The organism is Pseudomonas asturiensis, from assembly GCF_900143095.1.
GTDB classification, from domain to species: Bacteria; Pseudomonadota; Gammaproteobacteria; order Pseudomonadales; family Pseudomonadaceae; genus Aquipseudomonas; species Aquipseudomonas asturiensis.
In genome coordinates, this window is the sequence record NZ_FRDA01000001.1 from 375,308 (window position 1) to 490,650 (window position 115,343).

The window sequence follows — 115,343 nt, forward strand, 5'->3', positions numbered from 1 at the left end:
CAGCCCTAAACATTGACTAATCTAATGACCGACTGACCTGCGAACAACCGTGAGTCAGCCTTATAGGCTAGCGTGTTGCTGGCCAATCAGCGGCCTTGATTACCAGCCGTCGATGGACAGGCGAAAAAAAACCGAAGCCTGCAGGCTTCGGTTTCTTCATTTGCGTCACGCGGTGCTCGGGACTCAGACCGGGAACAGCTCGCTCAATTTCATGGCCAGCATCATGTCACCTTCGGCGCGAAGCTTGCCGCCCATGAATGCCTGCATGCCATCGGTCTCGCCGCTGACGATGCCTTTGAGGGTCTCGCTGTCCATCACCAGAGTGACGTTGGCATCAGGGTTCTCGCCTTCCTGCAGGTCGCAGGTGCTGTCCTTGACGATCAGCGCGTAATGCTTGTCTTCGTCAGTGATATGGAAACCGAAGACCAGGTCCAGGCCTGCAGCAGCGCTTGGGTTGAACTTGGCTTGCATTGTTTTGACGGCGTCGGCTGTTGAGGTCATGTCTTGATCCTTTTATGGTGGGTTCTGGCGCCCGACAAGGGCGCGATTGGCCGGGCTCAGCGATAGGTGATGAGCTCCGGCGCCTTCAGCAATTGCAAATGCGTGTAACTGTTGAAGGAAGCCAGGGTGACTTCGCTGCCTCTGAATCCAAGCCTGTGCAGCGAAGTGTTGACGATGTGCCAGCTGAGTTGGAACGCCTGCGGCGCAGGCATTCCTGTTATCAGATGCAGCAGCGCCGTGATCGTGCCGCCGGATGTGAATACGGCGATGCGCTCATCAGGGGCTGCGCTGGCGATGATTCTGTCCAGCCCGGCCTTGACGCGGGCGACGAACCCCGGCCAGCTTTGCAGGCCGAGGATGTCGTGCTGACCGCCGATCCAGCGGCCAACGATCAATGAAAAAAGGCGCTGAAACTCTGCGCGTCTGTTGACCGCATCTCGCAGGATTTCCAGCGCGTCGGGCTCTTCTGTCAGCATCGCCGGGATCAGCGCGCGAACGATACCTTCAGCGTCGAACTCGTCGAACGCGCTGTCGATTTCCAGTTCGGGCACCGGCAGGCCAGCTTCGGCGAACTGCGCCAGCGCATTGCGTGCGGTGTCTTTCTGGCGAAGCAGGTCGCCCGAGATGCAACGATCAAAGCCAATGCCCAGATCGGCAAGGTGGGCACCGACAATTTGCGCCTGACGAACACCCACGGGCGACAGGACGTCGTAATCGTCTGCACCAAATGAGGCCTGGCCATGTCGTATCAGGTAGATGCTGCCCACGTCCGTGTCGTCTCGGTACGTTGAAGGTCCGGCGAGGTTATGAGGGATGCCGGTGAGCTGTCAATGAAAAAACATACGCTCGTTTGAAATCACCGTTTTAACGGCTTGTAACCCATGCCGCTGGTGATCATCAGGGGGCCTCGGTATGCTGGCGACATCGCAGCCCTTGATTGGTAAGGGCGCAACGTAAGTGAGGAATATCCGTGGAGTTCGTTGTCGATTACGCCAGCTTTCTGGCCAAGACAGTCACGCTGGTGGTGGCCATCGTCGTGGTGCTGATCGCCATTGCGTCCATGCGTGGCAAGGGACGTCGCAAGACCGCTGGCCAGTTGCAGGTTACCCGGCTCAACGACTTCTACAAAGGTCTGCGCGAGCGTCTGGAGCAGTCGTTGCTGTGCAAGGAGCGGCTCAAGGCGCTGCGCAAGGAGCAGGCCAAAGTCCTGAAAAAAGAGAAAAAGGACAAGCAGCAGGCTGACGCGAAGGCCAGGGTCTATGTGCTGGATTTCGACGGCGACATCAAGGCCTCTGCCACCGAGAGCATGCGTCATGAAATCACGGCGCTGCTGACCCTGGCGACGGACAAGGACGAAGTGGTGCTGCGTCTGGAAAGCGGCGGCGGCATGGTTCACAGCTACGGCCTTGCATCTTCCCAACTGGCCCGTATTCGTCAGGCGGGTATTCCGCTGACCATCTGCATCGACAAGGTGGCGGCCAGTGGCGGCTACATGATGGCGTGCATCGGCAACAAGATCATCAGCGCGCCGTTTGCCATTCTGGGTTCCATCGGGGTGGTGGCTCAGTTGCCGAACGTCAATCGTCTGCTGAAGAAGCACGACATCGACTTCGAAGTGCTCACAGCTGGCGAGTACAAACGCACCCTGACAGTGTTTGGCGAGAACACAGAAAAAGGCCGCGAGAAGTTTCAGCAGGACCTGGACATCACTCACGACCTGTTCAAGAACTTCGTTGCCAGCTATCGCCCACAATTGTCCATTGACGAAGTCGCCACCGGTGAAGTCTGGCTGGGTATGGCTGCGCTGGACAAACAACTGGTCGATGAGCTCAAGACCAGCGACGAGTACCTGGCCGAACGTGCCAAGGACGCCGATGTGTTTCATCTGCACTATGTGCAGCGCAAGAGCCTGCAGGAGCGCATGGGCATGGCGGCTGCGGCATCGGCCGATGGTTTGCTGACCAGGTGGTGGGGGCGACTGACGCAGCAGCGTTTCTGGTGAACCACCGCCAGATGTGAAGCGCAGCGTCCGGTTCAGGACGGGGCAGAACCCAACACCCAACAAAAAGCCCGGACCTTCAATGAAGGCCCGGGCTTTTTGCTGTCACCGAATGAGTGCAATCAGCGGCGACGGAACAGTGGCAGAGGTTCGTCGGTAGCGGCCTGATAGGTCACCGAGAAATCCTTCAAGCCTTCCAGCGCCTCGTACGGGTCCTTGTCGGCACGCACCGCAAAAGCGTCGAAACCGCAGCGGCGCATGTAGAACAACTGGTCGCGCAGTACATCACCGATAGCGCGCAATTCGCCCTTGTAACCGTAGCGATCACGCAGCAGACGCGCATTGGAGAAGCTGCGCCCGTCGGTGAAGGCCGGGAAGTTCAGGGCAATGACCTGAAACTGATCGACCGCATCGCCGATTTCCTCGGCTTCTTCATCGCTGTCCAGCCATACACCCAGACCGCCATCACGCGCCTTGAGCGCGTGACCATGTTCGCGCCACAGCGCCAGCGGCACGATCAGGTCGTCGCAATTGGACAGGCTGTCGAAGGTCGTGTCCTTGGGCAGCAGGTGCCAGGTCTCGTCGATGACTTCGTTGTTCTTAATGATTCGCTGCATAGACGCGCTCCTTGAAAGGGTCAATGCCAATACGCTGATAAGTGTCGATGAAGCGCTCGTCCTCGTTGCGTTTCTCGACGTAGACGTCGATCAGCTTCTCGATCACATCCGGCATTGCGTCCTGAGCGAAGGACGGGCCAAGGATCTTGCCCAGACTCGCGTCGCGGCTGGCGCTGCCACCCAACGAGACCTGATAGAACTCTTCGCCTTTCTTGTCCACGCCCAGAATACCGATATGGCCGACATGGTGGTGACCACAGGCGTTCATGCAGCCGGAAATGTTCAGGTCCAGCTCGCCGATATCGAACAGGTAGTCCAGGTCATCGAAACGACGCTGGATCGATTCTGCAATCGGGATCGACTTGGCGTTGGCCAGCGAGCAAAAGTCGCCGCCGGGGCAGCAGATGATGTCGGTCAGCAGGCCGATGTTGGGTGTGGCGAAGCCGTTTTCGCGCAGCTCGTTCCACAGCGTAAACAGCTCGCTCTGCTCCACATCCGCCAGAATGATGTTCTGCTCGTGGGAGGTGCGCAGTTCGCCGAAGCTGTAGCGATCCGCCAGGTCGGCGATGGCATCCAGCTGCTTGTCGGTCACGTCACCCGGCGCAACGCCCGTCGGCTTGAGCGACAGGGTCACGGCAACGTAGCCCGGCTTTTTGTGCGCGAATACGTTACGTTGACGCCAGCGAGCGAAGCCTGGGTGCTCGGCGTCCAGCGCGGCGAGTTCGGCGTGCTGGTCGGTCAGTGCCTTGTAGTCGGGGTCCACGAAGTGCCTGGAAACGCGCTCCACTTCAGCTTCGGTCAGGGTGGTCTGGCCACCGCGCAGGTGGGTCATTTCCGCTTCGACTTTCTCGGCGAATACTTCAGGCGTCAGTGCCTTGACCAGAATCTTGATGCGCGCCTTGTACTTGTTGTCACGACGGCCATAGCGGTTGTACACACGCAGGATGGCGTCAAGGTAGCTCAACAGGTCCTGCCACGGCAGGAACTCGTTAATGAACGCACCGACTACCGGCGTGCGGCCCAGGCCACCGCCGACCAGTACACGGAAACCCAGTTCGCCCGCTGCGTTGCGCAGTGGTTCAAGGCCGATGTCGTGCACTTCGATGGCGGCGCGGTCGCCGCTCGAGCCATTGATCGCAATCTTGAACTTACGCGGCAGGTAGGCGAACTCCGGGTGGAAAGTGGTCCACTGACGCACGATTTCGCACCATGGACGCGGATCCACCAATTCGTCTGCCGCGACACCGGCAAACTGGTCGGTGGTCACGTTGCGCAGGCAGTTGCCGCTGGTCTGAATGGCATGCATCTGCACCGTGGCGAGTTCCGCCAGGATATCCGGCACGTCTTCCAGCGCCGGCCAGTTGAACTGTACGTTCTGGCGGGTGCTGATGTGCGCGTAACCCTTGTCGAAGTCACGAGCAATTTTCGCCATCATGCGGGTCTGGCGTGATGTCAGCTGGCCGTAGGGCACGGCAACACGCAGCATCGGCGCGAAACGCTGAACATAAAGACCGTTTTGCAGGCGCAACGGTCGAAACTCTTCCTCGCTCAGTTCCCCGGCCAGGTAGCGTCGGGTCTGATCCCGGAACTGCTTGACGCGGTCCTCGATGATCTTCTGATCGTAATCGTCGTATACGTACATATAGGTCCTGTTCTCAGGCTTCGTAATGAAGCAGCGCCGCTGCAGGTCACGCGTATCGGGGCACGGCTTCATTCAATCAATTCTGCGCGCACGGTCGCGCACTCCCTGCGGAGCGGAGGCGAAGATAGCAGTTTGCAGATATCGATAAAAGTGATGTTTATATATATGCAAATCACTAAAAGCGATAAGCAACGCGACAATTGAACAAGACCTTGCTTGCCGTGTGGGCAAGTCTCGGCTTAACTGAGGTTTGATCACTGCCTGATGCGTATCGCATCAATCTTTTCATATGCAATCACCCACAAGACTTACAAGAGGCGATGCGATGAGCAAGCACCCTAAAACGACCAGGTCCGACAGTTCCGTGGATGCCTGGGCCATACTTTTCATCATCATCCTGGCCGTGGGCGCCGCTGTATTCTGGGTTAGCGGGCATTAGGCTCTGCACGACAAATGGCGACGCATCGGTGATGCTGCGTTAAAAACGGGCTCGTGCGCGAGTCCGATCGCAATGCTCATTTACAATCCGTAGAGTCGAACGCGACCCCGGCCGTTCTTCGCCTGTTTTTGCCTTGCCTGACCTTCGCTGGCCGACTGTTCGTACTGAGCCTGGCTCACGGCAAAGAATTCGTTCTAGCGCTCCAGAACATTGTGGGTGCAGCCGATAGATCAGCTATAGAGCGATAGAGCGATCAACCCGCGGTTCAAGGTCTGGATATATGAAAGTGTTGGTGGTCCGTTGGCTGGTTCTGCTCAGCTGTCTGTGGGCAGGCTCGGCATGGGCGGCGGACGTGGTGTTTATCAGTCCCGGCACTGAAAGTGACGGGTACTGGCGCAGTTATGTCCGGGTGATGCAATCGGCGGCTCACACCACCGGCATGACATTGCACGTTCTTTATTCTGACCGCGACACCCGAAAACTTCTGGCGATGGCCCGCGAAACGTTGCAGGGCAGTGTGCGTCCGGACTATCTGCTGTTCTCCAACGAGCTTAATGTCGCGCCGGAAATCCTGCGTCTGTCCCGAGGCAGTAGCGTCAAGTTGTTCGCCGTCAACAACACGCTGACGGCGGACCAGATCCGTATTCTCGGCGATCTTCCCACCCGTTATCCCGACTTCATCGGAAGCCTGACCGGCAATGACGAGGAGGGCGGTTATATCACCGCCAAGCGGCTGATCAGCCTTTCACCGCCCGCCGAAGAAGGTGAGGTGGTCGAGATGCTGGCTTTTTCGGGCACCAATACCACGCCGGTTTCACTGCATCGTGAGCAGGGCCTGCGGCGCGCATTGTCGGAGCACCCGGAAGTGCATTTGCGGCAGATCGTCTTGAGCGGCTGGCGCAGGGACCGGGCACTGGAGCAGGCGCGCGTGTTGCTCAATCGTTATCCGGGCATTCGCCTGATCTGGTCGGCCAACGAACAGATGGCATTCGGCGCCATGGAGGCGTTGCGCGAGCGAGGTGGGCGTCCAGGCAAGGACATTCTGTTCAGCGCCATCAATGGCACTTCGCTTTCGCTGCAAGCGCAACTAGATGGGAGCCTGAGCGTGGTCGCCACCGGTCACTTCACCCTCGGCGGCTGGGCAATTATTCTGCTGAACCGCTACGACACCGCTCAGCGACAAACGCGCCAACAGGCCGGGGCCAGAACGATTCAAGTCTTGCATCTGGTCGAGCGCCAGGATGCGCAACGTTTTCTGGAGGCTACCTGGAACGAGCGTTATCGACTGGACGTTCAAGCGTTCAATATCAGTGGCACTGGAGATGACTCGCCATTCGCTTTGAAAAACATGCTGCCGCCCGCTCAGTCCAGCGCCAGATAAAGCACCAGTTGCACGATGCCGAACAGAATCGCGACGAACAGCACGGTGAGCAACAGACCCAGCAACAGAAAGTGGGCCGGTTTGCCGTGAGTAAAGTCGCGCTCTCGATTCTTGCCACTCTGCACCCCCAATGCGGCTGCCAGCACGCTGTGCAGCATCTGCCGCAAGGTGGGGGCCTTGTCTTTGGGAGAGTGGTTGGAGGAGTCTTCGCGGGGATCGTCCATAACACTCGCCTGAGCAATACCTGTTCAGCGTAGCCAAACGTGCATGGCGGGGACGGGCAACTCGTCGCCGGATTGCCCGGCGACGATGTAAGGGGTGCCTGGCGTTACTCGTCGTAGCCCAGGTTCGGCGCCAGCCAGCGCTCCGTCACGCTCAGGTCCTGACCTTTGCGGGCGGTGTAGCTCTCGATCTGGTCCTTGTCGATCTTGCCGACAGCGAAGTACTGCGCCTGAGGGTGGGCAAAGTACCAGCCACTGACGGCGGCTGCCGGGAACATCGCGTAGTGCTCGGTCAGGAACACGCCGCTGCGACCCGGCGTATGCTCGGGCGTGCCTTCCGGCAGCGGGTCGAGCAGGGCAAACAAGGTGCCTTTTTCGGTATGGTCAGGGCAGGCGGGATACCCTGGAGCCGGACGAATGCCCAGGTATTGCTCTTTGATCAACGCTTCGTTGTCCAGCGCCTCATCCTTCGCGTAGCCCCAGTATTCCTTACGCACCTGCTGGTGCAGCCATTCGGCGCAGGCTTCGGCCAGACGGTCGGCAAGTGCCTTGACCATGATCGAGTTGTAATCGTCGCCCTTGTCCTGATAGGCCTTGGCCACTTCTTCGGCACCGATACCTGCGGTGGTGATGAAGCCACCGATGTAGTCGGTCAGGCCGCTGCTCTTGGGTGCGACGAAGTCAGCGAGCGAGAAATTCGGCTTGCCGTCGGGTTTGATGGTCTGCTGGCGCAGGTGGTGGAGTTTTGCCAGCGGCTTGCCGTCGTCGCCATAGACTTCCAGATCATCATGATCGACCTGATTGGCCGGCCAGAAACCGAACACGGCGCGAGCGCTGATCAGTTTTTCGTCGATCAGTTTGCGCAGCATCTGCTGTGCGTCGGCGAACAGCGATGTGGCAGCCTCTCCCACGACCTCGTCGGTCAGGATGCGCGGGTATTTACCGGCCAGATCCCACGAAATGAAGAACGGCGTCCAGTCGATGTAATCGGCCAGCACGTTCAGGTCGATGTCATTGAGCACACGAGTGCCGGTAAAGGTCGGCTCGGCAGGCGTGTAGTTTTCCCAGTCGAACCGGGGCTTCTTCGCCACAGCCGCGCCGTAGCTCAGACGTTCGGTGCGCGAGCTGCGGGCCGAGGTGCGCTCGCGCACTTCGATGTACTCCAGGCGCGTCTTCTCGATGAAGGCAGGCTTGAGTTCCTTGGACAACAACTGAGTCGCCACGCCGACGGCACGCGACGCGTCGGTCACGTAGATCACCGCATCGTTGCTGTACTTGGGTTCGATCTTGACCGCCGTGTGCGCCTTGGAGGTTGTCGCGCCGCCGATCATCAAGGGCAGGTGGAAATCCTGTCGCTGCATTTCCCGGGCAACGTGGACCATCTCGTCCAGCGACGGGGTGATCAGGCCGGAGAGGCCGATGATGTCGCATTTTTCTTCGCGCGCCACCTGCAGGATCTTCTCGGCAGGCACCATCACGCCCAGGTCGACGATGTCGTAGCCGTTACAGCCCAGCACCACGCCCACGATATTCTTGCCGATGTCATGCACGTCGCCCTTGACCGTGGCCATCATGATCTTGCCCTTGGCCTCCGGTTTGTCGCCTTTTTCCAGTTCGATGAACGGAATCAGGTGCGCCACCGCCTGCTTCATTACGCGGGCGGATTTGACCACCTGCGGCAGGAACATCTTGCCGGAGCCGAACAGGTCGCCCACCACGTTCATGCCGGACATCAGCGGGCCTTCGATCACTTCGATAGGACGATTGAACGACAGACGTGACTCTTCAGTGTCTTCAACGATGTGGGTGGTGATGCCTTTGACCAGCGCGTGTTCCAGGCGCTGATTGACCGGCCAGCTGCGCCATTCTTCGGTTTCGGCTTCCTTGACGCTGCCATCGCCCTTGAACTTGTCGGCAATGGCCAGCAGCGCATCGGTGCCGTCGGGGTTGCGGTTGAGCACCACGTCTTCCACGCAGTCGCGCAACTCGGCCGGGATCTGGTCGTAGATTTCCAGTTGCCCGGCGTTGACGATGCCCATGCTCAGGCCGTTGCGGATCGCGTGCAGCAGGAACACCGAGTGAATCGCCTCGCGCACCGGGTTGTTGCCCCGGAACGAGAACGACACGTTGGACACGCCGCCAGAAGTCAACGCGTACGGCAGTTCATCGCGGATGTAGGCACAGGCGTTAATGAAGTCCACGGCGTAGTTGTTGTGTTCTTCGATGCCGGTGGCGATGGCGAAGATGTTCGGGTCGAAAATGATGTCTTCCGGCGGGAAGCCGACCTCATTGACCAGAATGTCATAGGAGCGCTTGCAGATTTCTTTCTTGCGCGCCTCGGTATCGGCCTGGCCCTGTTCGTCGAATGCCATGACCACCACGGCTGCGCCATAACGCTTGCACAACCTGGCGTGGTGAATGAACTGCTCGACGCCTTCCTTCATGCTGATCGAGTTGACGATGCCCTTGCCCTGAATACATTTCAGGCCTGCTTCGATGACTTCCCACTTGGAGGAGTCGATCATGATCGGCACGCGAGAGATGTCCGGCTCGCCTGCGATCAGGTTGAGGAAGGTCACCATGGCCTTCTTCGAGTCCAGCATGCCTTCGTCCATGTTGATGTCGATCACCTGTGCACCGGCTTCGACCTGTTGCAGGGCGACTTCCAGCGCTTCGGTGTAGTTGTCTTCACGGATGAGGCGGGCAAAGCGGGCAGAACCGGTGATGTTGGTGCGCTCGCCGACGTTGACGAACAGCGACTGACGATCGATGGTGAAGGGCTCCAGACCCGACAGGCGACAGGCCTTGGGAATATCCGGAATCTGGCGCGGCGCATAGCCCGAAACGGCCTGGGCGATGGCCTTGATATGCGCAGGGGTCGTGCCGCAGCAGCCGCCGACGATGTTCAGGAAACCGCTCTGGGCAAATTCCTCAATGATCTTCGCGGTCTGGCTCGGCAGCTCGTCGTACTCACCAAACGCGTTAGGCAAGCCTGCGTTGGGGTGCGCGGAGACGTGGGTATTGGCCTTGTTGGCCAGTTCCTGCAGGTACGGACGTAGCTCACTGGCGCCCAGCGCGCAGTTCAGGCCCACGGACACGGGTCTGGCGTGACTGATCGAGTTCCAGAATGCTTCTGTGGTCTGGCCGGACAGCGTACGGCCAGACGCATCCGTGATGGTGCCGGAAATCATGATCGGCAGTTCGAAGCCCAGTTCCTCGAACACACCTTGCACCGCGAAGATGGCGGCCTTGGCGTTGAGGGTGTCGAAGATGGTTTCGATCAGAATCAGGTCCGCGCCGCCCTCGATCAGGCCACGCGTGGCTTCGGTGTAGTTTTCTACCAGTTCGTCGAAGGTGACGTTGCGATAGCCGGGGTTGTTGACGTCTGGTGACAGCGAGCACGTGCGACTCGTCGGCCCGAGCACTCCTGCGACGAAGCGTGGCTTGTCCGGGGTTTCCAGGGTCTTGGCGTCCGCCACCTTGCGCGCCAGGCGTGCGCCTTCGACGTTCAGTTCGTAGACGATCGATTCCATGCCGTAATCGGCCTGGGACACCTGAGTGGCGTTGAAAGTATTGGTTTCAAGGATGTCGGCGCCGGCATCGAGGTACTCCTTCTCGATGGCGCCAATCACGTCCGGGCGGGTCAGGATCAGCAGGTCGTTGTTACCCTTGACGTCGCTGGGCCAGTCGGCGAAACGGGTGCCGCGATAGTCCTGCTCCTCCAGCCTGTAGCTCTGGATCATGGTGCCCATGCCGCCATCGAGGATCAGGATCCTCTGTTTCAGAGCGTCGAGAAAGGCTTGATGGCGGGCGCTGCGGTCAGACATGAGGGCTACCTTGAGAAGGTCAATACGTAAAGAACGCGATAATAGCAAACCGGAACGGATTTAGTGTTGTCCGGGCTTTTGCATGAAAATCGTTCATGTTGGCGGTGCGCGTGCCCTTGTAGAATTAATGCCTTTTTAATATCAGGGCTCAGGTTCCATGCCGTACCGCTTTCTGGCAGGCATTGCCCTGCTTTTTTCCTGCTGTGCGCTCCAGGCCCAGACATCCCCGCCGGCTTCGTCACCCGCCATTTCTTATGTGCGGGACATTCAACCCATCCTCACCGAAAAATGCGTGGCCTGCCACGCCTGTAACGATGCGCCTTGCCAGTTGAATCTGGGCAGTGGCGAGGGCGTGAGTCGCGGGGCGAACAAGATACCGGTCTATCAGGGGGATCGAACCCGGGCGGTCGCGCCGACCCGCTTGTTTTATGACGCCCGCGACACCGACGCCTGGCGCGGCAAGGGGTTCTATTCGGTGCTTGACGCGCAGGGCAGCCAGGCGGCGTTGATGACCCGCATGCTGGAACTGGGTCGCAGCGCGCCATTGCCGGCCAACAGCAAGATTCCAGACAGCATTGCACTGGGCATCAACCGGGAAAACGTATGCCCGTTGCCGGGTGAGTTCAATGCCTACGCGGCGGCCCACGGCCAACAAGGCATGCCGTTGGCGGTGGCCGGGCTGACCGACGCCGAGTATCAGACTCTGCAACGCTGGTTGGCTGCAGGCGCTCCGGTGGAACCTCAGGCAATCACCCCAACGGTGACTGAAGCGAGCCAGATTCTGGCCTGGGAAAACCTGCTTAATCAGGCCGGTGCCAATCAGGCACTGGTCGGCCGCTGGTTGTTTGAACACCTGTTTCTGGCTCATCTCTACTTCGAAGATGGCGCGGCGGGACACTTCTATCAGTGGGTACGTTCACGCACGCCTACCGGCAAACCGGTGGACTTGATCGCTACGCGGCGGCCGAACGACGATCCAGGCAGGGACTTCTATTACCGGCTTGTTCCCGTACAGGGGGTGATCGTTCACAAAACGCACATCACGTACGCGCTGAGCCCGCAGAAAATGGCGCGGGTCAGGCAGCTGTTCTATGGCAGCGACTGGAAGGTCGCCGCATTGCCCGGCTATGGTCCTGGGCATCGGGCCAATCCGTTTCTGACCTTCGAGGCGATTCCGGCTGCTGCGCGCTATCAGTTCATGCTCGATAACGCCGAGTACTTCGTGCGCACCTTCATTCGTGGTCCGGTGTGCCGTGGGCAGATTGCGACCGACGTGATCCGCGACCAGTTCTGGGTGATGTTCCAGGAGCCGGGCCATGATCGTTACGTGACCGATGCCGTGTATCGGGGAGAGGCCACGCCGCTGCTGGCCATGCCTGGGCAGAACGATGACGTGGGCAGTGTGCTGAGCCTGTGGCTGTCGTACCGCGATCGCCGCAACGCTTACGAAGATCTGCGTCGCGACACTTACGCGAAGAAGCCGCCGCCGGGCTGGGGTGATGTGTGGGCCGGCAATGACAACGCGCTGTTGACCGTTTTCCGCCATTTCGACAGCGCCTCGGTCACTAAAGGCTTGATCGGCGATGTGCCGCACTCCATGTGGCTGTTCGATTACCCGTTGCTGGAGCGCACCTACTATCAGTTGGCAGTCAACTTCGACGTCTATGGCAACGTGTCCCATCAAGCCCAGACGCGTCTGTATTTCGATCTGATTCGCAATGGTGCGGAGATCAATTTCCTGCGTCTGATGCCTGCTGATGTGCGTGAGAACCTGCTCAGTGACCTCTATCAGGACAGCGGCAAGGTCAAGATGTGGCTGGACTATCAGGACATCGACGATGACACGCCCACCGGCATCAGGCTGGACAAGAAAAGCCCCGTTCGCGATTTCGCGACCCGACTGATCGAGCAGGCCGGTCCGCTCAATGCCTCGCCCGATCCGATCAATCGCTGCAACAGTGCCTACTGCTCGCGTCCCGGACTGAGCGGCAGTCTTGCCCAGGCAGAGCAGGCGCTCAGCCATCTGGCGTCGCGCCCGGCCGCGGGCCTCAAGGTCATCGACCAACTGCCCGAAGCCACCATGCTGCGAATCGAGGACAGCGGCGGCAAGCGAGAGATGTACAGCATGCTGCGCAATCGTGCGCACACCAACGTGGCATTCCTGCTGGGAGAGTCTTATCGCTATATTCCGGGGCTGGATACGCTGACCATCTACCCTGGCGTGCTCAGCAGTTACCCCAACTTCATGTTCAACATCCCGGCTGCCGAGGTGCCAACGTTTGTCGATGCCATGCAGCAGAGTAAGGACCAGGCGAGCTTTGAACAGATTGTGCAGCGCTGGGGCATTCGGCGTACGCATCCGCTGTTCTGGACGTATTTCCACGACCTGAACCGTTACCTTCAGGAAACCGCCCCGCGTGAAGCGGCGGTGCTCGACATGAACCGTTACGAGAACCTCTAGCCCGGTTGTTTCAGGCTGCAGGCCATGAGCTACATGGCCTGCGGCCATCTGTGCAAACCTGAACGAATCACATTTTCTACGATCTTTTTTTCAAATGAGCGGTCCCAGAAGGGCGCGCCATGGAACCAGACGCAAGCGTCGAACGCGGATCCGTGGTTGAGTTGAAAGTCAGGCAGTAGAGGTTTTTTGGATGTTGATTTCGGTACAGGCCTTACGGGCATTCGCAGCGTGGGTCGTGGTGTGTCATCACTTCATGCAGATTTTTTACGACTTCAAGGCCAGCGGTCCCATCGGTGAATTCTTCGTGTCCAAGGGCGCGGTAGGCGTCGATATCTTTTTCGTCATAAGCGGGCTGGTGATTTTCCTGTCCACCCAGAAGAGCGATATGACCGCCGGGCGTTTCATTCTCCATCGCCTGATTCGCATCGTCCCTGCGTACTGGCTGTATACCGCCGCCATGGGGTTGCTGTTGCTGGCGGCAGCGCCGATGTTGCCGCACCAGGTCATCGGTTGGCAGAACTTCCTGCTGTCGCTGGTCTTCATTCCTTCGGAGAATCCCGGCGGCTATGGCCTGTACCCGACGTTGAATGTGGGCTGGACGCTCAACTACGAGATGTTCTTCTACCTGCTGTTCTCCATGGTGTTCCTGTTCAAGCAGCGTCACCGGCCGCTGATCATCGCTGCGGCGCTGTTCGGCGTCAGCGAAGTGCTGGCCAAGGCCGGGTTGATCAGCCGCTTCTATGGGAATGACATCATTTATGAGTTCCTGCTGGGCATCGGTATCGGCATTCTTTATCGCCGTGGCTGGATCAAGGAAGCGCTTTGGCTGCCGCTGGCGGGGATCGCCGTAGGGCTGTATGCAATCAATCATCTGACCAATGATCAGCGCCTGTTGAACTGGGGATTGCCCAGCGCGCTGATCGTGCTGTCCTGTATTTCGCTGGAACCGTATTTCCGGGGTAGCCGACTGCTCAAGGTACTGGGTGATTGCTCGTATTCGGTGTACTTGTTGCACGTACTGGTGCTGTACGGTGGTTTGCTGATGGCGCAGCGCTATGGGTTGAGCCCTTATCTGGTGTTTGCTTTCTGCGTGCCGGTGATCGCTATCGGTGCCTGGCTCAGTTACGAATGGATCGAGAAGGGGGTGTACCGTCGGCTTAAAGACTGGCTGGACGCCCGACGAGCCGTGCAGCCCGCAAGAGCAGTTTCGTAATGAGCGCATTTCCGACAAAAACACTAGGACTTTGTGTGGCGACCTCGATTGGCGTAAACTGCTGGCACGTCTGCGAGGAATGTTCATGACCGCTATCACTATTACCGACGCCGCCCACGATTATCTGGCCGATCTGCTGGAAAAGCAGAACACTCCAGGCATCGGCATCCGCGTTTTTATTACCCAACCGGGCACTCAGTACGCCGAAACCTGTATCGCCTATTGCAAGCCTGGCGAAGAAAAGCCTGAAGACAAGGCCATTGGCCTGAAAAGCTTCACGGCCTGGATCGATGGTTTCAGCGAGGCCTTTCTGGACGACGCTGTCGTCGACTACGCTACCGACCGCATGGGCGGCCAGCTGACCATCAAGGCACCGAACGCCAAAGTGCCGATGGTCAATGCCGACAGCCCGATCAACGAGCGCATCAATTACTACCTGCAAACCGAAATCAACCCGGGGCTCGCCAGTCATGGCGGCCAGGTCACGTTGATCGACGTGGTTGAGGAAGACACGCAGAACATCGCTGTTCTGCAGTTCGGTGGTGGTTGCCAGGGCTGCGGTCAGGCGGATGTCACCTTGAAGGAAGGCATCGAGCGCACCTTGCTGGAGCGCATTCCCGAGCTGTCGGGTGTGCGCGATGTGACTGACCACACTCAGAAAGAAAACGCTTACTACTGAGTGGTTTGGTTTGTCGATTCGAGAAATGCCCTGACCTGGTCAGGGCATTTCTGTATCCGCTGTCAGTCGGATTCGACCGCAACCAGAACCGTACCTTCATTGACCATGTCGCCTTCCTGGCAGTGCAGCGCCGTCACCACGCCAGGGCTGGCCGCGCGGATGCTGTGCTCCATCTTCATGGCTTCCAGCACCACCAGCAGCGAACCTGCTTCGACCCGCTGACCTGACTCGACCAACACTCGCACGATGCTGCCATTCATGGGCGCGACCAGTCCGCCGTGTTGCGCATGGTTCATGTCTGCCTGAGCAATCGGGTCTGGCTGGGTGACGGTGTACAGCTCGCCGTCCCACTTCAGGTACAGACTGGAACCTCGTCGCATGGCGAGATGCTGCTGCCGTACGCCATCGCTTTCGACATGCAGTGTCTCTGCGCTCAGCCGATACCTTGAGGCGCTGTCATTGCGCAGCCGGACCCGATTGCGCACGGCATTACACTCCAGATTTAGATCGATTTCCGACGGCAGACCGGCGCGAAACCCGGACGCCGTGCTCCAGGGTGAAGCCGGATCGTCGTCCCGAGTACGCTGGGGTTCGCTCTGCCGGAAGGCTTCGGCCGCCGCTTGCCAGAACGCCTCCGGCAAGGGCTGCTGTTCGGGGAATAATCGGGCCTGGTGGCGCGGGATAAAGCCGGTGTCCAGTTGCCCATCGGCGAAGGCGGGGTGGGCGATGATTCTGCGCAGAAAGGCCAGGTTGGTTTTCACACCACCGACGGCGAACTCATCGAGCATGCCCAGCAGGCGCAAACGCGCTTCTTCGCGGTTCTCGCCCCAGGCAATCAACTTGCCCAGCATTGGGTCGTAGAACGATGAAATGTGGTCGCCTTCGCCCACACCGCTGTCGACGCGTCGCCCGTGACCCGGTTTCGGCTCGCGATAGAGATCAAGCGTGCCGGTTGCAGGCAGGAAATCATTGGTGGGGTCTTCAGCGTAAAGCCGCACTTCGATGGCGTGGCCGATCAGCGGGACCTGCGCCTGCGTGATAGGCAGCGGTTCGCCACGCGCCACGCGGATCTGCCATTCAACCAGATCAAGCCCTGTGATGTATTCGGTGACCGGATGTTCGACTTGCAGGCGGGTGTTCATCTCCATGAAGAAAAACTCGCCGCGGGCGTCCAGCAGAAACTCCACCGTGCCTGCACCGACGTAACCGATGGCTTGCGCTGCCTTGACCGCAGCTTCGCCCATCGCCTGTCGGCGTTCTGGAGAGAGGCCGGGCGCCGGTGCTTCTTCGACGACTTTCTGGTGGCGACGCTGAATCGAGCAATCACGTTCGTTGAGGTACAGGCAATGGCCATGTTGATCGGCAAACACCTGTATCTCGACATGGCGCGGCTGCAGTACATATTTTTCGACCAGCATGCGTGAGTCGCCAAACGAAGACAGCGCCTCACGCTGGGCCGACGCCAGGGCTTCGGCCAGCTCGCTATGCCGCTCGACCACCTTCATGCCTTTACCGCCACCGCCGGCCGTGGCCTTGAGCAGCACCGGGTAACCGATGCGCTCAGCTGCGGCGCTAAAGGTTTCGATGTCTTGCGCTGCGCCGTGATAACCAGGCACCAGTGGTACGCCTGCCTCTTCCATCAACGATTTGGCCGCCGATTTGCTGCCCATGGCGTCGATGGCCGAGGCGGGGGGACCGAGGAAAATCAGTCCTGCGGCTTCAATGGCACGGGCAAAATCAGCGTTCTCCGAAAGAAAGCCGTAGCCCGGATGAATCGCCTGCGCCCCGCTGGCTTTGGCTGCTGCGATCAGCTTGTCGATCACAAGGTAGCTTTCGGATGCCTTACTGCCGCCCAGATCGACGCAGAGGTCGGCCTCGCGGCTGTGGCGCGCATCGCGGTCGATTGCACTGTGTACGGCAACCGTGGTCAGGCCCATTTTCTTTGCGGTGCGCATGATGCGGCAGGCAATTTCGCCACGGTTGGCGACCAGCAGCGTGTTCAATTCAAGGTTGCTCATGGCTGCGAGTCCTCTTCGTGGGATACGCCTTGTTCGGGCTGTGCCTGCCAGCCGGGCGAGCGTTTGTTCAGGAACGCGCGCAGGCCTTCCTGGCCTTCGGCGCTGGTTCGAATGCGGGCGATGGCACTCTCGCAGTAACGACGCAGGGCAGGGGTCAATTCGCCGCTGCCGACTTCGCGCAGCAGGTCCTTGCTGGCGCGCATGGCTTGCGGGCTGTTCAGCAACAGATTGTCGACCCACAGCGCTGTCTGGCTTTCCAGTTCTGCGACCGGGTAATGCTCGGCGACCAGACCGATCTGTTGCGCGCGCTGGGCGCTGAAGCGTTCTGCCGTCAGCGCGTAACGTCGTGCAGCGCGTTCGCCAATGGCCTGAACCACAAACGGGCTGATGACCGCGGGCGCAAGGCCAATGCGCACTTCGGACAGGCAGAACTGCGCATCCTCAGCAGCAATCGCCATGTCGCAGCAACTGATCAGGCCCAGTGCGCCACCGAAGGCTGCGCCCTGCACAACGGCCAGGGTCGGGATCTTCAGTTTGGCGAGGTTGTACATCAGCTCGGCCAGCTCCCGGGCGTCGTCCAGATTGGTGTTGTAGTCCAGTTCTGCGGCCTGTTGCATCCAGGCCAGATCAGCGCCCGCGCTGAAATGCTTGCCGCGACCGCGCACCAGCAGAAAACGCAACGCCGGATTACTCTGCACGGCGTCCAGCGCCAGGATCAGCTCGCGGATCATTTGCGCGTTGAAGGCGTTGTTCTTGTCCGCACGGCTCATCCACAGTGTGGCGAAACCGCGTGGGTCGTCGATCAGTTCTATTGTCGCGAATGCAGTCATGGTCATTTCCCGGCTTACATTCGGAAGAGGCCGAACGTGGTGGGTTCTATGGGCGCGTTGAGCGAAGCGCTAAGGGCCAGTGCGAGGATGTCTCGGGTTTGCGCAGGGTCAATGACGCCGTCGTCCCACAAGCGGGCACTGGAATAATACGGATGGCCCTGGTGCTCATACTGATCGAGGATCGGCTGCTTCAATTCGGCCTGCTGTTGCGCACTGAAGGCCTGCCCGTTGCGTTCGGCCTGTTCGCATTTGACCTGTACCAGCACGCCTGCGGCCTGCTCGCCGCCCATGACACCGATTCTGGCGTTGGGCCACATCCACAGAAAACGCGGGTCGTAGGCGCGGCCACACATGCCGTAGTTGCCCGCACCGAAACTGCCGCCGATGATCACGGTGAATTTCGGCACTCTGGCGCAGGCCACGGCGGTCACCAGCTTGGCGCCGTGCTTGGCAATACCGCCAGCTTCGTATTTCTGGCCGACCATGAAGCCGGTGATGTTCTGCAGGAAGAGCAGGGGAATGCCACGCTGGCAGGCCAGTTCGATGAAATGCGCGCCTTTCTGCGCCGCCTCTGCGAACAGAATGCCGTTGTTGGCCAGAATCGCGACCGGATAGCCTTTCAAGTGGGCGAAGCCGCAGACCAGCGTGGTGCCGAACAGCGCCTTGAACTCATCGAAGACCGAGCCGTCCACCAGTCGGGCGATGACTTCGCGTACGTCGAACGGCTGTTTGATGTCGGCAGGAATGATGCCGTACAGCTCGCCGCTGGCGTACAGCGGCTCGATCGGTGTTTTCACATTCAACCGGCCTTGCTTGCGCCAGTTCAGGTTGGCGATACAGCGTCGGGCCAGCGCCAGTGCGTGCTCATCGCTTTCGGCATAATGGTCGGCCACGCCTGAGGTGCGGCAATGCACATCGGCACCCCCCAGGTCCTCGGCGCTGACCACTTCACCGGTTGCAGCCTTCACCAGCGGCGGTCCGGCGAGAAAGATCGTCGCTTGCTCACGGACCATGATTGCCTCGTCGGCCATCGCCGGTACGTAGGCGCCACCCGCCGTGCAGGACCCCATCACCACGGCGATCTGCGCAATGCCCTGGGCACTCATGTTGGCCTGATTGAAGAAGATCCGGCCAAAGTGTTCTCGATCCGGAAAAACCTCGTCCTGACGCGGGAGGTTGGCGCCACCGGAATCCACCAGATAGATGCAGGGCAGGCGGTTCTGCTGCGCAATCGCCTGCGCACGCAGGTGCTTTTTAACGGTCAGCGGGTAGTAGGAACCGCCTTTCACTGTGGCGTCGTTGGCGACGATCATGCACTCGACGCCTTCGACCCGACCGATTCCAGCAATCACACCGGCTGCCGGAACGTCTTCGCCGTACACCTCATGCGCCGCCAGTTGGCCGATTTCCAGAAACGGCGAGCCCACATCCAGCAACTGATTGATGCGCTCGCGCGGCAGCAACTTGCCGCGCGAGGTATGCCGCTCCTGCGCCTTGGGGCCGCCGCCTTGCTGGACCTTGCCCAGCAGGGCGCGCAATTCATGGACCTGCTTCAGCAATGCGGCGTAGTTGAGCGTGTACTGTGGGTCCCGAAGATTGATGCGAGTGTGCAGAATGGCCATGTGGACTCCAATATCAACGGGTTTCGTTGAACAGCTCGCGGCCGATCAGCATGCGGCGGATTTCGCTGGTGCCTGCGCCTATCTCATAGAGCTTGGCATCGCGTAACAGCCGCCCAGCCGGGAATTCATTGATGTACCCGTTGCCGCCCAGAATCTGGATAGCCTCCAGCGCCATCTGCGTCGCGCGTTCAGCGCTGTAGAGAATCACGCCTGCGGCGTCCTTGCGGGTGGTTTCGCCGCGATCACAGGCCTGAGCGACGGCGTACAGATAGGCGCGGCTCGCATTAAGCTGGGTGTACATGTCTGCCACCTTGCCCTGGATCAACTGGAACTCGCCAATGCTCTGGCCAAACTGCTTGCGATCGTGGATGTAGGGCACCACGACGTCCATACAGGCCTGCATGATCCCGGTCGGGCCGCCAGACAGGACGACGCGCTCGTAATCCAGTCCGCTCATCAGGACCCTGACGCCGCCGTCGAGTTTGCCCAGCAGGTTCTCTTCAGGAACCTCGACGTCATCGAAGAACAGCTCGCACGTGTTGGAGCCGCGCATGCCGAGCTTGTCGAACTTGTTGCTGCGGGAAAAACCCTTCCAGTCGCGCTCGACGATGAACGCGCTGATGCCGTGGGCAGCCTTTTCCAGGTCAGTCTTGGCGTAGATCACATAGGTGTTGGCGTCGGGGCCGTTGGTAATCCAGGTTTTGCTGCCATTGAGCACGTAATGATCGCCACGCTTGTCGGCACGCAGCTTCATGGAGACTACGTCAGAGCCAGCGTTGGGCTCACTCATGGCCAGGGCGCCGACGTGTTCGCCACTGATCAGCTTCGGCAGGTAGCGGGCTTTTTGCTCAGGGTTGCCGTTGCGATTGATCTGGTTCACGCACAAGTTCGAATGCGCGCCGTAAGACAAGGCTACCGAGGCTGAGCCGCGACTGATTTCCTCCATCGCGACCACATGAGCCAGATAACCCAGGCCTGCGCCACCGTACTCCTCGCTGACGGTGATGCCCAATAGGCCCATGTCGCCGAACTTGCGCCACATATCGGCCGGGAACAGGTTGTCCTTGTCGATCTGCGCAGCACGAGGAGAAAGTTCTGCGCTGACGAAAGACTGTAACTGATCGCGCAGCATGTCGATGGTTTCGCCCAGGGCGAAGTTCAGGCTGGGGTAACTCATGGGTAGCGTCCTGTTTTATTCTTGGCGGATAGGCTATGACCTTTACGTTAACGTAAGCCTGCGGAGGTGTCGCTGTCAACGCTGTGTTCAAAAGCGTTTGGGCGTGTATGCAGGGGGAGAGGGCGAATCAAATGCCGGAAAGCACGAAGGGGAGCCTAGGCTCCCCTTCAAGGTTTTACTCATATGCTCTTTTTTTGTTGTCGGGAGGCCTGTTGTTGTTTTTGGCGACCTTGCCCTTCACATCTTTTTTGAGCGATCCCCATACGGGACCAAGAGCAAACGTATTTTTTTGAGCGCTGATGACACTTCCATCGTATCGATCCAACCAGTCTGGTAGCCGCCTTGAGGCAGTTTTATTGTTCTCTGTCTGGTTGCGAACAGCCTGCGAACAAGCAGTTCCGAAAAGCTATCCACTCCAAAAAAATCTGTTAGCTACGCCTCTGTCCGTGTTGTTCTTGTTGTGTCAGAGCCGCTACGTGTTGTTTTTATTAGGATGCTGCGTGTTTTTTTATTCTTGTTGTACAAAAGATATAGCAGGACCCGTGCCAGTTTTTCAAAACCCTTTGAATCCGGGGGGTTGAAGGAATCTCTGTATCACGGGACCTTCAAATAGGCTGCCGATTGTTTCCGTGTTACCCGTTTGTCTCGACAAGACGCGACGCAGGGTAACACTCTGTGACAACGTGTCGCACCTGCCGGCCGACCGTTGACAGTCTCATGCGGACAACCGCGCCTTCGCCACCCGCGATCCATTGCTGCGTTCGAGCACATCGCAGATCCGCTGTCCTGCCTGAATCACCTGTTCAAGGTTGATACCTGTTTCAATGCCCATGCCTTCAAGCATGTACAACACATCCTCAGTGGCGACGTTACCGCTGGCACCCTTGGCATAAGGGCAGCCGCCCAGACCTGCAACCGAGCTGTCGAACACGTGAATACCTTCCTCCAGGCTGGCGTAGATGTTCACCAGCGCTTGCCCGTAGGTGTCATGAAAGTGCCCCGCCAGCTTGCCGCGCGGGATTTGGCCGGCCACGGTATTGAACAGCGTGCGGGTCGCGCCGGGCGTGCCAGTGCCGATGGTGTCTCCCAGCGAAATTTCGTAGCAGCCCATTGCATGCAGCTCGTTGGCCACCGCCGCCACCTGCTCGGCAGAGACGCGACCTTCATAAGGGCAGCCCAGCACACAAGAGACGTAGCCCCTGACGCGCAATCCGTGCAGGCGTGCGGCTTCCATGATCGGCGCGAAACGTTCCAGGCTCTCGCTGATCGAGCAGTTGAGGTTGCGCTGCGAGAATGCTTCGGACGCCGCTGCGAACACTGCGACCTCCCGAACGCCGGCTGCCAGTGCGTCTTCGAAGCCTCTGAGGTTGGGCGCCAACGCTGAGTAGATGACGCCTTCACGGCGCTGGATCTGCTCGAAGACCTGTGCCGAACCTGCCATTTGCGGGACCCATTTGGGCGACACGAAGCTGCCGACCTCGATGTGTCCCAGGCCTGCCGCTGTCAGGTCATTCACCAGACGAACCTTGTCCTCGATGCTGATCGGGCGCGATTCGTTCTGCAGGCCATCGCGTGGACCCACTTCAACGAGACTGACATGTTGTGGCAAGGACAGGGGCAAAGACATGTGATGGCTACCTGAAGTCATAGAGAAGGGGCGGCCGTTCGATCCAGCGCCGCGCGACAACGTTCCTCGGCTGTGTCGAGCTCCAGCTGCATTTGCTGGATGTCCAGAAGCTGCTGCTCCAACTGCTCGCGACGCTCCGCAATCTTGCCCAGCATGGTGTGCAGTTGTTTCTGATTGTCGCCGCTCGGGTCGTAGAGCGAGATCAGCTCCTTGCATTCGGCCAGCGAGAAACCGATGCGTTTACCACGCAGAATCAGCTTGAGCGTGACCTTGTCCCGTGCCGAATAGATGCGTTCCATGCCGCGTCGTTCAGGGCAGAGCATGCCTTGTTCTTCGTAGAACCGAATGGCGCGGGTGGTGATATCCAGCTCGCGAGCGAGTTCTGAAATGCTGTAGGTCTGGCTGCTCATGACGTGACTCAATGGAGAGTGTAAGCCGTAACCTACGGCCTGCTTGACGTATACGTCAAGCAGGCACGCTTTGAAGTCATAACCTGAATACGGTTATTTGCGACCTCGAAACAACTTTAACATTTTCTGTTTATTTGTTTTATTTCAGTTATTTAATTTATCAAGCTTAGGCTTTTTCGAGGTTTTGTTCCTGCGCAGTGACGCGTTGGCACAGTTCGATGATCTGCTCGCGCATCCAGCGGTTGGCAGGATCCTGGTCGGTGCTTTCGTGCCAATACAGGTGGGTTTCCACCGAGGGCACGTCATTTACCGGCAGGTACACAAAGTGCAGATCGTTGCGACGGGCGAAGCGTTCAGGCACGGTCATGACCATGTCTGTCTGTTGCAGAACCTGAGACGCCATCAGGTAGTGCTGGGAGCGCAACGCGATCTTGCGCTGAATGCCCATCTTGCCCAGCGCAAGGTCCACATGGCCCAGACCGCTGCGGCGGCTGGAGATATGGATGTGCGCCTGCGCCAGATAGTCGTCCAGCCCGAACGTTGACTTGCCGGCCATGGGATGGCCCTTGCGCATGGCACAGACGTACTTGTCTTCCATCAACTTGACGTGACGTACTTGCGGGTCAGTATTGAGCGGTGCGTCAACGGCGAAATCCAGACGTCCGGCGGCCAGTTCTTTGGTCGTCTCGCGACGCTTGGACAGAAAACTTTCGATGGTGACCCCCGGCGCGAGACGCCGCAGACGCTGGAACAGCAGGGGCAGGATCACCGCCTCGGTGAGGTCTGTCATGCTGATGCGGTAGTTCTTGCTGGCCTGTTGCGGATTGAATATCCGGCTTTCCTGGACCGACACCCTCAGCAGCGACAGCGCATTGCGCACCGGACCGATAATGTTCTGCGCCATGGGTGTCGGGACCATGCCTTGGGCCGTGCGTACGAACAGCGCGTCGTTAAAGGTCTCGCGCAAACGCGCCAGCGCGTTCGACACCGCAGGCTGAGTGATACCGACGATCTGCCCGGCTCGTGTCAGATTGGCTTCGGTGTAAATGGCGTCGAAGACAATGAAAAGATTGAGATCAACCTTGCTCAGGTTCATTGATGGGGCGCCTCGTCCTGTTTTTGTGGATCGTCGCTTGTGCCGCGACGTGGCTGGATCATATATCGGTTATGAATGTTTATACACGCTGAGAATAGATTAGATAAATACCGGGCCGTTCTCTAGCATCTCCTCATCACATCGACGCCCTGAACGAAAAGGTAGCTGCTCATGGATTTTGCGTATTCTTCGAAGGTGCAGGCATTGCGAGAGCGTGTGACCGCGTTCATGGATGCTTACGTATATCCGGCCGAGCCCGTCTTCGAGCAGCAGGTTGCAGAAGGCGACCGCTGGCAGCCGACGGCAATCATGGAACAGCTCAAGGCCCAGGCGAAGGCCGAGGGATTATGGAACCTGTTTCTGCCCGAATCGGAACTGGGCGCTGGCCTGACCAATCTGGAGTACGCGCCGCTGGCGGAAATCATGGGCCGTTCACTGCTGGGGCCTGAGCCGTTCAACTGTTCGGCGCCGGACACCGGCAACATGGAAGTACTGGTCCGCTATGCCACGCAAGCGCAGAAAACCCGCTGGCTGGAGCCACTGTTGCGCGGCGAGATCCGCTCGGCCTTCGCCATGACCGAGCCGGAGGTGGCTTCTTCCGATGCCACCAACATGGCGGCGCGTGCCGAGCGTCAGGGCGATGAGTGGGTTATCAATGGCCGCAAATGGTGGACTTCCGGTGCCTGCGATCCGCGCTGCAAGATTCTGATCTTCATGGGGCTGAGCAACCCGGACGGTCCGCGTCATCAGCAACATTCCATGATTCTGGTGCCAGTGGACACGCCGGGCGTGAAGATCGTTCGACCGTTGCCAGTGTTCGGCTATGACGATGCGCCTCACGGGCATGCCGAGGTGCTGTTCGAAAACGTGCGAGTGCCCTATGAAAACGTGTTGCTGGGCGAAGGACGGGGTTTTGAAATTGCTCAGGGACGCCTTGGGCCAGGGCGTATCCATCATTGCATGCGTTCGATCGGTATGGCTGAGCGGGCGCTTGAGTTGATGTGCAAGCGCTCCGTTGATCGCATCGCGTTCGGCAAGCCTTTGGCGAGGTTGGGCGGTAATATCGACAAGATCGCTGATTCGCGTATGGAAATCGACATGGCCCGACTGCTGACGCTCAAGGCGGCGTACATGATGGACACCGTGGGCAACAAGGTGGCGAAAAGCGAAATTGCGCAGATCAAGGTGGTTGCGCCGAACGTGGCGCTGAAGGTTATTGACCGGGCCATTCAGATGCATGGTGGGGCGGGCGTTTCCAACGACTTCCCGCTGGCGTACATGTACGCCATGCAGCGAACCCTGCGTCTGGCCGACGGGCCGGACGAGGTCCACCGCGCCGCCATTGGCAAGTTTGAACTGGGCAAATACGTGCCTGCGCAGGTGTTGCGCAGCCGCTCCTGAGTGTTCCGGGCGGCAATGGGGTGGTGGGCGTTCCCGCCGCGTTTTCGAAGCGGCGTTGCCTGGCGGCGAGCCTCTCACGCCCAGGTGGCGCGTACGGCCTATTCCACCCACACCTCAACCCGGCGATTCTTGATCCGGCCGTCGTCCAGGTCATTGGCGGCCACCGGCATTTCGTCGCCAAGGCCCAGGACTTCCCGAAAAGTGACACCGCTTTTCTGCAGTTCCCGGCGCACCGCCATGGCGCGCAGTCTTGATAGCAGTACGGCGCGCTCCGGGTCGCTCTTGGCGTCGCCAAAACCGACCAGGGTGACGTGCTGGTCAAGCTTGTCGTTAGCCTTTAAGTATTTCACCACGCGCTCAAGATCGAGTTGTGCCTTGTTGTCCAGCCGGGCGCTGCCCTGGGTGAAGCGAAAATTGACCGACAGGCGCTCGGCCTTGCGGGTGAGTGCCTGATAATCGGCCGGCATCTGGCCGGTCGTGGCCACCTTGACGGCCTGCACGGTCTGCGCGACGAAACCGTTATGCGCCACAATTGCCTGACCCTCAGCGCTCTGCGCAAATTGCACCAAGGCCTGAGCCCACTGCTGCTGCGCCAGTGGCGGTACGTAGAGAAACAGGCGTCGCGACAACGGGTAGTCCTCGGTGGCGATCAGGTTGATCGTCGGCAGCATGGGTTTTGAATCGCCGTCGGCTATCGCAATGGCTCTGGCGCTTCTTATATAAGGCAGGCCAATAAAACCGATGCCATTGCGGTCCTTGCTGACTTCATCCGAGAGCTGTTCGCTGGACTCGAATCGCTCCGCGCCTCTGGACAGGCTCTTGCCCTGCTTGACCAGCACCAATTCCTTGAAGGTTTCCCAGGTCCCTGACTTATCGTCTCGTGCGTATAAATGAATAGGCCCTGCCGTGCCGCCCACTTCACTCCAGTCCTTGACCTCGCCCGAGAAAATCTGCGCCAGTTGCCGCGTATCGAGTTGGCGCAGAGGGTTGCCCGGATGGAGGATCACCGCAACACCATCAATGGCAATGACTTGTTCGCCTGCTGCACTTTTGAGATCGCCCAGGCGGGCAAGGTCTGTCGCTTCCTGAGTCTTGATTGGGCGCGAGGAGGAGGCCATGTCAGCCGCTCCGGCCTTCAAGGCTTCAAACCCGGTGCCCGATCCATGGGCTGCGACTTCCACCCGGACCGACTTCTGGCCGTCAGGCAGCGTACCCATCACCCGTTGCTCGTTAGGCGCGTCGCCAGGCAGGGTCTGCACCGCTTGCAAGCCTTGCTGGTGCATCAGCCCTTCGACCAGGGCCGGCCCCAATTGGGCGTTGATGGTGTTGGAGCCCTGAATGCGCAACACCGGGGAGTTGTCGGTCGGCAAGGTCAGCATGGAGGCTGCCATGCAGGGCAGGGTGGCACTCGACAGAATCAGCGCCGCCAGCAGAGCGCGCAACATCGGCGGCACCTTGAATGAACGGGAGTGCCGAGAGAATAAGACAGGGAAGTTACCGCAAGGTGACAGTTTTCATGCCGGATGACGCGTTACCTGCCCGCACTGGCGGGCAGGTGTGCAAACCTCGCCGTCAGTGCAGTTCCAGCCAGATCGGGGCATGGTCCGAAGGCTTTTCCATACCGCGCAGATCGTAGTCCACGCCGGCCGCCTTGATGCGCGGCTGCAACCCGCTGGAGGTCATGATCAGGTCGATCCTCAAGCCACGCTTGGGTTCGTCTTCAAAGCCGCGACTGCGGTAGTCGAACCAGCTGAATCGATCGCTGACCTCCGGATACAGGTATCGGAAGCTGTCCACCAGTCCCCAGTTCTTCAAGCGCTCCATCCACTCGCGTTCTTCGGGCAGAAAGCTGCATTTGCCGGTTTTCAGCCAGCGCTTGGCGTTATCGGGACCAATGCCAATGTCGCAGTCCTGCGGCGAGATGTTCACGTCGCCCATCACGATCAGCGACTGATCGTTGCTGAAGCGGGTTTCCAGCAGCGTCTGCAGATCGTTGTAGAAGCGCTGCTTGGCCGGAAACTTGGTCGGATGGTCGCGGCTTTCGCCCTGCGGGAAGTAGCCGTTCATGATGGTGACGGGCTGGCCGTCAGCATCGGCGTATGTGCCCCAGATGAAGCGTTTCTGTGATTCTTCATCGTCGCTGTCAAAGCCCTTGTACAAGGCCAGTGGCGCGTTGCGCGACAGCAGCGCCACGCCGTAATGACCCTTCTGGCCATGAAAATGGACGTGGTAACCCAAGGCTTCGATTTCTGCCTGAGGGAACTGCTCGTCCGACACTTTGGTTTCCTGAAGGCCGATCACGTCAGGCTGGTGCTTCTCGATCAGCGCTGCCAGCTGATGAGGTCGGGCACGCAGCCCATTGATGTTGAACGAGACGATTTTCATAAAACGGCAGTCCTGAGGAAAAACAAACCGCGATGCTAGCTGACCTGTCGACTCAGGGCCAGCATGCCGTCCATAGCCAACTATCGAGCGTGTCGGACAATTTGTTTGAACTGTCGCAAGGTGCCATCACTCGAAACGATGCTTGCCAAAAGTGCTGCGCCAAAGCAGTTCCGCTAATGTGAGGTCCCTTTATGTCCCAACCTGCTGCCATCCGGGGCGAAGTTCGCCAGCTCGACAGTGGTTATGCCCGTGAAACCCGTGCCTTGCTGTTCCGGGCCTATCGCAACGATCCTACCTTTGCCTATGTGTTCAATGCGCAGCGCTCGGGCTTCGAGAATCGTATTCGCGAGACCATGCGCCAACTGGTCAAGCAGCATTTCTTGCAGAACCAGCCGGGTTTGGGCCTGTTCATGAATGACCGCCTGGTGGGCGTCGCCCTGATCGCGCCGCCTCAGCGTCGTCTGGGTATTACGGAAAGCTGGGCGTGGCGTCTGCGCATGGTTGTAGGCACGGGCTTGAGCTGCACGCAGCGCTACCTGGCGTATTACAACGCGGTACTGGCGTGCCTGCCGTCCGATACTGTTCATGTGCTGCCGTTGATCGGACTGGACCCTGAGTTTCAAGGGCAGAAGGTTGGCCAGGAACTCAGTGAGCAGCTGCTGCAGGCGCTTCACGACTGGTGTGCCGAGGACGAAAACTCTCAGGGCATCGTGCTCGACACGGGAAATCCCCGCTACCTTGAGTTCTATAGGCGACAGGGCTACGAGGAAATTGGCGAAATTGCGGTGGGACCTGTCCGAGAACATGTGTTCTTCCATCCCAGCCCTCAGGTTTCACTGTCGCTCCATGACGTAACAGTTTGATAGCCCGTTGTTTTGGGGTTTTCAGCGAGGCCCGTGGCTCGTGTTAGCATCCACACCCATGAAGCTTTTCAGAATACTCAGCGGCAGCGCGCTTCTGATGTCCCTGAGTGCCGCGGTGTTTGCCGAGGCACGTCTTGACGTCCGGATCACGCCCGCCAACGCAGACCTCAAGGCCAATATCGAAGGGTATATCGGCGAATTGGGCGAGCGCGATGCCCAGGCGCTGCGTAATTTCAGTCTGGGTGCCGAGCAGCAGGCCGAAAAGGCCGCTCAGGCACTCGGCTACTATCAGGCGCAGATCGACAGCGAAATCCAGGATGGCCAAACCCCGCGCTTGATCATGAAGATTCAACCGGGAGAGCCGATCCGTCTGCGCAACGTCGTGGTGCGGATTGAAGGTCCGGCTTCGTCGCTCAAGGCCTTCAAGGTGCCCAAGAGCGATGCGCTCAAGGCGGGTGCGGTTCTCAACCATGGTAAATACGAGGACGCCAAGCGCCTGATTCAGAATCAGGCATCTCGTTATGGCTTTTTCAGCGGGCATTTCACTCAGCAGCGCCTCGCCATTGATCCGCGCGCCGGTGTCGCAGACATTGAGCTGGTGTTCGACAGCGGCCCGCGTTACTCCCTGGGCAAAGTGGCGTTCAGCGGTGACGCTCCTTTCGATGAAGATCTGCTCAAACGTATGGTGCCGTTCAAGGAAGACACCCCCTACGACTCGCAATTGATCGCCGAGCTTAATCAGGCGATGCAGTCCAGCGGTTATTTCGAAGGTGTGCGGGTGGATGCAGCTCCGACTGCTGCCGTTGGGCAAGTCATTCCGGTCACCGTACAGCTTGAAACCCGCAAGCCGCGCACCATGGGCCTGGGGCTGGGGTATTCGACCGACGTAGGGCCGCGCGGCAAAGCCAACTGGACGCGACACTGGGCCAACCCTCAGGGCCACAGTTACGGATTCGAATCAGAAATTTCCGCACCCCGACAAAACGTAGGTCTGTGGTACGACGTGCCACTGGATCCGCCGTTGACCGACAAGTTGCGTTTTGCCGGCGGCTATCAATACGAAGAAATCGCGGGCACCGACAGCCTCAGCAAGCTGCTGACCCTGGGGCCCGAATGGCACAGCAAGTTGCCGAGCGGCTGGGAGCGCGTCATCTCGCTGAAATGGCAGCGTGAAGAGTATCGGCTCGGAGATGACTCGGGTTTGAGTACCTTGTTGATGCCAGGTATCAGCTATTCCTACCTGCGCAGCGACGACCGCATTGATCCACACCATGGCTATCGCCTGCAGTTCGACGCACAGGCGGCCAAGGAAGGGCTGATGTCCGATGCCAACCTGATCCGTGGCAACGTGCTGCTCAAAGGCCTGACCACCGTGGCGCAAAATCACCGCTTCCTCGGGCGAGTCCAGTTTGGCGGCAACTTCACCGACGGTTACACCTCGATACCGCCTTCGCTGCGCTTCTTCGCGGGCGGTGATCAGAGCGTGCGCGGTTACGATTACCAGACCCTGTCACCCACCAACTCCGATGGCGACCGCGTCGGCGGGCGTTACATGGTGGCCGGCAGTGTCGAGTACCAGTATTCGATTGCTGAAAAATGGCGGCTGGCGACCTTCGTCGACCAAGGCAATTCGTTCAACAGTCTGGACATGCCCAGCCTGAAGACCGGTGTCGGCTTCGGCGTGCGCTGGGTGTCGCCGGTAGGGCCGCTGCGTCTGGACCTTGCGCATCCTCTGGATGATGACGGTGGCATCCGTCTGCACTTTTCCATGGGGCCGGAGCTTTGACGGGCATGAACATCAAGCGTGGCGCGAAGATCGCCGGACTGAGCCTGTTTGCGGTGTTGCTGCTGCTGATGGCGGGCGTCTGGCTGGTACTTGGCACTCAGGGCGGGAGCCAGTGGGCACTGGCCCGTGTTCCAGGGTTGCAGCTGGAAAATTTCCAGGGGCGACTTGGCGGACAGTTCAGTATCGACCGGTTGGTATGGCAGCAAGGCGAGGACCATATCGAGGTTCGCTCGCTGGCATTTGACTGGGCTCCTGCCTGCCTGTTGAAGATGACCTTGTGTGTTGACCGGTTGAGTGCCGAAAACGTGATGATGCATTTTGCACCTGGCGCCGAGCCCGGCCCTGAGGGCCCGATCACGTTGCCCACTCTCAAGCTGCCGCTGGCGATTCAGTTGAAGCAAGTCCAGCTCGGCAGCCTGCAGCTTGATGGGGTCGAGCAATTGCGCGACCTCAGGCTTGCCGCGCACTGGACGGCCCAAGGGCTGCAGATCGACAGTGCTCACCTGCAGCGCGATGAACTGGTGCTGGACCTCAACGGCCTGCTCAGCCCTGAAGGTGACTGGCCCCTGAGCGTTAAAGGACAGTTGCAATTGCCGCCTCAGGACGGCAAACCCTGGGCACTGGCGCTGGAGATCAAGGGTGAACTGCTCAAGACGCTGCAACTGAACGCGAACAGCAGCGGCTATCTGACAGGTGTTCTGAGTGGTGAGCTGCAAGCGCTTGATGAGCATCTGCCAGCACGCCTGAAACTGGTCTCGGATCGTTTCAAGCCCAGTGCCGGACTGCCCGACACCTTGCAGCTCGAGCAATGGGTGCTGACGGCGGAAGGAAATCTGGACAGTGGCTATCAGATCGACGGGAAGGCCAGTCTGCCCGCTGAAAAAGGCCCGATGACCCTGGCCTTGCAAGGCCGTGCTGATGCTAAAGGCGCAACCATCGCAGCATTGAATCTCGCTGCCAGCGAGCAGCAGCGACTGGTCGTCAAGGGCACCCTGAATTGGGAGACCGGTTTCAGCGCCGACGCAACGGTCGACTGGCTGGACTTTCCGTGGCAGCGGTTGTACCCCCTGGAAGCCGCGCCTCAGGTTGCGCTCCATGCGTTCAAAGGCGAAGTGTCCTACACCGACGGCAAGTACCTGGGTCATTTCAATGCCAGCCTGAATGGGCCTGCCGGAGCCTTTACCCTGGGCAGTCCGTTCAGTGGCGATCTGCAGCAAATCTATCTGCCGCAACTGGAACTGGTTGCAGGGCAGGGCAAGGCCAGTGGCCACCTGAACCTGCAATTTGCCGATGGCATCGGTTGGGACACGGCGCTGGACCTGAGTTCCCTTGACCCTTCATTCTGGGTCGCGGAGCTGCCAGGCACACTGGGCGGTCCGTTGCGCAGCAAGGGGCAGTTCAAGCACGAACAACTGGAACTGACGGCCGATCTGGATCTGAAAGGTCGCTTGCGCGGTCAGCCTGCGCGGGTGCAGGCCAAGGCCGACGGTCGGGCTCAACAGTGGAGCCTGGCCAGCTTGAACATTCTTCTCGGCGATAACCGCATTCAAGGCAGCGGCAGCCTCAACCAGCGCTTGCAGGGGCAACTGGACTTGAGCCTGCCTCGACTGGGCCAACTGTGGCCGCGTTTGCAAGGGCAGGCCAAGGGGCGTCTGGATCTGGCCGGTACGCCGCAGGCACCGCAAGGTCAGCTGGCGCTGCAAGGCAGTCAACTGGCGTTTCAGGACAATCGGCTGCAAAGCCTGACCGCCAACGCGAAGCTGGATCCTGCCCAGCGTGCGATCGTGAGCCTGAAGGGGGTTGGCCTTCAGGCAGGCGACACGGCGTTAGGTACATTGACCGTGGACGGTCAGGGTACGCTCAAGGCGCAGCAACTGAAGCTGGATCTGCAAGGGCCGTTGCTCAAGCTGGCGTTGGCACTGGACGGTACGCTGGATAACGGCAACTGGCGTGGCCGTCTTGCCAGTGGCAACGTCAAGAGCGGCGGGCAGGACTGGCGTCTGCAACAGCCGGCGAAGCTCGAGCGACTGGCCGATGGCAGAATCAATTTCGGTGCCCACTGCTGGTTGTCGGGGAGCGCCAGCCTGTGCGGTGAGGATCAGCGCTTGATGCCCGCTCCGCGCATTCGTTATCGCCTCCGTAACTTCCCGCTCGACAGTCTCGCGCAATGGATGCCCAAGGATTTTGCGTGGAAGGGCTCGCTGAATGCCGATGTCCAGCTTGACGTGCCTGCTGCTGGCCCCAATGGCCAGATCAGTGTCGATGCCGGCGGCGGAACGTTGCGTGTCCGGGACAAGGATCAATGGCTGGACTTCCCGTACCAGACGCTCAAATTGACCAGCACCCTGACACCCCGAAAGATCGATTCCCGACTGGATTTCGATGGCGCGAAACTCGGCCGTTTGTTGCTCACCGCCCAGATTGATCCACTGTCGACTAATAAGGCACTGTCTGGCGATTTCAGTCTTTCAGGGCTGGACCTCTCGGTGGCTCGCCCGTTTGCGCCGATGGTCGACAAGGTCAGTGGCCGTCTCAACGGCAGCGGCCGTCTGTCAGGAGGGCTGCTGGCGCCGCAGGTCAATGGCAGTGTCACCCTTCAGGGCGGCGAGGTATCAGGCACAGAACTGCCGATGGAGCTGCGCGACCTGAACGTTCAAGCGCTGATCGCCGGGGAAAACGTGCAGGTGAACGGCGGCTGGAAAAGTGGCACCGCCGGCCAGGGGTCGCTGTCCGGGCAGGTGGCCTGGGGGCAGGCGCTGGCGGTTGACTTGAGCCTGAGAGGTTCGAGGCTGCCCATCCACGTGGAACCTTACGCGGAGGTCGAGGCGGCACCGGACCTGAAGATCTCGATGAAGGGTGAGCGACTGGCAGTCTCCGGCAAGGTGCTGATCCCCAAAGGCACAATCACGATCCGTGAGCTGCCGCCTTCGACCGTCAAGCTCTCGGGCGATACGGTCATCGTTGGTCAGCAGACCGAGGAGGGCGCGCCACCGCTTGCAATTGCCATGGATGTCGACGTCGAGGTAGGGCAGGACAAGCTCAGCTTCAGCGGTTTTGGATTGACTGCCGATCTGGTCGGGCGCGTTCATATTGGCGACAATCTGGACACCCGGGGTGAGTTGAATCTCAACAACGGGCGTTATCGCGCCTACGGGCAGCGTCTGACCATCCGCAAGGCCAGGCTGCTGTTCGCAGGTCCCGTGGATCAACCCTATCTCGACATCGAAGCCATCCGCCAGACCGATGATGTGATCGCCGGTATCCGTCTGACCGGCAGTGCCGAGCAGCCGACCACCGAGGTCTTTTCCGAACCGGCCATGAGTCAGGAGCAGGCACTGTCCTATCTGGTAATGGGCCGTCCGCTGGGCAACTCAGGCGAGGATAACAACATGGTTGCCCAGGCTGCGTTGGCACTTGGCGTTGCAGGCAGTGCTTCGACGACGGGCAGGCTGGCCGATAATCTGGGCATCAGGGATTTCGAGCTGGATACATCCGGGACGGGCGATAAAACCAATGTGGTCGCCAGCGGCAAGATCACCGACAAACTCAGCCTGCGCTATGGGGTCGGTGTCTTCGAGCCTGCCAACACCATTGCGTTACGCTATCTGCTCAGCAAGCGGGTTTACCTGGAAGCGGCCAGCGGCATCGCCAGTTCGCTGGATATTTTCTATAAGCGGGACTTTTGACAGGAAGGGGATGAAGGCACATAGACACATGTTGTGCTCGACAGGAGAGGCAAGAACCCGCTAAAACGGTTGTCTTTATTGGCACACACTGAACAGCGGATTTCTGTACATCATGGATCGATTCAACGCCATGCGCGTTTTCACCCGCATTGTCGAGCTGGGCGGCTTTGCCAGAGCCGCCGAAAGCCTGCAAATGCCTCGTGCGTCTGTCACGATCCTGATCAAGCAACTGGAAGCCCATCTGGGCGTCCAGTTGTTGCAGCGCACCACTCGCCAGGTCAGCACCACGCCCGATGGCACGGCGTATTACCAGCGTTGCCTGAGCCTGCTGGCGGATCTGGAAGATGCCGAGTCGGCATTTTCGTCACTCGGCACCGGTCCGAAGGGGTTGTTACGCATCGACCTTCCCATGAGCCTGGGGTGCATGATTGTGATGCCAGCGCTTCCTGATTTCGTCCGGCGCTACCCTCAGATCGAGCTGGAGGTCGGCATGAGTGACCGGCAGGTCGACCTGATACGCGAAGGTGTGGATTGCGTGCTGCGTGCTGGAAACTCCCATGACGAAACCCTGGTGGCCAGACCGCTGGAACAGCTCACGCAGATAACTTGCGCCAGCAGGGCGTACCTGGATGAGCACGGCTCGCCTCTTGATCTCGACGATCTGGCGCAGCACCGAGTGATCGAGTATTTCTCTGCCGGGACTCAAAAGCGCTACGGGCTGGAGTTCATGGTGCGCGGACATCTGCAGGCGCCGCGCCTGCCCCGGTCCATTGCAGTCAATAATGCTGAAGGGTATGTCGCGGCTTGCGAGGCAGGATTCGGCCTGATACAGGCCCCGCGTTATCACGTCGCCGCACAGCTGCGCAGCGGCACGCTGGTGGAGGTGTTGCGCGAGTATCGTCCCCCAGCGTTGCCGTTGATGGCGCTGTACCCACCGCATCGACAGCTGTCACGACGGGTGAGGGTATTCGTCGACTGGCTGGTCGAGTTGTGTGCGCGTCCGGAAGTCAGGGACAGGTTGGTTTCCTGAGTAAATTCGGAATTGTCCGATATAGGTCGTGATGCCTTTTCGTGTTTAACTTCTCGTTCTAAAGCAAACCCACTGGAAAAAGGACCTCGCTTCATGGCTCAAGTGACTCTCAAAGGCGGCCCCGTTCAAGTCAACGGCGAACTGCCAAAAACAGGTAGCGCTGCGCCGGCTTTCACGCTGGTCGGTGCCGGTCTGGCTGAAGTGACTCTGAAAGAGTTCGCCGGCAAGCGCAAAGTGCTGAACATCTTCCCAAGCGTCGACACGCCGACCTGCGCCACTTCGGTCCGCAAGTTCAACGCCCAGGCCAATGACCTGAGCAACACGGTCGTCCTCTGCATCTCCGCCGACCTGCCATTCGCCCAGGCCCGCTTCTGTGGTTCCGAAGGTCTGGAAAACGTCAAGAACCTGTCTTCTTTCCGCAGTGCGGATTTCAGCGAGCACTACGGCGTTGCCATCGCCGACGGTCCGCTCAAAGGCCTGACTGCCCGCGCAGTCGTGGTGCTGGATGAAAATGACACCGTGCTGCACAGCGAGCTGGTCTCCGAAATCGCCGAAGAGCCGAACTACGAAGCCGCGTTGGCTGTATTGAAATAACGTTCTGCAACACATCGACGGCCTGAATCCGTTCAGGCCGTTTTTTTATTTGTGCTTCAACCGTTTAACGAAAGTAAGCGCTTGGTAAAGGCGCTTTGCTTGCAGCTCATCTGTGCTTATTGTTCAGCCTTCCAAAGTAGCTCCCACCTGTAATGGTTGATTTATTCATGCAATCGTCTGGCCCTCGTAAATCCCGTCGCTGGTTGATCAGCTTGCTGGTCCTGTTGGTCATCGTCGGCCTGTGCTGGTGGTTCTGGCCCGGTTCGACCTCGACATCAGGTACTGATACCGCCGCAAAAGGCGCGCACACCAGCAAATCGAGCGGCGTGGTCAGGCCGGGCTTCGGCGGATCGGCTGCAGCTGTTCCGGTGCGTGTCGCGCCGGTCACTCAGGGCGAGTTCCCGATTTACTACAAGGCGCTGGGTACTGTCACCGCCATGAATACCATCAACGTGCGCAGTCGCGTGGCAGGCGAACTGGTCAAGCTGAATTTCCAGGAAGGCCAGATGGTCAAGGCCGGTGATCTGCTGGCGGAAATCGACCCGCGCAGTTATCAGGTCGCGCTGCTGCAGGCCGAGGGCACGTTGGCCACCAATCAGGCCCTGCTCAAGAATGCCCAGCTTGACGTTCAGCGCTATCGTGGCCTGTACGCCGAAGACAGCATCGCCAAACAGACGCTGGACACTGCCGAGTCGCTGGTCAATCAGTACCAGGGCACCATCAAGACCAATCAGGCTGCAGTGGCCGAAGCAAAGCTGAATCTGGATTTCACGCGCATTCGTGCGCCGATTGCCGGCCGCGTGGGCCTCAAGCAACTGGACGTCGGCAACCTGGTGGCCGCCAATGACACCACTGCGCTGGCGGTGATTACCCAGACCCAGCCGATTTCTGTCAATTTCACCCTGCCTGAGAAAGACCTTTCCAGCGTGATCGCGCGCTACCGTACCGGCGACAAACTGCCCGTCGAGGCCTGGGATCGTGGTGATGTGAAGATGCAGGCGACTGGCGTCCTCGCCAGCCTGGACAACCAGATCGATGTCGCCACGGGCACCTTGAAATTCAAGGCCCGTTTCGATAACCGTGACGAAGCACTGTTCCCCAATCAGTTCGTCAATGTCCGCTTGCGGGCAGACACACTGACCCAGGCCATTCTTGTGCCAACGGCTGCCGTCCAGTTCGGCACCAATGGTACGTTCGTCTACGTGCTGGACGGTGACAAGAAGGTCAAGATCAACCTGCTCAAGACCGGCCCCAGCAACGAAACCTCCACCGTTGTGACCGAAGGCCTGGCTGCCGGAGCGCGCGTCGTACTGGAAGGCACCGATCGCCTGCGCGATGGCGCAGAAGTGGAAATCGTCAACGACAGTAAGGACGTGCCAGCAGGCCCTGCGCAAAAGCTGCAAGGCAAGCCGGACCCGAAGGCGGACAAATCGGCGTCAGTCCTGAAGGTGGATAAACCAAGCGTATGAACATGTCTCGCCTGTTCATCCTGCGCCCGGTCGCCACCACACTGAGCATGCTGGCGATCGTGCTGGCGGGCCTGATTGCCTATGGGCTTTTGCCTGTCTCGGCGCTGCCGCAGGTGGATTACCCGACCATTCGCGTCATGACGCTGTATCCCGGTGCCAGCCCGCAAGTAATGACCAGCGCCGTGACCGCACCCCTCGAGCGTCAATTCGGACAGATGCCGGGGCTGACCCAGATGGCATCGACCAGCTCGGGCGGTGCTTCGGTGATCACGCTGCGGTTCAGTCTTGAAATCAACATGGATGTGGCCGAGCAGGAAGTGCAGGCCGCGATCAATGGGGCCACCAACCTGTTGCCCAACGACCTGCCCGCACCGCCGGTCTACAACAAGGTCAACCCGGCCGACACCCCGGTGCTGACCCTGGCGATCACCTCGAAAACGATGCTGTTGCCCAAACTCAATGATCTGGTCGATACACGCATGGCGCAGAAGATCTCCCAGATCAGTGGCGTCGGCCTTGTCAGCATTGCCGGTGGTCAGCGTCAGGCGGTACGGATTAAAGTCAATCCCGAAGCACTGGCGGCCAATAGCCTGAACCTTGCCGATGTGCGTACCCTGATCAGCGCTTCCAACGTCAATCAGCCCAAAGGCAACTTCGACGGTCCGACACGGGTGTCGATGCTGGACGCCAACGACCAGCTCAAGTCGCCTGAGGAATACGCCAACCTGATTCTGGCCTACAAGGACGGCGCGCCGCTGCGCCTGAAGGACGTGGCAACCATCGTGGATGGCGCGGAAAACGAGCGCCTTGCGGCCTGGGCCAATCGCAGTCAGGCAGTGCTGCTCAATATTCAGCGTCAGCCGGGCGCCAACGTCATTGACGTGGTCGACCGGATCAAGGCCATGCTACCGGCGATCACCGACAACCTGCCGGCCGGTCTGGACGTGACGGTGCTGACCGACCGGACCCAGACGATCCGCGCCTCAGTCACCGACGTTCAGCACGAATTGCTGATTGCCATCGTGCTGGTGGTGCTGGTCACATTCCTGTTCCTGCGTCGTTTGAGCGCCACCATCATCCCGTCGATTGCCGTACCGTTGTCGCTGGTCGGCACCTTTGGCGTCATGTACCTCGCCGGTTTCTCGATCAATAACCTGACCCTGATGGCCCTGACCATCGCGACCGGGTTTGTGGTGGACGATGCCATCGTGATGCTGGAGAACATCTCCCGTCACATCGAGGAGGGCGAGACGCCGATGCGGGCCGCCTTGAAAGGGGCGAAGCAGATTGGCTTCACCCTGATCTCCCTGACCCTCTCGCTGATCGCCGTATTGATTCCGCTGCTGTTCATGGCCGATGTCGTCGGGCGGCTGTTCCGCGAATTCGCCATCACGCTTGCGGTCGCGATCCTGATTTCCCTGGTGGTATCGCTGACCCTGACGCCGATGATGTGTGCACGTCTGCTCAAGCGCGAACCCAAAGAAGAGGAGCAGAGCCGTTTCTACCGCGCCAGCGGTGCCTGGATCGACTGGCTGATCGAGGTCTACAGCCGGGGCCTGCGCTGGGTGCTCAAGCATCAGCCGCTGACGCTGCTGGTCGCCATCGCTACGCTGGGCCTCACCGTTGTGCTGTATATCGCAGTCCCGAAAGGGTTCTTCCCGGTGCAGGACACCGGTGTCATTCAGGGTATTTCCGAGGCACCTCAGTCGGTCTCGTTCAAGGCTATGAGCGAACGGCAGCAGGCGCTGGCAGACATCATCCTCAGAGACCCTGACGTCGCGAGCCTGTCTTCGTACATCGGCGTGGACGGCGATAACGCCACGCTCAATAGCGGACGGCTGCTGATCAACCTCAAACCCCACAGCCAGCGCGACCTGACGGCGGCGCAGATCATTCAGCGGATCCAGCCGGAAGTCGACAAACGCTCGGATATTCGCCTGTTCATGCAGCCGGTTCAGGACCTCACCATCGAGGACCGGGTGAGTCGCACTCAGTACCAGTTCAGCATGTCTTCACCTGATGCCGAATTGCTCAGCGACTGGAGCGCAAAGCTGGTGGACGCACTGGCCAAACGGCCTGAGCTCACCGATGTTGCCAGCGACCTGCAGGACAAGGGCCTGCAGGTGTATCTGCTGATCGACCGCGATGCGGCCAGCCGCGTCGGCGTCACGGTGGCGAACATCACTGATGCGTTGTACGACGCATTCGGCCAACGGCAGATATCCACCATCTATACCCAGGCCAGCCAGTACCGTGTGGTCCTGCAGGCGGCGTCCAGCAGTGAGCTGGGCCCTCAGGCGCTGGAACAGATTCATGTGAAAACCACTGACGGCGCCCAGGTCAAACTGTCGAGTCTGGCACGTGTCGAGCAGCGGCAGGCGCAATTGGCAATTGCCCATATCGGTCAATTTCCTGCGGTGATGATGTCTTTCAACCTCGCACCCAACGTTGCCCTGGGCGAGGCGGTCGAGGTTATCGAGCAGGTGCAGAAAGACATCGGCATGCCGATTGGCGTGCAAACCCAGTTTCAGGGTGCTGCAGAGGCATTCCAGGCGTCGCTGTCCAGCACGCTGCTGCTGATTCTGGCGGCGGTGGTGACCATGTACATCGTGCTGGGCGTGCTGTACGAGAGCTACATTCACCCGATCACCATTCTGTCGACCTTGCCTTCGGCGGCAGTCGGTGCCCTGCTGGCGCTGCTGATCAGCGGTAACGATCTGGGCATGATCGCCATCATCGGCATCATTCTGCTGATCGGTATCGTCAAGAAGAACGCCATCATGATGATCGACTTCGCCCTGGACGCCGAACGCAATCGAGGGGTCGATCCGGAGACAGCGATCTATGAAGCTGCGTTGTTGCGCTTCCGTCCGATTCTCATGACGACGCTGGCGGCCCTGTTCGGTGCCATTCCGCTGATGCTGGCCACCGGCTCTGGCGCGGAACTGCGTCAGCCGCTGGGTCTGGTGATGGTCGGTGGACTGTTGCTGAGTCAGGTGCTGACCCTGTTCACCACACCGGTGATCTATCTGTATTTCGACCGACTGGGTCGTCGCTGGCGCCGTAAGCCCGCCGCACCAGCCCGACTGGAACAGGCTGACGCATGAACCTCTCTGCGCCGTTCATCCGTCGACCGGTTGCCACCGTCCTGCTGAGCCTGGCAATCATGCTGCTGGGCGCAGTCAGTTTTCGGTTGTTGCCCGTTGCGCCGCTGCCGAATATGGACTTCCCGGTGATTGTGGTCTCTGCCAGCCTGCCAGGTGCCAGCCCGGAAATCATGGCGTCGAGCGTCGCCACGCCACTGGAGCGTTCGCTGGGGACGATTGCCGGCGTGAACACCATGACCAGCAACTCGAGCCAGGGCTCGACGCGGGTCATTCTGCAGTTCGATCTGGATCGCGATATCAATGGTGCGGCCCGAGAGGTTCAGGCGGCCATCAACGCATCGCGTAATCTGCTGCCCAGTGGTATGCGCAGCATGCCGACTTACAAGAAGGTCAACCCGTCACAGGCACCGATCATGGTCCTGTCCCTGACGTCGACCGTCCTGGAAAAAGGCCAGATGTACGACCTGGCCTCTACGATCCTGTCGCAGAGCCTGTCGCAGGTTACCGGGGTAGGCGAGGTGCAGATCGGCGGCAGTTCGCTGCCTGCCGTGCGCATTGAGCTGGAGCCACAGATGCTCTCGCAATACGGGGTATCCCTGGACGATGTGCGTAACGCGATCACCGGCAGCAACGTGCGACGCCCGAAAGGCTCGGTCGAGGACGGCCAGAACAATTGGCAGGTGCAGGCCAACGACCAGTTGGAGAAGGCCAAGGACTATGCGCCGCTGATCATTCGTTACCAGGACGGCGCAACGCTGCGCCTCAAGGACGTGGCCAAGGTCAGCGACGCGGTCGAGAACCGCTACAACAGCGGATTCTTCAACGACAATCAGGCGGTGCTGCTGGTGATCAACCGTCAGGCCGGTGCCAACATCATTGAAACGGTCGCTCAGATCAAGGCCCAGTTGCCGGCCTTGCAGGCCGTGCTGCCGGCCAGCGTGAAACTCGACATCGCCATGGACCGTTCTCCGGTCATCACCGCAACGCTGCATGAAGCGGAAATGACGTTGTTGATCGCTGTGGTGCTGGTGGTGCTGGTGGTGTTTCTGTTTCTGGGCAGTTTCCGGGCGTCGCTCATCCCGACGCTTGCGGTACCGGTTTCGCTGGTGGGCACCTTCGCGATCATGTACCTGTGCGGTTTTTCCCTGAACAACCTGTCGCTGATGGCCCTGATCCTTGCCACGGGTCTGGTGGTAGACGACGCCATTGTGGTGCTGGAGAACATCTCCAGGCACATCCACAACGGCCTGGATCCGATGAAGGCGGCTTTTCTGGGGGCCAAGGAAGTCGGCTTCACACTGCTGTCCATGAACGTCTCGCTGGTGGCAGTGTTCGTTTCGATTCTGTTCATGGGCGGACTGGTGGAAAGTCTGTTCCGGGAGTTTTCCATCACCCTGTCGGTGGCCATCGTCGTTTCGCTGATCGTGTCCCTGACCCTGACACCCATGCTCTGCGCGCGCTGGCTGAAGCCTCGCGAAGCAGAGCAGGAAAACGCCTTTCAGCGCTGGAGTGAGCGGGTCAACGACCGTATGGTTGCAGGTTACGACCGCTCCCTGGGTTGGGTGCTTCGGCATCCGCGCCTGACCTTGTTGAGCCTGTTGATCACCATCGTGGTGAACGTTGCGTTGTACGTTGTGGTGCCCAAGACCTTTCTGCCGCAGCAGGACACCGGTCAGTTGATGGGCTTTGTACGTGGTGACGACGGCCTGTCGTTCAAGGTGATGCAGCCCAAGATGGAGATTTTCCGCCGGGCAGTGCTGGAGGACCCGGCGGTGCAGAGTGTTGCGGGCTTCATCGGCGGCAGCGGCGGCACCAACAACGCGTTCATGATCGTGCGTCTCAAACCAATCACCGAGCGCAAGCTGTCGGCGGAAAAGGTGGTCGAACGGTTGCGCAAGAACCTGCCGCATGTTCCGGGCGGCCGTCTGTTTCTGGCGCCGGATCAGGACCTGCAACTGGGGGGTGGCCGCGAGCAGACCAGCTCTCAGTATCAGTATGTCGTGCAGAGCGCGGACCTGGACAGTCTGCGCGAGTGGTATCCGAAAATCGTCGCCGCGCTCAAGTCACTGCCGCAGCTGACGGCCATCGATGCGCGGGAAGGACGGGGTGCGCAACAGGTCACGCTGATCGTCAATCGCGACACCGCCAAACGGTTGGGCATCGATATGAACATGGTCACGGCCGTGCTCAACAACGCCTACAGCCAGCGCCAGGTTTCCACTATTTATGACAGCCTGAACCAGTATCAGGTGGTGATGGAGGTCAACCCCAAGTACGCCCAGGACCCGGTCACACTTGAGCAGGTCCAGGTGATCACTGCCGATGGGCAGCGCGTTCCGTTGTCGAGCATCGCGCACTACGAGCGCAGCCTGGAGAACGACCGGGTTTCACACGATGGTCAGTTTGCTTCAGAAAACATCTCATTTGATCTCGCCGAAGGCGTGAGCCTGGACCAGGCCACCGTGGCCATCGAGCGCGCGATTGCCGGGATTGGTTTGCCCGCCGATATCATTTCCAAAATGGCCGGCACCGCCGATGCGTTCGCCGCCACGCAGAAAAGCCAGCCCTGGATGATTCTCGGCGCGTTGCTGGCGGTGTACCTGGTGCTGGGTATTCTTTATGAAAGTTACATTCATCCGCTGACAATCCTCTCGACCCTTCCATCTGCAGGTGTCGGGGCCTTGTTGACCATTTATGTACTGCGCAGCGAGTTCAGCCTGATCTCGCTGCTGGGGCTGTTTCTGTTGATCGGCGTGGTGAAAAAGAACGCGATCATGATGATCGACCTTGCCCTGCATCTGGAGCGTGATCAGGGCATGAGTCCCCAGGAGTCCATCCGTAGCGCCTGTCTGCAGCGCCTGCGGCCGATTCTGATGACGACCATGGCGGCCATTCTGGGGGCTTTGCCCCTGTTGCTGAGCACTGCCGAGGGGGCTGAAATGCGCAAGCCCCTGGGCCTGACCATCATCGGCGGTCTGATTTTCAGCCAGGTGCTGACGCTTTACACCACCCCTGTGGTTTACCTTTATCTCGACCGTTTGCGTCACCGGTTCAGCCGGTGGCGGGGCGTTCGTACCGATGCTGCTCTGGAAACCCCGTTATGACCGATAGCCTGGCCTGCAAACTCAATCACAGATGGCTGCTTCGTCCGCTTGGCATGGGGCTGTGCGCGTTGGTGCTGAGCGCCTGTGCGGTCGGCCCGGATTATCAGCGACCGGAAATGGCCGCTCCTGCGCAGTTCAAGGCAGTGCAGGGCTGGCGCCAGGCGACGCCCAGGGACGATGCGCACGCCAGGGGTGCCTGGTGGGAGGTGTATGGAGACACCACGCTCAACGCGCTGGTGGAACGCCTCAACAGCTCCAACCAGACCGTGGCACAGTACGAGGCTCAGTACCGACAGGCGCAGGCGCTGGTGCGCAGTTCGCGCGCCGCGTTTTTCCCGACGCTCGACCTGACCACCGGGAAGACCCGTTCCAGCCAGGGAACCGGCAGCAGCACGTCGGGAAGCAGCAACCTCAATTCAGGTATCCGCGAGACGTACAACGCACAGTTGGGCGTCAGCTGGGAGGCCGATGTCTGGGGCAAGTTACGACGTGGTCTTGAGGCGGACAGCGCCAGCGCCCAGGCCAGCCTGGCCGATCTGGCCGCGATGCAATTGAGTCTGCAATCGGAGCTGGTGCAGAACTACCTCCAGCTGCGGGTGATCGACGAGCAGAAGCGCTTGCTGGAAGCCACGGTTGATGCCTATCAGCGCTCGCTGACCCTGACCCAGAACCAGTACCGCGCCGGTATTTCCGGGCGTGATGCAGTGGCTCAGGCGCAGACTCAGCTCAAAGGCACCCAGGCTGATCTGATCGATCTGGTCTGGCAGCGAGCGCAATTCGAGAACGCCATCGCCGTGCTGATGGGTATGGCGCCGGCCGACTTCAATCTGCAGGCCACGACCTCCATACCGGGTCTACCGGCCATTCCACCGGGCCTGCCATCGCAACTGCTTGAGCGTCGTCCGGACATTGCCGCTGCCGAGCGCTCGGTCATGGCTGCCAACGCCAATATCGGGATCGCCAAGGCGGCGTATTACCCTGACCTGACCCTCAGCCTCAGTGGTGGCTACAGCAGCAGTACGTTCTCCAACTGGATCAGCCTGCCAAATCGATTCTGGTCGGTGGGGCCGCAACTCGCACTGACCCTGTTCGACGGTGGCCGACGCTCGGCAGAAGTGGAGCGCACCGAGGCGGTCTACGACCAGACGGTCGCGCAGTACCGCCAGACCGTGCTCGACGGTTTTCGTGAGGTGGAAAATTATCTGATTCAGCTCAAGGTGTACGAAGAGGAGGCTTCAGTGCGTCAGGAAGCACTTGCCTCGGCGCGTGAGTCGCTGCGTCTCACCAGTAATCAGTACAAAGCCGGTCTGATCGGTTACCTGGATGTGGTCAATGTGCAGACGACTGCGCTGAGCAATGAACGCAGCGTTTTGAACGTGCTGCAGAGTCGTCTTGTGGCCAGCGTTCAGCTGATTGCCGCGTTGGGCGGCGGTTGGGACGCGGAGCGTGATCTGACACGCCGCGATTGAGCCTCAAGCCCGGGCAGGGGGCGCGGCGAGGCCCCGATTGACCCGTATTCGATAAAATAATGGCTCAGTGCCATATTTTCGACCAGTTACCGCGACATTTCGCAACAACTGCGTACAATTAGGCTCATCATATCGGCATGGACGCGTTCATTGGGTTTCGCGGGTGCGTCCATGTTGGTTGGCAGTTACATCCCTTCGCTCGTCATGATCTCCGTCCTGGTGGCGGTGCTTGCTTCCTATACCGCACTTGATCTGGCTGGCCGCGTTGCATCGGCGAAGGGCCGCGCTGTGTATTTGTGGATGGGCGGCGGTGCTGTGGCGATGGGTATCGGCATCTGGTCGATGCACTTCATCGGCATGCTGGCGTTCGTGCTGCCGTTGGGCCTTGGCTACGACATCCCGCTGACCCTCTGCTCATTGCTGATTGCCGTCGTGTCGTCCGGTTTTGCCTTGTGGCTCGTCAATCAGCCACAAATGCCTGCGCTGCAATTGGGCCTCGGTGCGCTGTTCATGGGGCTTGGCATCAGTGCCATGCATTACACCGGCATGGCCGCCATGCGGATGCAGCCGGGCATTGATTACGACCCGGCCCTGTTCAGTCTGTCTCTGGTTATCGCCATTTCAGCGTCGGCCGTGGCGCTCTGGATCGCTTTCCGGCTACGTGAGAACGTACCGAAAATTCAGTTGGCGCGTGCCGCAGCGGCGGTCGTCATGGGCATTGCCATTGTCGGCATGCACTACACCGGGATGGCGGCGGCCGGTTTTCCCGAAGGCAGTTATTGCGGCGCGCTTGCCAATGGACTTGGTCCCGACGGGCTGGACAAGCTGGTGCTGGTTACCAGCCTTGCAGTGCTCAGTATTGCGCTGTCGGCCTCCATTCTCGACGCCCGGCTTGAGGCGCGTACCACGGTCCTCGCCCAGTCGCTGATCAAGGCCAATCAGGAACTGACCCACCTGGCCTTGCATGACAACCTGACGGGGCTGCCGAACAGAGTCCTGCTGACGGACCGCATCGAACAGGCCATGAAAAAGACCAACGAGCAGGGCGGCTGCTTTGCGTTGATGTTCATGGACCTGGATGGCTTCAAACCGGTGAACGACGCTTTTGGGCATCATATCGGCGACCTGCTGTTGAGCGGGGTTGCGACGCGATTGCGTGAAAGCCTCAACCGTCACGACACGCTCGCCAGGATCGGAGGCGATGAGTTCGTACTGCTGATTGAGCTGAACGACGCTCAGGATGCAGCGGGAATCGCTGCGCGGCAGGTCAGCGTGATTGCTCAACCGTTTGATATCGGCGAGCACATGGTGCAGATATCGGTGAGCATCGGCATTTGCATGTATCCCGGCAATGGCGACACGCAGCACCAGTTGCTGGTTAATGCCGATGCTGCGATGTACCACACCAAGGCGGCGGGCAAGAACAACTACAGCTTCTTCGACGCCTCCATGAACAGCAATGCCCGCAACCAGTTGCAGCTTTTGCAGGATCTGCGCTCGGCGGTCAGGCACGGGCATTTCTGCCTGCATTACCAGCCAAAATTTGATGCGGTGACCGGCCGGCCGACCGGGGCTGAGGCCCTGTTGCGTTGGAATCATCCGGAACAGGGGCTTCTGAGCCCCGCTATGTTTATCGAGTTGGCCGAGAAGACGGGGCTGATCATTCAGATCGGTGAATGGGTGCTCGACGAAGCCTGCCGGCAGATGCGCGAATGGTTCAACGAGGGCTATGTCCACTGGCGTATGGCGGTCAACCTGTCGGCGTTGCAGTTCTGTCATGCGGGGCTGGTCAATACAGTGGCCGATACGCTGGCCCGCCATGCGTTGCCCGCCAACTGCCTGACGCTGGAAATCACCGAAACGACAGCCATGAGTGATGCCGACGCCAGCATGGCGGTGCTCAGGCAACTGTCCGAAATGGGCGTCGATCTTTCCATTGACGATTTCGGAACCGGTTACTCGAGTCTCATGTACCTCAAGCGCCTGCCAGCCAATGAAATCAAGATTGATCGCGGCTTCGTCCGCGACCTGGAGCACGACAGCGACGACGCCGCCATTGTGTCCGCAATCATTGCAGTGGGGCAGGCACTGAACTTGCGCATCGTTGCCGAGGGCGTCGAAACGGTGGTTCAGCAGGATTTTCTGACCAGTCTGGGCTGTAATGCCCTGCAGGGATTTCTACTCGGGCATCCGCTGCCCGCCCAGCGCTTTCTGGACGACATCCGCGTTGTGGAGGCGCGGCTGGACGCGCAGGCAACTGCCCGGCTGGCTGCCGCGAACTGATATATGACGATGGCGTCTGCTTTGAAACACTGGCAGGATCGTTGCCAGGGGCAGGCATTCGCACTCATCACATTGCCGATCCGTCGTACACAGTCGGTTTTCAAAAAAGAGCAAGAGACACATTCATGGAAAAGGTCCTCATCATTACAGGCGGCTCCCGCGGGATCGGTGCTGCCACGGCGGTGCTTGCCGCTTCACAAGGCTACCGAATCTGCATCAACTACCTGTCGGATCACGCCGCAGCCGAGAAGACCTGTGCTCAGGTCAGGGCGCTGGGCGCGCAAGCGATCACCGTGCAGGCTGATGTCAGTAACGAGGACGAGATCATTCGCCTTTATGCGCGTGTCGACGCAGAGCTGGGACGTGTCACTCACCTGGTCAACAACGCAGGCACGCTGGCGCAGGCCTCGCGTGTCGAAGAGATGTCCGAGTTTCGGTTGCTCAAGATGATGATGAGTAATGTGGTCGGTCCCATGCTGTGCAGCAAACATGCATTGCTGCGCATGTCGCCACGTCATGGCGGTACGGGTGGCAGCATCGTCAATGTGTCTTCGGCCGCAGCCAGGCTGGGGTCGGCGGGCGAATACGTGGATTACGCAGCGTCCAAGGGCGCACTGGATACCTTTACCCTCGGGCTTTCGAAAGAGGTTGCTGCAGAGAACATTCGGGTCAACGCTGTCAGACCGGGCTTTATCTTTACCGACTTTCACGCCATGAGCGGCGATCCGTTTCGGGTCAGCAAGCTGGAAGGCTCATTGCCTATGGGGCGTGGTGGCCGCGCCGAAGAGGTGGCCGAAGGTATCCTGTGGTTGCTATCGGACAAGGCGTCGTATGCAACCGGTACATTCCTCGACCTGGCGGGTGGTCGCTGACAGATACGCTGCCCAGCGTTGAAGCCAGTATCGCCGGTCAATTCCTGAACGCACCCCGTGGGACGCAGGATAGCGACTGAACCCCTAATGATGGTCGCTGTAAAAACTGACCCGTCCAGAAAAATTCCGTAGCCAGAGATATTCCCTGGAGAGCGACGGGCCAGAAGACCTTTAGCGTGCCAGACACGGGTCAGACAATCACCGGTGGCTCCTGAACCGGTGGATCACCCACGGGCGGGTCGATCACCGGCGGCACCGTCGAAGGCGGTTCCTCTTCCGGTGGTGGTACGGGGACGGGAGGATCATCGATGTTCGGATCTGTCGGTTCTGGCGGAATCGGGATGTTCATGGCTTCAGCCTCCTTGTTGGCCTGTTGGCTTCATTTCGACTGTCGTCCTTTCCTGATGATTCAATCCAATCGCTGTTGCGCCGCGGCCTGCGAGCGATTCGCCTCAAAGCAGCCGGACGTTGAACGCTGCGCTATGCTCTGAAGCGCCCCTGTCCCATTCTCAAAACCTTTGAACTTTAGTTACGCAGACCGCTCGGAACCTAGGCAGCCGAATCAGGCGAGTTTTCAGCGCGTGGGGGATTTGTGCTGCCGTATCGTTAATTTTTTCAATTGCACGGATTGCACAGGAGCGTCCCTGGGGCGTGAAGGAGTGATGCTCGATGAATGAACAGCCATACGGCCCGGATTCCCTGGCCTCGGAAATAGCGCACCCAAGTCGTCCCTTGTCATTGACCCAAGCCTTGCAGTTGCCTCGCATCGTGATCGAAGACACGTTGCCAGTGATCGATGGCGGACAGTTTGCGGCCAAAGGGATCATTGGACAGCCAGTGACTGTCACCAGCAAGGTGTACGCGGACGGCCACGACAAAATGGCGGTCAGTATTCGCTGGCGCGCCGTGGATGAAGAACACTGGCACACCGCTGCGATGAGCGAGCTGGGTAATGACAGCTGGATCGGTGAGTTCACCCCGACGTCTGTCGAACGCTATGTGTTCCGGCTCGAAGCCTGGATCGACCAGTTCGGCAGCTATCGCTATGAGCTTGAGAAAAAGTTCGGCGCTGGCGTCTCAATCGAACTGGAACTGGAAGAAGGCCGCATTCATCTGGCGCAGGCAGCAGAGCGCAGTCAGGGAGAGCAGCGTCATGCACTGGAAGGTGTACTGGCGCGTCTCGGCCAGTCCGACAACGACGAGAAGGTTGCCTTGCTGCTGAACAGTGACACTGCCGCGCTGATGAAGCAGGCAGATAATCACGCATTCCTGAGCCGAAGCGCGGAATTCCCCCTCGATATCGAGCGCGAACTCGCTCAGTTTGCCAGCTGGTATGAGCTGTTCCCGCGCTCGATCACTGACGATCCTGCCCGCCACGGTACTTTCAATGACGTGCACACCCGTCTACCGGTTATTCGCGACATGGGCTTCGATGTGCTTTATTTTCCGCCCATCCACCCGATTGGCCGTGCACACCGCAAAGGTCCGAACAACTCCCTGACAGCTGGCCCGGATGATCCGGGTAGCCCGTACGCCATCGGCAGCGAAGACGGCGGTCATGAAGCCATTCACCCGCAACTGGGCAGTCGCGAAGACTTCCGCAGGCTCGTTGTAGCGGCAGCGGATCATGGCCTGGAAATCGCCCTGGATTTCGCCATTCAGTGTTCTCAGGATCACCCGTGGCTCAAGCAGCATCCGGGCTGGTTCTCGTGGCGTCCCGACGGGACCATACGTTATGCGGAAAACCCGCCGAAGAAGTATCAGGACATCGTCAACGTCGACTTCTACGCACCCGACGCGATCCCCGGCCTGTGGCTGGAATTGCGTGACATCGTGCTGGGCTGGGTCGAGGAGGGCGTGAAGATCTTTCGTGTCGACAACCCGCACACCAAGCCGCTGCCGTTCTGGCAGTGGATGATCGGTGAAGTGCGCGGCCAGCACTCTGACGTGATGTTTCTCGCTGAAGCCTTTACCAAACCCGCCATGATGGCGCGTCTGGGCAAGGTGGGGTACTCGCAGAGCTACACGTACTTCACCTGGCGCAATACCAAGGCCGAGCTGTCCGAGTATTTCGCTCAGTTGAATGACGTGCCTTGGCGCGACTGCTACCGCCCCAACTTCTTCGTCAATACGCCGGACATCAATCCGCACTTCCTGCATGACTCAGGGCGTCCTGGTTTCCTGATCCGTGCAGCACTGGCGACCATGGGCTCCGGCCTGTGGGGCATGTATTCGGGGTTCGAGCTGTGCGAGGCGGCACCGATTCCCGGCAAGGAAGAATACCTGGACTCCGAGAAGTACGAGATTCGCGTTCGGGACTTCACGGCGCCCGGCAATATCATTGCCGAGATCGCGCAGTTGAACCGCATCCGTCGTCAGAACCCGGCGCTGCAGACCCATTTGGGCTTGAAGTTGTTGACCGCCTGGAACGACAACATCCTCTACTTCTGCAAACGTTCGCCAGACGGCAGCAACTTCATTCTGATTGCGGTCAATCTGGACCCGAATAACGTTCAGGAAGCGCACTTCGAATTACCGCTTTGGGAGATGGGCTTGCCTGACGATGCAGTGACGTCCGGCGAGGATTTGATGACGGGGCATCGCTGGAACTGGTACGGCAAGGTGCAGTGGATGCGCATTGACCCGTCGTATCAGCCCTTTGGTATCTGGCGTATCCAGGTCGCGCAGTAAAACCGGAAGGAGTCAGTCATGGCCAGAAAGCCCGATGACGCGGCATTCATCAAAGATCCGCTCTGGTACAAGGATGCGGTGATTTATCAAGTGCATGTGAAATCGTTTTACGACTCCAATAACGATGGAGTCGGCGATTTCGCAGGCCTGATCGACAAGCTCGACTACATTGCCGAGCTTGGCGTAAATACGATCTGGCTGCTGCCTTTTTACCCGTCGCCGCGCCGGGACGATGGCTATGACATTTCCGAATACCGGGACGTGCACAGCGATTACGGCACGATGGCCGACGCCAGGCGGTTCATCGCGCAAGCGCACAAGCGTGGTTTGCGGGTTATCACCGAACTGGTGATCAACCACACTTCGGATCAGCACCCATGGTTTCAGAAAGCCCGGAACGCCAAACGCGGCTCAAAGGCCCGTGACTTCTATGTGTGGTCGGACACCGATCAGAAGTATGAAGGTACGCGGATTATTTTTCTGGACACAGAAAAGTCTAACTGGACCTGGGACCCGGTTGCGGGCCAGTACTTCTGGCACCGTTTCTATTCACACCAGCCGGATTTGAATTTCGATAACCCGGCGGTGATGGATGCCGTGCTTGAAGTGATGCGCTTCTGGCTGGACATGGGCATCGATGGCCTGCGTCTGGACGCGATCCCTTACCTGATCGAGCGCGATGGCACCAATAACGAGAACCTGCCGGAAACCCATCAGGTGCTCAAGCGTATTCGCGCCGAGATCGACGCGCATTACCCGGACCGCATGCTGTTGGCAGAGGCCAATCAATGGCCTGAAGACACGCAGCTGTACTTTGGTGACAGCAAGGGGCCCGACGGCGATGAATGCCACATGGCGTTCCATTTCCCTCTGATGCCACGCATGTACATGGCGCTGGCCCAGGAGGATCGATTTCCGATCACTGACATCCTGCGTCAGACACCGGAGATCCCCGCGAACTGCCAATGGGCGATTTTCCTGCGCAACCATGATGAGTTGACGCTGGAAATGGTCACGGATCGTGAGCGTGACTACCTGTGGAATTACTACGCCGCCGACCGCCGTGCGCGCATAAACCTGGGTATTCGTCGCCGCCTTGCGCCGTTGGTGGAACGTGATCGTCGTCGGGTCGAGCTGCTCAACAGCATGTTGCTGTCTATGCCGGGCACGCCTACGCTTTATTACGGCGACGAAATCGGCATGGGTGACAACATTTATCTGGGCGACCGTGATGGCGTGCGTACACCGATGCAGTGGTCCATCGACCGCAATGGTGGTTTTTCGCGCGCCGATCCGGCGAGTCTGGTACTGCCGCCGATCATGGACCCTATGTACGGCTATCAATCGGTGAATGTCGAGAGTCAGGAGCGCGACCCGCATTCGCTGTTGAACTGGAACCGCCGCATGTTGGGCGTGCGCAAGCAGCAGAAAGCGTTTGGCCGCGGTACGCTCAAAATGCTCTCGCCGTCCAATCGGCGAATTCTCGCGTACATCCGTGAATACACCGCACCTGACGGCCACCACGAAATCATACTGTGTGTGGCCAACGTTTCCAGCGCAGCCCAGGCCGCCGAACTGGAACTGTCGGCCTACGCCGGCACCGTACCGGTCGAGATGCTGGGTGGCAGCGCGTTTCCGCCGATTGGCCAGTTGAGTTACCTGCTCACACTGCCGCCATACGGCTTTTACTGGTTTCTACTGGCTTCGGAGAATCAAATGCCCAGTTGGCACGTCGAACCGGCGCAAAGCATGCCGGACTTCCCGACCCTGGTGCTCAAGAAGCGTCTGGAGGAGCTGCTGGACGAGCCCCTTCGCAGCACCATGGAAAATACTTCGCTGTCCGTTTATCTGCCCAAGCGCCGTTGGTTCGCGGGCAAGGACAAGCCGATCGAGCGGGTCAATATTGCCTATGCGGTTCGCTTCGGCGACCCGGACCACCCGGTGCTGCTCAACGAAATTGAGGTCACGGCGGGCGAGCAGACCGAACGTTATCAATTGCCCTTCGGCCTGCTCCCGGAAGAAGAAATCAGCAGCGCGTTGCCTCAGCAGCTGGCACTGGCCCGTGTTCGCCGCGGTCGCCAGGTGGGTCTGATCACCGATGCATTCACCCTGGAAACCTTCATTCGCGCGGTCATTGACGGTATGCAGTCCGATACCGTCATCCCTTGTGACGACGGCGAGTTACGCTTTGAGCAGACCGCTCAACTTGCGCCGCTGGGACTGCACAACGAGTCTGAGGTCCGCTACCTGTCTGCCGAACAGTCCAACAGTTCGGTGGTGGTGGGCACGGCCCTGGTTCTCAAGATGATCCGCAAAGTCAGCGCCGGTACACACCCGGAGCTGGAAATGGGGGCTTATCTCACCGACGCGGGCTATCGCAATATTTCGCCATTGTTGGGCTCGGTTGTGCGGGTGGGTCATGACGGTCAGCCGCATCTGCTGATGATTGCCCAGGGTTATCTCAGTAACCAGGGCGATGCCTGGGAGTGGACCCAGAACAACCTTGAGCGCGCCGTGCGTGATGAAATGGCGCACGGTATCTCGGGTCAGGAACAGCATTACAACGCGCTGCTTGAGCTTGCAGACTTTTCCCGCAGTCTGGGACAGCGTCTGGGCGAGATGCATCAGATTCTGGCTGCGCCGACTGACAATGCGGACTTCGCTGCTGAGGTGACGAGCCGTGAAGACGGCGAGGCTTCGGCGAAAAGCGTTGTTGCTCAAATGGACCGTGCCCTGCATCTGCTTGAGCAGCGCAAGGCCGACCTTGACGCAGATGACCAGCAATTGGTGGATGACCTGATCAGCAAGCGCCAACGTATCCAGCAGCATGTGGCGAGTCTTGCCAGCCGCTCGGTGGGCGGTTTGCGCATGCGTGTGCATGGCGACCTGCACCTGGGGCAGGTGCTTGTCGTAAAAGGCGATGCCTACCTGATCGATTTCGAGGGCGAGCCGGCGCGTGCGTTGAGCGAACGACGTGCCAAGCACAGCCCGTTCAAGGATGTGAGCGGCGTGTTGCGATCTTTCGACTACGCTGCGGCCATGGCCGTGCGCAGCGCGCAGAGCGTGGATACCTCCGAGGAGGCCGCTGCCGCTCGTAAACGCGTCGCCAGTACCTATTTGTCCCAGGCCCGTGAGGCCTTCATCGAGGGGTATCGCGCTGCGACCACCGACATGGCTCATACCTGGAAAGATTCGAACGGGGAGGACGCCGCACTGGAACTGTTCACCCTGGAAAAAGCCGCTTATGAAGTAATCTACGAAGCCGAGAATCGCCCGAGCTGGCTGGCCGTGCCGTTGCAAGGCTTGCGTGGGTTGCTGCACCTGTCTGATGGAGAGCCAACATGAATGCACCTGACAAAACCGTTATACGTCGTCAGGCAATGCCCGCCGCAGTGGATATGGATGCGTTGATCCGTGCTGAACACCGTGACCCGTTTTCTATCCTTGGCCCTCATGGTGATGGTGGCAGTGGTCAGTTTGTCCGTGCCTACCTGCCGGGTGCCTTGAGTGTGCGCCTGCTCTCGCCGGAAGATGGTCGGGAGCTGGGTGAGCTTGAGATGAGCGAAGTCCCCGGTTTCTTTATTGGCCATCTGGATCACGTGCAGCCTTATCAGTTGAAGATCAACTGGGCGGGCGGTGAGCAGATCACTGAAGACCCTTATAGCTATGGTCCGCTGCTGGGCGAGATGGATCTGTACCTGTTCGCCGAGGGCAATCACCGCGATTTGAGCAGCTGCATGGGGGCTCAAGTGACCTGCGTGGATGGCGTGGACGGGGTACGTTTTGCCGTCTGGGCACCCAATGCCCGACGGGTTTCGGTGGTCGGCAGCTTCAACAACTGGGACGGGCGTCGCCATCCGATGCGCTTGCGTCACCCCACGGGCGTCTGGGAAATTTTCGTTCCGCGCCTGCAACCCGGCGAGGTCTACAAATACGAAATCCTGGGTGCTCACGGCATTCTGCCGCTCAAGTGCGACCCTATGGCACTGGCAACTACGCTGCCACCCGACACCGCGTCCAAAGTCTCGGCACCGTTGCATTTCGCCTGGAATGACCATGACTGGCTGGAATCACGTGCCAGGCGTCATGACGTGTCTGCGCCTTTGTCGATCTACGAGCTTCACGCGGGCTCATGGCAGATGGAGCAGAACGAGGAGGGTGACACGTGGCGTCAGTACAATTGGCGCGAGCTGGCGGATCGTCTGATTCCGTACATCAAGGAGCTGGGGTTCACTCACATCGAATTGATGCCGATCATGGAACACCCGTTTGGGGGGTCGTGGGGTTATCAACTGCTGGCCCAGTTCGCGCCGACCGCTCGCTATGGGTCGCCTGAGGATTTTGCGGCCTTTGTGGACGCCTGCCATCAGGCGGAAATCGGCGTGATTCTGGATTGGGTACCTGCGCACTTTCCGACCGATACCCATGGCCTGGCACAGTTCGATGGCACCGCACTTTATGAATATGCCGACCCTAAAGAGGGCTTCCATCAGGACTGGGATACGCTGATCTACAACCTGGGCCGTACCGAAGTTCATGGCTTCATGCTCGCGTCTGCGCTGCATTGGCTCAAGCATTACCACATCGACGGCTTGCGTGTGGATGCCGTGGCTTCGATGCTCTATCGCGATTACTCCCGCAAGGCGGGCGAGTGGGTGCCTAACCGTTTCGGCGGCCGCGAAAACCTTGAAGCCATCGACTTCCTGCGCCACCTGAACGATGTGGTTGCCATCGAAGCGCCGGGCACCATGGTCATTGCCGAGGAATCTACGGCGTGGCCGGGCGTCAGTCAGCCGACCCAGCAAGGCGGCCTGGGCTTCAACTACAAGTGGAACATGGGATGGATGAATGACTCGCTGCACTACATGGAACAGGATCCGATTCACCGTGGCCATCACCACGGCGAGCTGAGTTTCGGTCTTGTGTACGCTTGGTCCGAGCGTTTCATTCTGCCGATTTCCCACGATGAGGTGGTGCATGGCAAGCATTCGCTGATCGACAAGATGCCAGGTGATCGCTGGCAGAAGTTCGCCAACCTGCGTGCTTACCTGACGTTCATGTGGACGCATCCAGGCAAGAAACTGCTGTTCATGGGCTGCGAATTCGGCCAATGGCGTGAGTGGAACCATGACCAGCCACTGGACTGGTATCTGCTCCAGTACGCAGATCACATTGGTGTGAAGCAATTGGTCAGCGATCTGAACCGCATCTACCGCGAGGAAAAGGCTCTGCATGAGCGTGATGCCGAGCCGATGGGTTTTCAGTGGTTGATTGGTGACGACAAGGCCAACAGCGTGTACGCGTACCTGCGCTGGAGCAAGGAGGGTGAGCCGCTGCTGGTGGTTGCCAATATGACGCCGGTTCCACGTCTGGGTTATCGCGTCGGCGTGCCATTCGACGGCAAGTGGGTCGAGCTGCTCAACAGCGATGCCGAGATGTACGCGGGGTCGAACATGGGTAACGGCGGTGGGGTGGTTGCTGAAGACCAGCAGGCGCATGGTCAGCCCGTGTCGCTGAGCCTGGATCTGCCGCCTTTGGCGGTGTTGATTCTCAAGCCGGTCGGGCATCAGGACTGAAGATAATACTCGCGAGTTAGCCGGGCGTCCTTCGCTCGGTTATCAGTCTTGCGGCGGTTATACCCGTGTGGAACGCGGCCGCTTTCCACACGGGTGTTTTGCAGCATGATGCGGTTCTCTGTAGGGCAAGCATGCTTTCAAGCGGCTTTCACCCCGAACCGCTGGTGTCAAACCGGTTACCAGTTCAACCTGAGACCCAGGCTGACCCCCGTTTCCTGCATGGCGTGATCATCCAGATCACGTGCGTAATCCACACTCAGGTAAACACCCAGCTCATTTGTAGGGCGCGCGACCATTCCAGCCCCCAGGCTTGCGGTTTTCGAATCGTGCTCTGTTCTGATCCGATCCGTCCCTTCATAGATAACCGTGTCGTGTCCATCCGCAGTACGCCATACATCCGCTGTCAGGTAGGGCTCGATGGGTACGCCTGCCGGTTCGTAGTGACCCTTGAAGCGCACGCCCAAGCGTCCTGTGTTGCGAGGCTGGTTATCGAATTCAAGAGACGAAATCCCGTCGTGCTGATCGTTAAGATCGACGCGTTGGTGAATGACCTGCACCTGCGGCTCTGCTACCCAATTGTCGTTTACGGGTATGGGGTAGCCTGCTTCGACGGACAGGCTCAGAACCTGCCCTTCGGTATCACTGTGCACGCCGCGCTCAGAGCGGGTGGAACCGTCCAGGCGCGTGCCCATTGCCACCGCATCAATGTAACCGTCTTGGGTGCCGACAAGAGTCCAGTACGCGCCGATGCTGTCTCCCTGAAGGCTCAGTCGCCCTGTGCGGCTGTCCTCACGTCCGCCTGCGAAACCGTCGATACGTCCTTTCAATCGATTGTGTGCCACGAAGATGCCGACGCGCTGGTGTGTGCCATCGCCGGATTGCCCGGCAAACAGGTCGTGCCCGATCTGATAGCCCTCAAGAGATGCGTTCACGCTCGGGCTGACAGCGCCTGACCAGTGTTGCTTGAGGTCGCTGCCGAATACACGCGCCCAGCCTGCGGGAACCTCACCCTGTTGCGTCAGCAGACGTTGATCGCCCTGACGTTCGTGAAAGGTGCCCAGCGAAGACAGTGCAAGGACGGCAGCAGCAGGCGCGACTACGGAGTAGTTGGGGACTTCCTGTCGGTAGAGCGCAATGGGGGCCGCACCGCGTACGGGCTCTGGAAGACTTGGCGTGCCGATGGCCGGAACGGGCAGGGCGGCAGCCGGTTCGGGTGAGGGGGACGGGGCAGGTGGTACAGGCGGCGGCGCAGGGGGCGACACCGGGGGTGAAGGCGGCGTAATGGGCCCTGGCGGCGGGACTGATGGGGAGACGGGAGAAGGTTCGGGCTCTGGTGTCGGTGCGGGTGCTGGTGTTGGTGTTGGTGTCGGCGCTGGCTCGCTGGGCAGGCTGGCAATCGCAAGCGGGGGTGAAAGAACGGATGAGCGCAGGAACCAGCTATTCTCGCTGCCTGCCGTGGCGCCGCCCTTGAACAGGTAATACTGGTACGCGCCGGCCGACAACGAATTCTGCAACGAGAATGCGGCATCATCGCTGGTCGCGCCTTGCGTAGCCTGTACCACTTCGATGCCGTTGCCTTGGGTCAGTGCACCCAAACCGCCAGTGTTGATGACACTCATACGGGTAGTGCCGCCGATGCGACCTTGCCTGACCACCAGTTTGTCAGTGGCAGAGGCATCGTCGGCCAATACCGACTGCAAGAGCAGTTGCCCATCAAGGCCCGTGTAATTGCCGTACACGGTCAACGTGTCTTGAGCGCCGCCCTTGCTGAGGTCGACAGTGCCTGCGTTGTTCAGCGTCACTGGCGTTGTATCGTTGAACGATGTGATCGTGCCTGATGCCGATGTAATCCGGCTGCTGGCATCGACGTTCATGACTCCCGTCACGCTGCTGCTGTCACCCAGCGTGAAGGTACCTGCCAGATCCAGGTGTGATCCGTTGCTCACATTAACCGTTTCCCACTGCAGGTAGCGGGCAGGTACAGACGAGCGTGTGTTATCAAGTGTCAGGGTGTCGTTGCCCAAACCGCCTTCGAGCGTGCTGTTGTGGCTCAGGTAATACTCATTCAGGTTGTACAGGCTTGCGACGTCGTTTCCGTCGGCCATCAGGACACTGCCGCTCACGGTTCCGGCGTCCCGCCAGGTGAAGAGGTCGTTGCCAACGCTGGCCCTGATGCCACCGAGGATTTCGCCACCACTGAGCGTCAGTCGGTCATCTCCACCACTGACACTGATCACGCCACCGATTCTGCCTCCCGACACGATAATGGTGTCTCGGCCAAAGCCTGTCACAAGGTTGCCGATGATGGTGCCGCCGGACAGCTCGAACAGGTTATTGTCCAGCTTCATGTCCACCCGGCCGATGCTGCCACCGGTCATGCGCGCCCGATCACCATCTTCGAACGCCCTGATGATGGTCCCGCCCGTCATGAGGAAGGTGTCGAGTCCGTCTCCCTGAGCCAGTGAGCCAATACTGCCACCGCTCATGACGAAATCATCCGGTTCCGGCCCTTGGTTGACGTCGCCGTTGACGTTTCCCGCTGACAGTGTGAACCGGTCCGCGCCCCCGCCTTGATTCACGTTGCCGGTGATACGGCCCGAGTTCATCTCCACACTGTCCTGGCCAGGACCGAACGTGACATTGCCGTTAACGGTGCCGCTGCCCTGTGGCGCAAACGTCAGTGTGTGGTTTGCGCCGAACCAGGTCACGGAACCGCTGCTGCCGCTGTCGCAGATCTGTGTGTCACTGGCGGTGCCAGGCACGAGGTCGCAACTGCCATCGGCATGTGGAGAAACCATCGCCAGCAGTGCGACGGACAAGAGCTTGCCGCTGCAGCACAAGGTGAAATACTTGAGGGTCATGACCGCGCTCCCTGTGAGGTGGTCAGGGAGGCAATTAAAGGTTGCGTGATACGTGCCCGACTGCCACGCCAGAAACGTCGCGTTGAGAGTGGCGACGACTGTTATGCCAGCCCGATAGAAGGCCCGCAGCATCAAGTCAAGAAGGGATCCTACGGTGCGTCAAGAAGTTGACCGACCGGCGGCGCAGGTAATGACCGATCAGGCAACCCTTGGAACAAGAAGGGAAAAGCTTAGACCTGAATGGCAGGGTTCAGGTCTGCAGGCGGGCGCGACGAGCCAGCCAGAGTGTCAGCAGCAATGCACTGACCGAAAGCAGCGAGGCATAGAAAAATATCCAGTCATAGCCTTGGCCAAGTGCAATGGCCCCCATGACCGGACCGGCAATCGCCAGCGCCAGATCGAAGAACACCGCGTATGCGCTCAGCCCTGCGCCTCGGCTGGGTGTTGGCACGCTTTTGATCGCTTCTACGCCCAGCGCCGGGTAGACCAGCGACAGGCCGATACCTGTCAATCCAGCACCAGCCAACGCAAAGGCGCTGTTCGGCGAGAGCCAGAGCAACACCAGCCCGCAGGTCTCCACCGCCATGCACAGGATGGCAGCGTTGAACCCGCCCAGACGATTGATGGCCCCGATGAACAGCAGACGGGCAAGGATGAAGCATACCCCGAACATACTCAGGCAGTAAGCCGCGCCTTCCCACCCGCGGCTCAGGTAGAAGAGGGTAATGAAGGTGGTGAGGGTGCCGTAGCCAATCGACGACAATGTCAGCCCCAGGCCGTAGGGCGCGACGCGCCCGAACACCGACCAGTACGGCAGGCGCTTGCCGGGAATGACAGGCACTGACGGCTTGTTGCGAATCAACCAGAGCGCCAGGCCTGCCATTGCCATCAGCGCGACACCCAGGCTGTTGAAGCCGATGACATCAATGACGACTACGCCCAGCGGCGCGCCGATGGCAATGGCGCCGTAGGAGGCGATACCGTTCCAGGAAATCGAGCGCGCAGTGTGTTCCGGTCCCACTTTACCGATGCACCAACTGATGGTGCCGACACCAATCAGTCCTTGGGACACACCGAGAAACAGGCGAGCCAGAATCAGGATCGACAGGCTCACCGTCGCAAAATCCTGAAGCAGGGTGGCCAACAAGGTCATCGCGCCACTGACACCGATACCCCACAGCCCAATGACGATCGAACGCTTGCTGCCCAGCGTGTCGGTGGCCCGTCCGGCAAATGGGCGGCTGAGCAGGGTGGCAAGGTATTGCGATGCAATGGCCAGACCTGCAATGAGCGGGCTGAAGCCCAACTGATCATGCACATAGCCAGGCAGTACGGCGATAGGCAAGCCGATGCACAGGAAGGCCACGAAGGTATAGAAAACGATGGAGACGATTTGCAGCGTGATCGTCGTCGAACCGGGCTGGGCGACAGGTTGTTCTGGTGTGGCGGCAGACATTGGGCTCGTTCGCTGGCAGGCGGTGGGAGTGACCTCATCATGGCCCGCACCGGGATCAAATGAAAGCACGCTATCGTTTTACAGATCACTTTGAAAGGGTGGTTGCCGATACGTCGGTATAGTCATAGGATGACTGATCACAACACAATAACAAAAAGGGTTCACATGAAGAAAATCCTCCTCATGGCCGCTGCTGTCGGCTGCTCATTCGGTCTGCCTGTTCAGGCATCAACGTTCGCTTACATCTCAAGCCCTGGAGACGGCCTGATCTCGCAGTATCAGCTGAATGACGCCAGTGGCGCACTCAGCCTCATCGAGCAGACCAAGGCGGGTGATCAAGTCAACCCGATGGCGATCACCCCAGACGGCAAGGCGTTGTTTGCGGCCTTGCGCGTCAAGCCTTACCAAGTCGTCAGCTACAGCATCGAACCCGGTACAGGGCACTTGAAGCCATTGGCTCAGGCGCCGTTGGCGGAAAGCCTGGCCTACCTGTCCACCGATCGCAGTGGTCGCTTTCTCCTGGGCGCCTCCTATGGCGCCGATTTGCTGAGCGTCCAGCCCATCGACGCCCAGCATCGCCCCAGCGACAGCATTCTGACCTACAAGACCGGCATGCATGCCCACTCGGTGCGCACCGACCCGAGCAACCGGTTCGTGTACGCAGGCAACCTGGGCGTTGACCGCGTTCTGCAATACAAGCTGCAACCCAAGGACGGCACCTTGGTGCCCATTGGCGAGGGCTACGTCACGGTTCCCGAGAACACCGGACCACGCCATCTGGCTTTCTCGCCGAACGGCAAGTTTCTGTACGTCGTGGGGGAGATGAGCGGCACCGTGACTGCCTTTTCGATCAACGACAAGACCGGCGGGTTAACGCCGGTCAATCACGCGAACGGTATTCCCGAGCGTTTGAAGCTGGCACCGGGTCAGGTGCGTGACGCACGCAACAATGACCTCAAGGACGATCCGACACCGCGCATCTGGGCGGCCGATGTGCGGATCTCGCCGGACGGCAAGTGGCTGTTTACCAGCGAGCGCACCACCAGCAGCGTGTCGGTGTTCAAGGTCGAGCCGGCCAGTGGCAAGGTGACGTTCATCGAGAATTACCCGGTTCAAGAGAAGCAGCCGCGCAACATCGCAGTGTCACCGAACGGGCGATGGTTGCTGGTGACCGGAGAGAAGAGCGAGACGGTTGGCAGCTACAGCATCGCGGCCGACGGTGCGTTGAAGCGGGTCGGTGAGGCGCCATCAGGCAAGGGTGCGCTGTGGATCGAAATGCTCAGTCAGCCGGCGCAGTAATCGGGGCTTCATAACGTAAAAACCCTGCCGCAAGGGCAGGGTTTTCAAATACCGCGCGAGTGTGACGCTAAGCGTGCTGCTTAGAACGTCACGCCCTGACTGCGCAGGTAGTCATCGTATGTACCGCTGAAGTCGATCACGCCGCTTGGGCTCAGCTCGATGATGCGTGTGGCCAGCGAGGACACGAATTCACGGTCGTGGCTGACGAATACCAGTGTGCCCGGGTAGTTTTCCAGAGCGAGGTTGAGCGCCTCGATGGATTCCATGTCCAGGTGGTTGGTAGGTTCGTCCATCACCAGTACGTTCGGCTTTTGCAGGATCAGTTTGCCGAACAGCATACGACCCTGTTCACCCCCGGAAATCACCTTGACCGACTTGAGGATCTCGTCGTTGGAGAACAGCATGCGGCCCAGTGTGCCGCGAACCAGCTGCTCGCCACCTTGAGTCCACTGACCCATCCAGTCGAAGAGGGTGCTGTCGTCTTCGAAATCGTGGGCGTGGTCCTGAGCGTAGTAACCGATCTCCGCCGACTCGGTCCATTTGACCGAGCCTGCATCCGGCTGCAGCTCGTTGACCAGTGTGCGCAGCAGCGTGGTCTTGCCGATGCCGTTTGGCCCGATGATCGCCACACGCTCACCGGCTTCAACGGTGAAGCTGAAGTCCTTGAACAGCGGCACGCCTTCAAAGCCCTTGGCCATACGCTCGACCACGACCGCCTGGCGATGCAGCTTTTTGGTCTGCTCGAAGCGGATGAACGGGCTGACGCGGCTGGACGGTTTGACTTCGGCCAGCTGGATCTTGTCGATCTGCTTGGCGCGGGAAGTCGCCTGTTTGGCTTTCGAGGCGTTGGCGGAGAAGCGGCTGACGAAAGACTGCAGTTCGGAGATTTGCGCTTTCTTCTTGGCGTTGTCGGACAGCAGTTGCTCGCGGGACTGGGTCGCCACGGTCATGTATTCGTCGTAGTTGCCCGGGAACAGACGCAGCTCGCCGTAATCCAGGTCAGCCATGTGGGTGCACACGCTGTTCAGGAAGTGACGGTCGTGGGAGATAATGATCATCAGGCTGTTACGCTGGGTCAGGATGTTTTCCAGCCAGCGAATGGTATTGATGTCCAGGTGGTTGGTCGGTTCGTCGAGCAACAGCACTTCCGGATCGGAGAACAGTGCCTGAGCCAGCAGCACGCGCAGCTTCCAGCCTGGCGAGACTTCACTCATCGGGCCGTTGTGCTGCTCGATGCCGATACCCAGACCCAGCAGCAGTTCACCGGCGCGGGACTCGGCGGTGTAGCCGTCCATTTCCGCGAACTCGGTTTCCAGCTCGGCTACGGCCATGCCGTCGTCTTCGCTCATTTCCGGCAACGAGTAGATGCGGTCGCGCTCGGCCTTTACCTTCCACAGCTCTTCATGACCCATGATCACGGTGTCGAGCACGGTGAATTCTTCGTAGGCGAACTGATCCTGGCGCAGCTTACCCAGACGCACGTTCGGTTCCAGCATCACCTGACCACCCGAAGGCTCGAGATCGCCGCCCAGGATTTTCATGAACGTGGATTTACCGCAGCCGTTCGCGCCGATCAGGCCGTAACGGTTACCGGCACCAAACTTGACCGAGACGTTCTCGAACAGAGGCTTGGGACCGAACTGCATCGTAATGTTAGCTGTGGAGATCAATTACTTTACCTATCAATAGCTTAGGGGACGCATTTTTTGGCTGGGACCCATTTGGGACCAATACCGGGCCAATCTGGATGTATTTCCAGTTCGCTCCGATCCGGGTTCGAGCTGATCCTGCGGGCATAGGCCGACAGCAACGTCAGCCTGTCATGGCTGCGTTGCCGGGATATGAATGTGGGAATTCATGCCAGACATCGGCGCGCATTGTCGCATAGCTGAGGCGTCAGGGACATGGCGAACCGCCAAGGATTATTGAAGAATGCAGTCCGGATCGGACTCGCGCGGTTCATCATGGGTGAAAACAGGAAGGGTCCGGTTTGCAGTTCTGCGACCGTGCAGTGATTTCGGTTGTCCCGGAGTCTGACACTGGAGTTGCGCTTTACGCCTCAACGCCTAGTCTGTCTGACTGACCGCCTGACGCCTTGTCGGGCCTGGCAGTGAGGAGGTATCCCATGTCGACAATACCACCCCTTTTTAATGATGAAGTATTGGCTTGGGATCGTTATGCAGCGGCTGCGCTCAGCACGACGATCACCTGCACCGAGACAGCAGAGGAGGCGGTGGTCGCTGCTGCCGACCTTGCAGACAGACTCGTCAAAGAGCGTGAAAAACGCATCAAGGCCGCAAAAGAGCATCTGTTTCAGCATTGATCGATCCTGCGGGCCCGCTCTTAATGTCGAGCCCGCTTCTTTCTAAATTTCTGCGCCAGTGCCAAAGTGGCTGTAAAACCGCTTTTTGAGTTTTAATACCACCCCGTGTGATGTCAGGTTTCGTCAGCCACCCACCTTCGCCATCCGAATGGCCGGCCAGGCACACGCCCGACTCCCTTGAACGTTACGCGGGCGCTCTGTAATAAGGATGTTAGATGCTGCGCATATTGGGTAAGAATACTTCTATCAATGTAAGAAAGGTCCTGTGGACTTGCGAAGAACTGGCGATACCGTTTCGCCTGGAAGAGTGGGGCAGCGGTTTCGAACCGACGGACAGCCCTGCCTTTGTTGCCCTGAATCCAAACGCCATGGTGCCTGTTATCGTGGACGATGATTTTGTGCTCTGGGAGTCCAACAGCATCATCCGGTACTTGGCAGGTCGCCATGACGGTACTCATCTCTACCCCGTCGAGCCAAGAGCGCGGGCCCGCGTCGATCAATGGATCGACTGGCAGGCTGCCGACCTCAACAAGTCCTGGGTCTATGCGTTCATGTCCCTGGTCCGTCGTTCGCCCGACTTTCAGGATGTCCGTGCATCGGCTGATTCCTGCCTGAACTGGACCAGGCATATGCGCGTACTGAATCAGCAGCTCGAAACAACGGGTGCCTACGTGAGCGGTGGTCGTTTTACGCTCGCCGACATTCCCATCGGGCTTTCAATCAACCGCTGGTTCGAGACACCCCTGAATCATCCCGACCTGCCCGCAGTCAATGCTTACTACGAACGCTTGAGCAATCGCCCCGGTTATCTGCTGTACGGGAGAAACGGCACCCCGTGACGTCAGCAGCTTTCTGCGCCTATGCTGCTCACCGGTTTAAAGTCTTTGCCCCTTGAGGAGACGCTGCAGTGACCCTGATCAAAATGACCGCCGGCGGATACGAGTTCCTGGCGGAAACCAACCCGGACGCACCTAAAACGGTGGCGGCCTTCCTGAAACTGTTGCCTTACCGGCAGAAATTCATTCACGTGCGCTGGAGTGGCGAGGGGTGTTGGGTGCCGCTTGATGATTATGAGTTGAAGTTCGAGGACGCACTTGTGGGGTTTGAAAACGCCACCAGCCATCCTTCGGTAGGCGACATCCTGTTTTATCCCGGCGGTTACAGCGAGACGGAAATCCTCCTGGCTTACGGCTCGTGCTGCTTTGCCAGCAAGATGGGGCAACTGGCGGGCAATCATTTTCTGACCATCACGCAGGGCAAAGAGAACCTGCGCAAGCTGGGCGTAAAGACGCTGTGGGAAGGCGCGCAGGACGTGGTCTTCGAACTGGCGTAACACGGCGTCTGAGTCATGTGTTACTTCGCCAGTATTTTTTGGAACCGCTGATCTTCGCCAGGGGTCTAGTCAACAATGCTTCCGCCACCTGGAAGCCGAACTGGAGATCAGTCCTTGAATATTTTCGAAGCGCTACGTGAAAGTCACGACCGTCAACGCGGCTATGCCGATGCCCTGATCAAGACCAGTGGCGATTCAGAAGAACGTGCACAGGCCTATAAGCAGCTCAAGGAAGAGCTTCAGGCGCATGAAACTGCTGAGGAGCGATTTTTCTACATTCCTTTGATGGAGCACGACAAAGGCATTGATCTGAGCCGTCATGCCATTTCCGAGCATCACGAAATGGATGAAATGATGGAGGAGCTGGACGAAACCGAGATGTCTAGCCCGGCCTGGCTGGCAACTGCGAAGAAACTCTCGGAAAAAGTGCATCACCATTTGAAAGAAGAAGAACAGAAATTTTTCCAGATGGCCGGCAAGCTCCTCGATGAGAAGCAAAAGCAGTCCCTGGCTGGCGGTTACGTGAAAGAGTACGAAGAGCAACTGGCCGAAGGATGATCGATGCCCGCAGTGCTAGAATCGGCTTTTTCTGAATGAAGGCATGACATGAAGTTTCCGGTTTTGGTGATTGCGGCAGCAGTGTTGGTCGGATGTGCGGCGCCTTCAAACTCAGCGCGTTCAGGTGGGCCGGCCAAGGTCTTGTCCAGCAACAAGCAGGCAGCGGCCGTCGCTCAGTGCATTCAGGTGACCTGGCAGAACGAAGCCATGTTCGGTTCATCGTCGGATGTGTTCCTGCACACGCTCTCTGAAGGCGGCTTTACGGTGTTCACGACCGAAACCCGCTATTTCGCCGATGTCCGACCTAAGGGCGGGGCCACGTCAGTGGAGTTCTACGCGGCTCAAGGGGAGACGCAGGCGAACCTGCGATCAGCCGCAATCGCAACGTGCCTTTAAGCCTTCGTCGAAGTTTCAAGGCCTGAATGCCGGGCCTGTCTATCTGCCGGGCCTGTCTATCTCAAGGCGCCAATGCGCTATGAATCGCCGCAGAGGCCAGCAGGTCGTGCAGTACCTGCTGGCCGGCGTCTTGAAAATCCTTGATCTGAACGTCGTCCCTGGCCGTTCGTGAACCCAGCACCGTCCCTTTTTCGTCCAGCACTTGAGCCGTCACGTCATAGATGAAATGCGTGCTCAGGTAGGTGTCGGTTTTCCATTCTTTCACCTTGAGCACCAGCACACGTTGGCCTGGGCCGGCCGATTTGAGCGGCGGGTCGAATGGCTTGGCGCTGGCGACGATGGCGGAATCGGCCAGCGCACTGAGCACGGAGCGTTGCAGGTCAACCGCCAGCGGGTTGCCACTGGCGGTGTTCATGTCGAACGGATTGTAATAAGTGCCGCGCGAGACCCCTACGAACGTGCTCTTCTTTTCTCCTGACACTACATACGGGCGTACGTCATAGACGGCCACCGCCACCGATTTGCCGGTGGCGATCGCCAGATCCGGGCCGATGGTGGCGTAATCGACTTTTCGTCCGAGCGCGCAGCCCGTCAGTGTCAGGACGAGCGTGGCGAGTACCAGGGTTTTGATCTTGAGCATCGAGCCTTCCTTGAATGCCGGGCAGTGTCGTCGCAGCAGCGAGCAATGCAGACGTATCGGCTTCGTCCCTGAAAACTGAAATGTTGCCGCGCGCCCGATTATGGCGCGCACGCGCACCTGTGGGGCCTGGCTACACAGCGCACGCTGCGCGTAACGTCGTGGTTGACCGAGCCTCATCGACGCAAGCTTCTCGTCCCTTTTTCAGATGATTGATTTATCTGGACTTTTCAAAACGATGTCATTGCCTGCCTTCTGTGGCACACTTTCTGCTGTCTATTCCGTTGTTACATACCTGTATCCGCTATAGCGGAATTATGACAACCTCGGTGGAGTTCATGTGATGCGCTACGGACCTTCTTTTCTGAAAGCCTGTGTATTTGCTTTTGCATCTGCAGCCACGCTGGTCAATCCAGCCATGGCGGCAGAGGGCAGTAAACTGGATGCGGTACTGAAACGCGGCAATCTGGTGGTCGGCACAGGCAGCACCAACGCGCCCTGGCACTTCCAGGGGGCGGACGGCAAGTTGCAGGGGTTCGATATCGACATCGGCAGGATCATCGCCAAGGGCCTGTTCAACGACCCGAGCAAGGTCGAGTTCGTTGTTCAGTCCTCTGACGCACGCATTCCCAACCTGCTGACGGACAAGGTGGACATCAGTTGCCAGTTCATTACCGTTACCGCGAGCCGCGCCCAACAGGTTGCATTTACCTTGCCGTACTACCGCGAAGGTGTCGCCTTGCTGCTGCCTGCCAACAGTAAATTCAAGGAAATCGATGACCTGAAAGCCGCAGGCGATGGCGTGACGGTCGCGGTGCTGCAGAACGTGTACGCCGAAGAGCTGGTCCATCAGGCGCTGCCCAAGGCCAAGGTCGACCAGTACGACAGCGTTGACCTGATGTATCAAGCCATCAACTCCGGCCGTGCCGACACCGCAGCGACTGACCAGTCCTCGGTCAAATACCTGATGGTGCAGAACCCTGGCCGCTATCGCTCGCCAGCCTTCGCCTGGAGCCCGCAGACCTATGCCTGTGCCGTCAAGCGTGGCGATCAGGACTGGCTGAACTTCGTCAACACTGCGCTGCATGAAGCCATGACCGGTGTTGAATTCCCGACCTATGCCGCCTCGTTCAAGCAATGGTTCGGCGTGGACCTGCCGGTGCCTGCAATTGGCTTCCCGATGGAATACAAATAAGCCGGATCAGACCTCTTGAAGGGCAGGGCGAACCTTGTGCTCACCCTGCCGGGTACAGGCAACCATGAACTATCAGTTGAATTTTGATGCCGTCTGGCGCGATTTTCCCAGTCTGTTGGCCGGTCTAGGGCTTGGGCTGGAACTGGCCTTGATCTCGATTGCCATTGGCTGCGTGATCGGTCTGATGAACGCTTTTGCGCTGTTGTCGCGTTATAAGGCGCTGCGCATCGTGGCGTCGATCTACGTCACGGTGGTGCGCAATACGCCGATTCTGGTGTTGATTCTGTTGATCTACTTCGCGCTGCCCAGTCTGGGCATCCGCCTGGACAAACTGCCGTCGTTTGTAATCACGCTGTCGCTCTACGCGGGCGCTTATCTGACTGAGGTGTTTCGTGCCGGTCTGCTGAGCATCCACAAAGGTCAGCGCGAAGCGGGCCTGGCCATTGGTCTGGGTGAATGGCAGGTGAGGGCGTACATCGTGGTGCCGGTGATGCTACGCAATGTGCTGCCTGCGCTCTCCAATAACTTCATTTCGCTGTTTAAGGATACGTCGCTGGCCGCTGCCATTGCGGTGCCGGAGCTGACCTATTACGCGCGCAAGATCAACGTCGAAAGCTACCGGGTGATCGAAACCTGGCTCGTGACCACGGCACTCTACGTCGTGGCCTGCTACGCGATTGCCCTGTTGCTGCGCATTCTCGAACAACGTCTGGCGATTCGCCGCTAGGAGGCCGTCATGTATCAACCCCCTGGCTGGCTGCAGGAAGTGTGGAATGCCCGTGAGGTGCTGTTGTCGGGTTTTCTGACCAGCCTTCAGTGCTCGGCACTGGCCATTGTGCTTGGGACCTTGATCGGCATGCTGGCCGGTCTTGTGCTGACCTATGGCGGATTCTTTGCTCGTCTGCCGATTCGCCTGTATGTGGATTTGATTCGCGGCACGCCTGTGTTTGTGCTGGTGCTCGCGGTGTTCTATATGGTGCCGGCGCTGGGTTGGCAGATCAGTGCCTTTCAGGCCGGTGCGCTGGGGCTGACGCTTTTTTGCGGCTCGCACGTGTCGGAAATCGTACGCGGCGCCCTGCAGGCAATTCCGCGTGGGCAGATGGAGGCGGGCAAGGCGATCGGTCTGCGGTTCGGCCAGTCGTTACGGTACGTACTGTTGCCGCAGGCCATGCGTCAGATCCTGCCGACCTGGGTCAATTCCTCGACCGAAATCGTCAAGGCCTCGACCTTGCTGTCAGTGATCGGCGTCGCCGAATTGCTGCTCAGCACCCAACAGGTGATCGCCCGGACCTTCATGACCCTGGAGTTCTATCTGTTCGCGGGTTTTCTGTTCTTTATCATCAACTACGCCATCGAGCTGCTTGGGCGATACATCGAAAAACGGGTGGCCTTGCCATGACACTGACTCAATCCAAAGCCCTTGCGCCTGCGTTGCTCAGCATTGAGGGGCTGCACAAATCCTATGGCACTGTCGAAGTGCTCAAGGGCGTCGATCTGCGCATGCAGAAAGGTAACGTCGTGACCCTGATCGGCTCCAGCGGCTCAGGCAAGACCACGCTGCTGCGCTGCGTCAACCTGCTGGAAGAGTTTCAGGGCGGGCATATCCGCCTGGAAGGCCAGGATATTGGGTACAGCGACATCAACGGCAAGCGTACCCGCCATCCGGAGCGACTCATCGCCCAGCACAGGGCGATGACCGGCATGGCGTTCCAGCAATTCAACCTGTTTCCGCATTTGAGTGCCTTGCAGAATGTCACGTTGGGGCTGCTCAAGGTCAAGAAGATGCCCAAGGATCAGGCGGTGGCGCTGGCCGAGAAGTGGCTGGATCGGGTCGGTCTGTTGTCCAGGCGCGATCATTTTCCAGGCCAGTTGTCGGGTGGGCAGCAACAGCGGGTGGCGATTGCCCGCGCCATCGCCATGAACCCGAGCCTGATGCTGTTCGATGAGGTGACGTCGGCGCTGGACCCGGAGTTGGTCGGTGAAGTGCTGAATGTCATCAAGGACCTGGCGGAAGAAGGCATGACCATGTTGCTGGTGACGCATGAAATGCGTTTCGCTTATGAAGTGTCTGATCAGATCGTGTTCATGAATCAGGGCCGTATCGAAGAACAGGGCCCGCCCAAGACATTGTTCGAGCAACCCAAATCGACACGTCTGAGCGAATTTCTCAAAAACATCCGGTTTTAATACGTTTCAAGAAGGAGAACCCCCATGAGCATTACCCGTTATGGTGCTGGCAGCACTGCTGGAGGCGGTCAGCCCCGTCCATTCGCCCGTGCGGTCGAAGCCGATGGCTGGCTACACGTGTCCGGGCAGGTCCCGGCGGTGGATGGCGAGATCATTGTTGGTGGCATCGTCGAGCAGACGCACCAGACCCTGCGCAACCTGATCGCGATCCTTGATGAGGCCGGTTATGAGCTCAAGGACGTCATTCGGGTGGGCGTGTGGCTGGAGGATCCACGAGACTTCTGGAGCTTCAACAAGGTCTTCGGCGAATACTTCACCCCCGAACACGCTCCTGCGCGTGCTTGTGTGCAGGCCAACATGATGGTGGACTGCAAAGTCGAGATCGACTGCATCGCCTATCGGCAGAAGTAGCGGCTCTGGTTTGCCGTCGGTTTGCGCTGGCGGCTCAACACTATGGATAGCAGCAAATGACCGATGTGATTCAAGCGAGCGAAGACACCATCAAGCGCCGCGCCCGTGGGCTGGATCGGGCGTTCGACATCCTCGATTTTCTCAAGGAAAAAGCCACGCCCATGCGGCCCAACGAAATTGCCAGCGGCATCGGCAGTCCGAAGTCGACGGTGTACGAACTGGTGGCCTCGCTGCTGGAACGGCGGATTCTGGAACCGGTTGGCAGGGACGGGCACGTCTACCTCGGTCGTCAGTTGTATTTTCTGGGCCAGGCGCACTTGCGCCATTTTGACTTCACTCGCGAGGCCGAGCTCTGCCTGGGAGATATCGTCAGCCAGACCCGCGAAACGGCGCAAATGTGTCTGCTCAACGGGCGTAAATACACCGTGGCACTGATGAAAGAGGGTGAGCGACACTTCCGGATTTCCTCCGACATCGGCGAAAACGCGCCGATTCCCTGGACGGCTTCCGGGCGTTTGTTGCTCAGTCATCTCAGTGATCAGGAGATTGTCGATTTGATCGACCCGGAAGACTTCATTTTGCCGGGTGGCGAGCGTCTGCCGCTGGACACCTTCCTGAGCGAGATCCGCAAAGCGGGTGAGGAAGGCTTCTTTTCTTTCGACAGCGTGGCCGACACCTTCACCCATTGTTTTGCCGCACCCGTCAAGAACGAACAGGGCCAATGTATTGCGACCCTGTGCATCGTTGCGCCACGCGCCGATGCCAGGACCCACTACAGCGACTATCGCCGGGTACTGATCGACAGTGCCAACGGCCTGGCGCGTCGAATCAACGAATAACTTGGATTCAGCAGGAGATTACTGATGAGCATTGCCGTCATCGATAAGGGTTTCGCCCAGCCGGGAGACAATCTGGTCAGCGATGTAAGCCTGCCCGCGCTGGTCATCCACCAGTCGGCGCTGGACCACAACATTCGCTGGATGCAGACCTTCGTGACCAACAGCGGCGCGGAACTGGCACCCCACGGCAAAACCAGCATGGTGCCTGCACTGTTCCGGCGTCAGATCGAAGAGGGCGCTTGGGGCATGACGCTGGCGACTGCCGTGCAGACCCAGGCCGCGTATGCCCATGGCGTAAGACGCATCCTGATGGCTAACCAACTGGTCGGCCAGCCCAACATGGCACTGATTGCCGGGCTGCTGGCGGATTCGACTTTCGAGTTCCACTGCATGGTCGATCACCCGGACAATGTCGCCGCACTGGGCACATTTTTCGCTGAGCGCGGACTGCGTTTGAACGTGATGATCGAATACGGCGTGCCGGGCGGGCGCTGTGGCTGTCGCACCGAGGCCGAGGTCCTGGCGCTGGCAGATGCCGTTCTGGCCCAACCGGGACTGGCGCTGACGGGCATCGAGGGTTACGAAGGCGTGATTCATGGGGATCACGCGATCAGCGGGATCAAGGCTTTCGCCGCTTCGATGGTGCGTGTGGCGGTCGAATTGCAGGACAAGCACGCATTCGCGCTGGACCGCCCGATTGTCACCGCCTCGGGTTCAGCCTGGTATGACCTGATTGCCGAAGCGTTCGACGCGCAGGCAGTGCGGGAGCGTTTTCTCAGTGTGCTGCGCCCCGGCAGTTATGTGGTGCACGACCATGGCATCTACAAGGATGCGCAATGCTGCGTGCTGGATCGGCGTGCCGAGCTGAGTGAGGCGTTACGTCCGGCGCTGGAAGTCTGGGCACACGTGCAGTCCATGCCCGAGCCGGGCTTTGCCGTCATCGCCATGGGTAAGCGCGACGTGGCCTACGATGCCGGATTGCCGACACCCTTGCGCCGTTACCAGGCAGGCGTATTGCCCGCCAGCGGTGATGATGTCAGCGCCTGCACGGTGACGGCTGTCATGGATCAGCACGCGTTCATGACCGTTGCACCCGGTTGCGAGCTGAAGGTCGGCGACATCATCGCGTTTGGCACGTCGCATCCATGTCTCACCTTCGACAAGTGGCGTTCAGGTTGTCTGGTGGATGATGACCTGCGGGTGATCGAGCCCTTCAGCACGTATTTCTGAGTCTCGCGTTCAGAGGAGTGACCGCCACATGAGCCTTCCACGTGTCGCCTTGATCGGCGAATGCATGATCGAATTGCAGCAGCATGCCGACGGCAGCCTGCGTCAGAGCTTCGGCGGGGATACCTTGAACACAGCGGTCTATCTGGCGCGCTTGCTAGGCAGCGGGCAGGTGGATTACGTGACGGCACTGGGTGACGACAGCTTCAGCGATGCCATGTGCAAGGTCTGGTCGCAAGAGGGCATCGGTCTGGGCAAGGTGCAGCGCTTGCCCGGACGTCTGCCGGGTCTTTATTGCATTCAGACCGATGCCAGTGGCGAGCGGCGGTTTCTGTACTGGCGCAACGAGGCTGCCGTGCGCGATTGTTTCATGACGCCTGCCGCCGAACCGATTCTTGCGGCATTGACCAGCTACGACGTGCTGTACTTCAGCGGCATCACCCTGGCGGTGCTGGGTGCCGAAGGTCGCTCGCGCCTGCTGACGATGCTTGCCAAGGCCCGCTCGCGAGGTGCCAAGGTTGCGTTCGACAATAACTACCGGCCCAGGTTATGGACCAGCGTGGAGCAGGCGCGCGAAGCGTATCTGGCGTGTCTGGCGCATGTGGACCTAGCGTTGCTGACCGAAGACGATGAGCAGGCGCTCTATGGTTACACCAGCACCGAGGAGTTGCTGGCGGCCTACCGAGAGCGTGGTATCGATGAAATCGTCATCAAGCGCGGTGCCCGGAGCTGTCTGGTGGAAACCGGTGGCAAGCGTTTCGAGATCCCGACGCAGAAAGTCGAGCGCGTGGTGGACACCACCGCCGCCGGTGATTCTTTCAGCGCCGCATATCTGGCGGCTCGACTCAAGGGCGAACACCCGCAGCAGGCGGCCGAAGCGGGGCATCGACTGGCCGGTATCGTCATTCAGCATCCGGGCGCGCTGGTGCCAAAGGCCGTGATGCCGCAGTAATGGCATTTACCGCATTACATGCAGTTGATCGGCTAACGCACTGACCGCAAAGCATTTCGCTGGAACCCGACCAAAAATCCGGCCACCATAGGCATCCTTTATGCCCATGAGCCTACGACTGGAGTCTGCGTGCCCGACGACCTGCCTTCTGCGCTTCCTCCTGACCTGGATGTCGACCTCAATCCACCCCGGCAACTGCCGTTCTTCAGGCGGCTGTTATCGCGGCTGATAGGCCGCAGCCTGACCGGGCTGGGTGCGCAGCACACACCTTCGTGGTTTCAAGGGCATGCTGATGGCTATCTGAACGGGCACATCGAAGGTGTCAGGGAAGGTTATGCCGACGGCTATCTGGATGGTCAGGAACAAGGCCGTCAGGTGATGGTGATCAGCGACACGCGGCCTGCCAGGCACCGCGGGCCGAAAGTGGACGACCATTTGTTCGATGACTGGCGTTTGGCCCTGACGCCCGAGCTGAAAAAGCGCATCAAGAATGACGTCGCCGAAAAACTTCCCGCGCATGCCCAGCCGAGTGCGGCGCAGTGGAAAATGATCTTCAGCGACACACCATCCACTTATGTGATCGCGGGCGCCGGTGCGGGCAAATCCACCTCGTTGGTGCTGCGTATTCTGCTGCTGCATCACTATCTTGGGTATGAGCTGGACGCGATGACGGTCGTGACCTTCACGCGCGAGTCACGCAAGGACTTCATCAACAAGCTGATCGACATCATGGCGCTGTGGGGGCATGCCTTGAGCCAGAAGCAGGCGCGGGACGTGGTGCGCACGTTCCATTCGCGCATTCTGCCGCTGGTACGCAGCTTGCCAGGGTTTGAACAGTTGCGGGCCTTTGAGACGCTGGACAGTCAGGCGCCTGCGCAAGAGGATGCCGACAGCAACCCATTCGATCTGCGTATCAACGACGCTCAGCGCCACCAGATGAACCTCTGCTATCGCGACCTCTACGCCAGCAATGAGCGCTTCCGAGAGGTCATGGCACCGTTGTATCGCCACGCCTTGCAACTCAAGGAGCTGGATCGTGATCATCCTGATGTTCAGAAGCGCGCGGCGGTGACCGAGCTTTCCTCGAAACGGGATGAAGAGTGGTGCGATACGGTCGAGGATCTGTGGATACGTGCAAAGGCCTGGCCTATAAACGGCATTGAACCTATGCGCCAAGTGGTTGAAATAAATGGCTTTCCCTTTCATTTTCACGGTTACATCGCCGAGCTGGATGCCTGGGTGGTGCTGGGGCTGGACTCCCGTGAAGATCAGCAACTGAAGCGTCCCGGTGCCAAGTTACCGGTGTGGGCAGAGGGCGTCATAAAGCGCACCCTGTTTCAAGCTTTCTGCAGTAAGCCATTGATATGGATGGATAACTACGAATCCGCGAGCAAGGTGATGCAGTCCCTGGCCGGATCTGCCGTCGCCGGGCCGGGTTTCGATTATCGGGTCAAGGGCGAGCTGGGCGCCGCACCGTTGCTGGATTGTTTCGTGACGGCGGCAAGCTTTATCGAGAACCTGGGGCTGGACGTGCCAGGCGCTGTGGCCGAGATGAGTTTTGCCAGCGATGACCCCGATCGATTCTTCTTTGAGGCGCTCAGCCTGTTCTGGAAAGCCTTCGAGCAGCACCTGCTGGCACAGTCGCCGCCGGTCATGACGTACAACCGCATGTTCGCGTTGTTTGGCGAAACCTCGCCGGAAAACCTCAGGCACGTCAGTGACCCCGTACTGCGCCCTTTGTCTCACCTGATGATCGATGAGTTTCAGGACGTCTCGCCACAGATCGTCTCCTGGATCCGCGCGTGCCTGCGTGAGATTCGTCGGCGTGGTCCGGCCATGCATGCCGGACGCATCGCCCAGCGCTCCTCACTGCTGTGTGTGGGGGATGACTGGCAATCCATTTATGGCTGGCGCGGCAGCTCGCCAAAGTACTTCATGGAGTTCGCCAAGGAGTTCTCGTCGCCTGCGACCACTAAAGTCATGCTCAGTGAAAACTATCGCAGCCATCAGCACATCATTGATGCTGCCGAGCATATTGTCCGTGCGGCCCCTGCGATTCCTGGCAAGAAGGCACGAGCCAGCGGCGCGCCTCAAGAGTTGTTACCGGTGAGGGTGCTGAATCGCGATGAAGATGAACTGGCCGAGCGTATTGCCGAACATTACGATGATGGCGACTCAATTTTGCTGCTGTATCGAAAAAGCAGCGAAAAAACCCGCTTTTCTCCACGCCTGCAAGCCTTGATCGATGCGGATTCAATGCAAGGGTCTCAGGGGCGTCGCATCAAAACACTGACCTATCACAGCTCCAAGGGATTACAGGCTGATGCAGTGTTTCTGCTGGGTGATTGTCAGCACCTGACCGTGTCACCTTACAAGAACCAGGTGTATCGCCTGGCATCCTTGGGTGAGGCGAATGATCTGCAGCCTTACGATACAGCGCAGAAGGATGAAGTGTTGCGCCTGGCGTATGTCGCCATCACGCGTGCTGCCCGCCACTGTTACTGGTATCTCGACGAGAGCGCGAGTGGTGGGGATAACCCGCATACACCCAAGGCCTCGGATCGAGTGCCGGCTGACAAGCCATTCTTCGAGGACCTGCGCAGGCCATCACAGGCAGAATGAGCGAAGGCGCTTCATGAAAAACTGGCCACCGGGACATTGGCGCCGAACAACTCCAGCTCGGCTTCAATGGCTTCGATGATCCGCTCGACATCCGCAGCATTCATCACCGTAGCGCAGGGCAGTCCGGCGATGGCCAGAACCGTCTCGCCACTGGCGCGATCAAACAGTCGGGCAATCATGCTGCTGGGGGCGTCCATGGTGGCTTCAAAGCCTACTGGATGGAAATGCCAGCGCATCAGTTGGCAGGCGTTGGGAAACGTGACTTTGTTCATAGCGATGGCCCACCTGTTTCAATCGAGCACTTCCTTCGCTCCAAAGGGTAGGAAGACCGACCGAGATGAACCCTGCAAAAGCCCATTTGACAGACGTGTCACGGATGCGAGTCCTCGCCTGATCACTTTGCTTTCCTACGGTGTTATCCGAACGGTCTGACAAGGACTAAAAATAGCACCCGACAACGCATTGCTGGAAAAATTTTTTATGACGTGGGAAGAATTTTTCAATTGTTTGATCTGCGTCAAAATCGGCTATTCCTTGGGTGCTTTCCTGCAGGCCTTGTAGCCCTGACATGGACTGAGGCAAGCTGTCGATATTGACCTGAGGAAACAACAATGCTTAAAGCTTCCCTTGCTGCACTGATGTTGCTGGCGTCCACCAGCCATGCAGCGGAAACGGTCAATATCTATAACTGGACCGACTACATTGCGCCGGACACGTTAAAAAATTTCGAGACGGCCTCAGGCTACAAGGCCTCCTATAAAACTTACGAAACCAACGAAGAGCTCAACACGAAGCTGACAACGGGCCACTCCGGCTATGACGTGGTGTTTCCCTCGGTTCACTTCATGGGGCGACAGATCGAGAAGGGGCTACTCAAAACCCTCGACAAGCGTCAGCTTCCCAACTGGAAAAACCTCAATCCGGTGTTGCTCAAGGCTCTGGATAACAGCGATCCGGGCAACCAGCATGGGTTTCCCTACCTGTGGGGCAGCACCGGGATCGGCTATAACGTCGCGATGGTCAAGGCCGCGCTGGGTAAAGATGCGCCGCTCAATTCCTGGGACCTGATCCTTAAGCCTGAAACCATCAAAAAGCTTGCCCAGTGCGGCGTTGCGATTATCGACAGCGCGCCGGCCATGCTGCCGATCACCCTGAATTACCTGGGCCTTGATCCTCATAGTGAAAAGCCTGAAGACTATGTCCGGGCCCAGGCCGTACTGAGCAGCGTGCGCCCCTATGTTCGTGACTTCAGCTCCTCGCAGTACATCGCCGATCTGGCAACAGGTAAGATTTGCGTGGCGGTGGGGTATTCCGGTGACATTTCACAGGCTCAGGAGCAAGCAGCGCAGACGGGTCCGGCCATTGCGATCAACTATGTTGTGCCTAAAGAAGGCGCTCCGATGTGGTTCGACATGGTCGCCATTCCCGAAGATGCGCCGAACCCCAAGGCTGCGTATGCATTCCTGAATTATCTGCTGCGTCCGGACGTCATCGCCGGCATCACCAATGTCGTGCATTACGCCAATGGCAACGAGAAGGCTGATGCCCTGATCAAGCCAGGGCTGTGGAGCGACACCGACGTCTACCCTGATGCCGACATGCTCGACCGCCTGTTTGCCATGGCCCCGGTCTCGGTCAAGATCGATCAGTTGCGCGCAGGGATCTGGAACTCGATCAAGGCCGGCAAATAATGGATCTTTCAAACCGCTGGATTCTTAAATCAAATGTGCCTGCTGCAATTCAGTCAGCGCCTGGGCCTTGAGATGGGCCAGTAGCGGATTGCGGCGGTCTCGGGGCGCGGGCAAATCCACCGACAGCTCATGGACGATTCTGCCGGGGCGTGTGCCCATCACCAGTACGCGGTCGCTCAGGTAAAGCGCTTCGTCGACATCATGCGTGACCAGCAACAGCGTGATGGCGTGATGTCGAGCCAGTTGCAGCAGCAGGTCCTGCAGCTTCATGCGCGTGAAGGCATCCACGGCACTGAACGGCTCATCCAGCAGCAGCACACCGGGATGCGAATACAGACCGCGAGCAATCGCCACGCGTTGAGCCATGCCGCCTGACAGCGCCTTGGGCAATGCGTCGGCAAAGCCGGACAGGCCCACCTCTTCAATCAATTGCCCGACCCAGTGCCGATCAAAGTGCTGGTCGTCGCTCAAGCCGATATTGTGCGCCACGCTCAGCCACGGCATCAGGCGTGGCTCCTGAAACACAAACGCCACCTCACCGTGCAACCTGTTGACCTCGCCCTTGAAATCACGCTCAAGGCCTGCGGCAATCCTGAGCAGCGTGCTTTTGCCACAGCCGCTCGGGCCGAGCAGGCTGACAATTTCTCCTGGTCGCAATGACAGGTCAATGTCCTGCAAGACCGTACTCTCGGCAAACGCCTTGTGTGCGACGCGAATATCCATCAATGACGCTGTCATCAATCAACTCTCCCGGCTCTGGCCATTGAATGCATCGCGCCAGCTCAAAAAACGTTTTTCCAGTCCGGCCAGCAGGCCGTCGCTCAGCTTGCCCAGGGTCGCCAGCACGACAATGGCCGCCAGAACGATGTCCGGGCGCGAGGTTTCACGTCCATCACTCAACAGGTAGCCCAGACCTTTTGTCGCGGCGATCAGCTCGGCAGCCACCAGAAACATCCAGGCCAGGCTCATGCCGCTGCGCAACCCGGTGAACAGGCCGGGCAGGGCGGCAGGCAGCAGAATCCGGCGTGTCAGCCGATAGCGGCTGAAGCCGTACATCTGACCGACTTCCACCAGCTTGCGATCAATGCCGCGAATGGCTGCCACGCCATTGAGGTAGACCGGGAAGAATGCACCAATGGCAATCAGCACGATCTTGGACGTTTCGCCGATGCCCAGCCACAGCAACAGAAGTGGTACCCAGGCCAGGCTCGGAATCGAGCGCAGCCCGGCGAATGTAGGCTCCAGATAGGCCTCGGCCTCACGGCTGAGGCCCACCCAGGCGGCGAATACCAGTGCCAGGCTCGCACCGATTGCAAAGCCACTGAGCACACGCATCAGGCTGGCACTGATGTGTTTCCACAACGCGCCATCGGCCAGGTTGTAGAGGGTCAGTACGATCTCGCTGGGCGCCGGCATTTGATAGGACGGCAGCCAGCCGATGCGCACAACGAACTCGAGCAACACCACGATCAGTGCTGGTAATACCAACCCTTTACCTGACGTTTTATAACGGTCCCACACACCGCGTTTCGACGCAGTCAACAGGGCAGGCTGCGCGTGCTCGAGCGTCTTGCGTGCGCTGTTCATGGCCGAGTGATCACAGAGGCCGAGAAGTCAGGAGTAATCAACTGATCGACGACCTGCTCGACGTTCACGCCTTTGCGTACCAGTTCCTCGGAGACCAGGATCGGCGCAGCCGCCTTGGAGGACTCGACATCCCTGGTGCTCAGTTGCGGGTTGCTCAGGTCCGTACGCGACAGTTGCAGCCTGGCCACTTCCAGAGGCAGACCGGACTCCTTGGCCAGCAGGCTGGCAAGCTCTTCAGGATTCTTCACTGCCCAGTCGCGTGCTTTTTCGTAAGCCGTCAGTACGGTTTTTATCGCTTGCGGATGCTCCTTGGCGTACGACTCGGTGACGCTAAGCACGCCGTAACTGTTGAAATCCTTATTGCGATAGAGCAGGCGCGAGCCTGCCTGGATCTGACTGGCAGCCATGTGCGGATCCAGTCCAGCCCACGCGTCCACATCGCCTTTTTCCAGCGCAATGCGGCCATCCGGGTGCTGCAGATGAAGCAGTTCCACATCATCTTTTTTCAGACCGGCCTGTTGCAGGGCGCGCAGAGTAAACAGGTAAGGGTCAGTGCCTTTGGTTGCTGCGATCTTCTTGCCTTTCAGGTCTGCAACCGACTGGAGCGGCGAATCCTTGCGCACCACAAAGGCAGTCCATTCTGCCCGGCTGTAGACGTATACCGATTTGATCGGGCTACCGTTGGCCCGCGCCAATACCGCCGACAGACTGGCCGAGGAGGCGAAGTCGACACTGCCGCTGTTGAGGTATTCCAGGGAGCGGTTGCTGCCTTGACTCAATACCCAGGTCACTTTCGATTGGGGCAGCGCCTGCTCCAGCCAGCCGAAATGCTTCAGCGCAAGGCTCACCGGCGAGTAATAGGCGTAATCGAGGCGTACTTCGGCGGGCAAGGCTTCAGCGGCCTGAGCGCCGGTCTGCAGCGTGAAAGCCAGTGTGAAGCTGGTCAGCAACCATTTTGCAAGCACGCGGGATGTCTGCAGGCGGAGCGCAAAGCGAGGTAGTAGCATGGGTAGATGATCCGGATCAGAGTGAGGGAGTAACCACTGGTTTTTATTTCCAATTCAGCGGTTGAATAGGTAATAAGCGCATAAAAGGGAATATGCAGGCTCTGTGCCAGATGCCTCTGAGGGGATGTTCTGCGCGGTTTGGGGTGAACTGAAGTCGCAGGCACTGTTTTCAGGAGTACAGTGCTGTCGAGAAGCTGTTGCTGAATCAACAGTGTGGTCTGGGTCAAAAGCATCCATTGGCGGACCGCTTTACTGAGAAACATTCAGGTTTTTTGCGGCCTTTATGCAACACAAACGCTTTTTGGGACTCCTATCGTCCGTATTCTTCATTCCGAAACATTACCGAACTAGTCTTTATCCGTGATCAAGGGGCACGCATTCGACTGATCCGCAGGGACAAAAAAGGGTCGCGAACCCGCTAAGGCAAGCGCATTCGCAGCAGCGACACGCTGACTTCTCCCTTAACCGCGTAAACCGCGTACCGGACTCAGAAAATAATGAATATTCCAAACCTGTCTTCGAGCAGCCGACTTAAGCGGCGCATCGCATGGATTTCTCTTCCTACGATTTTGATGGCCTCAGCCGTGCTGTTGTTTTCCATGGGCAAAGGCGTGTACGCCGACCCGAAAAACGGCACCCAGACGCTGGTATTTCTGCGTCATGCGGAAAAACCTTCGATGGGTCTTGGCCAGCTGAACTGTCAGGGGCTCAATCGCGCCATCGAGCTGTCCGAACTGCTGCCCAAGGAATTTGGCAAGGCCGACTTCATCTTCGCCGCCAACCCGAGCCGACATGTGGAAGAGGGTGATGGTGATCTTTCTTACAGCTACGTTAGGCCCCTGATGACGGTTGGCCCGAGTGCAATCAAGCTGGGCCTGCCGATCAATATCGACTTCGGTGCCAATGACACCAGCGACCTGGCCGACGAGTTGATGCACGACAAGTACCATAACGCGATCATTTACACCGCCTGGTCCCATGGTTATCTGCCTGAGCTGATCAACAAGGTGGCCAAGGAAGCGTCCGGCAAGGATGTGAAGCTGGTCAATGACTGGGAAGGCGATGATTTTGACTCGGTGGTGGTCGTGACCTTGAAGTGGGTCGATGGCAAGGCCACGCTGGAATACCAGAATCACAAGCAGGGCCTCAACAATGGGACCGAAGCGTGTCCGCAGTCGACCTGAGGCTGAGGTTGAGGCGGTAACCTGCTGAATACATTGAATTCAATGCGTTTTTCTTCAGCAGGTTTGACGATGTCTGATGAGGGCGATCAAACCCATCCAGTCAACCGTTGAGAAACTTCATCGACTCCGCTCCGTAACGCTCACCTGCCACAGCGCCCTCGGCGGGGAATATCGCATCCAGCTGTGCCAGCTCATCCTCGCTCAGGGTGACTGAGGCTGCCGCCACGTTGCTTTCCAGGTACTTTCGCTGTTTGGTGCCAGGAATCGGGATGATCTCGTCGCCTTGTGCCAGCACCCAGGCCAGTGCCAGTTGTGAAGCGCTGATGCCTTTTGTTGCCGCCAGCGCTTTGACCTTTTCCACCAGGATCAGATTGCGATTGAAGTTCTCACCCTGAAAGCGTGGGCTGAAACGACGATAGTCGTCTGCGGAAAAGTCGTCCGGAGTGCGCAGTTCGCCAGTCAGAAACCCTCGTCCCAACGGGCTGTAGGCCACGAACGCAATGCCCAGACGCCGGCAGGTGGCGAGTACGTCATCGTGCTCCGGGTCACGCGACCACAGCGAATATTCGCTCTGTACAGCCGCCAATGGATGCACCTTGTGGGCGCGGTCGATGGTTGCGGCACTGGCCTCGCAAATGCCGATATGACGCACCTTGCCAGCCTTGACCAGCTCGGCCATGGCGCCGATGGTGTCTTCGATTGGCACGTTCGGGTCTATGCGGTGCTGATAGTAGAGGTCCAGATAATCGGTGTTCAGACGCTTGAGACTGCCGTCGATGGACTGACGAATGTATTCGGGCCGCCCGTCGACACCACGGGCGTGGGGATCGGCGCTGCGCAGGATGCCGAACTTGCTGGCCAGATAAATGCCCTCACGCTTGCCCTGTAATGCTCTGCCGAGAAGCGATTCGTTGGTGTGCGGGCCGTACATGTCAGCGGTGTCGAAAAAGGTGACGCCCAGGTCCAGTGCGCGATGCAGGGTTGCCACAGACTCCTGTTCATCGATCCCTGTGGTGTAGAAATCCGACATCCCCATGCAGCCCAGACCCATGGCGGAAACCTTGGGACCTTGTTTGCCGAGTTGACGTGTGATCACGGTGATTTCTCCTTGAGATAAAAAGACCGGGTCAGTTTCTGCTCTTTGTCTTGCGCAATAAACCGGGTGTTTCTGATTTGACTGTTCGGATTATCTAAACAGTCATCCGTGCTGGCCGTTATATGCATGACAAGTTTCATGAGCCCGCACTCCTGATCCGACAAAACGCACTAGTCAGCAAAAACGCAAAAGAGTACAAATGTACTCCATGAGCATATTAACTCCCCGCCGTAGCGCCATCCTGACCTTCATCCGCGATCGCATCGCGCAGCAAGGGCAATCGCCGAGCCTGGCAGAAATCTCCGAGGCTTTCGGTTTTGCCTCGCGAAGCGTGGCGCGCAAACACATTGTGGCCCTGACCGAGGCCGGGCTGATCGAAGTCGTGCCCCACCAGGCACGCGGCATTCGTCTGGTGCAGAACGCCTCGCGGCCAGAGCTGCTGGAAATCCCCGTACTGGGTCGCGTCGCTGCCGGTGCGCCCATCGGGCCGGATCTCGATGTGCACGCCACCCTGCATCTGGATCGGGGCACCTTCACCCGCGTACCGGACTACCTGCTGAGGGTGCAGGGGGATTCCATGATCGAGGACGGCATTCTCGATGGCGATCTGGTCGGCGTGCATCGCAACCCGCTGGCCAGCGACGGTCAGATTGTCGTCGCCCGTCTGGACGGTGAAGTCACCATCAAGCGGTTGCGTCACAGCGCCGACGGGCTGCAGTTGCTGCCACGCAACCCGGCTTACCAGCCCATTCTCGTAACGCCGGATCAGGACTTCGCCATTGAAGGTGTGTTCTGCGGTCTGGTCCGGCGCGAATGATGGGCGCCGTCGTCAGCCTGGACAGCCTGCTGGATGAGCGCAGGGTCTGGAAAGGGCGTCAGCAGTCAGCGCCGCAGGCCAGCCCGCAGCCCAGCGGCCATGCCTTGCTCGACAGCGTCCTGCCCACTGGCGGGTGGCCGCCTGCCGCACTGACTGAAATCCTGATCCCCGCCAATGGCAGTGGCGAGTTGCGCCTGATATGGCCCAGCCTGGCGCGGCTGTCCGGCATCGGTGAGCGCATCGTACTGGTCGCGCCGCCGTATCTGCCGTACCCGCAGGCCTGGCTGGCTGCCGGGGTCGATCTGCGACAGATGACCTTGATCAATGCCAGCAGCAAGGACGCCTTGTGGGCCACCGAGCAATGCCTGCGCTCCGGCAGTTGTGGGGCTGTGGTGTGCTGGCCCGGTATGGTCGATGACCGTGCGTTGCGTCGCCTGCAGGTGGCTGCCGAAACCGGACAGACCCTGGCTTTTGCCTGTCGGCCTCAGCAGGCCGCTGCCAATCCTTCGCCCGCTGCGCTGCGCATTGCTGTCGATACCCGTCCCGCACAATTGCGGGTGCTCAAATGCCGTGGCGGGCTTGCTCCCGCCTTGCCGATTCCATTCCCGACCGACGCTTGAGGTTCTTATGCTGTGGGCCTGTGTCTTGCTGCCGCAACTGGCACTCGACGGCGTCATGCGCCGCCATACCGATCCGGATGAGCCACTGGCCTTGATCAGCGGCAGCGCGCAACGTCGGGTGTTGCAGGCCGTTAATCCGGCCGCGCGAACCCTGGGTCTGCGCGCCGGACAGTCGCTCAGTGCGGCGCAGGCGTTGGTGTCGGGTTTTACGATGGTCGCCCATGATCCGTCCGAAACCGAACGCTTGCAGCAATTACTGGCAGCCTGGGCCTATGGTTTCAGCTCCAACGTCAGCCTCAAATATCCTCGCGTTCTGCTGATGGAAATCGAGTCCAGCCTGAAGCTGTTCGGGCCATGGCCGGTGTTCGAGGCAAGGTTGCGCGAAGAGCTGACCGGGCTTGGCTTTTGTCATCGCATTGTTGTGGCACCCAACCCGGTGGCCGCGCGCATGCTGGCCAACATGCACGATGGCCTGAGCATCGATTGCCCGCACGCTCTGCGTCGCACCCTTGAGCAGATGCCTGTTGACCGTATCGGCCTTGGGCGTGAAGTGGCAACGGCGTTTACCCGCATGGGCCTGCGCAATGTCCGCCAGGTGCTGGCCTTGCCGCGCGACACCCTGGCGCGGCGTTTTCCGGTCAGTGTTCTGCAGCATCTCGACACACTGCTGGGCGAGCGGCCGGTGGCCCTGGAATGCTATCTGCCGCCGGACTTTTTCGAACTGCGCATCGAATTGAATTTCGACGTCGAATCGCATCAGGCCTTGCTGTTCCCGCTCAAGCGCCTGATCGCCGATCTGGCGGTTTTCCTGACGGGACGCGACAGTGGCGTGCAGCGATTCGCCCTGCATCTTGAGCATGTCGACGGACCGGATACCGTCGTGCAGGTCGGCCTGCTCAGTGCCGAACGTGACGCTGCGATGCTGTTTGAACTGGCACGTGGCAGGCTGGAGCAGGTGCTGGTGGCCTCTCCGGTCCGTGCGGTTCGCTTGCTGGCTCGGGACTTGCCGGATTTCGTTCCCACACACCGAACATTGTTCGATGAGCGAGAGCATCAGACCTTGCCATGGGAACAACTGCGCGAACGCCTGCGGGCACGACTGGGTGACGAGTCGGTCAACGGTCTGCGCGCGCTTGCCGACCATCGGCCCGAATGTGCCTGGCAGCCGACAGCTGAAAGCAAGGCAGCCGCGACCACAAGCGTCCATGCCCGTCCGGGCTGGCTGCTGCATCAGCCGCAGGCATTGCCCGCACATACTGCCCGAATCGTGGCCGGTCCTGAGCGCATCGAGTCTGGCTGGTGGGACGGCGGCGATGTGCGTCGTGATTACTATCGGGTGGAGACCCTGAGCGGTCAGCGCGGATGGGCCTATCGCACAGTGGGCGAAAATGGCGAGCTGCTGCTGCACGGATGGTTCGCGTGAACACCGATTACGCAGAGCTGCATTGCCTGTCGAACTTCAGCTTCCAGCGAGGCGCGTCGAGTGCCCAAGAGCTGTTTCAGCGGGCTGAACGGCATGGTTACGCAGCGCTGGCGATCACCGATGAATGCACGCTGGCCGGTATCATACGGGCGTGGCAGGCCTCGAAGGACAGCGGTTTGCCCCTGATCGTCGGCAGCGAGATGCAGATTGAGAACGGGCCCAAGGTCGTGCTGCTGGTGGAAGACCTGATCGGCTACCAGGCACTGTGCCGAATCATCACCGTGGCTCGGCGTCGCGCCAAAAAGGGCGAATACCGGCTGCTGCGCGATGACATCGAGGTATCGTCCAGCGGTTTGCTGGCCATCTGGCTGCCAGACATCGATGGCGACGTTCAAGCCTGTCTGGAGCAAGGACGCTGGCTGTGTGGCCGCTTCGCCGAACGCCTCTGGCTGGGCGTCGAACTGCATCGTGGGCCGGATGACGAGCAGCGCCTCGCTGATCTGCTGGCGCTGGCGAACGCCCTGAACATTCCGGCTGTGGCCTGCGGCGACGTGCACATGCATGCCCGTGGACGACGCGCCTTGCAGGACACCATGACTGCGATCCGCCATCACACCACCGTGACCGAGGCCGGACACCGATTATTTGCCAACGGCGAGCGTCACTTGCGCACCAAAGACGCGCTTGCCGAGCTCTACCCTGACTGGCTGCTGGCAGAATCGGTGCGTGTTGCCCAGCGCTGTTCGTTCGACCTGAAAGACTTGAAGTACGAATACCCCCAGGAACTGGTCCCCAAAGGCCAGACCCCGTCGTCCTGGCTACGCGAGCTGACCGAGCGTGGCGTACGCAAGCGCTGGCCCGACGGCCTGCGCGACTCGACCCGTGAGCAGGTCGAGAAGGAGCTGGCGCTGATCGCGGAGATGAAGTTCGACAGCTACTTTCTGACTGTTCACGACATCGTCGATTTTGCCCGCCGCCAGCACATTCTCTGCCAGGGACGAGGGTCTGCGGCCAATTCGGTGGTGTGTTATGCGCTGGGGATCACTGAGCTGAACCCGGAAACGAGCAACCTGCTGTTCGAACGGTTCATCTCCAAAGAGCGCAATGAACCGCCTGACATCGACGTGGATTTCGAGCATGACCGCCGCGAGGAAGTCATTCAGTACGTGTTCCGGCGCTATGGCCGGGGCAGGGCAGCGCTTACCGCCGTGGCCAGCACTTATCACGGCTCCGGCGCGATGCGCGACGTGGCCAGGGTGCTGGGCCTGCCGCCTGATCAAATCAACGCACTGGCCGATGCCTTCAGTCGCTGGAGCGACACGCTGCCGTCCCCTGAACGCCTGCGCGAATACGGCCTCGACCCCGAAGCGCCGATGCTCAAACGAGTGCTGGCCCTGACGGACGAATTGATCGGTTTTCCTCGGCATCTCTCGCAGCATCCTGGCGGTTTCGTGATTTCCGAGCATCCCCTGGACACATTGGTACCGGTGGAGAACGCGGCCATGGCTGACCGCACCATCATTCAGTGGGACAAGGACGACCTTGATCTGGTCGGCCTGTTGAAGGTCGATATCCTGGCCCTGGGCATGCTCAGCGCGCTGCGCAGGACCTTCGATCTGGTGCACTTGCATCGCGGCAAGCAGTGGACGCTGGCGAGCATCGAGGCCGATGATCGCCCGACCTACGACATGATCAGTCGCGCCGACACCATCGGCGTGTTCCAGATCGAGTCACGGGCACAGATGGCCATGCTGCCGCGCCTCAGGCCCGAGAAGTTTTACGATCTGGTGATCGAGGTGGCCATCGTCCGGCCGGGGCCGATTCAGGGCGATATGGTCCATCCGTATCTGCGCAGGCGTAACGGTGAAGAGGCGATTAGCTATCCGCCAGCGCTTGAAAAAGTGTTCGAACGTACCCTCGGCGTACCGCTGTTTCAGGAACAGGTCATGGAAGTGGCGATCATCGCTGCCGACTACACGCCCGGCGAGGCTGATCAGTTGCGTCGTTCCATGGCGGCCTGGAAACGCCACGGCGGGCTTGAACCGCATCGCGAGCGCCTGACCAAAGGCATGTTGAAGAACGGTTACGAGCAGGCCTTCGCTGATCGCATTTTCGAGCAGATCAAGGGCTTCGGCAGTTACGGCTTCCCCGAGTCCCACGCCGCCAGCTTTGCTTTGTTGACCTACGCCAGTTGCTGGCTCAAGTGTCATGAGCCGGCGGCCTTCACCTGCGCCTTGATCAACAGTTGGCCCATGGGCTTTTACAGCCCGGATCAACTGTTGCAGGACGCACGCCGCCATCACATTGAAATCCGCCCGGTGGATGTGCGGTACAGCGACTGGGATTGTTCACTGGAACCCATCGAGCATCCCGACTACAGGCGCAATCTGGCGATTCGTCTAGGGATGCGCATGGTGCGCGGCTTTCGGGAAGAAGATGCGCTGCGTATCGAAAGCGCCAGAGCGACTCGTGCGTTCGTCGATGCCACTGACCTGACGATTCGCGCCGGGCTCGACCACCGCGCTGCTGAGTCTCTGGCCGATTCCGGTGCATTGCGTGGCCTGATCGGCCATCGGCATCGGGCACGTTGGGAAGTGGCCGGTGTAGAAGCCCAGCGGCCCTTGTTTGATGATCTGCCCAGTGAAGAACATCAGGTCACGCTGCCGCTGCCCACCGTGGCCGAGGATCTGGTCGCCGACTACGCCACGTTGGGCACCACGTTGGGGCCGCACCCGTTGGCCTTGCTGCGTCGCCAACTGGCCGCCAGGCGCTTTCGCAGTTCGCAGGATTTGCTCACCCTGGAGAATGACCGAACCCTTAGCGTGGCAGGACTGGTCATCGGCCGGCAGCGCCCCGGCACGGCCAGTGGCGTGACCTTTGTGACCCTGGAAGACGAATTCGGGATGGTCAATGTCGTTGTCTGGCGCGACCTGGCCGAGCGTCAGCGTAAAGTGCTGGTCGGTTCACAGTTGCTGCAAGTGTTCGGGCGTCTGGAGTCCAAGAGTGGTGTCAGGCATCTGATCGCCCAGCGGTTGTATGACCTGACGCCGTTGCTGACCGGGCTGGATGTGCGCAGCCGGGATTTCCAGTAAGCGCAGGGGCGCGAAACAGGCTCGCAATTTGCAGCATTGAACGCCTTCCCATTCTGTCCACGAGAGGCCTTGCATGTACAAAGACTATCCAGCCGCTTATCAGGTGAGCAAAGGTGCCGCACTGCAGGTTGATACGGCCTTTTACGAGCGCATCCGCGCCAATGCGCAGCAGCGCACACTGGTCGAGCAGTTCGAAGTGCCGATCCGCACCGGTCGCGCCTGGAAGGTCAAGGCCGGGCAAGTGTTTCGCGTCACCACACCGGTCGGCCCGCAGGTGGGTGATTTCAACGTCTGGAACGCCAATGATCCCCGCGAACGGCTGTGGGCGGCCAGAACCCGTCAGTTGCAGGGCGCTCATGTCAGCACTCACGACCGGCTCTGGTCGAACCTGCCATTCCTGCGCCCCATGGTCACCATCACTGACGACAGTCTGGCCAGTTACGGCATCGACGAGCACGGCGGGCGACTGCATGACCTGCTGGGGACGCGCTGCGACCCCTACGTCAACAAGATGCTGACCGGCGAGGACTTCCATCATCATTGCCATTCGAACCTGACACGCGCGGTGCTGCCCTACGGCCTGACCGAATTCGATGTGCACGACGTGTTGAACATCTTCCAGTGCACCGGGCTCAACCATGACGACATGTACTTCATGAAGGCTTGCCCGGCGCAGCAGGGGGACTATCTTGAATTCTTCGCCGAAATCGATCTGCTGTGCGCCTTGTCGACCTGCCCGGGCGGTGACCTGTCGCTGCCGATGTGGGGGCCGGATGCCCAGGATCCGTTAAGCGTATGCAGGCCGTTGGGTGTGGAAATCTATGACCTGCAAGCGTCCCTGCTGGAAGGCTGGCAGTCCCCACAGCGCGCAGCGTACAACGGGCTGCATGGTCTGCAGATCGCCAAGGCTGAATGGGAGATCTAGATTTCTGGCGTCCTGGGCGGCGCCTTATCTGATCACACGCCCCTTGATGATGGATCGAGAACTTGTGGGAGGCGGCTTGCATCACGCCGAGCGCGCCATCCTGCGCAATCCCCAGATCATCGCAGCGCCCATACCCAGCATGGCGACCAGCAATGCGGGATAGCTGACCCACCACTGCAGCGGGGCGGTCATCATGCTGAATTCCGACATGCCGCCGATCCCGGCGATGAGGTTCAGCGGCAGGAAGACCACATTGATCAGGGTCAGCTTGCGCAGCAGGGTGTTGGTGCTGTTGTTGACCAGGTTGCCCCGTGCATCCATCAGCCCGGCAAAGACCGTCGAGTAGATTTCAGCCTGTTTGTAGCACTGGTCGTTCTCGATGATCATGTCGTCGATCAACGCCAGGCTGGCGCTGCCATACTGTTTGCCCTGCGCATGATTGCGCAGGCGGGTGAGGACCGTGCCGTTGCTGTGGATCGCGTTGATGTAATACACCAGGCTTTCGCTAAGGTTGAACATCTGCAGCAAATGGCGGTTTTCCAGCGATGAATTAAATTTCTGCTGCAGTTCGCGCGCCACCATCTTGATCACCTTCAAGTGGCCCAGATAGTGATGGATGTTGTTGAACAGCATTTCCAGCAGGATATCCAGCGGCTGTTCCAGGGGGCGTTGCGTCACCAGTGACGTCAGTGGCTGGTCGTCGTCGCAGATCAACAGCAACTGATCCTGTTTGAGCAAGACGCCGAATGACGAAACATCAAACGAAAAACTGTCCTGGCCCGAATAGTTCTCGGGCCGCTTCCAGATCAGAAACAACGCATCGGGGTGAAACTCGATGCGCGAGATTTCATCCGGGTCCAATGCGGATGCCACGGCATGCTCATCCAGATGAAAACGCTCCGCCAGCAGCGTGCGCTCGCTGGCGTCCGGTTTGCTGAACCACAGCACCTGAGCGGTTTGTGGGTCACAGGCTTGCAGGCGGTTTGCATCGAGTTTCAGGCCTTTGATCATCGGACGTCACCAGGCCTGACCGAGGCGTTTGAGTTCGAGGCGGCGGATAAACTCCTCCAGCACCAGACTGTACAGATCGTCCTGCAGGTAAGCGTCTTCGATACCGGCGTCCAGGTTGGGGTTGTCGTTGACTTCGATGACGACCACCTTGTCGCCTGCCTGCTTCAGGTCAACGCCGTAAAGGCCGTCACCGATCAGGTTAGCGGTCTTGAGCGCCAGTTCGACCACGGCTCGTGGCGCTTCGTGAACCGCCAGGGTGCGGCATTCGCCATTGATCTCGGCACCGACGGCCTTGTGGTTGTAGATCTGCCAATGCCCCTTGGACATGAAGTACTGGCAGGCAAAGATCGGCTTGCGGTTGAGGATGCCGATGCGCCAGTCGTACTCGGTGTAGAAAAACTCCTGTGCCAGCAGCAATACCGAATGCTCGAATAACTGAGCCGTGGCGGTCTGCATTTCTTCAGGCGTGCTGACCTTGATGACTCCGCGCGAGAAGCAGCCGTCAGGGATTTTCAGCACCAGCGGAAAACCGAGGCGTTCAGCAACGCCTTCCAGCTCTTCGGGCCTGTCCTTGTAGAGGATTTCTGTGCGCGGCATACCCAGATCGTGGCTCTTGAGCAGGTCGGTCAGGTACACCTTGTTGGTGCAGCGCAGAATGGACGTGGAGTCGTCCATGACCACCAATCCCTCGCTTTCCGCTTTCTTGGCAAACCGGTAGGTATGGTTATCGACACTGGTGGTTTCACGGATCAACAGCGCGTCGTATTCGGCCAGTCGCGCATAGTCCTTCTTCTCGATCAATTCGACATCGACACCCAGTCGCTGACCGACGCGAATGAAACTGGCCAGTGCCTCGGCATTGGAGGGCGGCAATTGCTCATGCGGATCATGCAGGATCGCCAGGTCGTAGCGGGCCAGACGGCGCGACTTGGGCTGACGCCAGATCTTGCGACTGAAACCATCCAGCGCGAGGGCGAACTCGTCTTGCTGATCGTCACGCAAGCGGGGCAGTGCGCCAGCCTTGATACCTGAAATGTGCCAATTATCCCGCTTGCGGAATTCAACCAGCAGAATCGGACAGGGAAACGCTTCGAACAACTGGCGCGCCAGATCGTTCAGGGGCGCCAAGGTTGTCTGACCGAAGTAAAGGGTCAGGGTAAAACTGTCGGTGTCATCATAAGGGTGATCCTGAAGTGCGGTTTCCAGCAACTTGTCCAGGTCATCCAGTGCCAACCCGTACAGTGACTTGCGCGTCAGTTCGCTGACCGTGCGCACTGAAGGAATCACATGATGCTGACGCGCCTCAGCCAACAGCGAACAGTAATAACCGTGGCCCAGGTACTTGTAGCTCCGGCACAGGTTGATGACCTGTACACGCTTGCCTGCTGTGGCCTTCAGCGGTTTTTCCAGATAGTCCTGAGCCGTCATCAGGTCTTCGCTGGGGAAGTAGGACGCCCAGTCTTCCAGTCGCTCGACAATAATGACCACTTGGCTCTGTGCTGCAAAAGGAACGGCGGGATAAGCCCGTTTCGTTGTTGCTGAAACTTCACGTTGAGCCGATACTTCGTTCATCTTCACCTGCGCCGCTGACATGGGTAATCGATCCGATGGGAAACAGTCCTTTCTATTAAGCATGTGCTTATTGAAATGTCCCGTTTCGTTACACAACTTTTACGGCGGTGCAGATGGACTTTATATTTCGCGGTGCAGTGGAATCCGATGTCGAGGGTTTGTTGTTTCTGGAGAACCAGTGCTTCGAAGGTGACCGTCTGACGGCACGCAGTTTCAACTGGATGATCCGTCGGGCCAACGCTTGTCTGATCGTGGCCGAGCGGGCCGGGCAACTGACCGGTTATGCACTGGTGCTGTTTCACCGTGGCACATCGCTGGGGCGTCTGTATTCGCTGGCGATTGCCGATGCCGCGCGCGGTCAGGGGCTTGGCAAGCAGCTGTTGCAGCGCGCAGAGCAGCAGGCGGTCGAGCGCGATTGTGCTTATCTGCGTCTGGAAGTGCGGCCCGATAATCTCGCCGCCATCGGTCTATATGAACGCAGCGGCTATCGACGCTTCGCGCAGGTCGACGATTACTATCAGGACCATGCGCCGGCCCTGCGGTATGAAAAGCGGATTGTCGAGCACGCCCGACACAATGGTCGTTCGGTGCCTTACTACCAGCAAACGCTGGATTTCACCTGCGGCCCGGCCTGCCTGTTGATGGCGATGAAAGCCTTGCAACCCGGGCGCTCGATGATGCGTGCCGAGGAGTTGCAGATCTGGCGTGAGGCGACCACCGTATTCATGACCTCGGGGCATGGCGGATGCAGTCCGCAGGGACTTGCGCTGGCAGCCTGGCGGCGCGGCTTTGCCGTGAAACTGTTGGTGTCGGTGTCCGGGCCTTTGTTCTTGAACGGTGTGCGCAGCGATACCAAGAAGCAGGTGGTGCGCCTGGTACACGAGCAGTTCTGTCGCGAACTTGACGCTTCAGGCGTCCAGATGCTGGCCGATCATGCCTTGAACCTGCCGCGTGTGCTGGCGGAAGGCGGCAAGCCGCTGGTGCTGATCAGCAGCTATCGCCTGACCCGCTCCAAGGCGCCGCATTGGGTGATGGTCACGGACTGCGACAACGATTTCGTCTATTTGCATGACCCGGATATCGATCACAGCCTGCACCGCCAGGCCCTGGACTGTCAGCATCTGCCGGTGAGCCATGCCGACTTCAATCGAATGAGCTGTTTCGGGACGGACAAGCTGCGTGCCGCCGTGGTTGTTTACCCGGCAACACGTTCTGGCCGTGATCGTGCACACGCTTCATGAACGGCTATGGCTTTAATGACGGGGCAAGGCTAGTGTGTGCGCCGCAGATGACGAAGCACTGGATGGGCCGGGCAGGGAAGAATGGCAGAACGCCCGTTACGGGCACGTGTATTGACTGGTCATTTGGAATGCCCGCTTATGAAACCCTCCTTCACGGTATTGTGCGTGCTGGCTGTTGCCTTGGGCCTGTCGGGCTGCATCAGCGCGCCGGTCCCGCTGACGCCCCAGACCGCCGAGCGGTTGCGGCAGCAGCCACCGGTTCGCTTTCTGCTGTCGTTCGACGACGGTCCGAGCGCATCCGGCTTTCACAATCCGACAGCCGAGGTGCTCGACAGCCTGGCCGACAATCCCCTTGAACCGAACATCAAGGCCGTGTTTTTCGTGCAGACCGGCGCCACCGGTGCGGGCAACAGTGACGAGGGGCGGGCGCTCATGCACCGCGAGCACCAGGAAGGTCATCTGCTGGGCTTTCACACTGCAACGCCACATCACACCAACCATCGCTCGTTGTCGCCAGAGGAACTGGATCATTCGTTGACTCAAGGTAGCGCGATCATTGAGTCGATCACCGGCGTGCCGACCGTCTTGCTGCGCCCGCCCTTCTGGAATTACGACAAACGTACATTCAGCGCCTACCAGCAACACGGACTGCATGTGCTGCTGACCGACCTGAGCGCCAATGACGGAAAAATCTGGGGCTACAACTTCAGCCTCAGGCGGCGCTCCAATATGGTCAGTCAGTTATCACAAGTGCGCGAACGCATCGCCGCCGGCGAGTTACCCGCGGTCGATGGGGTGATTCCGGTGGTGGTGACGTTTCATGATCTGAACCGCTATACCGCGCGACATACGCGAGAGTACCTGCAGATTCTGCTCGACAGCGCCAACCAGACCGGCGTGCGGCTGTCTTCCAGGCCGTTCTACGACGACAGCGCGCAATTGCAGCGCGCAGCCATGGCTCGTACAGTCAAGGATGATGCGGAACCAGTGAAGCTCCCAGGCCTGTGGAACTGGATCTGGGACCATAACGCTGATTGAGTCAGCAACCCTTCGATTGAATATTCCGGCCCCTTCGCGGACAAGTCCGCTCCCACTGGCTGAAACCGGTTTTCAGCGCGTAGAAGTGGACCTGGCGGCGTTCCGTTTTTCCACGAAGACTGCCTTTCGGGCGCAACCCTTCGATTGAATATTCCGGCCCCTTCGCGGACAAGTCCGCTCCCACTGGCTGAAACCGGTTTTCAGCGCGTAGAAGTGGACCTGGCGGCGTTCCGTTTTTCCACGAAGACTGCCTTTCGGACGCAACACTTCGACCGAATATATCGCCCCCTGAGCCAGGATCGCCAGTCAGCTCAGCGTGTTCTTGCGCACGTGACCACCCTGAACAATCATCGCCAACCGTTCGCCTTGACCCACCAGGCAATGGATGTCGGTCAGTGGATCGCCGTCCACTACCAGTACGTCGGCCATTGCGCCCTTGGCGATGCAACCCAGCTCACCCTCGCGTTGCAGAATCTGCGCCGCCACGCTGGTCGCGCTGCGCAGTGCAGCCAGATTGCCCAGCAGCTCGGCGCGAATTTTCAGTTCATGGGTTTGATACTCATGCATCTCACCCAACAGATCGGAGCCATAGCCCATCGGCACCCCAGCTTCAGCGAACAGCAGCAGCGCATTACGTCCGGCCTGACGAACGTCCTCGATCTTGGCCACCGAGTCAGCCGGCAGGCCGAAACGCTCACCGTATTCAGCGAGCATTTCGTAGGTGACTTGGGTCGGCACCGCAAACGCGCCTTTTTCGGCCATCAGACGGGCTGTGTCGGCGTCTACCAGATTGCCGTGCTCGATGGTGCGCACGCCGCACTCAATGGCCCGGCGAATGGCGCGTGCGGTGTAGGCGTGTGCCATGACGTAGGTATTGGCCGCGGCGGCCTCATCGACAATCGCGCGGATTTCAGCCTCGCTGTACTGCGTGTTGGCAATCGGGTCAGTGGGTGAGGACACGCCGCCCGAAGCCATGATCTTGATCTGGTTGGCGCCTTGTTGCAGCTCTTCGCGCACCGCCAGACGAACGTTATCGACGCCGTCCACCACCCGCGCAATCGCACCGGCGCGGAAGCAGCACGAGCAGGGTTCGTTGAGCAGCAGTTCACCGCGAGCGCGCATGTCGCCATGGCCGCCGGTCTGGGACAGGGCCTTGCCTGAGGCAAAGATTCTCGGCCCCGGAATCAGCCCCAACTGAATGGAACGCGCCAGCGCCCAGTCAGCGCCGCCTGCATCACGTACGGTGGTAAAACCGCGATCCAGCATGGCGGACAGAATCGGCAGGGCGCGGTACATGATGATTGCATTGGGTTGCAGCGCATTCATGCCCAGATTGGCGTTGGATGCCAACACGTGCACATGGCAGTCGATCAGACCCGGCATCAGGGTCTTGCCGCCCAGGTCAATCACTTGATCGCCAGGTCCGGCCGGCTCGCCTTCGGGGCGAACATCCACGATGCGTTCGCCCTGGATCACGACTTCCTGACCCGAAATCAGTTGTCCCTGTTCCAGGTCCAGCAGGCGACCGTTGCGCAGGATCAGACGTTGGGATTGAGCAGTACTCATTGATAGGCTCCAGTCAGAGGACGGTTCACGGCAGTTGAGCGGTCGCGATAGAGCGTCGCGCCAATACCGCTGACAATGGCGGCGAACATGATGTAAAAGGCCGGTGCAAGGTTGCTGCCGGTCGAGGCAATCAGCCAGGTGATGGTGAACGTCGCGAAGCCGCCGAAAATGGTCACGGCAAAGTTGTAGGCCACCGACAGGCCGGTAGACAGCACATGGGTCGGCAGCAGCTCACCGAACGCGGCGAGGATCGAGCCGATGTAGCCGGAAATCAGCAGGCCGAGCACCAGTTCGAAAATCAGCAGCGAGAACAACCCCGGCATCTGGTTGATGAACAGAAACATCGGATACGCGCTGAAGAAGATGGCGATGGCTGACCCCAGCAGCCAGGTGCGGTTGCCTGTGCGATCTGCCATGGCGCCCACCAGCGGCGTGGCGACGATCAACACGGCGCCACCCATCATGCCGGCGCTGAAACCCATCCATGATGGCAAGCCGAGCACGCGCTGTGCGTAGGACGGAATGTAGAACAGGATCGCGTAGGTGCAGACGGTCCAGAGCACCACCAGCGAAAAGCTGATCAGGGTCTGGCGCGGATAGGTCTTGATGACCTCGCGCAGTGGCGAGTCGACCGGTTTGCTCGCCGTGTAGGCGGGCGTCTCGTCAACGCGACTACGGATGTAGAAGCCCACCGGGCCGATCAGGGTGCCGATCAGAAACGGCACGCGCCAGCCCCAGCTTTCCAGTTGCGCCTGCGTCAGGTAGCTGGACAGGATCGCGCCCAGCGCCGAACCGAGCAGCACAGCGACGCCGATGCTGGCCTGAATCCAGCTGGAATAGAACGCTTTTTTGCCGGCGGGCGCGTGTTCGGTCAGAAACGCCGTGGCGCTGCCCATCTCGCCGCCTGCGGAAAAGCCTTGCAGCAGGCGCGCGAGCACAATCAGCACCGGGGCCATGTAGCCGATCTGCGCAAAGCTTGGGGTCAGCGCGATGATCAACGTGCCTAGCGCCATGAGCAGAATGGTCAGCGACAGGGCTGCCTTGCGCCCGCGCTTGTCGCCGTAGATACCCAGCACGATGCCGCCCACCGGGCGCATGAAGAAACCTACGCCAAAGGTGGCCAGTGCCAGCAGGTAAGAGGTCAGCTCGCTGCCGGTCGGGAAGAATACTTTGGCGATGATCACCGAGAAAAAGCTGTAGACCGTGAAGTCGAACCACTCCAGGCCATTGCCAATGACCGTGGCGGTGACGGCGCGACGCGCCTGTCTGTTATGAGAGTGCGTGAGAGATTGTTGTGGTGTGCTCACTTTTTAGCTCCTGCATGCAATACACGCAGGGAACGACCCTGCATTGATAAAGGGGGCAGAGTCGGAAGGTGAAACAGAATCAGGTCTAGCGCCCGTTAGGGTTGAGAGTAGGCGCAGTCCCGGTTTTGAGAAAACGCTCTTTACGCAGGTTTGCATGCGCACCGTGCATGCAAGGCATCAGCCTTGTGAGGCGATCTCTTGAGTCAGCCATTTCTCGAACGCCCTTGCGGCACGGCGCGGCGTCTTGCCGCCAGGCGTCAGCAGGTAGTAGCCGCCGACTGCGCCGACGCTTGTGCTGCACGCAGGCACCAGCGCACCGGACTGCACATGACGATCGATCATCGGCTGCCAGCCCAGCACGATGCCGTGTCCCGCCATGGCCAGATCCACCAGCACCGGGTACAGGTTGACGGTCATGCGCTTGCGGATCAGCGACGCATCGACACCCTGGCGGCCGAACCAGTCGTTCCAGGACAGCCACTGGCGCTGGCCGTCTTCCAGCATCAGCAGGCAATGGTCGAGCAGTTGCACAGGTTCCAGCAGTTGACCATCGAGGTAGTCGGGCGAGCAGTAAGCGTTCACCGATTCGGCAAACAGCAAACGGCTGTTCATTCCCGCAGGCGAGGTTTCACGCAGGAAGTACAACGCCAGGTCGAATTCGGCACGAATCAGTGAATCCAGCCCATCAACGACGCGCAAACGGATATCCACGCCGGGGAATTCGTCGCGATAGCGACCCAGCAAAGGGCCCAGCCATAAGGCCGCGACGCCGCTGGAACACGCCAGCGTCAGTTGTTGCTCGCCACTGTGAGTAATGACCTGCGCCGTCGCCTCTGCACACAGCGTCAGCACGCGCTGGATCTGTTCGGCATAGATCTGCCCGGCGACGGTCAGGTGAATACGTTTGTGCTCACGACGAAACAGTGCCCGCCCCAAAAACTCTTCCAGCTGCGCCACCTGTCGACTGATCGCGCTTTGCGTCAGATTCAGTTCAGTGGCTGCACGGGTAAAGCTGCCATGGCGAACCGTGGCCTCGAAAGCGATCAGGTTTTGCAGAGGCGGCAACGGCTCTATACGCATGAAAGCTCCGAATCAGAGGCTGTCGGGAAACGGAATGGACAACAACCAGTCCTTGAACACGCACAACGACGGCAGGTTCTGAAAGCGAGTGGCGTAGGCCAGATAGTAATTGCGGCCGCTGTCCAGCGGTTCGAACAGGGTCACCAGTTCACCGCTGCCGAGTTCGTCCTGCACCAGAATGCGTGGCACCAGCGCGATGCCGATGCCTGCGGCGACCGCCTGGATCAGGTGCGAGGTCAGCTCGAAGCTCGGTCCGGGGCGCATTACGTGATGATCCAGCCGGTTGCGCTCGAACCAGTCCGACCAGGCATTGGGGCGCGACACCACGCTGAGCAGCGAATGCTGCGCCACTTGCGCGGGCGTCATCGACGCATAGCCCTCAAGCGCGCCGGGGCTGGCAATGAGCACCAGCTTCTCGCTGACCAACGGGTGCGCGATGTAGCCCGGCCAGTTGCCCGTGCCGGCGCAAATGATCGCGTTCATTTCGCTGGCCGCCGGCGTCAGGTCGGCGTGGACGATGCGCGAGTGAACATGCACCACATAGCCAGGATGACGAGCATAGAAGTCATTCATGCGCGGCAGCAGCCATTTCGAGCCGAAGGTGGGCAAGACCGCCAGATGCAGGGTGCCGCCTTCGGCTTTGTGCGCGATGGTCTGCAGGGTTGCGCTGCGGATTCGACCGAGGGCGGCGGCCAGTTCGTGCTGATACAGCGCGCCTGCGGTGGTCAGCTCGATGCGCCGGCCATCGCGCTTGAACAATTCAACCTCGAGCTGGGCTTCCAGCGCCTGAACCTGACGGCTCACCGCACTCTGGGTCAGCGTCAGCTCATCGGCGGCCTTGGTAAAGCTGCCATGCCGGGCGGCGGCCTCAAAAGCAATGAGCAGCGACATCGAAGGCGTCAGTCTTCTGGGATTCATTCATAAAACTCATGGAAAAACGGCAGCTTTTACGTTTGCGCTGAAGCGTCGCAGGCCGGAGAATCACGTTAACCGTTGATATTGCCGTGCTTGCGAGTCATTCGAAGCATACGTGCTTTGCATATAAAAAGCCTAACCAGTCAGGAAAGCCACCATGATTGCGCTGTTGAAACCGATGCCCGAACAGGTCCTTCACTATGAGCGTTTCCTCAACGCCCTGAGCGAGGGTGGTTTTCGCGGGGAGATCGCCCGGGACATCGGGTCGCGCACTGTGCTGGCCACTGACAACTCCATCTATCAGCGCCTGCCACAGGCAGCGGTGTTCCCGATGGACAGCCATGACGTGGCCATCGTTGCACGGCTTGCGGCTCGTCCCGAATTCAAACAGGTGGTCCTGACACCACGTGGCGGCGGCACCGGCACCAACGGCCAGTCGCTCACCGATGGGGTGGTGGTCGATCTGTCGCGGCACATGAACAACATCCTGGAAATCAACGTCGAGGAACGCTGGGTGCGGGTCCAGACTGGTGTGGTCAAGGATCAGCTCAATGCCGCGCTCAAGCCCCACGGGCTGTTTTTTGCCCCCGAGCTGTCGACGTCGAACCGTGCCACCGTGGGCGGCATGATCAACACCGACGCCAGCGGGCAGGGCAGTTGCACGTACGGCAAGACCCGTGACCACGTGCTGGAACTGTCCACCGTGTTGCTGGGCGGCTCGTATGTGAATACCCAGGCCATGGACGACCGGCAATTGGCTGGCGAACAGGCACGAGTTGATCGCGCGGGCGATGTCTATCGCTGCGCGCAGCAGATTGCCGATACTCAGGCGCAACTGATCAAGGATATCTTCCCGCCGCTCAATCGCTGCCTGACCGGCTATGACTTGGCGCACCTGCGTGAAGAGGACGGGCGCTTCAACCTCAACAGCGTGCTTTGTGGCTCCGAAGGCTCGCTGGGCTTTATCGTCGAAGCCAGACTCAACGTGCTGCCCATCCCGAAGCACTCGATTCTGGTCAATGTGCGTTACGCAGGCTTCATGGATGCACTGCGCGACGCCAAGGCGTTGATGGCACACAAACCACTGTCCATCGAAACCGTGGACTCCAAGGTCCTGATGCTGGCGATGCAGGACATCGTCTGGCATGGCGTTGCCGAGTACTTTCCTCAAGACCCGGCCACGCCGACGCTGGGCATCAACCTGATCGAATTCAGTGGTGATGAGCTGAACGAGCTCGAACAGCGTGTGCATGCGTTTGTCGCGCACCTGCAGACCGACACCTCGGTGGTACGCCTGGGTCATACGCTGGCAATCGGCAGCGCGGCGGTCAATCGCGTCTACACCATGCGTAAACGGTCTGTAGGGTTGCTGGGCAACGTCAAGGGCGAGGCGCGTCCGCAGCCGTTTGTCGAGGACACGGCCGTGCCGCCGGAAAACCTGGCCGACTACATTCAGGAATTCCGTGCGCTGCTGGACAGCTACGGACTGCAATACGGCATGTTCGGCCATGTGGACGCAGGCGTGCTGCACGTGCGGCCGATTCTGGACATGAAAGATCCGGCGCAGGCGGCATTGATTCGACCGATTTCCGATGCCGTCGCCGCGCTGACCAAGCGTTACGGCGGCCTGCTCTGGGGTGAGCACGGCAAGGGACTGCGCTCGCAGTATGTGCCTGAGTACTTCGGCGAGCTGTACCCGGCTCTGCAGGCGCTCAAGGCGGCCTGTGACCCGTTCAACCAGCTCAACCCCGGCAAGATCGCGACACCGGCTTCAGTGCCCGAGGCGCGTCTGACGCGGGTGGACGAGGTGAAACTGCGTGGTGATCTGGACCGCACCATCGACGAGCGTGTCTGGCAGAGCTACGACACCGCGCTGCATTGCAACGGTAACGGCGCCTGTTACAACTACGACCCGGACGATGCGATGTGCCCGTCCTGGAAAGCCACTCGCGATCGTGTGCACTCGCCCAAAGGCCGTGCGTCGCTGGTCCGGGAGTGGCTGCGCCTGCAAGGCGAGCAGGACGTCAACGTGCTGACCGCCAGTGCCAGGGCTCGTACGGCCAGCGTGGTCAGGAGCCTGGCGGAACGCACAGTGAACAGCGTAGCCCGGGTGGCCGGACAGAAGGACTTCTCCCATGAGGTGTACAACGCCATGTCGGGCTGCCTGGCATGCAAGTCCTGCGCGGGTCAGTGCCCGGTCAAAGTCAACGTCCCCGAGTTTCGCTCGCGCTTCCTGGAGCTGTACCACAGCCGCTACCTGCGTCCGCTCAAGGATTATCTGATCGGTTCGCTGGAATTCAGTATCCCGTATCTGGCGCGTTTTCCTGCGCTGTACAACGGCGTGATGGGCGCAAGGCCCGTGCGCTACGTGCTTGAACACGTGGCAGGCATGGTCGACAGCCCTCTGTTGAGCCGGATGGACTTTCGCGCAGCCTGCGCGCGCTGGAACGTGGGTATCGCGACACCTGCGCGTCTGGCAGCACTGACCGAGCAAGAGCGTCAGCGTACGGTGGTGCTGGTGCAGGATGCGTTCACCCGCTACTTCGAAACCCCGCTGGCGGCGGATTGGCTGGAGCTGATCTCGCGTATGGGGTATCAGGTCTATCTCGCGCCGTTTGCCCCCAACGGCAAGCCATTGCAGGTCCAGGGCTTCCTGGCGGCGTTCGAAAAGGCGGCGAGCTTCAACAGCCAGTCGCTGCGCACGCTGCAGGAGTCCGGCATTCCGCTGATCGGGCTCGACCCGGCCATGACGCTGGTCTATCGCCAGGAATACAGCAAGACCCTGGGCAGCGAACATGTACCGACCGTCCTGCTGCCGCAGGAATGGCTGGCCTCGGCGCTGGTCGAACAGGGCTCCGAAGCAGAGAGCGAGACGTATTACTTCCTGCCGCACTGCACCGAAAAGACCAACGAACCGGCCAGCGTCGCCCTGTGGCAGAAGGCATTCGCCCGTAATGGTTTGACGCTGCAAGTACTGGCGAGCGGCTGCTGCGGCATGTCTGGCACCTACGGCCACGAAACCCGCAACGTGAAGACCAGCGAGATCATCTACAGCCAGTCGTGGCAGCCACTGGTGGCGCGTCATGGCGGTGATGACCGTCTGGTGGCTGATGGTTACTCGTGCAGGAGTCAGGTCAAACGGCAGGATGGCAAGGTGATCAGGCATCCGTTGCAGGTACTGCTGGAGCGGTTGCGGGCGAATTGATGATTAGGCTGATGAGCACGGGTCGCACGGGCTAATTGCAAAAAACGTAAGAGCGAGCTTGCTCGGAAAGGGGGCGGTACATTCAGCCGACGTGGTGCGCCTGAACGTCAGTCTTCGTGGACAAACGGAACGCCGCCCGGTCCACTCCTAAGGACTGAAAACCGGCCTCAGCCAGTGGGAGCGGACTTGTCCGCGAAGGGGGCGGTACATTCAGTCGAAGGGTTGCGTCTGAACGTCAGTCTTCGTGGACAAATCCACTCCTACAAATCAAAACCGGTATCAGCTAGTGGGAGCGAGCTTGCTCGCGAAGAGGCCAGTGCAGACCCTGACAATGAGGCGCCTGAACCGACGCCTTCGTGAGCAAGCTCCCACAGGTTTATGGGTGAACAACACTCAAACCAGGTACTTTCTGAACCACCCCAGCGTCCGGTCCCACGCCAGCTTTGCCGCGGCTTCGTCATAGCGAGGGGTCGAGTCGTTGTGGAAGCCGTGGTTGGCGCCCGGATAAATGTAGGTTTCGTAAGTCGTGCCAGCGGCTTTCAGGGCCTGTTCGTAAGCGGGCCAGCCCTCGTTGATGCGGGTGTCCAGTTCGCCGTAATGAATCATGATCGGCGCCTTGATCTTTGCCACATCCTCGGATTTCGGCTGACGCCCGTAGAACGACACGGCAGCGCCCAGCTCCGGGTAGGCCACGGCTGCCGCGTTGGTCACGCCACCGCCATAGCAGAAACCGGTGATCCCGACTTTGCCGGTGGTAGCGTCGTGCTTCATCAGCCACTCGATGGCGGCGAAGAAGTCGTTCATGAGTTTTTCAGGATCGACCTTCTGTTGCAGCTCGCGGCCCTTGTCGTCGTTGCCGGGATAACCGCCCACCGATGACAGCCCGTCCGGCGCCAGGGCTATGAATCCGGCCTTGGCCACGCGTCGCGCGACGTCTTCTATGTAAGGGTTCAGACCCCGGTTTTCATGCGCCACGACAATAGCCGCGACCTTGCCCGTAGCCTTGGCCGGACGCACAAGATAGGCCCGCACCTGACCATGCCCCTTGGGCGAGGGGTAGGACACGTATTCGGCGATGATATCCGGGTCGGTGAATTCCACCTGCTCGGCCAGCGCATAATTGGGGCTCAGCGACGCAAGCAGCGCGCTTGCAGTCAGGCCCCCCAGGGTGAACACTGCCGCGCGGTCGAGGAATTCGCGCCGGTTGATCTTGCCATGCGCGTAATAGTCGTAAAGTTCGAGCAGTTCAGGGGCAAAGTCTTTCGCTGTGAGACGTTCCATCCGTACCCATCCTTCTGGATTGTTAAGCTTTGTAAGAAAAATCGGCGAGCGCAGCCACTTTTCGTACCGAGCCTGGAGGCTATAGGCGCCACGACGGCACACTGACGAGTCCGGCTCCATTAAAGCAGTGTTTGGCCCCAAGGCGATATTTCAGCTGCGTAACCGGCCAGCCAGACGCGTTAGTTGAATTGTTCGAAAGCCAGTGCGGCACTTTCCCGGTCTTACGCCTTCAAACAAGTCCTGCTCACGCCACAGGCGATAACATAATTGTCGCGCGGCACATCAAGCGCGGCTGGTTTTTGCCGACAATACGTCATGAATTGTGCCTTGTGACCCCTGAGCGCATTCGACCTGCACCTTCGAGATAACACGATGATTCTTTCCTCTGATGACCGTTCCCAGTTGTTCAAGGAAACTGCTGTGCAGTTCTGGAAACACATCGTCCCGATTGTGTATTTCGCGCTGCTCATCCACTTCGTGTTGTTTTTTGTGTTCTTTCTGCTGGACGTGCCCATCCTTTGGGGAGCCAATTTTCTGAGCACGCTGATTTACCTCAACTGCCTGTACCTCATCAGCGGTAAGCGTTACAGGCAGGCCGGCCAACTGATGAGTATCGAAATCATTGCGCATGCAGTCCTTGCCACCTGGGTGCTCGGCTGGGAGAGCAACTTCAGTTATTACCTGTTCTGCGTCGTGCCCATCATCGCGTTTACGTTCCAGCTGGCAACCTTCAGACGCCTGCTCTTCAGCCTGGCGATCCTGCTGGCGGCTGTGGGGTGCTTCACGTTTCGTCAGTACATGGGGCTGTCGTCCGGATTGAGCAGGGATGTGCTCGACCTGTTCGGTATCGGCAACGTACTGATCGCGACCGCTCTTTCCATTTACGCAACAGCGTTGTCGGTGCGGTTTACCTCGTCCATGCAACTTAGCCTGTACCACATTGCCAATCGCGACAGTTTGACCAACCTCTACACCCGTCGCCGGATTCTGTATCGGGTTCGTCAGTTGGAGTCCCAGCGCGAAGGGCTTTCGGCCTGCCTGATATTGCTTGATATCGATCACTTCAAGCAGGTCAACGATGTTCATGGCCACGAGTCAGGCGACCTGATCCTTCAGCGGGTCGCGGCCGTGATCAGTTCGAGCGTGCGCAGCAGTGATATGGCTGCACGTTGGGGCGGTGAGGAATTTCTGGTGCTGATGCCTGACACGCCAGAGGCCGATGCGCGGCGCGTGGCCGAGCGGATCTGGTTGCGTATCAGCGAGGAGGCAGGGCGCATCGACACGCGCAAGCTGCAGGTCACCGCGACATTGTCGATTGCGATTGTCCATCCGGGCGAAGCCTTTCAGGCTGCACTCAATCGCGCCGACGCCTTGCTTTATCAGGGCAAGGAACAGGGACGCAATCGTGTGATGGCGGCTACGCAGGTGATCATGGACGCGCCGCTTTCAGAAATATGAGCCGCAGGTAGTCGCTGATGGTTTGCGTGCTGCCGTAGGCCTGAATCAGGTAATCCTCTGCGCTGCGAAGATGCGCGTTGAACTGCTCGGCAACTTTTTGCTCGCCATACAGCGAAACCAGTGTGGATTTGCCCTGGTCCTTGCCTTGATCCTTGGCGTTGTCGACGGCGTTGTCCTGCAGGTCGTCATAGAGCTGAAACGCATGCCCCAGCTCCGTGGCAAACCCCTGCAGCGCAACGCGCGCCCGGTCGTCGGCATCGCTGATCAGCCAGGCCATGTCCATGATGGCACCGAACAGGACGCCGGTCTTGAGCCGATTGGTCAAGGCGATTTCCTCGGCGCTGCGGCTGTGCTGACCTTCGCGCAGATCCTGATACTGGCCACGAACCAGTCCCTGCATCCCGACTGCATTGGCCATGATTTGAACGATCCGGGTACGAACGACTGGCGAGACGTCGTCGATGGCCGCGACTACACCGAACGCGCGGCTCAGCAAGGCCACAGCGGCGAGAATGGCCACGTCCTGGCCGAACGTGAGGTGCACGGTAGGGCGGCCGCGCCTGAGCTGCGCGTCGTCCATGCAGGGCATATCATCCAGCACCAGTGAGGCGGCGTGGATCATTTCCACCGCGCAACCGAGCTCAAGTGACGGCGAGTCGCAATGCCCCAGACCTTCAGCGGCGAGCATCAGCAGCATCGGACGCACACGTTTGCCGGGTGCCAGCGTGCTTTCGCGCATTGCCAGCGTAACCAGATCACGCTCACCGCCATCGGTGGGCAGTAATTCGTCCAGGCGCCTCTCGATTCGCTCGCGCAGGCTGGCCAGATGCTTGATCAAGCCATTATCGAGGGGAGCGTCCAATTCCATTTTTGTCATCGTGTCTACTCGGGTCAGGCTATAGGCTCGACAGTCCTGCTGCCGTGTCTCAGGTTATCTTCCTGCTTTTCAAACAAACGGAACGACCTCGGTTCCTGAGTGCCTCAAGAACCTACAGACCGCACGCACAGAAGAATGATCCAGATAAAACGGAGCCGTCATGGACAAAAATGACCTAAGCCGACGCAAGGATGATCATCTCGACATCGTTCTGGGTCAGCGCTGCGCAGGCTCTGATACGGGCTTTGACGCGGTACGTTTCGAACATTGTGCGTTGCCGGAAATGGACCTCGGCGAGGTTGATTTAAGCAGCAGTCTGCTGGGTATTGCACTGCGTGCGCCCTTGTTGATCAGCTCGATGACCGGCGGCGCTGAACGCTCGACCGCTATCAATCGCCATCTGGCCCTGGCTGCGCAGGAGTTGGGGATTGCGATGGGTGTAGGTTCGCAGCGCGTGGGGCTGCGTAGCGCCAACGATCAGGGCCTGACCCGTGAACTCCGGCGTCTGGCCCCTGACATTCCGTTGCTGAGCAACATTGGCGCTGCGCAACTGCTCGAACCCGATGGGCTTGAGCTTGCGCGGCGTGCCGTGGATGCCTTGCAGGCAGATGCCCTGATCATCCATCTCAACCCGTTGCAGGAGGCCGTACAAGCGGAGGGCGACAAGGATTGGCGAGGGGTGCTGGAGATCATCGGGCGTACGGTGGACAGCATCGGGGTGCCGGTTATCGTCAAGGAAGTGGGCGCGGGGCTGTCTGCTGCGGTGGCGCGAGCGCTGGTTGCAGTCGGGGTACACGTCCTGGATGTGGCAGGCAAGGGCGGCACCAGCTGGGCCGCGATCGAGGGTGAGCGGGCTGTGCGGCAGGCTGATCGGGACGTGGCGCTGGCCTTTGCCAATTGGGGCATTCCGACGGCGACCAGTCTGGTCAACGTGCGACAGGCACTGCCACAGACTACGCTGATCGCATCCGGGGGCATTCGTGACGGTATCGATGCGGCCAGAGCCATTCGCCTTGGAGCGGATCTGGTCGGGCAGGCGGCGGGCGTGCTTCACCAGGCACTGGAATCCGATTCAGCCGTCGTTGAACATTTTGAAACAATAATTCGCCAGCTGCGCATCGTCTGTTTCTGTACCGGATCCCGGGATCTGGCCGCGCTGCGTGAAGCACGACTCATCACTCCCATCCCGTCGAGCGAGCGCTTGTCATGAGTCATTTCGGCGTGGTGGCGCCCGCATTCTATAGCCACTTTCAAGCGTTCCAGGCGCTGGCACTGGAGCTGATCGAGCGCGGCCACAGGGTGACGTTCTTTCATCAGGCCGATGCGCATCGCTGGCTGACTGATCCACGCATTGGTTTCTATGCGCTGGGAGCCATCACTCACCCGCCTGGCAGTCTGGCCGGCTCGTTGGGGCGCGCTGCGGCCCCGAACGGCCCGCTGGGTTTGCGACGTGTCATACGCGACTTGAGCGCGACCACTGCCATGTTTTGCTCCGAGTTGCCGGCCGCACTGGCACATGAGGCCATTGATGCGTTGCTCTGCGACCAGATGGAGGCGGGCGGCGGTCTGGTGGCAGAAGCGCTGGACCTGCCGTTCATTTCGGTGGCCTGCGCGTTGCCGATCAACCGAGAGCCGCACCTGCCTTTGCCAGTGATGCCGTTCGCCTTCGGCACAGACACACGCAGCACGCGATTGTATGAAGCCAGCACCCGGGTCTACGACTGGTTCATGCGGCCTTTGCGCACGGTGCTGCACGAGGCTTCGCACCGGCTGGGCGTTACACCACGCGACGGCATGCACGAGTACCTGTCGCCGTTCGCGCAGATCAGTCAGACGCTCGATGGCTTTGATTTCCCGCGTGAACACCGGCCCGCGCATTTCCATACGGTGGGGCCGCTGCGATCCAGGACCACAAGGGTGGAGGGTGAATGGTCCATCGACCCGAATCGCCCGTTCATTTTTGCCAGTCTGGGCACGTTGCAGGGCGGGCGGCTGGATATGTTCAAGCAGATGGTCATCGCCTGTCAGCGTCTGGGCGCGCAATTGCTCATCGCGCACTGTGGCGGGCTCGACGCGGCTCAGGAGCAGACGTTGAGGCAGATGGGCGATGTCAGAGTCACAGCGTTCGCGCCTCAGCAGTGGGTGCTGGAGCAGGCTGATGTGGTGATCACCCATGGTGGCCTGAATACGGTGATGGATGCCATTGCCGCGTGCACGCCGATGCTGGTCATGCCCATTGCGTTCGATCAGCCCGGCGTGGCCGCCAGGGTCTGTTACCACAGGCTGGGCAAACAGCTGCATCGTCGTGCCCGTGCTGCGAAGATTCACGCACGGTTGCAGCACTTGCTCGTGCATTCCGACAAGCCGTTGCGACAGCTGGCCAAGGAGCTGGACTGCGCAGGCGGAGCGGCGCGGGCGGCAGACATTGCCGAAACCGTGGTGCGTACTCGCCAGCCGGTGTTTGCCGGAGGTGTTCATGCGCTATGACCTGATTCTCGCCGGTGGCGGCCTGGCCAATGGGCTGATCGCCTGGCGGCTCAAGCAGCAGCGTCCCGAATTGAAGATCCTGTGTATCGAGGAACAGAATCAACTGGGCGGCAACCACACCTGGTCGTTTCACGACGGCGACCTCAGCCCCGAGCAGCGCCAATGGCTCAGCCCATTGGTGGTCAAGACGTGGCCTGCCTACGACGTTTACTTTCCCGAGCGCTCACGACGAATGCAGAGCGGCTATGCCAGCATCACGTCCGAACGGTTTGCGCAGGTCATCGAGCCGGTGCTGGGTGACAGTCTGCTTACCGGGCAACGTATTGCCCAGGTCACCCCTTGCGCTGTGGTGCTTGATAGCGGGGAGCACCTTCAGGCGCGTGCTGTAATCGATGGCCGTGGCGTACAGAGCAGCGCCCATCTGGTGCTGGGTCAGCAGGCGTTTCTGGGGCAACTGCTGCAGCTGAAACACCCGCACGGGCTGGACATGCCGATCATCATGGATGCCAGGGTTGCCCAGGCAAGCGGCTATCGTTTTGTCTATGTGCTGCCCTTTTCGGCAGACACCCTGTTGATCGAAGACACGCACTACGTGGATCGGCAGTCGTCTTCGCCGCACGAGCTTCGTCGGCACATTGCCGATTATGCACATCAGCACGGCTGGGCCATTGAGGCCTGCCTGCGTGAAGAGCACGGCGTACTGCCCATCACCCTGGCGGGCGATTTCAACGCGTTCTGGAACGAAAATCCCGGCCAGCCGCGTTCCGGCCTGCGAGCAGGCCTGTTCCATTGCACCACCGGTTATTCGTTGCCGCTGGCCGTACGGCTTGCCGAATGGGTAGCCGGTCAGCAGGACCTCCAGGCCCAGCCGCTGGCACAGGGCATACGCGGCTTTGCGCGCACCCAATGGCAGCGCCAGCGCTTCTATCGCCTGCTCAATCGCATGTTGTTTCTGGCCGGACAGCCCCAGGACCGCTGGCAAGTGATGCAGCGCTTTTACGGTTTGCCCGAAAACCTGATCAGTCGTTTTTACGCGGGTGACACTCTCGCGCGTGACAAGGTCCGGGTGCTGGTCGGCAAACCTCCCGTACCGGTCGCCCAAGCCCTGCGCGCTGCCGTACGTTACCTGCCCAGACATTACGAGAACTCCCTATGACTCCAGCAAAGAACGCGGTGGTGATCGGTGCCGGTTTTGGCGGCCTGGCACTGGCGATCCGGCTTCAGGCCGCAGGTGTGCAGACCACCTTGCTTGAAAAGCGCGACAAGCCGGGCGGTCGGGCCTATGTCTATCAGGACGAAGGCTTCACCTTCGACGCAGGTCCCACCGTAATCACTGATCCATCGGCCATTGAAGAACTGTTCACGGCGGCGGGAAAATCAATCAAGGACTACGTCGAGCTGTTGCCGGTTTCGCCGTTTTATCGCCTGTGCTGGGAAGACGGCACACAGTTCGATTATGGCAATGACCAGGCGTCGCTGGATCGTCAGATCGGCGCGCTCAACCCCAAGGATGTTGCGGGCTATCAGCGGTTTCTGGCGTATTCCAAAGCGGTGTTCAAGGAGGGCTATCTGAAGCTGGGGGCGGTGCCCTTTCTATCGTTTCGCGACATGATTCAGGCCGGACCGCAACTGGCGCGGCTTCAGGCCTGGCGCAGCGTGTACTCCAAGGTGTCGGAGTTCATCGAAGACGAAAAACTGCGGCAAGCGTTTTCATTTCATTCGCTGCTCGTGGGAGGTAATCCGTTCGCCACTTCATCGATCTATACCCTCATCCATGCGCTGGAGCGCCAGTGGGGCGTGTGGTTTCCCAAGGGCGGGACCGGCGCGCTGGTACAGGGATTGGTCAAGCTGTTCGAAGACATCGGCGGGCGTATCGAATTGAACGCCGAAGTGGCCAATATCGAAGTCAGTGGCACACGCGCCACGGGTGTGCGTCTGCGTGATGGTCGTGTATTGAGCGCTGATTGCGTGGCATCCAATGCCGATGTGGTGCATACCTACGCCGACCTGCTGGCCCAGTGCTCGCGCGGTGTGAAGGAAGGGGCGCGACTCAAGCGCAAGCGGTTCAGCAACTCGCTGTTCGTCATCCATTTCGGGCTGAAACGCCCGCAGCCCCAGTTGCAGCACCACACGGTGTGCTTCGGGCCGCGCTACCGCGAGCTGATTCAGGAGATCTTCAAGGGCGATGCGTTGGCCGAAGATTTTTCCCTGTATTTACACGCACCGTGCATCACTGATCCGGGTCTGGCGCCGCCGGGCTGCTCCAGCCACTACGTGTTATCGCCTGTTCCGCATCTGGGTAATGCGCCCATCGATTGGGAAATCGAAGGGCCGCGCTACCGGGATCGTATCTTTGACTACCTGGAAAAGTACTACATGCCGGGGCTGCGTGAGGATCTGGTCACCAGCCGTATATTCACGCCCAACGATTTTCGCGACGAGCTCAACGCACACCTGGGGTCCGCGTTTTCACTGGAGCCGGTCCTGCAGCAAAGTGCCTGGTTTCGCCCCCACAACCGCGACGCCCATCTCGCCAATGTTTATCTGGTCGGCGCCGGCACTCATCCCGGCGCAGGCGTTCCGGGCGTGATCGGTTCGGCCAAGGCCACCGCAGGGCTGATGCTGGAGGGCGTTCACGCATGACGGCACCCGATACAAAAAATCAACCGTTGCTCGAGCACGCGTTACAGAGCATTGCGGTGGGCTCGAAGAGCTTTGCGGCCGCGTCGAAGCTGTTCGATCCGCTGACACGCCGCAGCGCTGTGATGTTATATGCCTGGTGTCGTCACTGTGACGACGTGATTGACGGTCAGGAAGCGGGTCATGATGCAACGGTGGTCTCGCAGGCTGAAGCGCGCGAACGTCTGGCCCACCTTGTCGCTCAAACGCATGACGTCTACGCAGGAATACCTGTTCAAACACCGGCCTTCGCTGCCTTCAAGGAGGTGGTCTATCGCCATGGCATTCGCCAGGATTATGCGCTTGACCATCTGGCAGGATTCGCGATGGACGTGGATCATCGCGACTACCACAGCATCGAAGACACGCTCCAATACTGTTATCACGTGGCCGGAGTGGTCGGGCTGATGATGGCGCAGGTCATGAACGTCAGCGACCAAGGAACATTGGATCGCGCCTGTGATCTGGGTATGGGGTTTCAGTTGACCAATATTGCTCGCGACATCGTCGAGGATGCCGCGGTCGGCCGCTGTTATCTTCCCGCCGAGTGGCTGGCTGAGCTCGGCATTCCACGCGACCAGCTGGCCGCTCCGCACTATCGCCAGCGGCTTGCCGTCATCGCTCGCCGACTGGTCGATCTTGCCGAGCCGTTCTACCTCAGCGCTGAAGCCGGGCTTGCGTCGCTCCCATGGCGCTCGGCCTGGGCTGTGGCCACCGCCAGTGGTGTATACCGCGAGATTGGCATGAAGGTGAGGGCGGCTGGTGCACAGGCCTGGGACACGCGCCAGTCAACCTCGAAAGCGGAAAAGGTCGGGCGGGTGATCGCGGGGGGCTGGCGCGCCACTACTTCGCGCTGGAAGCACCATCCCGCTCGGCCGACCGATCTGTGGCAACGTCCTCGTCATGTTTATTGAGCGGCCCACCGTGCAATGCACGCAGTTGTGCTTTCAAGCTTGAAACAGACGGCGCATACAAAAAGCCGAACGACACACAGCGTTCCTTCCCGGACACCGCATGGTGCATCAGGTGCGCTTGATACAACCGTTTACCGTAGCCGCTGCGTGGCACGAAACTGAACGGCCAGCGCCGATGCACCAGCCCGTCGTGGGCAATGAAATACAGCAGGCCATACGCGGTCATGCCAGCGCCGATCCACTGCAGTGGAGGGTAGCCTTCGGTGCCCAGCGCAATCAGCACGATGGCCACGCCAGCAAAGACCACGGCATACAGGTCGTTCTTCTCGAACCAGCCGGTCCGGGGCTCATGATGTGAGCGATGCCAGCCCCATCCCCAGCCATGCATCACGTATTTGTGGGCCAGGAAGGCAAAGCCTTCCATGCCGATGAGCGTGGCCAGAAACACCAGCGAGTTGACTATCATCCGTTTGTCCTCAAGGATCGCCCTCCATGGGACTGCAAAAGGCCTGCGTGCGTTCTATCGGTCTCGCAGGCCGCGCTCGACAGCGCTGATTGGCCTACCGCTGCACAGGGGCAGGCGTTCATTGCATGATCACAGTGCCGGCCCTGATGGATGTCAGCGCCTGGCCCTGACGGCGGATCATCTCATAATCGTCGGGCGCGCAGAGGATCAGCCGCTCGTCCGGGCGCGGTCTCGCGAAACTGCGTGTAGACTTTCGCGTCTTGAACAGCGGGTTCGCGCAATGCGGACTTGCGCCACCGTCCGTCTCGATCAAGGGTGTTTATGGATTTGCGTCAGCTTGAAGCCTTTGCGGCAGTGATGTCGGCAGGCAGCGTTACGGCCGCTGGCAAGATGCTGGGTCGCTCGCAACCTTCGGTCACCCGGGTGATTCAGGAGCTGGAACAGGAACTGGGTTTCGCGTTGTTCGAGCGCAGCGGGCCGAAAGTCACGCCCACGCACAAAGCCTTCATGATGTATGGCGAGGTGGAAAGTGCGCTGCTGGGCATTCGTAACATTCGCCAGCGTGCGCAGCATATTGCCGAGGAGGAGAACCATCAGATCAAGCTGGTGGCGATCTCGGCGCTGGCGGCCGGGCTTTTGCCCGTAGCCCTGTCGCGGCTGCCCGAACACTTGAGGCCTCGGCAGATCCAGTTGCAAAGCATGTCACCGGAAAACGTGGTGCAGGCGGTGCTCTCGAAAACCATGGACCTGGGGGCAGTGAGTCTGCCGCTGGAGCATCGCGGGCTGGAGATCCACTGGATTGGCGAGGCACCCTGTGTCGCCGTGGTACCGACCGAATCGCCGCTGGCTGCTCATGACGTATTGAGCATGGAGCTGCTGGCACGCCAGACGCTGATTACCATGGCCAATCCTTACCGGTTTCGTCGGCGCATCGACAAGGCATTTCAGGATGCCGGGGGCGAGGCGCCGCACATGCTGGATACCAACACCTCATTGATCGCCATGCAGATGGCCAGGGTCGGCCTCGGGGTCGCCCTGGTCGATCCGTTCACCGCCATCGGGGTCCCGATTCAGGGCGTAGTGGTCAGGCCCATTGCCTGCAACATCCCGTTTTTCTTCGGTCTGATCTCGGCGTTCGCCAGCCCCCGGTCTGATGTGGCCAATGCATTGATCGACGAAATCGCGGTGGCAGCAAGGCTGTTGTTGCCAGAAATGATCATGCATGAAGCCAGTGCTCACGACGCCCTGTTGCAGAGCATTTACGCGGAGTAACGCGCTCCCGAAAGGCTTGTGAACCCTTCCAGACTAATTTTTTGGAATATCAATATGCTTTTTTGCGCGTTGCGAGAATAAAAAACGCCTTTTAGTATTCGGTTTTAGCATTCAAGGCCTCAAAGAATCCATTTTATTCGTTATTGGAATGGATCTTGAAGGGAATGAATCAAGGCTCGGGTGTACAGCCCGATCATTTTTCCGGGTACTGATCAATGCCTCACGTAAACGCCGCCGCAGGTCTCGCTGTACTGGAAGCACGCTTGCGACAGGATCTGGCCTGGCTGGACCTGCCAGCCAACCCATGGGTCAAGCCACGCCAGAGTGAAGGCCGGGCGGTACTCGACGTGGCGATCATCGGTGGTGGCATGGCGGGCCTTGCGTTGGCCGCCGAGCTTCGCCATCTGGGCGTTGCGGCTGTGGTGTTCGACCAATCCCCCGCTGGTTTCGAGGGCCCTTGGGCGACCACCGCGCGGATGGAAACCCTGCGCTCGCCCAAACAACTGACAGGCCCGGCACTTGGTCTTCCCGCGCTGACGTTCCGTGCCTGGTACGAGGCGCAGTTCGGTGCTGAAGGCTGGGCCGAACTGGACAAAATCCCGCGCCTGCAATGGGCCGAGTACCTGCGCTGGTATCGCAAGGTCCTGAGCCTGGATGTGCGCAACCAACACCGTGTCAGCCGTGTCGCGCCCAGGGCGGACGGGCTGGTCGCCCTGGATATCGAAACGCCGTCTCAAACGCTTTTCTTCATGGCACGTCATGTGGTGTTGGCCACTGGGCGCGACGGACTGGGTGGCCCGTGGGTGCCCGAGTTCGCCAGGGCGCTGCCCGGGCACCTTTGGGCACACTCCGCTGACGGCTTGCAGGACGACTGGTTCGAGGGCAAGCGCGTCGCTGTGATCGGTGGTGGTGCGTCGGCAATGGACAGCGCCGCCACGGCGCTGGAGGCAGGTGCTCTGGGCGTCGACCTGCTGATTCGCCGTGCGGTATTGCCTCGCGTCAACAAAGGCAAGGGCGCAGGCAATCCAGGCATGGTTCATGGCTACTGGCGCCTGCCGGATGAGTGGAAGTGGCGCATTCGTCATTACCTCAACACCCAGCAGGTTCCGCCGCCACGCGGCAGCACATTGCGGGTTTCGGCTTCCGGCAAGGCAAGGTTT

Annotated in this window: 88 protein-coding genes and 1 pseudogene (1 of these 89 cut by a window edge); 54 read left to right on the forward strand and 35 right to left on the reverse strand. The window is 59.6% G+C overall.

Annotated elements, in window-relative coordinates:
• Positions 1-183: 183 nt before the first annotated feature.
• Together BUB69_RS01890 and BUB69_RS01895 are read right to left on the reverse strand one after the other, a co-directional pair.
• Positions 184-501: an SCP2 sterol-binding domain-containing protein gene (locus BUB69_RS01890; protein ID WP_073162018.1), complete on the reverse strand. Its 318-nt coding sequence runs from the start codon at positions 499-501 to the stop codon at positions 184-186.
• 56 nt (positions 502-557) lie between these two features.
• A complete protein-coding gene (locus tag BUB69_RS01895; protein WP_073162019.1) occupies positions 558-1,268 on the reverse strand; it encodes a histidine phosphatase family protein in 711 nt (236 codons plus the stop codon).
• Positions 1,269-1,471: 203 nt separating this feature from the next.
• Here BUB69_RS01895 and sohB point away from each other — a divergent pair, with 203 nt between their 5' ends.
• Positions 1,472-2,503 (forward strand): protease SohB, encoded by a 1,032-nt coding sequence (sohB, locus tag BUB69_RS01900; RefSeq protein WP_073162020.1) that lies wholly within the window; start codon positions 1,472-1,474, stop codon positions 2,501-2,503.
• Positions 2,504-2,622: 119 nt separating this feature from the next.
• Here the strand turns inward: sohB and BUB69_RS01905 are convergent, their stop codons facing one another.
• Positions 2,623-3,117: a DUF934 domain-containing protein gene (locus BUB69_RS01905; RefSeq protein ID WP_073162021.1), complete on the reverse strand. Its 495-nt coding sequence runs from the start codon at positions 3,115-3,117 to the stop codon at positions 2,623-2,625.
• Positions 3,101-4,759, reverse strand: coding sequence for a nitrite/sulfite reductase (locus BUB69_RS01910; RefSeq protein WP_073162022.1), 1,659 nt, complete (start codon positions 4,757-4,759; stop codon positions 3,101-3,103). Before BUB69_RS01910 ends, BUB69_RS01905 begins: the two co-directional genes overlap by 17 nt.
• A 719-nt stretch (positions 4,760-5,478) precedes the next feature.
• Between BUB69_RS01910 and BUB69_RS01915 the strand changes: the two genes are divergently transcribed.
• Positions 5,479-6,579 (forward strand): ABC transporter substrate-binding protein, encoded by a 1,101-nt coding sequence (locus BUB69_RS01915; RefSeq protein ID WP_073162023.1) that lies wholly within the window; start codon positions 5,479-5,481, stop codon positions 6,577-6,579.
• Here the strand turns inward: BUB69_RS01915 and BUB69_RS01920 are convergent.
• Positions 6,561-6,803, reverse strand: coding sequence for a DUF2970 domain-containing protein (locus BUB69_RS01920; RefSeq protein ID WP_073162024.1), 243 nt, complete (start codon positions 6,801-6,803; stop codon positions 6,561-6,563). The two genes, BUB69_RS01915 and BUB69_RS01920, sit on opposite strands and share 19 nt — an antisense overlap.
• Positions 6,804-6,907: 104 nt before the next feature.
• Complete coding sequence (metH, locus tag BUB69_RS01925; protein WP_073162025.1) at positions 6,908-10,627, reverse strand: methionine synthase; 3,720 nt, start codon at positions 10,625-10,627, stop codon at positions 6,908-6,910.
• A gap of 328 nt (positions 10,628-10,955) precedes the next feature.
• Here metH and BUB69_RS01930 point away from each other — a divergent pair, with 328 nt between their 5' ends.
• The 3 genes from BUB69_RS01930 (at position 10,956) to nfuA (ending at position 14,980) form a co-directional block, all read left to right on the forward strand.
• On the forward strand, positions 10,956-13,088 hold the full coding sequence (locus tag BUB69_RS01930) for a fatty acid cis/trans isomerase (RefSeq protein WP_175561641.1): 2,133 nt from the start codon (positions 10,956-10,958) through the stop codon (positions 13,086-13,088).
• Positions 13,089-13,278: 190 nt separating this feature from the next.
• Positions 13,279-14,301 carry an acyltransferase family protein gene (locus BUB69_RS01935; RefSeq protein WP_073162027.1) on the forward strand — a complete coding sequence of 341 codons (1,023 nt, stop codon included), beginning with the start codon at positions 13,279-13,281 and terminating at the stop codon, positions 14,299-14,301.
• 85 nt (positions 14,302-14,386) lie between these two features.
• Positions 14,387-14,980 (forward strand): Fe-S biogenesis protein NfuA, encoded by a 594-nt coding sequence (nfuA, locus tag BUB69_RS01940; RefSeq protein WP_004884435.1) that lies wholly within the window; start codon positions 14,387-14,389, stop codon positions 14,978-14,980.
• Positions 14,981-15,042: 62 nt separating this feature from the next.
• Here nfuA and BUB69_RS01945 read toward each other — a convergent pair whose 3' ends face one another.
• Genes BUB69_RS01945 through BUB69_RS01960 form a run of 4 tightly spaced genes read right to left on the reverse strand, consistent with a single transcriptional unit; the run spans position 15,043 to position 20,627 of the window.
• A complete protein-coding gene (locus BUB69_RS01945) occupies positions 15,043-16,998 on the reverse strand; it encodes an acetyl/propionyl/methylcrotonyl-CoA carboxylase subunit alpha (RefSeq protein WP_073162028.1) in 1,956 nt (651 codons plus the stop codon).
• Positions 16,995-17,834, reverse strand: a complete 840-nt coding sequence (locus BUB69_RS01950; protein ID WP_073162029.1) for a gamma-carboxygeranoyl-CoA hydratase — start codon at positions 17,832-17,834, stop codon at positions 16,995-16,997. Before BUB69_RS01950 ends, BUB69_RS01945 begins: the two co-directional genes overlap by 4 nt.
• Positions 17,835-17,842: 8 nt before the next feature.
• Positions 17,843-19,450 (reverse strand): carboxyl transferase domain-containing protein, encoded by a 1,608-nt coding sequence (locus tag BUB69_RS01955; protein WP_073162030.1) that lies wholly within the window; start codon positions 19,448-19,450, stop codon positions 17,843-17,845.
• A gap of 13 nt (positions 19,451-19,463) precedes the next feature.
• On the reverse strand, positions 19,464-20,627 hold the full coding sequence (locus BUB69_RS01960) for an isovaleryl-CoA dehydrogenase (protein WP_073162031.1): 1,164 nt from the start codon (positions 20,625-20,627) through the stop codon (positions 19,464-19,466).
• 181 nt (positions 20,628-20,808) lie between these two features.
• On the opposite strand from BUB69_RS01960, the pseudogene BUB69_RS29365 reads away from it, so the two are divergent.
• Positions 20,809-21,059 (forward strand): annotated as a pseudogene (locus tag BUB69_RS29365) (hypothetical protein).
• Positions 21,060-21,342: 283 nt separating this feature from the next.
• On the opposite strand, the gene BUB69_RS01970 reads toward BUB69_RS29365, so the two are convergent.
• From BUB69_RS01970 to BUB69_RS01980, 3 genes are all read right to left on the reverse strand, one after another.
• Positions 21,343-22,254, reverse strand: a complete 912-nt coding sequence (locus BUB69_RS01970; protein WP_175561628.1) for a hydroxymethylglutaryl-CoA lyase — start codon at positions 22,252-22,254, stop codon at positions 21,343-21,345.
• 17 nt (positions 22,255-22,271) lie between these two features.
• A complete protein-coding gene (locus BUB69_RS01975; protein WP_073162032.1) occupies positions 22,272-22,664 on the reverse strand; it encodes a MerR family transcriptional regulator in 393 nt (130 codons plus the stop codon).
• A gap of 166 nt (positions 22,665-22,830) precedes the next feature.
• Positions 22,831-23,760 (reverse strand): LysR family transcriptional regulator, encoded by a 930-nt coding sequence (locus tag BUB69_RS01980; RefSeq protein ID WP_073162033.1) that lies wholly within the window; start codon positions 23,758-23,760, stop codon positions 22,831-22,833.
• A gap of 171 nt (positions 23,761-23,931) precedes the next feature.
• Here BUB69_RS01980 and BUB69_RS01985 point away from each other — a divergent pair, with 171 nt between their 5' ends.
• Positions 23,932-25,161 carry an acyl-CoA dehydrogenase gene (locus BUB69_RS01985; protein WP_073162034.1) on the forward strand — a complete coding sequence of 410 codons (1,230 nt, stop codon included), beginning with the start codon at positions 23,932-23,934 and terminating at the stop codon, positions 25,159-25,161.
• Positions 25,162-25,259: 98 nt separating this feature from the next.
• On the opposite strand, the gene BUB69_RS01990 is transcribed toward BUB69_RS01985, so the two are convergent.
• Entirely contained in the window at positions 25,260-26,606 is a 1,347-nt protein-coding gene (locus tag BUB69_RS01990) for a substrate-binding domain-containing protein (RefSeq protein WP_073162035.1), read from the reverse strand.
• Between the two features lie 127 nt (positions 26,607-26,733).
• Positions 26,734-27,546, reverse strand: coding sequence for an exodeoxyribonuclease III (gene xthA / locus BUB69_RS01995; protein WP_073162036.1), 813 nt, complete (start codon positions 27,544-27,546; stop codon positions 26,734-26,736).
• Between the two features lie 191 nt (positions 27,547-27,737).
• Here xthA and BUB69_RS02000 point away from each other — a divergent pair, with 191 nt between their 5' ends.
• From BUB69_RS02000 to BUB69_RS02050, 11 genes are all read left to right on the forward strand, one after another.
• Positions 27,738-28,409 carry a GNAT family N-acetyltransferase gene (locus tag BUB69_RS02000; RefSeq protein ID WP_073162037.1) on the forward strand — a complete coding sequence of 224 codons (672 nt, stop codon included), beginning with the start codon at positions 27,738-27,740 and terminating at the stop codon, positions 28,407-28,409.
• Positions 28,410-28,467: 58 nt separating this feature from the next.
• Positions 28,468-30,195: an autotransporter assembly complex protein TamA gene (locus BUB69_RS02005; protein ID WP_073162038.1), complete on the forward strand. Its 1,728-nt coding sequence runs from the start codon at positions 28,468-28,470 to the stop codon at positions 30,193-30,195.
• A gap of 5 nt (positions 30,196-30,200) precedes the next feature.
• Entirely contained in the window at positions 30,201-33,881 is a 3,681-nt protein-coding gene (locus BUB69_RS02010; protein WP_073162039.1) for a translocation/assembly module TamB domain-containing protein, read from the forward strand.
• Between the two features lie 112 nt (positions 33,882-33,993).
• A complete protein-coding gene (locus BUB69_RS02015; protein ID WP_073162040.1) occupies positions 33,994-34,911 on the forward strand; it encodes a LysR family transcriptional regulator in 918 nt (305 codons plus the stop codon).
• A gap of 93 nt (positions 34,912-35,004) precedes the next feature.
• On the forward strand, positions 35,005-35,505 hold the full coding sequence (tpx, locus tag BUB69_RS02020; protein ID WP_073162041.1) for a thiol peroxidase: 501 nt from the start codon (positions 35,005-35,007) through the stop codon (positions 35,503-35,505).
• 152 nt (positions 35,506-35,657) lie between these two features.
• Positions 35,658-36,974 (forward strand): MdtA/MuxA family multidrug efflux RND transporter periplasmic adaptor subunit, encoded by a 1,317-nt coding sequence (locus tag BUB69_RS02025; protein WP_073162042.1) that lies wholly within the window; start codon positions 35,658-35,660, stop codon positions 36,972-36,974.
• A complete protein-coding gene (locus BUB69_RS02030) occupies positions 36,971-40,081 on the forward strand; it encodes an MdtB/MuxB family multidrug efflux RND transporter permease subunit (protein WP_073162043.1) in 3,111 nt (1,036 codons plus the stop codon). Before BUB69_RS02025 ends, BUB69_RS02030 begins: the two co-directional genes overlap by 4 nt.
• Positions 40,078-43,185 (forward strand): multidrug efflux RND transporter permease subunit, encoded by a 3,108-nt coding sequence (locus tag BUB69_RS02035; protein WP_073162044.1) that lies wholly within the window; start codon positions 40,078-40,080, stop codon positions 43,183-43,185. The genes BUB69_RS02030 and BUB69_RS02035 overlap by 4 nt, the downstream gene beginning before the upstream one ends.
• On the forward strand, positions 43,182-44,654 hold the full coding sequence (locus BUB69_RS02040; RefSeq protein WP_024694697.1) for an efflux transporter outer membrane subunit: 1,473 nt from the start codon (positions 43,182-43,184) through the stop codon (positions 44,652-44,654). The genes BUB69_RS02035 and BUB69_RS02040 overlap by 4 nt, the downstream gene beginning before the upstream one ends.
• Before the next feature lie 171 nt (positions 44,655-44,825).
• Positions 44,826-46,937: a putative bifunctional diguanylate cyclase/phosphodiesterase gene (locus BUB69_RS02045; protein ID WP_073162245.1), complete on the forward strand. Its 2,112-nt coding sequence runs from the start codon at positions 44,826-44,828 to the stop codon at positions 46,935-46,937.
• Positions 46,938-47,062: 125 nt separating this feature from the next.
• A complete protein-coding gene (locus BUB69_RS02050; RefSeq protein WP_073162045.1) occupies positions 47,063-47,809 on the forward strand; it encodes an SDR family oxidoreductase in 747 nt (248 codons plus the stop codon).
• Between the two features lie 190 nt (positions 47,810-47,999).
• On the opposite strand, the gene BUB69_RS28765 is transcribed toward BUB69_RS02050, so the two are convergent.
• On the reverse strand, positions 48,000-48,158 hold the full coding sequence (locus BUB69_RS28765) for a hypothetical protein (protein WP_163032043.1): 159 nt from the start codon (positions 48,156-48,158) through the stop codon (positions 48,000-48,002).
• Between the two features lie 320 nt (positions 48,159-48,478).
• Here BUB69_RS28765 and BUB69_RS02055 point away from each other — a divergent pair, with 320 nt between their 5' ends.
• Genes BUB69_RS02055 through glgB form a run of 3 tightly spaced genes read left to right on the forward strand, consistent with a single transcriptional unit; the run spans position 48,479 to position 56,076 of the window.
• Complete coding sequence (locus BUB69_RS02055; protein ID WP_073162046.1) at positions 48,479-50,500, forward strand: alpha-1,4-glucan--maltose-1-phosphate maltosyltransferase; 2,022 nt, start codon at positions 48,479-48,481, stop codon at positions 50,498-50,500.
• Between the two features lie 18 nt (positions 50,501-50,518).
• A complete protein-coding gene (gene treS, locus BUB69_RS02060) occupies positions 50,519-53,845 on the forward strand; it encodes a maltose alpha-D-glucosyltransferase (RefSeq protein ID WP_073162047.1) in 3,327 nt (1,108 codons plus the stop codon).
• On the forward strand, positions 53,842-56,076 hold the full coding sequence (gene glgB, locus BUB69_RS02065; protein ID WP_073162048.1) for a 1,4-alpha-glucan branching protein GlgB: 2,235 nt from the start codon (positions 53,842-53,844) through the stop codon (positions 56,074-56,076). The genes treS and glgB overlap by 4 nt, the downstream gene beginning before the upstream one ends.
• Before the next feature lie 176 nt (positions 56,077-56,252).
• On the opposite strand, the gene BUB69_RS02070 is transcribed toward glgB, so the two are convergent.
• On the reverse strand, positions 56,253-58,937 hold the full coding sequence (locus tag BUB69_RS02070; protein WP_073162049.1) for an autotransporter family protein: 2,685 nt from the start codon (positions 58,935-58,937) through the stop codon (positions 56,253-56,255).
• A gap of 250 nt (positions 58,938-59,187) precedes the next feature.
• A complete protein-coding gene (locus BUB69_RS02075) occupies positions 59,188-60,393 on the reverse strand; it encodes an MFS transporter (RefSeq protein WP_073162050.1) in 1,206 nt (401 codons plus the stop codon).
• A 165-nt stretch (positions 60,394-60,558) separates the two neighbouring features.
• Between BUB69_RS02075 and BUB69_RS02080 the strand changes: the two genes are divergently transcribed.
• A complete protein-coding gene (locus BUB69_RS02080) occupies positions 60,559-61,692 on the forward strand; it encodes a lactonase family protein (protein ID WP_073162051.1) in 1,134 nt (377 codons plus the stop codon).
• A gap of 80 nt (positions 61,693-61,772) precedes the next feature.
• Here BUB69_RS02080 and BUB69_RS02085 read toward each other — a convergent pair whose 3' ends face one another.
• Positions 61,773-63,362, reverse strand: coding sequence for an ABC-F family ATPase (locus BUB69_RS02085; protein WP_024694704.1), 1,590 nt, complete (start codon positions 63,360-63,362; stop codon positions 61,773-61,775).
• Between the two features lie 455 nt (positions 63,363-63,817).
• Between BUB69_RS02085 and BUB69_RS28380 the strand changes: the two genes are divergently transcribed.
• The 5 genes from BUB69_RS28380 (at position 63,818) to BUB69_RS02105 (ending at position 66,302) form a co-directional block, all read left to right on the forward strand.
• The gene (locus BUB69_RS28380) at positions 63,818-64,015 is read left to right on the forward strand and encodes a hypothetical protein (RefSeq protein ID WP_024688508.1); all 198 of its coding nucleotides are present in this window, start codon (positions 63,818-63,820) and stop codon (positions 64,013-64,015) included.
• Between the two features lie 215 nt (positions 64,016-64,230).
• Complete coding sequence (locus BUB69_RS02090; protein ID WP_073162052.1) at positions 64,231-64,854, forward strand: glutathione S-transferase family protein; 624 nt, start codon at positions 64,231-64,233, stop codon at positions 64,852-64,854.
• A 68-nt stretch (positions 64,855-64,922) separates the two neighbouring features.
• Positions 64,923-65,348 (forward strand): DUF3830 family protein, encoded by a 426-nt coding sequence (locus tag BUB69_RS02095; RefSeq protein WP_073162053.1) that lies wholly within the window; start codon positions 64,923-64,925, stop codon positions 65,346-65,348.
• Positions 65,349-65,462: 114 nt separating this feature from the next.
• A complete protein-coding gene (locus BUB69_RS02100; protein WP_163032030.1) occupies positions 65,463-65,906 on the forward strand; it encodes a hemerythrin domain-containing protein in 444 nt (147 codons plus the stop codon).
• Between the two features lie 48 nt (positions 65,907-65,954).
• Positions 65,955-66,302 (forward strand): 2-oxoacid ferredoxin oxidoreductase, encoded by a 348-nt coding sequence (locus tag BUB69_RS02105; RefSeq protein WP_073162055.1) that lies wholly within the window; start codon positions 65,955-65,957, stop codon positions 66,300-66,302.
• Positions 66,303-66,363: 61 nt separating this feature from the next.
• Here the strand turns inward: BUB69_RS02105 and BUB69_RS02110 are convergent, their stop codons facing one another.
• On the reverse strand, positions 66,364-66,942 hold the full coding sequence (locus tag BUB69_RS02110) for a hypothetical protein (protein ID WP_073162056.1): 579 nt from the start codon (positions 66,940-66,942) through the stop codon (positions 66,364-66,366).
• Between the two features lie 340 nt (positions 66,943-67,282).
• Between BUB69_RS02110 and BUB69_RS02115 the strand changes: the two genes are divergently transcribed.
• The 9 genes from BUB69_RS02115 to BUB69_RS02155 all read left to right on the forward strand — a co-directional run bounded on the left by BUB69_RS02115 (position 67,283) and on the right by BUB69_RS02155 (position 76,372).
• On the forward strand, positions 67,283-68,134 hold the full coding sequence (locus BUB69_RS02115) for a transporter substrate-binding protein (protein ID WP_073162057.1): 852 nt from the start codon (positions 67,283-67,285) through the stop codon (positions 68,132-68,134).
• 64 nt (positions 68,135-68,198) lie between these two features.
• Entirely contained in the window at positions 68,199-68,861 is a 663-nt protein-coding gene (locus tag BUB69_RS02120) for an amino acid ABC transporter permease (protein WP_073162058.1), read from the forward strand.
• 9 nt (positions 68,862-68,870) lie between these two features.
• On the forward strand, positions 68,871-69,533 hold the full coding sequence (locus BUB69_RS02125; protein WP_073162059.1) for an amino acid ABC transporter permease: 663 nt from the start codon (positions 68,871-68,873) through the stop codon (positions 69,531-69,533).
• Positions 69,530-70,321 carry an amino acid ABC transporter ATP-binding protein gene (locus BUB69_RS02130; protein WP_073162060.1) on the forward strand — a complete coding sequence of 264 codons (792 nt, stop codon included), beginning with the start codon at positions 69,530-69,532 and terminating at the stop codon, positions 70,319-70,321. Before BUB69_RS02125 ends, BUB69_RS02130 begins: the two co-directional genes overlap by 4 nt.
• Before the next feature lie 24 nt (positions 70,322-70,345).
• Positions 70,346-70,732 carry a RidA family protein gene (locus tag BUB69_RS02135; RefSeq protein WP_024688498.1) on the forward strand — a complete coding sequence of 129 codons (387 nt, stop codon included), beginning with the start codon at positions 70,346-70,348 and terminating at the stop codon, positions 70,730-70,732.
• Positions 70,733-70,788: 56 nt separating this feature from the next.
• Positions 70,789-71,571: an IclR family transcriptional regulator gene (locus tag BUB69_RS02140; RefSeq protein WP_073162061.1), complete on the forward strand. Its 783-nt coding sequence runs from the start codon at positions 70,789-70,791 to the stop codon at positions 71,569-71,571.
• Positions 71,572-71,595: 24 nt separating this feature from the next.
• On the forward strand, positions 71,596-72,801 hold the full coding sequence (locus tag BUB69_RS02145; RefSeq protein WP_073162062.1) for an amino acid deaminase: 1,206 nt from the start codon (positions 71,596-71,598) through the stop codon (positions 72,799-72,801).
• 28 nt (positions 72,802-72,829) lie between these two features.
• The gene (gene kdgK / locus BUB69_RS02150; RefSeq protein WP_073162063.1) at positions 72,830-73,750 is read left to right on the forward strand and encodes a 2-dehydro-3-deoxygluconokinase; all 921 of its coding nucleotides are present in this window, start codon (positions 72,830-72,832) and stop codon (positions 73,748-73,750) included.
• A 129-nt stretch (positions 73,751-73,879) separates the two neighbouring features.
• On the forward strand, positions 73,880-76,372 hold the full coding sequence (locus BUB69_RS02155; RefSeq protein ID WP_175561629.1) for a UvrD-helicase domain-containing protein: 2,493 nt from the start codon (positions 73,880-73,882) through the stop codon (positions 76,370-76,372).
• A gap of 11 nt (positions 76,373-76,383) precedes the next feature.
• Here BUB69_RS02155 and BUB69_RS02160 read toward each other — a convergent pair whose 3' ends face one another.
• Complete coding sequence (locus BUB69_RS02160) at positions 76,384-76,644, reverse strand: DUF1652 domain-containing protein (protein WP_073162064.1); 261 nt, start codon at positions 76,642-76,644, stop codon at positions 76,384-76,386.
• 339 nt (positions 76,645-76,983) lie between these two features.
• On the opposite strand from BUB69_RS02160, the gene BUB69_RS02165 reads away from it, so the two are divergent.
• Complete coding sequence (locus BUB69_RS02165) at positions 76,984-78,063, forward strand: polyamine ABC transporter substrate-binding protein (protein WP_073162065.1); 1,080 nt, start codon at positions 76,984-76,986, stop codon at positions 78,061-78,063.
• Between the two features lie 24 nt (positions 78,064-78,087).
• Here the strand turns inward: BUB69_RS02165 and BUB69_RS02170 are convergent, their stop codons facing one another.
• From BUB69_RS02170 to BUB69_RS02180, 3 genes are read right to left on the reverse strand one after another with little or no spacing between them, the layout of a single operon-like run.
• Positions 78,088-78,801, reverse strand: coding sequence for an ABC transporter ATP-binding protein (locus BUB69_RS02170; protein ID WP_073162066.1), 714 nt, complete (start codon positions 78,799-78,801; stop codon positions 78,088-78,090).
• A 3-nt stretch (positions 78,802-78,804) separates the two neighbouring features.
• Positions 78,805-79,650 (reverse strand): ABC transporter permease, encoded by an 846-nt coding sequence (locus tag BUB69_RS02175; protein ID WP_073162067.1) that lies wholly within the window; start codon positions 79,648-79,650, stop codon positions 78,805-78,807.
• Positions 79,647-80,657 carry an aliphatic sulfonate ABC transporter substrate-binding protein gene (locus BUB69_RS02180; protein WP_073162068.1) on the reverse strand — a complete coding sequence of 337 codons (1,011 nt, stop codon included), beginning with the start codon at positions 80,655-80,657 and terminating at the stop codon, positions 79,647-79,649. The genes BUB69_RS02175 and BUB69_RS02180 overlap by 4 nt, the downstream gene beginning before the upstream one ends.
• Positions 80,658-81,154: 497 nt before the next feature.
• Here BUB69_RS02180 and BUB69_RS02185 point away from each other — a divergent pair, with 497 nt between their 5' ends.
• Complete coding sequence (locus tag BUB69_RS02185; RefSeq protein WP_073162069.1) at positions 81,155-81,841, forward strand: hypothetical protein; 687 nt, start codon at positions 81,155-81,157, stop codon at positions 81,839-81,841.
• Positions 81,842-81,941: 100 nt separating this feature from the next.
• On the opposite strand, the gene BUB69_RS02190 is transcribed toward BUB69_RS02185, so the two are convergent.
• Positions 81,942-82,937 (reverse strand): aldo/keto reductase, encoded by a 996-nt coding sequence (locus BUB69_RS02190; protein WP_073162070.1) that lies wholly within the window; start codon positions 82,935-82,937, stop codon positions 81,942-81,944.
• The gene (locus tag BUB69_RS28770) at positions 82,934-83,077 is read right to left on the reverse strand and encodes a hypothetical protein (protein WP_175561630.1); all 144 of its coding nucleotides are present in this window, start codon (positions 83,075-83,077) and stop codon (positions 82,934-82,936) included. The genes BUB69_RS02190 and BUB69_RS28770 overlap by 4 nt, the downstream gene beginning before the upstream one ends.
• A 59-nt stretch (positions 83,078-83,136) precedes the next feature.
• Between BUB69_RS28770 and lexA the strand changes: the two genes are divergently transcribed.
• The 5 genes from lexA to BUB69_RS02215 all read left to right on the forward strand — a co-directional run bounded on the left by lexA (position 83,137) and on the right by BUB69_RS02215 (position 89,814).
• Positions 83,137-83,754, forward strand: coding sequence for a transcriptional repressor LexA (gene lexA, locus BUB69_RS02195; RefSeq protein WP_084537022.1), 618 nt, complete (start codon positions 83,137-83,139; stop codon positions 83,752-83,754).
• Complete coding sequence (gene imuA, locus BUB69_RS02200; protein WP_073162071.1) at positions 83,754-84,374, forward strand: translesion DNA synthesis-associated protein ImuA; 621 nt, start codon at positions 83,754-83,756, stop codon at positions 84,372-84,374. The genes lexA and imuA overlap by 1 nt, the downstream gene beginning before the upstream one ends.
• 7 nt (positions 84,375-84,381) lie before the next feature.
• Positions 84,382-85,797: a Y-family DNA polymerase gene (locus tag BUB69_RS02205; RefSeq protein ID WP_073162072.1), complete on the forward strand. Its 1,416-nt coding sequence runs from the start codon at positions 84,382-84,384 to the stop codon at positions 85,795-85,797.
• Positions 85,785-88,889: an error-prone DNA polymerase gene (locus BUB69_RS02210; RefSeq protein ID WP_217654455.1), complete on the forward strand. Its 3,105-nt coding sequence runs from the start codon at positions 85,785-85,787 to the stop codon at positions 88,887-88,889. Before BUB69_RS02205 ends, BUB69_RS02210 begins: the two co-directional genes overlap by 13 nt.
• Positions 88,890-88,962: 73 nt before the next feature.
• Entirely contained in the window at positions 88,963-89,814 is an 852-nt protein-coding gene (locus BUB69_RS02215; protein WP_073162073.1) for an urea carboxylase-associated family protein, read from the forward strand.
• Between the two features lie 81 nt (positions 89,815-89,895).
• Here BUB69_RS02215 and BUB69_RS02220 read toward each other — a convergent pair whose 3' ends face one another.
• Both BUB69_RS02220 and BUB69_RS02225 read right to left on the reverse strand, forming a co-directional pair.
• The gene (locus tag BUB69_RS02220; RefSeq protein WP_073162074.1) at positions 89,896-90,825 is read right to left on the reverse strand and encodes a magnesium transporter CorA family protein; all 930 of its coding nucleotides are present in this window, start codon (positions 90,823-90,825) and stop codon (positions 89,896-89,898) included.
• Positions 90,826-90,831: 6 nt separating this feature from the next.
• The gene (locus tag BUB69_RS02225; protein ID WP_073162075.1) at positions 90,832-92,418 is read right to left on the reverse strand and encodes a RimK family protein; all 1,587 of its coding nucleotides are present in this window, start codon (positions 92,416-92,418) and stop codon (positions 90,832-90,834) included.
• A 92-nt stretch (positions 92,419-92,510) separates the two neighbouring features.
• Here BUB69_RS02225 and BUB69_RS02230 point away from each other — a divergent pair, with 92 nt between their 5' ends.
• Both BUB69_RS02230 and BUB69_RS02235 read left to right on the forward strand, forming a co-directional pair.
• Complete coding sequence (locus tag BUB69_RS02230) at positions 92,511-93,638, forward strand: GNAT family N-acetyltransferase/peptidase C39 family protein (RefSeq protein ID WP_073162076.1); 1,128 nt, start codon at positions 92,511-92,513, stop codon at positions 93,636-93,638.
• Positions 93,639-93,776: 138 nt separating this feature from the next.
• The gene (locus tag BUB69_RS02235) at positions 93,777-94,676 is read left to right on the forward strand and encodes a polysaccharide deacetylase family protein (protein ID WP_141121802.1); all 900 of its coding nucleotides are present in this window, start codon (positions 93,777-93,779) and stop codon (positions 94,674-94,676) included.
• Positions 94,677-94,982: 306 nt separating this feature from the next.
• On the opposite strand, the gene BUB69_RS02240 is transcribed toward BUB69_RS02235, so the two are convergent.
• From BUB69_RS02240 to BUB69_RS02255, 4 genes are all read right to left on the reverse strand, one after another.
• Complete coding sequence (locus BUB69_RS02240) at positions 94,983-96,242, reverse strand: metal-dependent hydrolase family protein (protein ID WP_073162078.1); 1,260 nt, start codon at positions 96,240-96,242, stop codon at positions 94,983-94,985.
• Positions 96,239-97,549, reverse strand: a complete 1,311-nt coding sequence (locus tag BUB69_RS02245) for an MFS transporter (RefSeq protein WP_073162079.1) — start codon at positions 97,547-97,549, stop codon at positions 96,239-96,241. The genes BUB69_RS02240 and BUB69_RS02245 overlap by 4 nt, the downstream gene beginning before the upstream one ends.
• 177 nt (positions 97,550-97,726) lie before the next feature.
• The gene (locus BUB69_RS02250; protein ID WP_073162080.1) at positions 97,727-98,629 is read right to left on the reverse strand and encodes a LysR substrate-binding domain-containing protein; all 903 of its coding nucleotides are present in this window, start codon (positions 98,627-98,629) and stop codon (positions 97,727-97,729) included.
• Positions 98,630-98,641: 12 nt separating this feature from the next.
• Positions 98,642-99,547: a LysR substrate-binding domain-containing protein gene (locus BUB69_RS02255; protein WP_073162081.1), complete on the reverse strand. Its 906-nt coding sequence runs from the start codon at positions 99,545-99,547 to the stop codon at positions 98,642-98,644.
• A 154-nt stretch (positions 99,548-99,701) separates the two neighbouring features.
• Here BUB69_RS02255 and ydiJ point away from each other — a divergent pair, with 154 nt between their 5' ends.
• The gene (gene ydiJ, locus BUB69_RS02260; RefSeq protein WP_073162082.1) at positions 99,702-102,749 is read left to right on the forward strand and encodes a D-2-hydroxyglutarate dehydrogenase YdiJ; all 3,048 of its coding nucleotides are present in this window, start codon (positions 99,702-99,704) and stop codon (positions 102,747-102,749) included.
• Positions 102,750-103,142: 393 nt separating this feature from the next.
• Here the strand turns inward: ydiJ and yghX are convergent, their stop codons facing one another.
• Entirely contained in the window at positions 103,143-104,030 is an 888-nt protein-coding gene (gene yghX, locus BUB69_RS02265) for a YghX family hydrolase (protein WP_073162083.1), read from the reverse strand.
• Between the two features lie 372 nt (positions 104,031-104,402).
• Here yghX and BUB69_RS02270 point away from each other — a divergent pair, with 372 nt between their 5' ends.
• Entirely contained in the window at positions 104,403-105,488 is a 1,086-nt protein-coding gene (locus BUB69_RS02270; protein ID WP_073162084.1) for a diguanylate cyclase, read from the forward strand.
• Here the strand turns inward: BUB69_RS02270 and BUB69_RS02275 are convergent.
• Complete coding sequence (locus tag BUB69_RS02275; protein ID WP_073162085.1) at positions 105,460-106,356, reverse strand: polyprenyl synthetase family protein; 897 nt, start codon at positions 106,354-106,356, stop codon at positions 105,460-105,462. The genes BUB69_RS02270 and BUB69_RS02275 overlap by 29 nt on opposite strands.
• A gap of 169 nt (positions 106,357-106,525) precedes the next feature.
• Here BUB69_RS02275 and fni point away from each other — a divergent pair, with 169 nt between their 5' ends.
• Genes fni through crtB form a run of 5 tightly spaced genes read left to right on the forward strand, consistent with a single transcriptional unit; the run spans position 106,526 to position 112,445 of the window.
• Entirely contained in the window at positions 106,526-107,575 is a 1,050-nt protein-coding gene (fni, locus tag BUB69_RS02280; RefSeq protein WP_073162086.1) for a type 2 isopentenyl-diphosphate Delta-isomerase, read from the forward strand.
• Positions 107,572-108,852, forward strand: a complete 1,281-nt coding sequence (locus tag BUB69_RS02285; RefSeq protein WP_073162087.1) for a glycosyltransferase — start codon at positions 107,572-107,574, stop codon at positions 108,850-108,852. The genes fni and BUB69_RS02285 overlap by 4 nt, the downstream gene beginning before the upstream one ends.
• Positions 108,842-110,008 (forward strand): lycopene beta-cyclase CrtY, encoded by a 1,167-nt coding sequence (gene crtY, locus BUB69_RS02290; protein WP_073162088.1) that lies wholly within the window; start codon positions 108,842-108,844, stop codon positions 110,006-110,008. Before BUB69_RS02285 ends, crtY begins: the two co-directional genes overlap by 11 nt.
• Complete coding sequence (locus BUB69_RS02295; protein WP_073162089.1) at positions 110,005-111,495, forward strand: phytoene desaturase; 1,491 nt, start codon at positions 110,005-110,007, stop codon at positions 111,493-111,495. The genes crtY and BUB69_RS02295 overlap by 4 nt, the downstream gene beginning before the upstream one ends.
• Positions 111,492-112,445: a 15-cis-phytoene synthase CrtB gene (crtB, locus tag BUB69_RS02300; RefSeq protein ID WP_073162090.1), complete on the forward strand. Its 954-nt coding sequence runs from the start codon at positions 111,492-111,494 to the stop codon at positions 112,443-112,445. Before BUB69_RS02295 ends, crtB begins: the two co-directional genes overlap by 4 nt.
• Here the strand turns inward: crtB and BUB69_RS02305 are convergent.
• A complete protein-coding gene (locus BUB69_RS02305) occupies positions 112,375-112,911 on the reverse strand; it encodes a sterol desaturase family protein (protein ID WP_073162091.1) in 537 nt (178 codons plus the stop codon). The genes crtB and BUB69_RS02305 overlap by 71 nt on opposite strands.
• Positions 112,912-113,232: 321 nt before the next feature.
• Here BUB69_RS02305 and BUB69_RS02315 point away from each other — a divergent pair, with 321 nt between their 5' ends.
• On the forward strand, positions 113,233-114,183 hold the full coding sequence (locus tag BUB69_RS02315) for a LysR family transcriptional regulator (protein ID WP_073162093.1): 951 nt from the start codon (positions 113,233-113,235) through the stop codon (positions 114,181-114,183).
• A 215-nt stretch (positions 114,184-114,398) separates the two neighbouring features.
• Positions 114,399-115,343 carry the 5' portion of a SidA/IucD/PvdA family monooxygenase gene (locus BUB69_RS02320; protein WP_073162094.1) on the forward strand. The gene runs 516 nt beyond the window's last position, so only the first 945 of its 1,461 coding nucleotides appear in the window; its start codon is at positions 114,399-114,401; its stop codon lies beyond the right edge, outside the window.

Coding starts and splice junctions, on each gene's coding strand:
- BUB69_RS01955 (WP_073162030.1), bottom strand. CDS start 19,450: ATGGCCATTCTGCACACTCGCATCAATCTTCGGGACCCACAGTACACG.
- BUB69_RS02075 (WP_073162050.1), bottom strand. CDS start 60,393: ATGTCTGCCGCCACACCAGAACAACCTGTCGCCCAGCCCGGTTCGACG.
- BUB69_RS02180 (WP_073162068.1), bottom strand. CDS start 80,657: ATGCTACTACCTCGCTTTGCGCTCCGCCTGCAGACATCCCGCGTGCTT.
- BUB69_RS01910 (WP_073162022.1), bottom strand. CDS start 4,759: ATGTACGTATACGACGATTACGATCAGAAGATCATCGAGGACCGCGTC.
- BUB69_RS02285 (WP_073162087.1), top strand. CDS start 107,572: ATGAGTCATTTCGGCGTGGTGGCGCCCGCATTCTATAGCCACTTTCAA.
- nfuA (WP_004884435.1), top strand. CDS start 14,387: ATGACCGCTATCACTATTACCGACGCCGCCCACGATTATCTGGCCGAT.
- BUB69_RS01970 (WP_175561628.1), bottom strand. CDS start 22,254: ATGTCTTTGCCCCTGTCCTTGCCACAACATGTCAGTCTCGTTGAAGTG.
- BUB69_RS02215 (WP_073162073.1), top strand. CDS start 88,963: ATGTACAAAGACTATCCAGCCGCTTATCAGGTGAGCAAAGGTGCCGCA.
- BUB69_RS02205 (WP_073162072.1), top strand. CDS start 84,382: ATGCTGTGGGCCTGTGTCTTGCTGCCGCAACTGGCACTCGACGGCGTC.
- BUB69_RS02210 (WP_217654455.1), top strand. CDS start 85,785: ATGGTTCGCGTGAACACCGATTACGCAGAGCTGCATTGCCTGTCGAAC.
- glgB (WP_073162048.1), top strand. CDS start 53,842: ATGAATGCACCTGACAAAACCGTTATACGTCGTCAGGCAATGCCCGCC.
- BUB69_RS02185 (WP_073162069.1), top strand. CDS start 81,155: ATGAATATTCCAAACCTGTCTTCGAGCAGCCGACTTAAGCGGCGCATC.
- BUB69_RS02295 (WP_073162089.1), top strand. CDS start 110,005: ATGACTCCAGCAAAGAACGCGGTGGTGATCGGTGCCGGTTTTGGCGGC.
- BUB69_RS02255 (WP_073162081.1), bottom strand. CDS start 99,547: ATGAATCCCAGAAGACTGACGCCTTCGATGTCGCTGCTCATTGCTTTT.
- BUB69_RS01915 (WP_073162023.1), top strand. CDS start 5,479: ATGAAAGTGTTGGTGGTCCGTTGGCTGGTTCTGCTCAGCTGTCTGTGG.
- metH (WP_073162025.1), bottom strand. CDS start 10,627: ATGTCTGACCGCAGCGCCCGCCATCAAGCCTTTCTCGACGCTCTGAAA.
- BUB69_RS28380 (WP_024688508.1), top strand. CDS start 63,818: ATGTCGACAATACCACCCCTTTTTAATGATGAAGTATTGGCTTGGGAT.
- BUB69_RS02120 (WP_073162058.1), top strand. CDS start 68,199: ATGAACTATCAGTTGAATTTTGATGCCGTCTGGCGCGATTTTCCCAGT.
- BUB69_RS01935 (WP_073162027.1), top strand. CDS start 13,279: ATGTTGATTTCGGTACAGGCCTTACGGGCATTCGCAGCGTGGGTCGTG.
- BUB69_RS28765 (WP_163032043.1), bottom strand. CDS start 48,158: ATGAACATCCCGATTCCGCCAGAACCGACAGATCCGAACATCGATGAT.
- ydiJ (WP_073162082.1), top strand. CDS start 99,702: ATGATTGCGCTGTTGAAACCGATGCCCGAACAGGTCCTTCACTATGAG.
- BUB69_RS02055 (WP_073162046.1), top strand. CDS start 48,479: ATGAATGAACAGCCATACGGCCCGGATTCCCTGGCCTCGGAAATAGCG.
- tpx (WP_073162041.1), top strand. CDS start 35,005: ATGGCTCAAGTGACTCTCAAAGGCGGCCCCGTTCAAGTCAACGGCGAA.
- BUB69_RS02070 (WP_073162049.1), bottom strand. CDS start 58,937: ATGACCCTCAAGTATTTCACCTTGTGCTGCAGCGGCAAGCTCTTGTCC.
- BUB69_RS01990 (WP_073162035.1), bottom strand. CDS start 26,606: ATGTTGCGCGCTCTGCTGGCGGCGCTGATTCTGTCGAGTGCCACCCTG.
- BUB69_RS02045 (WP_073162245.1), top strand. CDS start 44,826: ATGTTGGTTGGCAGTTACATCCCTTCGCTCGTCATGATCTCCGTCCTG.
- BUB69_RS01945 (WP_073162028.1), bottom strand. CDS start 16,998: ATGAGCAACCTTGAATTGAACACGCTGCTGGTCGCCAACCGTGGCGAA.
- BUB69_RS01920 (WP_073162024.1), bottom strand. CDS start 6,803: ATGGACGATCCCCGCGAAGACTCCTCCAACCACTCTCCCAAAGACAAG.
- BUB69_RS02030 (WP_073162043.1), top strand. CDS start 36,971: ATGAACATGTCTCGCCTGTTCATCCTGCGCCCGGTCGCCACCACACTG.
- BUB69_RS02115 (WP_073162057.1), top strand. CDS start 67,283: ATGCGCTACGGACCTTCTTTTCTGAAAGCCTGTGTATTTGCTTTTGCA.
- BUB69_RS02025 (WP_073162042.1), top strand. CDS start 35,658: ATGGTTGATTTATTCATGCAATCGTCTGGCCCTCGTAAATCCCGTCGC.
- yghX (WP_073162083.1), bottom strand. CDS start 104,030: ATGGAACGTCTCACAGCGAAAGACTTTGCCCCTGAACTGCTCGAACTT.
- BUB69_RS28770 (WP_175561630.1), bottom strand. CDS start 83,077: ATGAAACTTGTCATGCATATAACGGCCAGCACGGATGACTGTTTAGAT.
- BUB69_RS02010 (WP_073162039.1), top strand. CDS start 30,201: ATGAACATCAAGCGTGGCGCGAAGATCGCCGGACTGAGCCTGTTTGCG.
- fni (WP_073162086.1), top strand. CDS start 106,526: ATGGACAAAAATGACCTAAGCCGACGCAAGGATGATCATCTCGACATC.
- BUB69_RS02125 (WP_073162059.1), top strand. CDS start 68,871: ATGTATCAACCCCCTGGCTGGCTGCAGGAAGTGTGGAATGCCCGTGAG.
- BUB69_RS01985 (WP_073162034.1), top strand. CDS start 23,932: ATGGATTTTGCGTATTCTTCGAAGGTGCAGGCATTGCGAGAGCGTGTG.
- BUB69_RS02110 (WP_073162056.1), bottom strand. CDS start 66,942: ATGCTCAAGATCAAAACCCTGGTACTCGCCACGCTCGTCCTGACACTG.
- BUB69_RS02315 (WP_073162093.1), top strand. CDS start 113,233: ATGGATTTGCGTCAGCTTGAAGCCTTTGCGGCAGTGATGTCGGCAGGC.
- BUB69_RS02050 (WP_073162045.1), top strand. CDS start 47,063: ATGGAAAAGGTCCTCATCATTACAGGCGGCTCCCGCGGGATCGGTGCT.
- BUB69_RS01950 (WP_073162029.1), bottom strand. CDS start 17,834: ATGACCATGACTGCATTCGCGACAATAGAACTGATCGACGACCCACGC.
- xthA (WP_073162036.1), bottom strand. CDS start 27,546: ATGAAAATCGTCTCGTTCAACATCAATGGGCTGCGTGCCCGACCTCAT.
- BUB69_RS02000 (WP_073162037.1), top strand. CDS start 27,738: ATGTCCCAACCTGCTGCCATCCGGGGCGAAGTTCGCCAGCTCGACAGT.
- BUB69_RS01980 (WP_073162033.1), bottom strand. CDS start 23,760: ATGAACCTGAGCAAGGTTGATCTCAATCTTTTCATTGTCTTCGACGCC.
- BUB69_RS02235 (WP_141121802.1), top strand. CDS start 93,777: ATGAAACCCTCCTTCACGGTATTGTGCGTGCTGGCTGTTGCCTTGGGC.
- BUB69_RS02040 (WP_024694697.1), top strand. CDS start 43,182: ATGACCGATAGCCTGGCCTGCAAACTCAATCACAGATGGCTGCTTCGT.
- BUB69_RS02015 (WP_073162040.1), top strand. CDS start 33,994: ATGGATCGATTCAACGCCATGCGCGTTTTCACCCGCATTGTCGAGCTG.
- BUB69_RS02240 (WP_073162078.1), bottom strand. CDS start 96,242: ATGAGTACTGCTCAATCCCAACGTCTGATCCTGCGCAACGGTCGCCTG.
- BUB69_RS01975 (WP_073162032.1), bottom strand. CDS start 22,664: ATGAGCAGCCAGACCTACAGCATTTCAGAACTCGCTCGCGAGCTGGAT.
- BUB69_RS02170 (WP_073162066.1), bottom strand. CDS start 78,801: ATGACAGCGTCATTGATGGATATTCGCGTCGCACACAAGGCGTTTGCC.
- BUB69_RS02160 (WP_073162064.1), bottom strand. CDS start 76,644: ATGAACAAAGTCACGTTTCCCAACGCCTGCCAACTGATGCGCTGGCAT.
- BUB69_RS02135 (WP_024688498.1), top strand. CDS start 70,346: ATGAGCATTACCCGTTATGGTGCTGGCAGCACTGCTGGAGGCGGTCAG.
- BUB69_RS02225 (WP_073162075.1), bottom strand. CDS start 92,418: ATGTCAGCGGCGCAGGTGAAGATGAACGAAGTATCGGCTCAACGTGAA.
- BUB69_RS02105 (WP_073162055.1), top strand. CDS start 65,955: ATGAAGTTTCCGGTTTTGGTGATTGCGGCAGCAGTGTTGGTCGGATGT.
- BUB69_RS01905 (WP_073162021.1), bottom strand. CDS start 3,117: ATGCAGCGAATCATTAAGAACAACGAAGTCATCGACGAGACCTGGCAC.
- BUB69_RS01960 (WP_073162031.1), bottom strand. CDS start 20,627: ATGAGTTACCCCAGCCTGAACTTCGCCCTGGGCGAAACCATCGACATG.
- BUB69_RS02230 (WP_073162076.1), top strand. CDS start 92,511: ATGGACTTTATATTTCGCGGTGCAGTGGAATCCGATGTCGAGGGTTTG.
- imuA (WP_073162071.1), top strand. CDS start 83,754: ATGGGCGCCGTCGTCAGCCTGGACAGCCTGCTGGATGAGCGCAGGGTC.
- crtY (WP_073162088.1), top strand. CDS start 108,842: ATGCGCTATGACCTGATTCTCGCCGGTGGCGGCCTGGCCAATGGGCTG.
- BUB69_RS02130 (WP_073162060.1), top strand. CDS start 69,530: ATGACACTGACTCAATCCAAAGCCCTTGCGCCTGCGTTGCTCAGCATT.
- BUB69_RS02305 (WP_073162091.1), bottom strand. CDS start 112,911: ATGATAGTCAACTCGCTGGTGTTTCTGGCCACGCTCATCGGCATGGAA.
- BUB69_RS02080 (WP_073162051.1), top strand. CDS start 60,559: ATGAAGAAAATCCTCCTCATGGCCGCTGCTGTCGGCTGCTCATTCGGT.
- BUB69_RS02220 (WP_073162074.1), bottom strand. CDS start 90,825: ATGATCAAAGGCCTGAAACTCGATGCAAACCGCCTGCAAGCCTGTGAC.
- BUB69_RS02250 (WP_073162080.1), bottom strand. CDS start 98,629: ATGCGTATAGAGCCGTTGCCGCCTCTGCAAAACCTGATCGCTTTCGAG.
- BUB69_RS02270 (WP_073162084.1), top strand. CDS start 104,403: ATGATTCTTTCCTCTGATGACCGTTCCCAGTTGTTCAAGGAAACTGCT.
- treS (WP_073162047.1), top strand. CDS start 50,519: ATGGCCAGAAAGCCCGATGACGCGGCATTCATCAAAGATCCGCTCTGG.
- BUB69_RS02275 (WP_073162085.1), bottom strand. CDS start 106,356: ATGGAATTGGACGCTCCCCTCGATAATGGCTTGATCAAGCATCTGGCC.
- lexA (WP_084537022.1), top strand. CDS start 83,137: ATGTACTCCATGAGCATATTAACTCCCCGCCGTAGCGCCATCCTGACC.
- crtB (WP_073162090.1), top strand. CDS start 111,492: ATGACGGCACCCGATACAAAAAATCAACCGTTGCTCGAGCACGCGTTA.
- BUB69_RS02145 (WP_073162062.1), top strand. CDS start 71,596: ATGAGCATTGCCGTCATCGATAAGGGTTTCGCCCAGCCGGGAGACAAT.
- BUB69_RS02165 (WP_073162065.1), top strand. CDS start 76,984: ATGCTTAAAGCTTCCCTTGCTGCACTGATGTTGCTGGCGTCCACCAGC.
- BUB69_RS01890 (WP_073162018.1), bottom strand. CDS start 501: ATGACCTCAACAGCCGACGCCGTCAAAACAATGCAAGCCAAGTTCAAC.
- BUB69_RS02175 (WP_073162067.1), bottom strand. CDS start 79,650: ATGAACAGCGCACGCAAGACGCTCGAGCACGCGCAGCCTGCCCTGTTG.
- kdgK (WP_073162063.1), top strand. CDS start 72,830: ATGAGCCTTCCACGTGTCGCCTTGATCGGCGAATGCATGATCGAATTG.
- BUB69_RS02035 (WP_073162044.1), top strand. CDS start 40,078: ATGAACCTCTCTGCGCCGTTCATCCGTCGACCGGTTGCCACCGTCCTG.
- BUB69_RS02090 (WP_073162052.1), top strand. CDS start 64,231: ATGCTGCGCATATTGGGTAAGAATACTTCTATCAATGTAAGAAAGGTC.
- BUB69_RS02140 (WP_073162061.1), top strand. CDS start 70,789: ATGACCGATGTGATTCAAGCGAGCGAAGACACCATCAAGCGCCGCGCC.
- BUB69_RS02005 (WP_073162038.1), top strand. CDS start 28,468: ATGAAGCTTTTCAGAATACTCAGCGGCAGCGCGCTTCTGATGTCCCTG.